The organism is Streptomyces sp. NPDC025638, assembly GCF_055558775.1.
The window spans coordinates 52,454-158,925 of the sequence record NZ_JBVHLX010000018.1 but is presented as its reverse complement, the minus strand read 5'-3'; the positions used below and the strand labels follow the sequence as shown (position 1 = coordinate 158,925).

The following is a 106,472-nucleotide window of genomic DNA, read 5'->3' as shown; positions in this document are numbered from 1 at the left end:
GACACAAGACGCCCCATGCCTCCCTCACCCCGAACGAGACCATGCATGACCAGCAGAAATCAAGGGATCACATTCGGTTGAGATACGGCTTCTTAAGACTGTTGCCCCCGGTGGCTTGGGACACTTGGCCGCTCGACACCCCGCGACGACTCGACCGCTGGTCCGAAAATCCCCCGTCTGTGCAGGTCAGGATCGTTCATGTGGCCTCCACGGGCTGGAGGTTGACTTGATGACCGAGGCGGTTGAGCCGGCTGACCAGACGGCGCGTTGGCGCGGGTCTTGCCAGTGCGTTCGAGGAAGTAGTCGCCGCCGAGGTCGGTGTACTCGATGTCGTGGGTGAACATGTGCCAGATCGAAATGAGGGTGTGCGACCAGGCGTCGGTAGCGGGCGGCGAGGTAGGTGGCCCTGGTGCGGCAGGCGGAGATCGCGGCCTGGCCCAGCACGCCCTTCAGCCAGGGATCAATCGCCGGGACGGGTGCGGCCCGAGGGGCTCTTGCCCGCGGGCTCGTTGCCGGGGCACACCCCAGCCCAGGAGGCGAGGTGGCCGGCCGAGGGGAAGCGGCTGATGTCGGCGCCGATCTCGGCGAGGATCGCCTCGGCGGTGTGCGGGCTCACCCCGGGAACGGTGGCGAGCTGACCACCCTGAGGTCAGGCTTTCCGTTGAGCGATGCGTCGACGAGTAGTACATCAGCGAGGACACCCCATTGCCGACCTGAACCGCAGAGCCGACTGTGCTTCGCCCTCGAAATTCCCATGTTTCCACGGGGCCTTGCCTGCCTGCGGAACCAGCCGGCCCTGCCCGCGCGACGCGCGAATCCGGCATGGAGCGGCCCTGCGCCCTGAGCCGAGCCCTACGCTCGAGACTCCTTGCAGCGAGGCATCAGCATAAAAGCCATCGTCGCCACGATGAGGGGCAGGATGCTGACCGCCAGCATGGTAAGTCGCAGTCCGTCGGTGAAGTCCAGTCCGAGTTTCAGTCCTGAAGCCTGTCGGAGCAAGTTCGGGTCATATCCGCTGCCACCTGGGTTCTGCGCCATCCCGCTGCGCACGGCATCCACGGCCTGTTCGGCTTTTCTCACCGACAGATCGCGTGACTTTGCGTCCGCCAGCCACTCGTGCTGGAAGAAGAAGTTGAAAAGCAGAACGTAGACGGTGGGCCCGAACGCAGAGCCAGTCATCGCGAAGGCCATCTGAACGGAGGCCACCGTGCCGGAATGCCCGGGCGGTGCTTGGGAAAGCACCGTCTCGGACACCGATGTGGAGGTGACCAGAGACCCGAGGTTGCACAGCCATGTGGCCGGCACGAGCAGCCACACCGCCATCGCTGGGCCCGCGGTGCCCGCCATCAGCAGCCCGCTTGCCGTCATCACCAGCAGGCCGGTGACCATCACCGGCCGCGGGGTGTACTTGCCCACCAGGCTCCCGGCCAGGATCACGGCACCGGCGATCAGCAGTGTACCGGGCAGGTACAGCAAGCCGATGGCCTCGGGGGACAGCGACAGCACGATGCTTCCGAACTGCCCCAGGACGATGCTGAGTCCGGCGGCAAGGAAATTCAGCGTGAGGGTCGCCGCCAAGGCCACACTGAACGGTGCGCTGCGGAACAGCGCCAGGTCAAGGGCAGGTTCGGGAGTTTGACGTGCGTGGAGCACGAAGCACAGGGCGACGACTGTGCTGACCACGAACGGCACCCAGGCCTCGGGTCGGGAGATGCCGTTCTGCGCCGCCGCGAGGCCGACGACGAGGGCCAGCAGGGCGGCGCCGATCAGGGTCACACCCACCACGTCCAGGTGACGGCCCTGCTGGACGGGTGACTCGGAGACGTACCGGGCCGTCAACCAGAGCGAAACCAGGCACAGCAGGGGGGCGATCAGGAACAGTAACCGCCAGCCGACGGCCGCCACCGCCCAGCCCGTGAACGTGGGGATCACTCCGCACAAGATCGTTGTGACGGCCATCAGGACGCCGATGGCCAGCGGCCGCTTCTCTGGCGGTACCGACACTTTCAGCAGGGCCAGCGGCACTGCCAGCAGCGCGGTCATCCCCAGCCCGTCCAGAAAGCGCATCGCGAGCAGGAAGCCGTAGCTGGGGGAGAGCATGGAAAGCAGGTCGACGACCGTGACGACGACCAGTCCCAGCATCAGAAGCCGCTTGAGCCCGAAGATGTCCCCGAGACTGCCCGCGGCGAGGACGGCGGAGGCCATCACCAGCGTCGCCGCTCCGGCCAGCAGCCCGAGGGCCTGCGCCGGGACATCAAGGGCCCGGCTCACCTGCGGCAGATTCAGGCTGAGGACCAACGGGTCGACGACCGTGACTGTGAAAGCGAGGGAAAGGCCGAGGACGATGGGCAGGGTCGTCGCGTTGGTGCGTGACCGAACCGTCGGCACCGCAATACCTCCGTACTCCCACGTCGCATGTCGGTCGACGCTAACCCGGCCACCACGTACCCGCCGGGCTCGCCCGGGCCGACGCGCGCGGGAGCCCAGCGTTCGGGTCAGTCGGGGCCTGGCGCACGCCGTCCAGGCTCGTCACGAGCCTGGTCACGAATACGGCCGGGGCTGCCTGCCGGCCGAAGGACTGTGCCGCACCTACAGGGCGGTTACGTGAATCCCCTCGGTGGTACTCCCGCACCGACTCCGCGTCTGTGGTGTGGCGTTGGCTCCCACTGGACGAGCACCGGCCCGGGACGACACCGCATCGGGTCTGCGCACCATCACGCAGCGGATCAAGGACGTAGCCTGGTTCGAGGACCTCCACCGCCTAGCCGCCGTCCTCAAGCCGGATCCCGGCCCCGGGTCGGCCGCCCGCAGCCGTACGCACCGTGCGTCCACGTCCCCTCAGTGGCGGCACGCCCAGCGCACAACCCTCGCGCCCCGCCCGGAAGAACTCGACGCCACGTTCGTTCGACCTTTCGGGTGGCGCTCGAGGCGCTGCAGGAGACCGACAGATACCGGCGCGGACTCGCCGCCCGCCTCGCCCGCGAACGCGGAGGCATCCCCCGCACCTCGCAGCGTGCCGTCGCCGAAGCACGCCAACAGTACGAGCACAATGAGGGAACGGGGCCGACGAACGCGGCTCCCCCGCCTGTCTGCCGGTCCCACGGCGCTCACCTCAGCACTGGCGCGGGGCGCGGAGGCCCCGCTGACGCGTAGCACGTCTGAGGGCGCCCGATCCCCCGACGCTCCGCCACCACGCCCGCTCTTCCCCTTCCATTTTTCTCTTCCTGGGTGGGGTGTCGAGGGGGATGTCACCACCCGGCGCCAACCGCCGCAGACCCGACACCGACCGGCTTCCTGCACAACGTCCTCGTCCTGACGGCGCCGCTGAAGGGCGCCCCTCCGCACTGATATGGCGCGGTCACGTCCCGGGGCAGGGCTATTCACTCAGGTCAACGAGCGCGGCCGTTGCCGGCTCATACTGTGGGGCGAGCTCACCCGCGGCTTGGCGTCCCGGCGACAGCTCGGACTGCAGCCCCGCCACCGGGTGCACTCTCCTCGCCCGCTCGACCTGCTCCACGGTCACCTCAAAAAGGCCGATCCACCGCGCCTTCCCGGCCGCCACGACCTTGGCCATCGCTCCCCGGGTCTCCCTCCAGCGGGACTTGCCTCCACCCGTTGCAGCTGATACCGGTCCACGTGATCGGTGTCGAGCCGCCGCAGGCTGCCGTCGACAGATGCCCGTACGTCCGCGCCGGCCGCCCGCCAGCGCCCTGCCGACCGTCTCCTCGTTGGTGTACGGGCCGTACACGTCCGCGGTGTCGATCAGAGTCGCGCCCAGGTCGATTGCCTGGCGGATCACCATGATTGACGTTGCGTCGTCCCGTGGGCTCCTCCTGTCGTAGCCGAAGCCCATGCCGGGGTTCAGGCCCATGCATCCAAGGCCGATGGCGCCGGCTTCGGGCCCGTGCTGTGCAGTGTGGTGGTTCGCACGCCGTGTCCTGTCCTCTCTGGCGCCCGGTCGCCGGTGAGTCCGGGCTCGCGCCTCGGCGTTCCCTCCGATGATGTCCTCCAGCCGGTGACCGGGGCCGGTGCAGTTGTGCCGTGGGGGAGTTGTCCACGAGGTGGAGGGGAGCGGACGGCGGGCGCGCGTCCCGCTGGGCTGCGGTGTGCCGGACGTGCACTCTGGACCGTGGACCTGGAGGGGGACGGAAAAGCGATCGGACGGCAGGACGGGATCGTGGAACGGCGACACGGAACGTGGCGGATCGGGGGACCGGTCGGGGAGGACGCACCCCAGGCCCTCAGGACATTGTTCGTCCTTCTCTCCGTTGAGAACGTCCTGATCAACTACACCTCGACCGCCATGAACGTAGCGCTGTCAGCGATCGTCAGGGACCTGCACACCTCGCTGACCGGCGTGCAGTCGGCGATCTCGTTGTACGCCCTGGTGGTCGCCGCATGTCTGATCACCGGAAGCAAGCTCGGCGCACGCCGCGGGTACCCGCGGACCTTCGTCCTCGGTGGCGAGGTCTTCGGCCTGGGCGCACTGCTCACCGCCCTCGGCCCGAGTCTGCCGTTCATGCTGGCCGGCTGGTCCGCGCTCCAGGGGGTCGGCGTGGCGCTGATGCTTCCGGCGGTGGTGGCCATGCTCACCGAGGCCTTCACCGGGGCCACCCGGACAAAGGTTCTGTCCACGCTCGGTGTGACCGCGGGAATCGGAGCGGCGGCCGGCCCCGTGGTGGGTGGCCTCATCACCCATTACTTCAGTTGGCGAGTGTCGTTCCTCATGGAAACCGTCATCACGCTGGCCGTGGTGCTGCTCATGCGGCGGACGGTCGATCCCGGGCGACCCGGTGTGCGCCCCGGACAACGCTTCGACGTCCTCGGGGCACTGCTGTCGGCCACCGGATTCGGGCTGCTCGTCATCGCAACCCTCCTGGCGGGGCGGTACGGCCTGCTCAGGGACCGGATGGACTTCGAGGTCTTCGGCAACACCCTGCTCCACCGTGGCCAGGTGTCACCCGTACCTTTGCTCGCCGCCATGGGACTGGTGGTCCTGGGCGTGTTCGCCGGATGGGAGCGCCACCTGATCAGGCGCGGCAGAGACCCGCTGGTGCGGCTGTCGGTGCTGCGCAACCGCACGATCCGGGTCGCGACCCTGACCCTGGTGATGCAGATCCTGGTCCCCACCGGCATGCTCTTTTTGGTGCCGGTCTTCCTGCAGACGACCGTGGGGTTCGACGCGCTGCGGAGCGGAGTCACGCTGATCACGGTGCCGGTGGGGCTTACGGTGGCGGCCTCCACGGCCGCCAGGCTCATTGGAAGCGGGCGGATGACCCACCGCACAGCCCAGATGGGGGCGTTCCTCTGCATGGCCGCCGGCTGCGTCGCGATCGCCGTGATGTTCGACCCGCGTCAGCGGGAAGCGTCGGCCATGGGCCTGGCACTCGCTCCGGGTCTCCTCCTCATCGGGCTCGGCCGGGGCCTGGCCACTACGGTGACCGACCTCATCCAGTCAGCGCCTCCGCCGGAGGAGGTGAGCGACGTGACGGGACTCTCCCGCACCGCCGGATATCTCGGAAGTTCGTTCGGAGTCGCACTCGCCGGCGCGTTCGTGACCACGGCCCTGCTCGTTGCGTTCGAGGCGGGGGCGGATGCCAGCAGCGTCCTGTCCTCCGACCAGAAGCATCTTGTCAAGCAGACACTCGACCATCAGGTTCAGATCACCGCCGCGACCGACAACGCCGTCCGTACGAAGCTGGCCTCTCGGGGCGTCACGGGCGCGGCGGCCGACGAGCTCGTACGGATCAACGCCCGCGCCAGGGGGCAGGCGCTGACCGTGGCAGCCATCGGCATGGGCGCGTTGGCCCTCATCGGATTCGTGCTGGCACTGCGTATTCCCCGCGCTGACCGTCCGGGCCACTGACAGGAACTCCTGCGGCCTCAGAGGCGGTGACAGTCGGTCTTCGACGCAGCCACGTGGCGGGCGGAGGCCATGGCGGCGGAGGCCAGTTCCCGCAGCTGCTCGGCGACGTGGTCCAGCGGGGCATCCAGCCGCAGCCGCAGAACGCGGGGAGGATGCGGCTCTGGGCGCAGCCGCCGTCCGGCCCTATACGGCCCGCCGGCTGCGGTGATTGCCTGGCGCAGCGACCGGATGCGTTGGCCACTGCGGCTTCCCGTTTTTTCGGGAGGGAGATTGACCGGCGCATGCGGCACGCGCTGTCGGCCGCTTCGACGCCCCCGCATGCGGGGCGGCCGTATGCCAGCCAGCGTCGCCTGCGTGTTACCCGTGCCCCCCGGCGGGCGGGCGACGGGCTTGGACGCGGGACCGGCAGAGTCGGCCCTGACTGTCCCGTGCATGGGTCCTTGGCCATCAGCCGGTGGGGGTGCGCTCGGTGAGGGAGAAGGAGCCGGTTCGAGGCGGCTTTTGAAGGCCAGGCAAACGCCCGTGGCGGCTCGGATACAGGGGCGCCCGGCGGATCACCGAGTTGGGGTCCGAGGGACTGGTGACGTGCGGGACTTGGTGGCGTCCCTTGGGTGCGGTCTGTTCGCCGACGGACGGCGGACGGCTCTCGGTCGCGGTAGTCGGCTGACGGTGCTGAACCGTGCCGCACGGCGACGCAAATGCCGGTGGCCGAAGGCTGGTTGGGGGCGAGCCGGTGCATGCGCGGTCCGGTAGAAGATCCGTTTCCCGGTCTCGACGAGGAGAATGCAACGCCTGGGCGGTCCTCTCCGCCCGGTATTCATTGGCGAAGCCCAGACCGACGGAGAGCGCCACGATCGCCCCGATGATCACCGCGTCGCTGCGCTGACCGACGAAGTACGAGACCGCGGCTGCGGTCACCAGCAGACCCAGCAGCGGGGACCGCATCTGATGCCACAGGACGAGCCACGCCCGGGCGCGGTGCGAGTGGACCGCGTTGGGGCCCCAGCGCTTCAGCCGCCGTTCCGCTTCCTCCGACGACAGGCCGCCGCCGGTCACCTCGAGATCGCGCAGCACCTCTGCGGTGGGTCGGGCGGCCGCCGAGGCGGCGCGGCCCGCGGCCACCGGCCGCGCCGGCGCAGTGACCGTCACCATCGCCGACCCTCTTCCGGGCACACAGCGGATGGGTTTGGCGCAGAGCCGGAGAAGCACCCGACCCTGACCACCGGGCGGGGGCACGGGCACGGCCACGCATGGGCTGACGTCACAGTTCCACCTTCTGCCCTTGCCCGCTCACGCCCCAAGGGGCCATTCGGGCCCTGTCCCCGGGACCTGCTTCCCCAGCGCGCCACCTGCCTCGGTCGGCCAGTGTGACGACGTCCGTCCGTCCGACAGCTGAGGCCACCCGCCGGACGGCGGTTCAGCCCGGCGGCCGTCCGGCGGGCGCGACGCCCGGCCGATGGCGAGGAACCCGTACGCGTAGCGTCCCGGTGCTGATCCAGCGCCGCACGGGGGCCGGCAAGGTGACTGCTTCGCCGTCCAGCTCGACGGGGGCGACCGACGACCTGCCCGAGGCCCGGAGCGAGGCGTGACCGCACGCGGATGGGGACCTCCCCCGGAGGCCCCCATCGTCATGGAGCGGACGAGCGGTGGGCGATGGTGCCGCTGGGTGGGCCCCCGTTCGGCAGGTGGCCGACGGCGTTGTAGTCGAAGGCGAGGACGGGCGCGCGCCGGTGGAACCCGCGCGACCTCCTGCCATGTTCCCGACCCGGGCCTTGCCTGCGGCGATGTGTCCAGCCGGGTCGCGGTGGCGTGTGAAGGTCCCGTCACGCGACTCCCGGACAGTCCGCGGCAACCGGGACGCAGCAACAGGCGTGTTGCCTCTCGGCATACCTTCGTACCGGAATCTGCCGCTGGGGAGATGTACCGGCGCTTCGGCACCGGGACGCAGAAAGTGGCTCAGAGTCGGTCGTGGCCCGTTCCCTCTCACGGCTGTGCAGCTGAGCGGGCGCGTCGTGGACCAGATGTGTGACGTCGTCCGCGAGATCGCTCAGTGACGCTCAGTTGAACGATCAGCCCATTTTGTATTGACGGCTCGGTAGGACGGTTCTAGCCTCCCCAGCTTGAGAGCGCTCTCAAACCACAAAAATCACGGGCTGCCCCACGCCGTGGCCTGGGATGTGAAAGTCAAGTTGCGTCATTCGCTCATGCGATCCGCCGAACCCGCTGGCGCGGTCGTTCGTACGTTTCGCCTCCTGCTGAAAGGTGTCCCCATGCCAAGAGACGGTGTTCAGCCATTAAGAGCGGCGCTGTGGTTCGCGTCCCGGCGGCGGGTGGCGGTGTTCGTGGCCGTCGCTGCCCTGCTCGGCGCGGTCCTCACGGTGCTCAACTCCGCGTCGGCCGGTGCCGACACGGTGGGTGCGGGCAGTTACACCACCGCGGCACCCGGTCCGCTGCCCTCGGGGTGCGCGGACCTGTCCACCAACCCGCGCCACTGGGTGACGGCCAACGCCCCGTCGGGTGCCGTCCCCACCAACGAATGGTGGTCATCGATCCTGTGGAAGCGCACCAACTGCGCCTACGGCGAGCCGCTGTTCGCGCAACCGCTCGGTTTCCGGGCCCAGTCGGCCGGGTTGGGTGTCTCCTACAGCACCAAGCCGACGATCTCCGGCAGCGGCAAGGGCGTGGGCGAGTACCACTTCAACTACCAGGAGGACTTCGTCGCCGGTGTCTCCGGCCTGGCCGCCCCGGAGGTGAAGGTCGACGACTGGAGCGACTGGACCGTCAGCCCCTGCCTCAGCGACGGCACGCACACCCTGCGGGCGACCATCGGCTCCGGCCTTCCGTTCGCCTACTTCCGAGCTACGGGCGGTGATGCGCAGATCAAGGCCGCCTCAGACGCGACAGGGGACGTCTGGTCCAACTCCGGCTCGATGATCGGCTACACGGCCAACGGACACGACTACGTCGCCTTCGCCCCCAGCGGCGCCACCTGGTCGGTCGACGGCTCCACCTTCACCTCCTCGCTCGCCGGCAAGGACTCCTTCTCCGTCGCCGTGCTGCCGACCACACCGTCCACCTCGGCCGACGAGCGTGCCGCACTCGCGACCGAGTACGCCAAGTACGCCTACAACCACGTCACCGGCACGGCCGTGTCCTACCGGTACGACGAGGCGGACAGCACCGTCACCACCACGTACCGCCTCACCACCACCGCCCTGGAAGGGTCGGCAACCGGCACGGTCGCGGCCCTGCTGCCGCACCAGTGGCGACACCTGGCCGACGGCAGCCCGCTGCCGCAGACGTACATCTCCTCCCGGGGCCCGCTGAAGGTGCTCACAGGTATCACGTCCTTCACGACGTCGATGGTCTTCCACGGGGTGCTGCCCGAGATACCAGCCGTCGCCGACAGTTCCGGCGCGGACGCCACGACACTGCAGGACTACCTCAACGCAGAGAAGGCCGACCCGACCCACCAGCAGAGCGACGACACCTACTGGACCGGCAAGGGCCTCGGACGCGCCGCACGCCTGGCGGAAATCGCCGACCAGACCGGCAACACCGACGTCCGCGACGCCGCCCTGTCCGCGATCAAGTCCAAACTCACGGACTGGTTCACCGCGTCGCCGGGCAAGACGGGTCACCTGTTCTACTACGACGGCAGCTGGGGCACCCTGATCGGATATCCGGCCTCCTACGGGTCCGATCAGGAGCTGAACGACCACCACTTCCACTACGGCTACTACATCGCCGCGGCCGCGACACTGGCCAGGTTCGACCCCACCTGGGCGGACGCCGACCACTACGGCGGGATGGTCGACCTGCTCATCCGGGACGCCGACAACTACGACCGCGCCGACAAGCGCTTCCCCTACCTGCGGGACTTCGACGTCTACGCCGGACATGACTGGGCCTCCGGCCACGGCTCGTTCGCCGCGGGCAACAACCAGGAGTCCTCCTCCGAAGGGATGAACTTCGACAACGCGCTCATCCAGTGGGGCATCGCCACCGGGAACAAGACCGTCCGGGACGCCGGTATCTACATGTACACCACCCAGGCCGCCGCCATCGAGGACTACTGGTTCGACACCCATCACCAGGTCTACCCCAGCGACTTCCCGCACAAGGAGGTCGGCATGGTCTGGAGCAACGGAGGCGCGTATGCCACCTGGTTCTCCAGCGCCCCCGAACAGATCCAGGGCATCAACCTGCTGCCGGTGACCGGCGGCCACCTCTACCTCGGCGACGACCCCGCCTACGTCAGAGCCAACTACCAGGAGATGCTCGACCAGGCCGGCAAGACCCAGCCCGGCATCTGGCCCGACATCTGGTACGAATACCTGGCCCTCGGCGACGGCGACGCAGCCCTGGCCGACTTCCGCGCCAACAACTCCTTCACCTCCGAGGAAGGCGAAAGCAAGGCCCACACCTTCCACTGGATCCGCAACCTCGCCGCACTCGGCACCGTGGACACCACCGTCACCGCCGACAACCCGCTGGCCGCGGTCTTCACCAAGAACGGCGAACGCACCTACGTCGCCGCCAACACCACCGCTACCGATACCACCGTGCACTTCTCCGACGGAACCACCATGCAGGCACCTGCCGGGAAGACGGTCACCGCCGGCGCTCACACCTGGAGCGGCGGCAGCGGGCCCGGCAGCACAGGACCCACCCCGACCCCGACTCCGACGCCCACGCCGCCCGGCGGCACGGGTTCGTCGCCCACGCTGTACCTGAGCGGTGACGGAACGCTGTCGGCAACCGCCGGAACCGCGGACGGTGTGACGGTGACGTCGGCCGACGGCGTCAACCACGACGGCAGCCCGTACAAGCCGCTGACCTTCACCGCCTCCGGGCTCGACCTGAAGTACGCCGGAGGGACCACCCAGTTCGATCTGGCCGTCGACGCCGAGCAGTCCATCGGCAACGCCGTCCAGATGCAGGTGTCGTACGACTGCCCCGGCGACGGCACATGGGACCGCGTCGAAACCTACCGGTACTTCGCCACCGACCCGCTCCCCGGCTGGGAGCACTACGCCGACAAAGCCGGACTGGCCTCCGCAACCGGCACCCTCTGCGACCTGAAGAACGGAACCGTACGGATCAAGGTCTGGAACGCCCTGGGCAACGCCCCCAGCACGCTGGGCACCGGCGACCTGTCAACCCTCCGACTGCCCTACACCTGATCCGACGAGGTCGACGACCATCAGGCTGCCCTCCGTGCACAGCGAGGTCCGCCGGCTGCTTCATCGACGCCGAGCCGGACCGTGAAACCGCGTTGCGGTGACGGTCTTGTCACGGCAAGTGGCCAGGTCGTGCGTGGCCGCCCTGACTGCACCCGCTCCCCAGGCCGCCCCACATGGCGTCCAGGGCCGGGTGCGGTCTCCTTCCTGTGGCCACAGGAGCGGAGAGAAAGCCCGCGAAGATGCCGGCGCCCGCGTCGGCCGTGACGCTTGTCTGACGCTCCGAGGCCCCAAAAGCCCGCCCGAGATGCCCAGATGCCTCGCGATCGCCCTGATCGGCATCTGCTCGGCCCGGTGCAGCCTGTGGATCTCTGCGCCGTCTTCCACGTGGATCACCTTCCCTCCTGACCTTGATCACCAACGCCGGAGTCAGACGGAGATCGCCAAGTGGGCCAGATGTGATACGCCGTCAGTGAGCCGGTGTTGAGCCGGTGTTGAGCCGGTGTTGAGCCGTCGCCGAGACGGGAATGGTGAAGTTCCGGTGGAGTGCCCCCGCAGGCGTGAGAGGGCGACCGAGGGCGAGATGTGTGCGGTCAGCTCGCCGTCGGCCGCCGGTCAGGGGCCGTCCCTGAACGCATCCTGATGCCGCCTCAGGGAGCCTTGGGGGGCTGTCCCGCTTCCGGCTCGGCGCGGAAGGCCCTGCTCGTAACCCGGGGCGGAGGTGGTGCTACATCTGCTTCAGCTCTGCGTGCACCGCCTCCGCGATGGCTGCCGTCGCGTTCTTTGCGAACAGGATCGTGTAGTGGTTGGTGTCGTCGATCCGGCGGGTGGCGATCCGGTCCGGATCGAGGTCGCCCGTGGCGAGGCGTCCCTCGTCGTACAAGCCCTGGGGTTCGTTCATCACTCCGCGCTGTGCCCACAGCAGGGTGCCGCGCACCTGGGGCTGGTGGATGGCGGCCAGCGTCTCAGTGTCGCCTAGGGGGCCCGCGCCGTCGGCCCGGATCGCGTCCAGGACGCAGCTGCTGCGCATCTCGGGGGGCTCGCCGGCCAGATCGCGGTCCACGTATGCCTGGATGTGCGGGCCCCAGTGGGCGGTGAGGGACGGGTGCTCGCGGAAGTGTGTGTGGTATGCCTCGCGATTCGGGAAGGTCTCCTTGAGCCGGCGCATCGCGGGTCCGATGACGGACTCGATGACCTCGTCGATGTCCGCGCCTCCCGGGACTGGGAAGCCGAGACCGCCGTCGACGAGGACCACCCGGGGGAAGCGGTCCGGGTGCCGCGCGGCGGCCACCGCGGCGATGAAGGCCCCGAGCGAGTGGCCGACGAGCAGCGCCTGTCGCAGGCCCAGGCAGTCAAGCAGGGCGAGGATGTCCTCGACGTGGGCGGGAATGCCGTACGGCCCCGGCAGTCCGGCGCTGTGGGCCCGGCCGCGCAGGTCCGGGGCGTACAGGTCGACGTCGCCGAGTTGCTCGGCGGCGGCGCCGAAGGCCAGGCCGTTGGCAGTGATGCCGTGCAAGGCGATGACCGCGGGCCCCTCGCCGGGCCACCGGGTCACGGCGAGGTCGCCTCCTCGCACCGGGACGGCGAGTTCCTGCGCAGTACGCGTGGTCATGCGGACTTCCTCCCTCTGCCCAGTGCGGCCAGGCCGCCCGGGGCCACATAGACGGCCACCACGAACAGTGTGCCGAGGACGAGCATGGGTTCCACGCCCAGGTCCCAGCCCGGCAGCCGCTGGTCGAGATAGGTGAACAGGACACCGCCGACGACCGGTCCCCAACGGGTACCGCTGCCGCCGAGCACCACCATCACCAGGAGCGTGAGGGTGAAGTCGGGGGTGCTGGTGCGGGGAGTGGCGCCTGCGGTGACCAGCAGGTGCAGGGCGCCGCCGAGCACGGCCAGTGCGCTGGCCAGGGTGAAGGCGGCGAGCTTGTACGCGAAGGGGCTGCGGCCGAGGACCGCGACCCGCTGCTCATTGTCCCTGATGCCCTGCCAAGTCCGGCCGATCGGCCGCGCTGTGGCCGTCCACACGACGGCGGCTACCAGGGCGAGGTAGCCGAGGGCGAGCCAGTAGACGTTGACCGTGTTCTGCACCCCGACCAGCGCCGCGGGCACGCCCTCGGTGCTCAGCGTCAGGCCCTCCTCGCCACCGGTCAGGCCGCCGGGGTTGCGTTCCACCCAGATCGCTCCGGCCTGCGCGAAGGCCAGGGTGACCATGGCGAACCCGATCGGTCCGAGGGCGACGGAGCGAAGCGAGACGGCGCCGATGAGGACGGCGAGCGCGGTCCAGGCGGCCAGAGTGAGCAGCGCGGCGGGCAGCAGCGCCAGACCGAGGTGGGTCATGGCCAGCTGTGTACCGTACCCGCCGCCTGCCACGTAGAGGGCGTGCCCGAAGGAGAGCAGTCCGGTACGGCCGAACATCAGGTCGTAGCTGAGTGCGAGCCCCGCGAAGAGCAGGCAGAGCGCGAACAGCTGAAGGGATCCGGGGGAGTTGACGGGTCCGTCCAGCAGCACGGGGATGTTCAGCGCCGAGAACGGCAGCAGGAGCAGGACGAGCAGCGCTGCGGCGGGTGCCAGGACGGGCAGCCCGCGGCGCAGTGCTCCCGGTCCGCCCGGCGCGGATGGGGTGGCGGGCGGTGCGGGTGCGGTGTTGGTGAGGGTCATGCCGTACCTTCCGGGTGCGCCCCGTCACCGGGGCGGGAGGATGCCTTCGCGGTCTCGGGGGAACCCGCGCCGAGCAGCTGTCGCAGCCTCCCCAGCAGGGTGGAGCCCCCGGAGGGGCGGCCGAGCACGACGACGGCGAGCAGGACGACCACCGCGAGGTCGCCGTATCCGCCCGCGTAGTAGTCGGCGTACTGCTGCACCAGCCCGACGGCGAGCGAGGCCAGCGCCACCCCCGTCAAGGAGCCCAGGCCGCCGATGATGACGACGACGAACGCGAAAATCAGGTACGAGGTGCCGCCGTGCGGGGAGATGGAGCCGAAGTACAGTCCGCCCAGCACGCCCGCGAGCCCGGCGAGCGCCCCGCCGAGGGCGAAGACGAGCGCGAACGCACGGGTCACGTCGATGCCGAGCGCCCGCACCATGGCCCGGTCCTCGACGCCGGCGCGCACGATCAGGCCGTGACGGGTCCGGTTCAGGAAGAGCTGTACGGCGATCAGCACGGCGACGGCGGCCGCGATCAGGACGAAGCGGTTGACCGGCACCCGGGCGCCGAGCACGCCGACGGTTCCGGTCAGCGCGTCCGGGACGGGGAAGGTGCGAGCCTCGGCGCCCCACGCGGTCTGCACCAGGGCCGGGAGGGCAAGAGACAGGCCCACGGTGACCAGGATCTGTTCGCGGGGGCGGCCGTAGAGCCCTCGGATGAGCACGAACTCGACGACCAGGGCCAGCGCGAGCCCGACCACCGTGCCCACCACGACGGCCAGCAGCAGCCCGGGCAGCCCGCCGACGGTGGACGTGGTGCGCCAGGCTGCGTAGACGGCCACGGTGAGGAAGGCGCCGTGGGCGAAGTTGAGCACGTCCATCAGTCCGAAGATCAGAGCGAGTCCGGAGGCGAGCAGGAAGTACAGCGCGCTCAGCCCGAGTCCGGTGAGGGTGAGCAGGACCAGGGTGTCCATCAGACGGCTCCAGGGGCGGTACGGCTGGCGACGCCGAGCAGCGCGGTGGCCAGCTCGCGGTCGGCGAGGAGTTCCTGGGCGTCGCCGGTGTGCACTACGTGTCCGGCGTCCAGGACCACGGCGTCGCGGGCCAGGCGCCGTACGACGGCGAGGTTCTGCTCGACGAGCAGCAGTGGTACCCGCTCGGCGGCCCGTTCGAGCACCTCGGCGACCTCGGTGACCACGCGGGGGGCCAGGCCCTTGGTGGGTTCGTCGACGATGATCAGGCGGTTGTCGTTGAGCAGGGTGCGGGCGACGGCGACCATCTGCTGTTGGCCGCCGGACAGGGTGCCGGCGGCCTGGTCGCGGCGGGCGTGCAGTTCGGGGAAGAGGTCGTGGACCAGGTCGTAGTGGTGGTCGGTGTCCGGTCGTTCGGCCAGGGCCAGGTTCTCGGAGACCGTCAGGCCCGCGAAGACGCCGCGGTCCTCCGGGGCGTAGCCGATGCCCCGGCAGACGATCCGGTGGGTCGCCTCGCGGGTGATGTCCCGGCCGTCGAAGACGATCCGGCCGCCGGTGACCCGGCCGCCGTCGGGCAGCAGCCCCAGCACGGAGCGGACCGTGGTGGTCTTGCCGACCCCGTTCCGGCCGAGCAGGGCGGTGACCCCGGTGGCGGCCACCTCGAAGCCGACGCCGTGCAGGATCCGCGAGCCTGCGATCTGGACGCTCAGCTCGCTCACGGTGAGGACTGCGGTCACAGCTCGGCCCCCATGTATGCCTCCTGGACGGCCGCGTTCGCCATCACCTCGTCCGGACTGCCGGTGGTCAGCAGGGTGCCGTGGTCCATGACCGCGACCCGGTCGGCGAGGCCCAGCACGATCTCCATGTGGTGCTCCACCATCAGTACGCCGCGGCCCTCCTGTCGGTGCAGGTCCCTGATCACGTCGGACAGTTCGCCGGTCTCCTCGGTGGCCATCCCGGCCATCGGCTCGTCGAGCAGCATCAGCCGCGGCCCGGACGACGTCCCGCGCAGGGTGGGGGCGAGCAGCATCGCCAGTTCGAGCTTGCGCCGGTCGCCGTGCGAGAGGTCCGCGGCGAGCATCGGCGCCCGCTCGGCCAGCCGTACGCGCTTGAGTACGGCGCGCACGTCCGCCGGGCCGACCCGGCGGGCCCCGGCGGAGCGCGCCGCGAACTCCACGTGCTGGGCGACGGTCATGGTGGCGAAGACCGAGGAGGTCTGGAAGGTCCTCCCCAGCCCGCGCCGGGCCCGCCGGTGCGGCGGCAGGCCCGTGATGTCGGCACCGTCGAGGCGGATCGTGCCGCCGGTCGGCCGGGTCAGCCCGCTCACCAGGTTGAACAGCGAGGTCTTGCCCGCACCGTTGGGTCCTATGACCGCGAGGAACTCCCCTTCGGCCACGGTGAGCGAGACATCACTGAGGATGCGGGCCCCGCCGACCGTCCAGCCGAGCCGCTCTGTCTGCAGTACGTCCGCCATCGCCTCAGCCGATCGGCTTCTCGGCCGGTGCCACCTGCTGGGCGGTGAAAGTCTTCTCGATCTTCGGTAGGTCGCCGGTGGCGCCGAACTTGGCCTGGAACATGGGCTGGAGCAGGGCGTGGTCGGAGGCGCGCACGGTCATCCGCCCCTTGACGCCGGGGAAGCTGAAGCCCTCCAGGGACTTGACCATGGCGCTGGTGTCGTTCTTCGCGCCGCCGGCCTTCAGGGCCTGCACCACCATCTGGGCGGCGTTGAACCCGTCGGGCACGAACAGGTCCTCCTCCCAGCCCTTCTTCTTCAGGTAGGCCCGCATCGCCTGGGCCTGCTCGTTGTCCGTGGCCTCCGGCACGTAGTGGGCGAGCAGCGTGATCTTGTCCTTGGCCTTGCCGAGCACGGGGTAACTCGCGCGCAGGTCAAGGCCGGTGACCACGGTGGAGGAGTCCAGCACGCCCTGCTGGTCAAGGGTGTTCCACAGCGCGGTCGCGGTGGTGCCCGCCCACGCGACGAACACCAGATCGGGCTTGGCCGACTTCACCTTGCTGGCGGTGGGGGTGAAGTCGGTGGCGGTGGGGGAGACCAACTCGGCCTGGACGTCGGCCCCTTCCGCTCCGAGGATGCTCTTGACCGCGCCGGAGCCGGCCTGACCGAAGGTGTTGTCCTGGGCGACGACGGTGATCTTCTTGCCCTTGACGTCGCCGAGGATCTGCTTCGCCGTCATCACGTCCTGGTAGGTCTGCCGCCCCGACCGGAAGACGTACCTGCCCACCCCGGTCACCGCGTCCGTCGCGGCGGGCCCGGAGATGTACAGCGTCTTGTTCTGGGCGGCGAGCGGGGCGACCTGGACGGCGACGCCCGAGGAGATCGTGCCCGCGACGATGTTCACGCCCTCCCCGACCCGCTGCTTCACCAGGGACACCGCCTTGGCGGGGTCGGCGCCGTCGTCGTCCTGCGTCACGGTGACCTTGACGCCGTCGACCTTGCCCGTACCGCCGGTCGCGTAGTCGAGGCCCGCCGCGAAGCCGTGCAGGTACTGCTCGCCGTAGGAGGCCAGGGGGCCGGAGGTGGTGCTGACCAGGGCGACCTTGAACTCCTTCGGCTTGTCGCCGCCAGAGGCGCCGGGGCTGGAACACGAGGTGACGAGCCCGGCGACCGCGATGGCCGCGAGGAGGCTGGGGGTGGCGGATCTGCACATGACGGGACGGCTCCTTGGCACGGAGTGGGGGTCTGGGTGAGTTGCCCGTAGCGTCCCCGTCACCGTCCGAACCTGACAATGTGGGCATCCTCCACCGGTTGGCGGACAGCAGTGGATGGCACATACATGAAGGGTGGGCTCTGCGCGGGTTCGCGAAGGGGGTGCCTGTGGATCCGGGGTACACCCGCCCGTCCGCAGAAGTATTCGACTCATCCATGAGTGGTGTACGCAGCGCGGTCGTAACGTCACGGAAACACCCCCGGTCGCCTCGCCGCCCCACGGCGCAGTCGGCCGGCGGTGGCGTCACCGTCCCTTCCCCTGACGTCCCGGCGCAGTTGGGCTGCCCCGGGACGGAAATGGAGACAGCGATGCGCCTACGACCCCACGACCCTTCCCGCAACACCGACGGCCGACGTGCTCCCGCACTCGGCCTGATCCTGTGTCTGGTCGGCTTGCTGCTGGGCCTGTTCCCCGCACCCGCCCAGGCGGCGACCCTGACCGAGGTGACCGGCTTCGGCTCCAACCCCGGGAATCTACGGATGTTCCGCTACGTCCCCGACGGGCTGCCGAGCGGGCGGCCCCTGGTCGTCGCGTTGCACGGATGTACGCAGTCCGCGGCGGCCTACGACGACGAGACCGGCTGGACGAAGTGGGCCGACGCCTGGGGCTTTGCTCTGGTGCTGCCGCAGCAGAAGGAGGTCAACAACGCCAACTCCTGCTTCAACTGGTTCCAGTCCTCGGACTTCTCCCGGGGCCAGGGTGAGGCGCTGTCCATCAAGCAGATGGTGGACAGGACGGCCGCCGACTACGGCACCGACGCCTCGCGCGTCTACGTCACCGGTCTGTCCGCCGGCGGCGCGATGACCTCGGTGATGGCGGCCTCCTATCCGGACGTCTTCCGCGGTGCGGCGGTCGTCGCCGGCATTCCGTTCGACTGCGCCCGCTCCGTGTTCGCGGGGTTGGCCTGCATGGACCCGGGCTCGGACCTCAGCCCGCAGCAGTGGGGCGACAAGGTGCGGGCCGCCTACCCGTCGTACTCGGGCCCGTATCCGACCATGTCGGTCTGGCACGGCTCCAGCGACACCACGGTCAAGCCCATGAACATGACCGAGATCGTCGAGCAGTGGACGAACGTGCAGGGCACGGACGCGGTGGCCGACGTCAGTGACACGGTCCAGGGCTACCCACACAGGGTCTACCGTGACGGCTCCGGCCGGGACGTGGTCGAGTCGTATTCCATCACGGGCATGGCCCACGGTCAGCCGGTCGACCCCGGCAGTGGGGCCACGCAGTGCGGTACGGCCAGCCAGTACCTGCCGGACATGAACATCTGCGCCTCCTACTGGATCGGGCGGTTCTGGGGCCTGTCCGCCCCCGACGGCGGTGGCGCGCTGCCCGCGCCGTCGGGTCTCGCCGTGACCGCCACCGCCGACACTTCGGTGTCGCTGTCCTGGAACGCAGTCGGCGGCGCCGCCACCTACCGCGCCTACCGCGGCGGCACGCAGGTCGGCGCCCCGTCCGGCACGTCCTTCACCGACACGGGCCTCGCGGCCGGTACGACGTACAGCTACACCGTCGCCGCCGTGGACGGCTCCGGGGCGGTCGGGGCATCCTCGGCCACAGTGGAGGCGACCACGACCGGCGCCGCGCATCAGTGCCACGCCGACAACAACTACGACCAGGTCGTCGCCGGCCGTGCCCACCAGAGCCTGGGCCACGTCTACGCCAACGGCTCCAACCAGTACATGGGCCTGTACAACCTGTACGAGACCCACACACTGGAGGAGACTTCCCCGGGCTACTACGTGGTCGCCGACTCCGGCTGCCCGTCCTGACCCGCGCGGCGGCGGCTCACGGCCTGCGGTTCAGCCGGTGAAGCCGCCGCCGCACACCGCGACCTGCCCCGTGATGTAGTCGGCCTCGGGCGTGCACAGCAGATGGACCGCCCCGGCCGCCTCCTCGGTGGTGCCGGCGCGGCCGAGCGGGATGGACCGCTCGGCCGCAGCGAAGTACTCCTCGCTGATCCCCACCTTGATCTCGCGGCCGGCCACCTCGATGCCCGCGCCGCCGTCTGCGGCGGACGCCTCCGTCAGCCGGGTGCGGATCAGGCCGAAGGCGATCGCGTTCACGTTCACCGAGTAACGGCCCCACTCCTTGGCGAGCGTACGGGTCAGGCCGATGACACCGGCCTTGGCAGAGGCGTAGTTGACCTGCCCGGCGTTCCCCGAAAGCCCCACGATGGAGGAGACGTTGACGACCTTGCGGTTGTTCTCGGCCGGGTTGGCCCTGACATACGGCTGGGCGGCGCGCAGGATCCGGAACGGGGTCTTGAGGTGGACGTCGAGGATGGCGTCCCACTGCTCGTCGGTCGTCTTCTGGATGACGCCGTCCCAGGTGTAGCCGGCGTTGTTGACGATGATGTCCAGCCCGCCGAACGTATCGACTGCGGTGGACACGAAGTGCTCGGCGAAGCCGTCCTCGGTGATGCTGCCGGGACAGGCGACCGCCTCGCCGCCCGCCGTCTTCACGGCCAGGACGGTCTCGGAAGCCGGCGCGGAATCCAGGTCGTTGACGACGACGCGCGCGCCTTCGGCAGCCAGCTTGAGGGCGATGGCGCGGCCGATGCCCCGCCCGGCGCCGGTGACGATGGCGGTCCTGCCTTCGAGGTTGCCCACAGCGGATTCCCCTTTCACGCAAGGTCGTTCGGACAGAGACGGTCATGAAGGGACTCAGGCGTCGGCACGTTCGTAAAGGGTCACGACGCAGGCCCCGCCGAGTCCGATGTTGTGCTGGAGCGCGAGGTTCACACCCTCGACCTGACGCGCACCCGACTCTCCTCGCAACTGCCAGACCAGCTCGGCACACTGGGCCAGTCCGGTCGCGCCCAGCGGATGCCCCTTGGACAGGAGTCCGCCGGAGGGGTTGGTCACCACCCGGCCGCCGTAAGTGTTGTCGCCGTCCATGACGAACTTCTCCGCGGTGCCCTCCGGGGTCAGCCCCAGGGCCTCGTAGGTGATGAGCTCGTTGGCGGTGAAGCAGTCGTGCAGTTCGACGACGCGGATGTCCTCCGGGCCGACGCCCGCGGACTCGTACACGTCCTGTGCGGCCGCCCGGGTCATGTCGTAGCCGACGAGCTTCATCATGTCCCCGCCGTTGAAGCTGCTCATCGTGTCGCTGGTCAGCGCCTGCGCGCGGATCCGCACGGTGCGCAGCCCGTGCCGCCGGGCGAGGTCCGGGCTGCACACGACCGCGGCCGCGGCGCCGCAGGTGGGCGGGCAGCACTGGAGGCGGGTGAGGGGGCCGTGGATGTGCGGCGAATCGAGCACCTCGTGCACGGTGACCGGGGTACGGAAGACGGCGTACGGGTTGTGTGCGGCGTGCCGACGTGACTTGACGGAGATGCTCGCGAATGTCTCGGGCGCGGTGCCGTACCGCCGGGCGTACTGGGCGCCTGCGCCGCCGAAGAACTCCGCCGCCCACGGGGCCTGCTCGTTGCGGCCCTGAGCCGCCTCCATCGTGTCGAAGGAGCGGCTCAGCGGGTTGGGCCGGTCACTCCATACGAGCGGCAGGGGGCCCTTGTTCATCTGCTCGAAGCCCAGCGCGAGCACGCACTCGGCGGCCCCGCTCTCGACGGCCTGCCGGGCCAGCCACAGGGCCGAGGAGCCGGTGGCGCAGTTGTTGTTGACGTTGACGATGGGGATGCCGGTCTGTCCCAGCCCGTACAGGGCGGCCTGCCCGCTGGTGGAGTCTCCGTAGACGTATCCGGCGTATGCCTGCTCGACCAGGTCGTAGTCGAGCCCGGCGTCGGCGAGGGCGGCGCGCGCGGCGCGTTCGCCCATCACGTCGCACGGTTCACTTGCACCGGGCTTGGCGAACGGCACCATGCCGACCCCAGCGACGTGTGCCCGTTCCTTCATCCGTCTCCTCCAGGTGTCCCGGACCAGGTGTGGTGGCGTGTGCGGCGCCTCAGACGCTAGACACCTGAGGGGAGGCAGGGATATGTAGATCCGCTGGGAGGTTGGTGGACAGGTGTGGAGGAGGCCCCCACACCGGCGCCGGGGCGCCAGGTCACCCGCGTCCGGCCTGCGGCCGATGACAGGGGACCTGCGGGAGGAATCGAACATTCCGGACGGCGGATGGTGGATGGTTTCCCCATGGCCGCTGGAGGTGGAGGTACCTAGCGTCGATTTTGTCCAAGGACATGCGAGGGGCCCGCGCCCAGGACGACACTGGTGTGCGCAAGATGCCGGTTCTCCGGCCGGCCGCGCACGACCAGCACCGGGCAGGGGGCGCGGACCGCGAGCGCCAGAGTGACGGAGCCGAGCAGGAGTTCTCTGACGGTGCCCGTGCCCCGTGCGCCGGTGACGACGGCCGTGGCGGTGAGTGCCTCGCGCAGCAGCGCCGACCGGGCGTCCTGCGCCGGCACGTCCGTGGTGATCTCCAGCGTCGCATCGCGTCTGCGGGCGTGTTCGGCCGCACGCGCCACGATGCTTTCGGCGAGTGCGTGCTCGCTCACCACGTCGGTCACGACTCCCGGGGTCTCGGCGAGGGCGTCTCCCTCGTACCGCTCCCACAGCGAGGCATGGACGATACGCAGCGGCAGACTGTGCCGGACAGCCTCGTCCACGGCCCAGTCGACCACCTGGAGAGCGTGCACCGAGCCGTCCACGCCCACGACCAGAGGCTGCATCATGACCCCCACCGCCCTCGGCGCCGGGACCGGCTTCCATTCTCCCTCCCTCCGCTCAGCGGGAGGTGCAGTGGCAGACGACCGTCCGGGGGAAGGCGGCGGAAGGGAAGAAAGGAGCACTGCGGCCCGGTCGAGGGCGATGCCATTGTCCGGACCCCCTCCCAAGACCGCGCGGCGCGGCGTCGTTTCAGGCACGGGGCGGTACCACGGGATCACGCGCCTGGTGTGCGCAGCCCGGTCAGGGCGAGGTCAACGGCCTGCTCGGCCCACTCGGGGCGCCCGCCGCGTCCGGCCATGTAGTCGGCGTAGAACGGGCCGAGCAGCGCGGAGACGGCCGCCTCAAGGTCGGCGTCCTCGCGGATCTCCCCGCGGTCGCGGGCCTGTTCCAGCACTTGGCGCAGCAGGGCACGGCGTGGCAGCACGGTGCGTTCGCGCAGCAGGGCGAGGAGGTCGGGGGTGTGGGCCTCCTCGGCCAGACAGGTTCCGATGAGGGCCATGCCGTGTACGCGTCGCACCGTTGCCGCGAAGTCCTCCAGGATCGCCACGAGGTCGGTGCTTGTGTCCCCGCTCGCGGGCGGGGCGTCCACCATGCGCATGGCCTCCAGCGCCGCGGTGACCAGGTCCGCCTTGGTCTTCCAGCGCAGGTGGATGGTGGACTTGCTGACCTGTGCCGCCTCGGCCACCTGGCTCAGGCTCATGCGGGTGTAGCCGTGGGACGCAAGCAGTTTCAGGGTAGCGCGGAGAATCGCCGCGTCCTTCTCAGCGGACCGTGGTCGGCCCGCGGCCTTCCCGGTGTTCGTTTCGCGCATTGCTGCAGGATAGATGGTTACCGCACCGAGCGGTTCGGTCCGGGTTCCACGCCGGGATCGTCGAGGGGCCCGTCGGTGCTGTGTGGCGCGGTGAGACCGGTGAGCTCCTCGCTGACCTGCCACAGGCGTGCGGCCATGGCGGTGTCGTAGGAGAGCCTGCTGGAGTCAGGCGCCGGTGCGGGCGCCCTGGATATGGAAGTTGAAGTCGGCGTGGCCGAGCGCGCCCCACAGGTGCAGCCAGATCGGCAGCAGCATCTCGGTGCCGCGCGCGGTGGTGATGTCGCCGAGGTCGATCACGCTGCCTTCGGGCCAGCCGAACGCGGTCAGGAGCTCCGTGACGAGCTTCTTGGCGCCGGTGTCGTCGCCGGAGACGAAGACGTTGTGCGCGCCGGCCACGCGGGACGGCTCCACCATGACCGCCGCGTTCATGGTGTTGAGCGTCTTGACGACCTTCGTTTCGGGGAACGCGCGCTGGATCTGCTCGCCGAGGCTGTCCGTGTTGACCGGGTTCAGCGACGGTGGCATGCCTGCGGAGAAGTCCAGCGGGTTGGCGATGTCGATGAGTATCTTGCCGGCCAGGTTGGCGCGGCCGGCGGCCTCCAGCGCTTGGAGCGAGGCGGCGCCGGCGGTGGTGTTCACCAGCGTCTCGCCGAGGGCGGCGGCGTCCGCGAAGGAGAGCAGGCGCACCTGTGGGTGCTGGGCCAGCCACTGGGCGACGGGCGGGTTGCCGTAGGCGTCGGGCTCGGTGCGGCCCAGGGTTCCCTCGATGTCACGGGTGCCGATGACGACCTCGCGGCCGAGGGAGGAGAGCTTGCCGGCGATGGTCTGACCGACGACGCCAGTGCCGAGAACTGCGTAACGCATGAGAGGCGGGGTCCTTTCGGGGAGTGCGGGTGCCAGGGCGCTTTCCTTCGAGCGGCGCCTTCACCCTCTAAAACTAAACCGAGTGTCTCGGTATTCCAAGTGGGATGCCTGCGGAAGGCGGATAGGGGACGGCTGCTCCGGCGCGGCGGGCCGACCGCGCTGCCCAGGCAAGCACACGGCCATCCTGGGCACGGCGCTGGCACTGCTGGCCGGCCAGGGCTTCACCTGGATGACCCTCGACCAGGTCGCTCGCACCGCCGGCGTTCAGCAAGGCCACCATCCATCTGCCCTGGAGGACGAAGGCCGAACTGGCCGCGGCCGCCCTTGCCGCTCTGCGTCCCTGCGCCGCCGTCCCCGCCCCGACGGACGACCCGCGCGCCACGCCTGCGGCTCCTCGAAGACTTCGCCCAGACGCTCGGTCAGGGTGCCACGGTCCTGCTCGGACCCTGCCTCGCGGAGGAAACGCCCCCGGAGCTGCTGCTGTTCCGCGCGTACGCGGCGCTGCCCCACCGCGCGGCCCCAAGGGTCGTACTGGAGCACCGTCCGCAATCTGCTGAAGAACGGCAGGCTCGCGCGCGCCATCTCGGACGCGGCCTGGACGGACCTCCGCATGATGCTGGAGTACGAGTGCGCCTGGTACGGGCGCGAACTCGTCGTGATCGACCGCTGGTTCCCCAGCAGCAAGCTGTGCGGGAACTGCGGCACGGTCCGCGGGAAGCTGCCGCTGAACGTCCGCGAGTGGACGTGCGAGTGGGGCACCGTGCATGACCGCGACGTGAACGCGGCGCGCACCATCCTGGCCGTGGGGCCGGCGGCTGCTGCCTGTGGAGCCGGTGTAAGACCCCAACGGGAGTCCTCCCGGACGGGGCGGTCGTCGGTGAAGCAGGAACCCCAGCGGGCGACCGCTGGAACCCCCCTCCTTTAGGCGGGGGAGGAAGCCAAGGCCGAGTACAAGTGACGCGCGCGCCGCGCCGGGGGCGTTCGTTCAGCGCGCCGACAGCACGCTGTGCACCTTGAGCGCGAGGTGGACCTGGAGGGCGTGGTCGCCGTGGCGCCACTGCGGGCCCAGCAGAGCGGTGACCCGGTCGATGCGCTGGTAGAGCGTGTTGACGTGGACGAACAGCTCGGCAGCGGTGCGGGCCAGGCTCCCGTCGCAGGCGAAGTAGGCCAGTAGGGTGCGGACGAGTTCGCCGCTTCGGCGCTCGTCGTAGTCGAGGACGGGGCCGATGACGCGGCGGACGAACCGGTGCAGTTCATCGCGGCCGGCCTGGCTGAACAGCAGTCCGTAGATGCCCAGTTCGTCGGGGGAGGCGCCTTCTCCGTCGCGGTCGAGGGCCAGCAGGACGCCGAGGCACTGTACGGCGTCCCGGTGGGCCTCGACGAGTGCGTCGACGCCCTCGGCCGCCGAGGTGCCGCCGACCGTGACCGCGTCTCCGACGGTGCGCGACAGGTGGTCGGCCAGCGAGCGGGCGGTCGCCGCCGGGTCGTGCTCGCCGGGGAGCAGCACGACGACGTCGCCGCGGTACTCGCCGGCGAGGCCCTTGGCGTGCCCGGCGAAGGCGGTGGCCGCGTCGGCGACGGCGCGGCGGTGCCCGCCGCCCCGGCAGCGGGCCGCGAGGACGGTGTGCGGTCGGCCGAGGTCCAGGCCCATGAGGGCGGCACGGCGCCGCAGCGCTTCGAGGTCCCGGTGCGGGGCGCCGAGCAGGTCCTCGAGGATCTCGCCGCGCAGGCGGTGCTCGGCCTCGGCGACGCTGCGTTCGCTGAGCAGCATCAGCGCGGTGACCAGGGCCGCGCGCTCCAGGGAACGTACGTCGCAGGAGTCGAGGCGGTCACCGACCAGGGCCAGGGAGCCGAGCACCTCGGTGCCGGCCATGATCGGCGTGGCGCACGCCGCGGCACTGGTCTCCGAACCGGGGAAGCGCCGGGTGCGGCGTGACTCGGCGCTGAGCACGCACGCCTGGTGCACCGCGCGGGCGGCCGGAGAACCCTGCGGCAGGGTGCCAGTCTTCCCTGCCTGCTCCACCACCGGATCCGCGCCCACGGCCGCGGTCACGCGTCCGGCGGGGTCGAGGACGAGGATGCTCCCGCCCAGCACCTCCGCGAGGTTCTGCGCGACGTCCGCCATGTCGCCGCCGTGCAGGACGATGCTGGTCAGCCGCTCGTGCAGGGACGCCGCCTGCTCCACGGAGGCGCTGTGGGCCTGGATGACGGCGTTGGCCTCGGTGAGGTCGTCGACGGCGCGCTGCACCTCCTGGAAGAGGGTGGCGTTCTCGATGGCGATGGCGGCGTGGTTGGCCAGCGACACCAGCAGGGCCACCTCGTGGTCGGAGAACGGGCGGGCTGTCCGGTTGGCGGCGAACAGCACGCCGATGACCTTCTGGCCGAGTTTGAGCGGCACACCCTGGATGGCGATCAGCCCTTCGCCCCGCACGACGTCGTCGATGGTGTGCTCGAAGCGCGGGTCGTGCAGGTAGTCAGGGGTGTTGTAGGGCACGGCGGTCTTGGCCACCAGCCCTCCCAGGCCCGCGCCCATCGCGAGACGGGCGCGCTTGAAGGCGTCGGTGCGGATGCCGTCGGTGGTGCGTACGTAGGTGTCGCCGTGCTGGGTGTCGTTCAGCATCAGGTAGCCCGCGTCGGTGCCGAGCAGTCCGCGGGCCCGGCGCACGATGGCCTGGAGCACCGCCTCCAGGTCGCGCAGGGAGGAGAGGTCGCCGGCGGTCTCGTACAGTGCGGCCAGCTCGTCCTCGCGGCGGCGGCGCTCCTCCAGCTGGGCTTTGACGTGCAGCGCGTCCTCCACCAGCGGGCGAAGTCGCGCCACCTCGGCGGCCGGGCAGCGCTCCAGCAGCGCCCGGTACTCCTCGGGCGCCGCGCCCTCGCGCAGCAGGTGCAACAGCCTGCGGGCGCTGTCCGTGTCCAGGCTCGTCGGCGACAGGTCGGTGCTCATGCTTCCTCTCCGGCGGCTTGGGCGGGCATGGTCGCGCGTTGCCGTGCTGTGGACGGCGGCCACGACCGCCCTTCTACGATGGCACGCGCTGCGCGGTGTCGGCCTGGTCGTGCTCCGGGTGCGGCTCGGGGTCCGAGGTCCCCGGCGCGTCACGGTCGCGCAGCAGGTGGGCGAGTGTGCCCCACACCCCGCGCCGGAAGACGAGGACGGTGACGATGAAGACAGCGCCGGTGATCAGACCGGTCTCCTCGATGCCGGCCGTGGACAGCCAGTCCTCCAGGCGTACGACGGCCCCGGCGCCGATGAGGCTGCCCCACAGGGTGCCGATGCCGCCCAGGACGGCCATCACGACGACCTTCCCGGAGGTGGTCCAGTACACCTCCTGGAGCGAGGCGAAGCCGTGGTTGACGGCGTACAGGCCCCCGGCGAGGCCGGACAGGAACGCCGAGACGACGAAGACGACCAGCTTGTACCGGTCGACGGGGTAGCCCAGCGCCCGCACCCGGTCCGGGTTCTCCCGTACGCCGGTGACCACACGCCCGAACGGTGAGCGCACGAACCGCCAGGCCGCGGCCAGGCCGAGCAGCACCATGGGCAGCATGGCGTAGTAGAAGACGAACGAGTCCGACAGGTCGATTCCGGCCAGCTCGCGCGGGATGCCCTGCAGTCCGTTCTCGCCTCCGGTGACGTCGCCCCACTGGTTGGCGATGAAGTACACCATCTGCGCGAAGGCGAGGGTGACCATGGCGAAGTAGATCCCGCTGCGCCGCACCGCCAGGTAGCCGATGGGCGTGGCGAGCAGCGCGGCCGCCGCAGCGCCGCCCAGGACGGCGACGGGGAACGGCATCCCGCTGTGGATGGCGATCAGACCGGTGGCGTAGGCGGAGGTGCCCCAGAACGCGGCGTGGCCGAAGGACAGCAGTCCGGTGTGCCCGAGCAACAGGTCGAAGGCGACGGCGAACAGACCCCAGCACAGGATGTCGGCGGCGACCGGCGGATACAGCGTCCACGGGAGGGCGAGGGCGGCGAGCAGTCCCGCCGCGAGCAGGCCCCACCGCACACCGGCGGGATACCGGCGCAGGACGCGGGTCAGGGCGAGGATCATGCGTGTTCCTCCTTGCCGAACAGGCCCGCGGGCCGGATCAGCAGTACGACGGCCATCAGCAGGACGACGGAGGTCTGGGACAGGACGGGGACGTAGAGGTTGCCGAGGGCCTGGAGCATGCCGATGACGAAACCGGCCAGCACCGAGCCGAACACGGAGCCGAGGCCGCCGATGACGACGACGGCGAACACAGTGATGATCAGGTCACTGCCCATCGAGGAGTTGACTGCCCGCATGGGCGCCGCGAGCACCCCGGCCAGGGCGGCCAGGCCGACCCCGAAGCCGAAGACCGGCGTCACCCAGCGCCCGGTGTCGATGCCGAACGCCCGGGTGAGATCGGGGCGTTCGGTCGCGGCGCGCACGATGGTGCCGATCCGGGTGCGGGTCAGCAGCAGCCACACCGCCAGGCACACGACCACGGACACGGCCAGGACGACGACCTGGTAGCGGGGGAAGTCGAACAGGCCGAGGTCGACGGAGCCGGCGAAAGGCATGCGGTCGTACGGCTGGGAGTGCGAGCCGTACTTCATGCGCAGCAGGTCCTGGCAGACAAGGGCGATGCCGAAGGTCAGCAGGAAGTTGTACAGCGGGTCCAGGTCCGCGAGGCGGCGGATGAGCAGCCGCTCCACCAGGATGCCCACGGCCGCCAGCGCCAGGGGTACGAGCAGCAGCGCCCACCAGAAGCCGAGGCCCGCGCTGTCGGCTAGGAGGACCGCGCCGAACGCGCCGAGCATGTACACCGCGCCGTGGGCGAAGTTCACCACGCGCAGCATGCCGAAGATGACGGCGAGGCCGAGGGCGAGCAGGGCGTAGAAACTGCCGCTGACCAGCCCGTTGAAGGTCTGTTGCAGGAACGAGGTCATGGGTGGTCCTGTTGTCCGGTGGCGGCCCTCCCGCAACGTCGGGGGAGGGCTGCGGGTCTGGTGGTCAGCTCATGTCACAGAGCGGCGACGCCTTGTCGAACGCCTCGTCGGCGTGGATGGTCTCGACGTATTCGGTGTAGTCGCCGTCCTCCTTGGCCTTGGCCGGGTCCTTGACCTGGACCAGGTAGGCGTCGTGGACGAGCCGGTGGTCCTCGGCGCGCAGGGTGGCGTTGCGGGCGAAGAAGTCGTCGAACTTCGTCCCGTCCAGCTTCTTGGAGACGACCGCGGCCTTGTCGGTGCCGGCCTTCTGCACGGCCTCCAGGTAGTGGGTGGCAGCCGAGTAGTCGGCCGCTTGGTCGAACGTCGGCCGCTTGCCGGTGCGCTCCTTGAAGCGGTCGGCCCAGGCGCGGGCCTTGTCGTCGAGGTTCCAGAACCAGGGGGTGGTGAACTGCGTCCCGGCCAGCTTGTCCGCGCCGATCGCCTTGATGTCGCTGTCGGTCATCAGGCCGATGGCGAGCTTGATGCCCTTGTTCTTGAGCTTGAACTGCTCGTACTGCTTGACCACGTTGGCCAGGTCGCCGCCGGCCTGCAGGGCGCCGAGCACGTCCGGCTTGGGCTTCAGGCCGGGCGCCTTGAGCAGGAAGGTGGAGTAGTTGTCGCTGGGGAAGGGGGTCGGGTCCTTGGCGACGACCTTGCCTCCCGCCCTTTCGATGGCGGTGCTGAACTTGGCCTGCATGTCCTGCCCGAAGGCGTAGTCCGGGTAGATCATGTACCAGCTCTTGCCGCCCTGTTCGGTCACCTTGGTGCCGGTGCCGTGCGCGAGCATGTAGGTGTCGTACGCCCATTCGTAGGTGTAGGGGTTGCAGCTCTTGCCGGCGAGTTCGGTGGTGGCCGCGGCGGTGTTGAAGTACAGCCGCTTGGACTGCTGGGCCACGGTCGCCACCGCGAGGGCCGCGGAGGAGGTGGGGACGTCGAAGAGGGCGTCGGCCTGCTTGCGGTCGTACATCTCCCGGGCCTGGGTGTTGGCGACCTCGGGCTTGTTCTGGTGGTCGGCCTTGATGACCTCGATGTTCTTGGCGACCGCCTTGTCCCCGTACTTCTTCTTGAAGTCGTCGACGGCCATCTGCACGGCCTCGACCGAACCGGGGCCCGCGATGTCGGTGTAGACGCCGGACAGGTCGGTGAGCACACCGAGCACGATCTTGTCGTCGCTGATCCTTCCGCCACCGGAGCTCGGGCCGCCGCCCCCGCAGCCGGCGAGCAGAGCACCCGCCGCGGCCAGGGCCACGCCGGTCGAGATGGTGTGCTTCATGGGTGGTGCCTCCTGATCGGTACGTCTTTGTAGAGCGGAGGTGTGGGGGACATCGGGGGTGACGGAGTGTCACAGACCGAGGTGCGCGAGGAGTTCGCTCTCGCGTTCCCTGACGCCGGTGTTGTCCAGCGACTCGACGATGCGGCCCTGGGCGATGAGGTAGTGGCGGTCGGCCACCGTGGTGGCGAAGCGCAGATTCTGCTCCACCAGGAGCACGGCAACTCCGTGTTCCTTGGCCTCCAGCAGGATCTCGCCGATGCGCTGCACGACGACCGGGGCGAGCCCCTCCGTCGGCTCGTCGCACAGGAGCAGCTTCGCCCCGGCCCGCAGCACCCGCGCGAGCGCCAGCATCTGCTGCTCGCCGCCGGAGAGCTTGGCGCCGGAGAAGCGGCGGCGGGCCGCGAGCGCCGGGAACGTGTCGTAGATCCGCTCCAGCGGCCATGGTGAGGTGCCCCTGACCGAGGGGAGGGTGAGGTTCTCCTCCACGGTCAGGGACGCGTAGATGCCCCGGTCGTCGGGGACGAGGCCGAGCCCCAGGCGGGCCCGGCGGTGCGGGGCAGCCGTGGTGACGTCGCGGTCGGCGAACCGCACCCGGCCCGTCATCGAACGGTGCAGGCCCATCGCGCAGTTCAGCAGCGTGGTCTTGCCGGCGCCGTTGCGTCCGACGAGCGTGATGACCTCGCCCTCGCCGACCCGCAGGGACAGGTCGTGCAGGACCTTTGCCTCACCGTAGCGGGCGCTGACGCCCTCGATCTCAAGCAACGTCGGCTCCCAAGTACGCCTCGATGACCTGCGGATCGGCCTTGACCTGGTCGTACGGTCCCTCGGCGAGTACCTCGCCCCGCTGCAGCACGGTGACGGTGTCGGCGAGGGAGCCGACGACGCTCATGTTGTGCTCGACCATCACGACGGTGCGGCCCTCGCGGATGCGGGCGATCAACGCCGCGGTCCGGTCGACGTCCTCCAGGCCCATCCCGGCCGTCGGCTCGTCCAGCAGCAGGAGCCTGGGCTCCAGGGCGAGCGCGATCGCCAGCTCCAGGGCGCGTTTGCGCCCGTAGGGCAGGTTGCCGGCGGGCTGCTCCGCGAGCTGGACCAGGCCGACCTCGGCAAGGAGCTCGGCTGCACGGCCGGAGAAGCGGCGCATCAGCTTGTCGCTGCGCCAGAAGCGGCGGCCCAGGCCGGTCGCGGACTGCAGCGCCAGCTCCACGTGTTCACGGGCCGTCATCTGCGGGAACAGGCTGGTGACCTGGAAGGAGCGGGCCACGCCGAGGCGGGCGATGCGCTCGGGCAGCTGCCCGGTTACGTCGCGCCCGGTGAAGGTGATACGCCCGCCCGACGGCTTCAGGAAGCCGGTGAGCAGGTTGAACAGGGTGGTCTTGCCGGCCCCGTTGGGGCCGACCAGGGCGTGTACGGTGCCTTCGGCGACGCTCAGGTCCACCTCGTTCACAGCGCGGAAGCCCTGGAACTCCTTGGACAGGCGATGCGTGGCCAGAATGGCGCGCGGTTGACTCATGACGGCCTCGGCTGCGCGGGGATCGGGTCGGCGGTTGCCGATGTGACGCAGACGTTAAATTCGGCCATCCCGGGCGGCTACGGAGACAGTCTCCACACCGCGTCCCCGGCGAGTGTGGGAACCACTCAGCCACGCGCATCACGGCGTTCGGACCCGGTGGCGATCCGCTCCACTCCTCGGGCCCGCGGACCGTGGGAATCCTCCGTGGCCGGGCCGTCGGGGTGGGACTGACGATGTCCGCCATGGCGATGATGAACACCCCGCTGAACACGTGGCTGCTCTTCGGCCACGCCCCGCGCTACTTTCCCGACACCGAGGTGATCACGCGGTTTTCCGACGGCCACGTGCACCGCTACACCTACGCCGACTTCGGTGGCCGTGCGCAGCAGCTGATGCACGCCCTGGACGCGCTCGGCCTGGGGCCGGGCGAGCGGGTGGCGACCCTGGCCTGGAACAGCTACCGGCACCTGGAGGCGTACTGGGCCGTGCCGTGCACCGGGCGGGTCCTGCACACCCTGAACCTGCGGCTGTCACCGGAGGATCTGGCGTACGTCATCGGGCACGCCGAGGACCGGGCGATCCTGGTCGATCCGGATCTGCTGCCGCTGCTGGAGAAGGTGCACGCGCGCGGCGGCCTGGCGGGCGTCAGCCACCTGATCGTCCTCGGCGACACCGTCCCGGACACCACGCTGCCGGACGTCGTCGCCTACGAGGAGCTGATCGCCGGCCGGCCGACGGACTACGCGCCGGTCGACATCGACGAGAACGCACCGCTCGGCCTGTGCTACACCTCGGGCACCACCGGCCGCCCCAAGGGTGTCATCTACACGCACCGCTCCACCGTGCTGCACGCCATCGCCGCCTCCTCCCAGGCCGCGATGCGGATCGGGCCCGGCGACTGCGTCTTGCCCGTGGTACCCATGTTCCACGCCAACGCTTGGGGCGTGCCGTACACCGCCACCCCGTACGGCGCCAAGCAGGTCTTCTCCAGCGGCCCGCTCGACCCGGCCGCTCTGGTCGAGCTGATGGCCGCCGAGCGGGTGACCATCGGCGCCGGCGTGCCCACCATCTGGATGTCGGTCGCGGACGCGATGGCCGCCCGTGGCGGGCTGCCCGAGCTGCGGCACCTGCTGTGCGGCGGGGCCCGCCCCCCGCGCTCACTGATCGAGCGCTACCGGCGTGACCTCGGCATCCCGCTGGTCCAGGTGTGGGGCATGACCGAGACCTCGCCCCTGGCCTCGCTGGCCTGGCCCAAGGAGAAGATGCGCGACTGGGACGAGCAGCGCGTCACCGACGCCGTACGCACCCGCGCGGGACTGCCGCTGCCCGGCGTGCAGATGGAGATCCGTGACGAGGACGGCAACCCAGTGCCGTGGGACGGCGAGTCCATGGGCGACCTGCTGGTGCGCGGCCCCTGGATCGCCGGCTCCTACCTCGGCGGGGACGCCGCCGGCGCGTTCACCGAGGACGGCTGGTTCCGCACCGGCGACATCGCCGTCGGCTCCCCGCACGGCTACATGGTCATCGCCGACCGCGCCAAGGACCTCATCAAGTCCGGCGGCGAGTGGATCTCCTCGGTGGACATGGAGTCCGCCGTCATGGCCCTGCCCGAGGTCGCCGAGGCGGCGGTGATCGCCGTCCCCGACGACAAGTGGCAGGAACGACCACTGATCTGCATCGCCGCCCGGCGCGGCAGCACGGTCACCCTCGACCGCGTCCGCGACCACCTCGAACGCAGCGGCTTCGCCCGCTGGCAACTGCCTGACCGTATCGAGGTGATGGAGGCGATTCCGCGCACCGGAGTCGGCAAGTTCGACAAGAAGGCCCTCCGCGGCCGCTTCGACTCCTGACCCGGCGGCACAGTCCGACCGACATGCCCTCCCCACCCACTCTGCCCGCACCCGCGCCCTCGGATACCCGAGGCCCGCGTCATGCGGCCGAGACGACGAGATGCCCTCCTGTCCACCGAGCTTCCGGCGGCCCCGGCGGTCGGTACCAGTGCCCCTGTGACGACCAGCGCCCTGGCGGGCACGCCCTCCATCGACAGTGCCGACCGGGCTGCCGGTCTCCATCAAGCTGGTCGGACGGCTGTTCCGCGCTCTGCGGACGAGCAGGGGCGGGCTGTGGCCGTGAGTCACGCGAGGGCGAGGAACAGCTTCTCCAGCTCCTGCTCGCTCATCGGGGGTGTGCCCTCCTCGTTCTCGACGAGGCACTGGCGCATTCCGCTGGCGACGATCTTGAATCCGGCCCGGTCGAGGGCGCGGGAGACGGCGGCGAGCTGGGTGACGACGTCCTTGCATGCCCGCGGCATCCCTGTTAGCCGGTCATGGAGGGGGTGAAGGGTGTCAGGGCTGGGGCGAGTTGCATGCCGGGGGTGAGGCCCAAGGCGGTGAGGGCGTCGGGCAGCCCGCGTCCGGTCCGGGCGGCTTCCACGGTGCCGGGGGCGCCTAGTGGGCGGCAGCTGGCGGCGATGATGTCGAACAGATGCTGTACCCGGCCGGGGCCGCGCGGCAGCAGCTGGCCGTGGAAGACCTCGTGGTGGGCAAGAACGAGGGCGGCCAAGCCCGCAATGTGAGCCGAGGCCGTTGCGGTGCCGTCGACGGCGGTGTAGCCGCCTTCCGGCGCGCACGAGAGGACCGCCACGCCGGGGGCGGCTGCGTCGATGCCGGGGCCGTGGCAGCTGAATGGGGCGGCGAACAGGCCCTCGGGGCTCAGCTGTGGTCCGGTGTGGGTGGCCTGGGAGGAGTCGGGCGGGTAGGTGCCGAAGGCTCCCAGGGCGCCGACGGCGAAGACGGTGGGCAGCGAGGCGGGGAAGGCGATCGGCCCGCCGGTGTCGCCTGCCGGGGCGATGCAGGCGATGCCCGCTGCGGTGGCGTCGGCGAGTTTGCGGGAAACCAGCGTTGAAGGGCACGGGGATGCGACCGCGATGTGGGCGATGTCGGCCTCGTGTTCGATGCAGTGGTCGAGGGCGGCGATCAGGTCGCTGAAGTGACCGTCGGGCAGCACCTGGCAGATGTCGAGCTCGGCGTCGACAGCAATCCCGACGATCCCCTTACCGGTGTCCGCCCCGGCGATGATGCCGGCCACGTGCGTACCGCTGCCGAGTGGATCGTGCGCCCAGCCCTCCTTGGTGCGGCGGACGAGGTCAATCCCGTAGCGGACCCGCTGCTTCAGATCGGGGTGGTCGCTGCTGACCCCCGTACCGATGACCGCGATTTTGATGCCGAAGCCACGGAATGTGGGGGGCAGCCGGTCCAGCCGCATGGCCTGCTGGCCCCAGCCGTAACTCTGGCGTTCCTCCAGCTCTGGGTACACATTCACGAGCGGGGTGAGGGTGATCAGGTTCTCCCGCGTGGCCGACAGGCCGGGGCGGTTGATCCAGCGGTCGGTGTAGCCGGCCTTGGGGCGGACGTACAGGGACTGAATGGACCGTTCGGTGTCGGTGGCCAGGGTGACGGTGACTGTCCCGTCGGCGGCGGTGATGCCCTGGGCCGGCCAGTTTGCCCCGATCAGGAACACCCCCGCGCCAGCAAGGGGTTCGCCGTCCGGGCCGCAGACCCGCAAGGGAATCTCCACGGGCTTCTCCAGCGGCATGACAAGTCCCGGATCGTGCAGCGGCAGCATCCCCGGCGTCGCCGTGACGGCGGGTCCGGCGGCGGTCAGCGGCAGGTCGGGTTCGATGTGCATGTGCAGAGTCCGCATCGCCGGCAGCTGCATCTCGGCGGCTTCGACGACCGCGATCTCCGGGCAGGAGGGAATCACTCCGGCTGCTTGCAGCTTCTCGGACGGCTGGAGCCGGCGGATCACGCTGACATCGGGCATGTTCTCGAGCCGGTCGCACACCGCGTCCATGCTCGGTTCGGGCACTCCCGGTGGAAGCAACTGCTGCGGCAGCGGGGTCACCATGTACCGGTGCCGACGTGGCTGCAGCGCGACTGGTGACGATGCGTTCTTCTTGCGTGGCGCCGCTTCTTTGTCCTCGGGTACCGGCCCGCCGCCGGCCCCCACGCCCTCGGATTCGCTCTGGCGGTTGTTCCGGGGCTTGTTCCCGGGCCTGTCCTTGACCATCACGCCTACCTCCACCACGCCTGTGTCGCCTCTTTGTGTTCTTGATCCGGATGACGGGCGGCTCCCGCCTCCATGGTGATGCGGTGTGCCCAAGAGCGGCTCCCGGGTACACCGCATCACGCGCCGTCGGCAATCAGCCGATACCGAAGGGCTGACCCATCTGGCCGAAGCCGAAGCCAGGCTGCTGGTACTGCTGCTGGTTCGGCTGGCCGAACGACTGCTGACCGAACCCGCCGCCCCACTGCTGCTGGCCCTGCTGGCCCTGCTGGCCCTGCTGGCCCTGTTGGCCCTGCTGGCTCTGCTGCACCAGCGCCAGGATCGCGGTCGGCAGGGCCTGCTGCACCGACTGCTCGACAGCGCTGCGCACGCCCTGGAGCAGCGTTGTGTGCAGCGCGACGGCCAGGTACGGGTGGGCCTGGTGGGCCAGGCCCTGCTGCTGCAGCTGCTGCTGGACCTGCTGGATCTGCTGCAGCGTCTGCTGCATGCGCTGCGCGATCTGCATGCCCGCCTGCTGGCAGGCCTGCTGGATCGTCTGCTGGACGAGCTGCGCGAGCTGCGGCTGCGGCCCGGCGATCTGCTGGCCGAACTGCTGCAGGGGCGGGGTACCGGTCATCACCGACATGAATGCTCCATTCGAAGCCATGGGAAAGCCAACATAAGGGATGATGTTGACCTTTTCGGAACGATTCCGACGCGTTGAAACTAAGTTGACGTCGCGCCGCCCGCAACCGGGCGAGCCGCTCAGGAGGAGGAATCCCCCAGATCGGATCCGTGCGCCGAGCCCGCCCCGCAACCCAACCCGGATGACCACTTCCCGGGACCGACTGGGTCATCGACACGCTCCAAGCGCTCCACCCCCATAAAGAAACCCAAGAGTCTGATCGACACGCCCGGCACGCCGCTGAGCAGCACGACGAAAATGGATAGATTAGGTACATGGCCGTGCTGCGTTGCGATACGCGGTAGGGCGCGCTCCGGTTGGCCGTGGCTCCCGCGGTTCGGGCAAATGGGATATGGGGTAATTGGCAGCCCGACGGTTTCTGGTTCCGTTAGTTCAGGTTCGAGTCCTGGTATCCCAGCCAACGTGGATGCCGCCCATCACGGCAGGCATCGCGTCAGAAGGGGCTGCTGTTCGGTTGTCCACGTCATGACGGCGAGGCGCGCCTGACTCAGCCGTACTCTGCGGCGGATGTTGTCGGCGCTGAGGGACGGCGGTGCGGTGGGCGTGAGGCGGCGCTCGTTGTTGCGTACTCCGATCATGATCTCGTCGTGTTCCTCGAAGCTGCCGCTGTTGCTGACCCTCGTTCCCTGACCGCCCGGTTCTGTCCGTGTGTTGGTGTGGGTAGTGGCAAAGCGGCGGATGACGCGGATCTACATCCGTCGGCGGTCACCCGTGCCCGAACGCATCTGCAGTATCAGGAAACGACTGGGCGAGTGGCCGGAGCAGGCCGTTGGGCGCAGGCTGGGAGTGTGCTCCTTGCGCTGGCGCCCATGCTCGCGGTGATCGGTCCGGCCCCGGGGCCGGAGAGTGAGGCGGAATACGCCTACGAGACGCTCTGGAACGGGGTACGGATCATCGCACACCTGTCTGGGGACGGGAGCATGCGGCTGCTGTCTCAGACCGGGGTGGACGTCACCGACCAGTACCCCGAACTGAAAGCGCTGCCCGGTCTGCTGCCCGGGCCTCAGGCGGTGCTCGACGGGGAGATCATCACCCTGGACGGTGAGGGCCGACCGTCGGTGGAACGCCTGCAGCAACGCATGAGCCTGCACCATCCGCAGGCGGTCAGCCACGCCCTCGAGGACCTGCCCGCCCAGCTGATGCTGTACGACATCCTCTACCTCAGCGAGCCGACCGTGCAGCTGCCGTACACCGCCCGCCGCGACCTTCTCGACGACCTCGCTCTGGCCGGCCCCAGCATCAGTGTGCCCGCGGCCTGGCCCGCACCCGCTGAGCAGGCCCTTGAGCAGTCCCGCCTCGAGGGATACGACGGCGTCGTCGCCAAACGCCTCACCAGCCCATACCTACCCGGACGCCGCACCCGTGACTGGATCAAAATCAAGTACCTGGTGCCGAGGTGAACCGCAATGGCGAGGCCCGCCGCCCCTGCACAGCCGGAGTCCCGGCCGGGACGTCACGCGTGGCCAGTGCTGATGTCGGTGTGAGCGGGCGGCGTATGACCGGCAGGGGCCGATCGCTCGGCCAGATCGCCGGGGCACTGGCGAAAGTTTCCGGTGCTCGGGCTGCAAAGTCGGTGGCGGGTGGACGCCGTGAGGAGCTGCGGCCATTGCTGTGGATGCTGATCAGGGCCTCAGGCGAGTTCGGCCTTGGCCTAGCGTTTTGCCGAGTCTGCGAGAACGACACCATGATCAGGTGTCACCTCAGCACCATGACCGGAACGGTACTCGGCGAGCAGCAGGGCGATGTCGTCGGCTCGGTGCGAGGAGCCCCGGGCGTTGTGCAGGAGCCGGTCGGCGAGTTCGTCCAGTGAGTCCGCAGGGGCGTGGGCCAGGGATGCTCGCAGGCCGTCAATCCCCACGTTGATGTCGACGCCGCGTTCCTCGACCAGTCCGTCGGTGTAGAGGGCGAGGACGGACCCTGGCGGGAGGTCGATACGGGTTGCTGGATAGGCGCTTGCGCGATCCACACCGAGGAGTGGGCCGACGTCCAGTTCAAGCGCGTTGGTCGTCGCGTCGGGACGGCGAAGCAGGGGTGGGGGGTGGCCGGCGGTGACGGCGTAGGCGTGGTGGCCGTGGGGTTCGAGGTGGATGTAGCAGCAGCTGGCCAGCAGACCGGGGTCGAGGTCGATGAGGGTCCGGTTGGCGCCCGCCATCACATCGCCAGGCGTATGGCCTACTGCGGCGAAAGCCCGTACGGCGCTCCGCAGCTGGGCCATGGTGGCCGCGGCGGCGATGCTGTGCCCCTCCACGTCTCCGATGACAAGACAGACCCCACTACCGGCGGGGATGACGTCGTACCAGTCGCCACCGATGTCCATTCCGCTGGTGCCGGGCAGATAGCGCGCGACGGTGCGGATACCCGGGACTACTGGCAACCGGTGCGGCAGGAGCGCCTGCTGCAGGCCGCGCGCGAGGGCGAACTCCGAGTCGTAGAGCCGCGCTCGTTCCAGGGCCTGGGCGATGAGCCCGGCCAGTGCGGTGAGGACGCCACGGTCCTTCTCCGTGAATCGGTGGATCTCGTCGAAGCCGAGGACGCAGGTACCGACAGGGTGGCTGGAGGCTATCAGTGGCAGATACGCCCAAGAGCTCACTTCGCCCGTGGGGATGTCCGGGTAGCCCTGGGAGAGGTCCTGCTGCGACTCGATGAAGAGCGGAGCGCCGGAGGTCAGGGTCTCCGTACCGGGCAGGCAGGCATGCAGCGGTACGCCCTCCAGCCAGTCGAGGAAGTCTTGGTGGTGGCCGGTGTGATAGAGCAGATGCATCGTTCCGTCGCGGACCACGTAGATCGCCAGCTGCTGGCCTCCGAAGGCTGGTAGGAGCTGGTCGGAGATGACTTCGCAGACTTCGCGGGCGGTGACCGCTTCAGTCAGCGCGCTGCCCAGCTGCAGGACGTGGTACATGACGCCCAGGCGCGCCGGTGTGGCAGCGGCTGCTGTCTCGGCCGAGGAGGCTGACGGCGTTGACGTCGAGGGTGGATGACCGGAGGGCACCACCCGGCCGGTTACTCCGTCCGCTTCCGGATGGAGGGAGAAGGCGAGCCACCGGTCGGGCGGTCGGCAGGCCAGGAAGGAGACCGGCGCCTGCGAGATCATCGCGGACCGGTGCCGGTACTCGACGTCGGGATCGGACAGCCACGGCAGCACGTCCGAGAGAAACTGACCCAGCAACTCGTCGCCGCGCACGCCAAGCAGCTCCAGGGCGCTGTGGTTGGCGTAGGTGACCCGCCCGTCGGGGGCGAGGGAGAACACCCCGTCCCGCAGCCGTTCGACCGCGGCGACGGCCGCGCTGCCGGCCTGTGCGTCGACGACCGTGCCGACCAGGTGGGTGTGTGCCCGCGCGTCGTCGGCCTCCGGTGCGCGGCCCCACAACGCGACCGTGCGGTACCCCTCGCCGCCGTCCCTGCGATCCCGTATGCGCAGGGGCCGCGCTTTGATCCGTCCCTCGGCGGCTGCCGCGCGGGCGGCCGCTCGAAGGGCGGCGCGGTCGCCGGGGTGCAAGCAGGAAGCCAGCGTTTCGGCTCGTCCGTCGAAAGCACCGGGGGCGAGACCGAAGATCGCGCAGAGCTCGTCGTCCACGGTGAGGGTGCCGGTGACGAGGTCCCAGTCGAACAGGCCGGCCCTCACGGCCGGTGCCGAGGGAGCTGGGGTCTCGACGGGAATCGTCCGCGGATCGCACTCGACGGGATCGCCGGTACGGGCGTGGAGATCGGCGAGGGAGGCACCGAGCCGTTTGGCGATGGTCCGTACGTGGCGGCGCTGGGCTTTGGACAGCCCATCGCTGCCGGGTGACGCCGCCCAGATGATCGCCAGCGCCCCGAAGGTCTCCTCACCTGCGCCTACCGGCACGGAGCAGGAGCCGAAGGCGTACGGCAGAGCTACCGCGAGCTGGGGAAACCGGCGCATTGTCTCGTCGGCGTCGGTCAGGTGGACCGTGCGGCCGGACCTGTAGGCTGCGGCGACCGGGATGGGACTGCTCACCGGAATGAGGTGCCAGCCACCGAGCAGAGAAGGTGGCACCCCGCACGTCGCGGCGAGCACGATCGACCGACGGTCGCGGGAGCGGAGAAAGACGCTCCCGGCGTACGCACCGGTTCCTTCGACGGCTTCGACGACGGCAGCAGCGAGCAGATCCTCACGCTCCGCCATCTCGCCGACGACCATTTCGTGCACAGCTCCAGTGTGCGCAGCTCGGCCCACCGGCCCAAGGCGGCAACCCAGCCAGACGCATCGATCACAGCTCGCAGGGCCGTCGCCGCGATCCGGCTATGGCTCCGCCCGGGGAGCCCGAGTGGGCCAAGCGATACGGACGCCGGGTGGAGATCGGCAAACTGCCAGGCGGGAAGGCAGCCGTGACCGCTCGGGCGGAGGAGTTCGGCCGGGACGGACAGAAGATCCTCACCGCCTCCTGGGCCGCCTGCGCCCCACCCCACCTGCGGTACCTTCCGCAGGGCGAGGTCTTGCGCCAGGTCTGGGTCCACCACTACTTCTGGGACGCGGACGGAGCCCTGCGCCGGCGAGACGGTCATGCCCTGCCGCCCGCCTCGCTGCGGTTCGACTCTCCCTATGAAACCGACGCGCACTACTGCGCCAAACGGGACACCACCTGGAGCGGACACCGGACACATTTCACGGAAACCTGCGACGTAGAACGCCCCGAGCTGGTGGTCCACGTTGCCACCACCATCTCCACCGTCCAGGATCCACTGTCCAGGACATCGAGCTGACCGACACCATCCACGACGAGCTTGCCGAGCGGCATCTGCTGCCCGCCGAGCATGTGGTCGACTCGGCTACGTATCACCCGCACGCATCGAGCGAGCCCGGAGTGCGCACGGCATCACCCTCCTTCGCAGGCCGCCTCGGCGGCCCGGCGGGTCAGCGCCAGCACCTCGTCCAAGCCGGGCAGCTCGTGGATTCCCGCCCGCCGCAGGGCTTCGCCCGCCGCGGCGTACCGCGCGCCGAGGAGCAGCACCGGGCGGCCCTCCCGCGGACCCGCCACGATCGCGGCGAGCACGCCCGCACCCGTGGTTGCTCAGATGGGCCGCATGATCTCACCGTACCGGCTGGTCGGTATCCTTCAGGCGCCGGAGGCGGGCTGTCAAGACCGCGAGGATGCGCGCATCCCGGCGACGGCGGCTTTGGGGCGCCTTGGTGTCGGACCGTAACCCCACGTTTCCCCGATCGTCCCGAGGATTGGTTGAACATGACGCCGAATTCAAATATAACGGATCAGGAGGCCGACTCCCGTCACCCCTGTGGCCGTGGCTCATGTCATCGGTCACCGGAAGAGACGGTCAATGAGCCCTCGTCGCGCTGCAGTTGGCGTTCGGCACCGCCTACCGGCAATCGAGCCCGGCTCACGGAGCTCGGAATTCCGGACCCGACGCTCCGGGGCGAACCGGACCAACAGGAAACAGTGAGGCGACATGAGAGAAGCGGTCATCGTTTCGACGGCACGGACGCCGATCGGAAAGGCCTACCGCGGCACGTTCAACGACACCCAGGCGCAGGAACTCGCCGCCCATGCCCTTTCGCACGCGGTACAGCGCGCCGGGCTCGAGGGAGCCGAGGTCGAGGATGTGATCTTCGGTTGCGCCGTGCAGCAGGGCTCCTCCGGTGGCAACGTCGCGCGTCAGGCTGCTCTCCGTGCCGGACTTCCGGACACCGTGTCGGGGATGACGGTCGACCGGCAGTGCTCGTCGGGCCTGATGGCCATCGCGACGGCCGCCAAGCAGATTGTCACGGACGGCATGCAGGTCGCTGTCGGCGGCGGCGTCGAGTCGATCTCCTTGGTGCAGAACGACCACATGAATACCCACCGCATGGCGGATCCCTGGCTGGTCGAGCACAAGCCGAGCATCTACATGCCGATGCTGCAGACGGCGGAGATCGTCGCCGAACGCTACGGCGTGAGCCGGGAGCGCCAGGACGAGTTCGCGCTGGTGTCACAGCAGCGCACCGCGGCGGCGCAGGAGGCCGGCCGGTTCGACCGGGAGATCGTCGCGCTCCACAGCGTCAAGAAGGTTCTCGACAAGCAGTCCGGGGAAGTGCGGGACGAGGAGATCACCCTGACCCGGGACGAGGGCAACCGCGCGTCGACGACGCTCGAAGGCCTGGCCGGGTTGGCGCCGGTGCTGCCCGACGGTCAGGTGAGCGCGCATTCCAGCGTGACGGCGGGCAACTCCTCGCAGTTGTCGGACGGGGCTTCGGCGTCGGTGCTGATGGAGTCGAGGGAGGCCGAGCGCCGCGGACTGGAACCGCTGGGCGTCTACCGGGGTATGACCGTTGCCGGTTGCGGGCCGGACGAGATGGGCATCGGCCCGGTGTTCGCCATTCCGAAACTGCTGAAGCAACACAGCCTCACCATCGACGACATCGGCCTGTGGGAACTCAACGAGGCGTTCGCTTCGCAGGCGTTGTACTGCCGTGACGAACTCCATATCGACCCGGAGCGGTTCAACGTCAATGGCGGCGCGATCTCGGTCGGTCATCCGTACGGAATGACCGGTGCCCGGCTGGTGGGTCATGCCCTTATCGAGGGCAAGCGCCGAGGCGTCCGGTACGTGGTGATCTCGATGTGCGTCGGCGGCGGAATGGGCGCAGCCGGACTGTTCGAGGTCGCCTGAGCTCAGCATCCCTGCTGGGTACGGGCAGCAGGGACCGACGGGGGGTGCGGTACCAGGGGCCCTTCATGAGAGCCGACGAAACATGGCCGCCGTCGCATGGGACGACGGTGAGCCGACCGCGAGAGAGAGGCGTGGATACCGTGGAGAACGTGGTGGGAAAGACCCGAACCGCGGTCCTGGTGGACTTCGGCGGTGTCATCACCTCCAGTGTGTTGCGGGCTTTCACCGACTTCGGCGCCTCGCTCGGCGGTGACCCGCGCCTGCCGCTGGGCCTCCTCGCCCGGGACCAGCCATCACGCACCCTCCTGGCCGACCACGAGTGCGGCCGTATCGACGCCGAAGCCTTCGAGCGAGGATTCGCCGAGCGTCTCCGCGTCCACGGCGCCGACGTCCCGGCCGAGGGGCTCACGGCCCGGATGCAAGCGGGAATATCGATTGACCATGACGTGCTCGCACTGCTCGGTGATCTTCGAGCCGCCGGCCATCCCGTTGCGCTCGTATCCAACTCGTTCGGTACCGGAACCTACGACGGCGTCGACCTCGCCGCCGCTGCCGATGTGGTTGTCATCTCCGCCGAGATCGGGATCCGCAAGCCCTCCCGGCGTATTTATGCGATCGCATGTGAACGCCTGGGCATCGCCCCCGCGGAGGCAGTCATGATCGACGATCTGCAGCAGAACCTCGACGGAGCGGCACGGATCGGAATCGGAGGCGTACTGCACACCAGCGCCGCCGACACCCGCCGCCAACTCGCCGAACGCTTCGGCATCACCGTCTGACCGATCGACCGACCGTACCGAGCGATCGACCGGGCGCAGTGAGGTTGGTCATCCGGCCATACCGTCCGAGGACCATGTCGAGGCCGCGCCGAGTCAACTGATCGGCGAGGGCGAGACCCACACCGTCACCTGCTCACATCCCGGAAGGCACCGCGGTAACCAGCGTTTTCGATCCCGTGTGCCGCCACGCGGCCGCCACCGCCGAAAACATCGCGCTGCGCGGCGACGGGGATCAGTGGACCCACCGTCAGCTGCGCGACGCGAGCGTACGGTACGAGGGCGCCTTGGCCGCCGCGGGCCTGTCCCCCGGGGACCGGGTGCTGCTCGCAGCGCCGTCGGTGCCCGAGTTCGTGGTGGCTTACCTCGGGATTCAGGTCGCGGGCCGTGTGGGCCCGACCGGGAAGATCCTCAAGCGGTCCATCGACCGTACCGCTCTGTCCCGCGACACAGCGCCTGCCGACGTTGCCCTCCACTGAACATCCCCGCGGGCCTTTGCGGGTTTGTGACTATGGCGTCGGATTCAAGTACAGTTTCCGGGATGGACACCACTGGGCCCGAGGAGCTCGACGGCGAGAAGGCACCGCCCATGGCGCCCCTCTTGCACCTTCGCGAGCCGCCCACGACGAAGCGCGGAGCGCGGACGCGGGCCGCTTTGGTGAAGGCCGCGCGGACGGTGTTCGAACGGGACGGCTACCTCGACACCCGCCTGACCGACATCACCAAAGAGGCTCAGTGCGCGGCGGGATCCTTTTACACCTACTTCGCCAACAAGGAAGAGGTGCTTGCCGCCGTCCTCCTGGAGGCGCAGGAGGACATGATGCACCCCGGCATGGGCCGGGTGCAGGGTGCCGACGTTCCCTATGCGGTACTCGAGGCGAGCAATCGCGCGTATCTCGAGGCATACAAACGGAATGCGAAGCTGATGTCCCTGCTTGAGCAGGTCGCACAAGTGGAGCCGGAGTTCCGGGAGTTCCGAAGCCGACGCGCTGACGCGTTCATCCGTCGCAATGCCCGCGGCATCGCCGACCTGCAGGCGCGGGGTGTCGCAGACCGTGAGGTCGATCCGATGATGGCCTCCCGTGCGCTGTCGGGCATGGTCAGCGTCATGGCCTACAACGCCTTCGTGCTCGGCGAACGGCACGAAGAAGGTACGCCGGTGGACTTCGAGGAGCTCGTGTCCACGGTCACCCGGCTCTGGGCGAACGCCCTGCGGTTCCCCGGCCACCGCTGATCCGGCGGCTTGTACCGCCTGCCTCATTGCCCGGTACCGCCGGGTGCTTCTCTCCCGCTCGTCTCCTTCACGGACATGACGATCACGCCAGGCGCATGGCCGATTCAGTGGGCCGGGCTCCTTGACGATCCATTCTGTGAGCCGCTCACGCCCATGGGGCCGGGCGGCCTGCTCCGTGTAGTGTCACGGCCGACAGTTGAATATGACGTCAGATTCAACTATACAGGGGGAAGAGCACGGTCACGCCATCTCGGGGCCCACGCCCCGGCATCGCACGCCCCGCCACGGAGAGGGTTCGCTGTGAACGTTGCACAAAGAGTCGCCATCGTCACCGGAGGTGGCGGCGGCATCGGCAGCGCGCTGGTCGCACGACTCGCTCGCGAAGGCGCCCGGGTCGTCGTCGCGGACCTCGACGCGGACAGCGCGCGGGCGGTGTCGCAGAGAGTCAACGCCGACCATCCGGGCAGCACCGTCAGCGCCGGCGCGGACGTGTCGGACACCGCCCAGATCCAGGAGTTGGTCGCCCTGGCGGAGGGCGCGTTCGGTCCGGTCGACCTCTACTTCGCGAACGCGGGCATCGCCGGGGCGCTCGGCCTCGACGCGAGCGAGCAGGAGTGGGACCTCTCGATCGACGTGAACCTACGAGCCCACATCCGTGCGGCGAGGCTGCTGGTACCGCGTTGGCTCGAGCGCGGTGAGGGCTACTTCGTCAGCACCGCCTCGGCGGCCGGGCTGCTCACCCAGATCGGCTCCGCCACGTACGCCGTCACCAAGCACGCGGCCGTCGCCTTCGCCGAATGGCTGAGTGTCACCTACGGCGATCGCGGGGTCCACGTCAGCTGTCTGTGCCCGATGGGGGTGAACACCAAGCTGCTGTCCTCCGGGGAGGACTCCGGGGACCCGCTGGGAAGAGCCGCGACGCGAGCCGTCACGTCCGCGGGTGACGTCCTGGAACCGGCCGAGGTCGCCGACGCCGTGCTGGCCGCGATCGAGGGCGAGCGCTTCCTGATCCTGCCGCACGAAGACGTTCTTGAGATGTACCGGCAGAAGGGCTCGGACTACGACCGGTGGCTGCGCGGGATGCGCCGCTACCAGAGCTCCCTGCTGGCGCAGGCATGACCGGCGCGCCGGGCGAGGCGGATTCCACGCCGGAGCCGACCTGCAGCTCGGCCTCGTGCTCCGGGCCTTCCGCGGGTCCGATGTCATCGAAGACGTGGCCGGTCACCTCGACTAGCGCGCCCGCCGAACTTTCCCTCCCTAACCGTCAGGAGTTCAGATGTCTCTGTTCGATATGTCGGAGCGCGCCAAGAAATACCAGGCGGATCTGCTCGAGTTCATGGATTCGCACATCTACCCCGCTGAGGCGGTGTACCACGAGCAGATGAGCGCGTCGGGTGACCCGCACTTCCACCCGCCGATCATCGAGGAACTCAAGGCGGAGGCGCGGGGGCGCGGACTGTGGAACCTCTTCCACCCGCACCCGGAGTGGGGCCCCGGACTGACCAACCTCGAGTACGCGCCGCTGGCGGAGATCATGGGGCGCAGCCACATCGCCCCCGAGACATGCAACTGCAACGCTCCCGACACCGGCAACATGGAGGTGCTCACGCTGTTCGGCAGCGACGAGCACAAGGAGAAGTACCTCAAGCCCCTGCTCGACGGGACGATGGCCTCGGCTTTTGCGATGACCGAGCCGCGTGTTGCCAGCTCCGACGCCACCAACATCGAGCTGCGGATGGAGCGCGACGGCGACGAGTACGTGCTCAACGGCCGCAAGTGGTTCGCGTCCAACGCCCTGCACCGCAACTGCAAGGTGCTCATCGTCATGGGGAAGACGGACCCCACCGCTGCTCCGCACCGGCAGCAGTCGATGATGGTCGTCCCCATCGACGCCCCCGGGATCACGGTGATGCGCGGCCTGCCGGTGTTCGGCTACCAGGACCGCGAGGGGCACGCCGAGATCGACTTCACCGACGTACGGGTACCGGCCAAGGACGTCCTCAAGGGCGAGGGTGAGGGATTCGCGATCAGCCAGGCCCGGCTCGGTCCCGGCCGTATCCACCACTGCATGCGGGCCATCGGCGCGGCCGAGCGGGCGCTGGAGCTGATGTGCCGGCGCGCGCAGTCACGGGTGACATTCGGTCGCCCGCTTGCCGAACGGTCCAACATCCAGGACTGGATCGCGGAAGCGCGTATCGACATCGAGATGATCCGCCTGCTCACGCTCAAGGCCGCGTATCTGATGGACACCGTCGGGAACAAGGAAGCGCGCACCGAGATCGCGGCCATCAAGGTGGCCGCCCCGAACATCGCGTTGAAGATCATCGACCGCGCGATCCAGGTGCATGGAGCAGCAGGAGTGACCGAGGACTTCCCGTTGGCGATGATGTATGCCCAGTTGCGGACGCTACGGCTGGCGGACGGCCCCGACGAGGTCCACAAGCGGGCCATCGCCCGACACGAACTGCGGCAGTACCGCAGCGCGGACACCGCGGTGGCGAACGGCACGGGCACCCGCGGCGGTCACAAAGCAGCGGTGAACTGAGATGACAGGGCTCGATCTCACCGGTCGCACCGCCGTCGTCACCGGCGCCTCGCGCGGAATCGGGCCGGCGATCGCCCAGGCGATCGCCGCAGTCGGCGGAAACGTCGTCCTCACCTCCCGGTCCCAGGAGGCGGCTGACGCCGCCGAGGCCCAGGTCGGGGGCACGGCGGCGCTCGGCGTCGCTGCGCACGCGGTCGACGAAGAAGCGGCCAGCGCTGTGTCGATCTGACGCTCGAGCGCTTCGGAAGCCGGGACATCCTCGTCAACAACGCGGGGATCAACCCGGCCTTCGGGCCCGTCATCGATCAGGATCACGGCGGGTTGGCCAAGACCTTCGACGTAAACCTGTGGGCTCCCATCCTGTGGACGGGTCTGGCCACCCGGGCCTGGATGGGTGAGCACAGCGGCGCGGTCGTCAACACCGCGTCGGTCGGCGGCATGGCCTTCGAAGCCTGTCGATGCGCTGCCTGATGGGTGAGCGGGGCCGGTCTGCGGCGCCGGATCCGGAAGATCGAGCAGCGGCTGGTGGTGTCGTGCGGCGGCAAGCACGGCCGGGTTTGCGTGGTTACACGGACCGAAACGAGCGGTTCCAGAAGCAGCGGCACCGCTGGATGATCGAGGGGACGCCGGGGGAGGCCTTGGCGAGGTTACGCTGGGCCGCAGCGTACGCGGACCACGGTTCCTGATGGACCGGGCACCGGGAGGTGCCTGTCACTGCCTTCCGCTTGCAATGCCCCTGTCTGGGTCGGCGCCGACTGACCGGTCGTTTTGGCACCGCTGTGGCACGGTCGGCGACCGCTCCGGACGCGGTGTCACCGCCGCACATGCCGGTTCTTGCTGCACGTGCCGGTTCATAATGAGAGCAGCAGCAACACGGAGCACTCGCGATGCCGGATCCCATGCAGACAGGGAAGCCGATGGCGGTCGGGCAGGCCGTAGCTTGGTGGAACGTGCTGCCCGTTGCTTTGATCGTCTTCGACGGCGCCGGACGGATCATGCAGTGGGCGAAGGCCGCACCCGAGCTACTCGGTTACACGGCGGATGAGGTCATCGGGCGGCGTGAGGTACCGACCTCGTTCTCCCGGACAGCCGGCGGGAGGCCGACGCCGTCCAGGAGGCGGTCGCTTCCGGACGCAGCGTGACCGGACACATCCCAGTGCGTCACAAGAACGGCTCGATTGTCGAGGTGGAAGTGTGGGCGTGCCCCGTCGCCGCGCAGAGCGGGGAGGGGTGGGACGTGCTGGTCCTTGCCGCCGACGTTCGCGCCGCGCGTCAGGTGCGCGAGGTCGGTGGCCTGCTGGACAGCCTCTTTGCCAGCTCGCCGGTGGGGTTGGCGGTTTTCGACACCGAGCTACGGTTCCAGCACGTCAACCGCACCGTGGAGGCCATGAACGGGCTACCCGGTTCGGCCCACGTCGGACGGCGGCCGTCGGAGGTGCTGCCGGGGGTGAACAGCGAGCAGATGGAGGCGGCGATGCGCCGGGTACTGGTCACCGGCGGGCGGAACTCTTGGAACTCTCCGGTGACCGGGATGGAGCGACCGCCCTGCTCACCGCCCTGCCGGCCGACATGATCCGGGTCCAGGGCAGCGACCACCCTCGCACCCGCGAGGTCGCGGAGTCGCTGGCCCACTGCCGCGACCAAGCGTCCTCCACCCGATGACCGCCGAGCCGCGCGGGCGGTGATGCCGCAGATAGTCCCGCCACCGGGCGCAGGGAGGATCCTGCGCCTGCCGGGCTCTGGTCCGGCCGTCCCGCCCCCGTTCAGCGCAGCCCGGCCGCCGTGGGGCTGTCGTCGAGGAAGCCGCCCGACTGGTGCTGCCACAGTTTTCGCGTGGGTGCTGTCCAGGGCGGGCAGCTCCTGGTGGGTGCCCTGCTCGACGATGCGTCCAGGGTCGAGGAACTTCCCCTCCGGGTAGGGCCCGGGCCTGCCTTCGTCGGTCACGGCCGTCGGGGCCGGTGCGGGCGCCGGTGCCTGCTGCGCGGGCTCGGGCGGAGGCTCGACCACGTCGCGCAGGAGAGACCGATGCCGGCAGACGAGGCGTTCGACGGCCTCGGCGAGGTTGTTGGGTCGGACCGGGGCACCCGGCCGGGATTTCTCCCGGTGGGCTTCCCCGGCCCGCCCGCCGAGTGAGGTAGGCCGCCGACGGGGTGCCCGTGGCTCGGGTCCTTTTCCGACGGCCCCTTCCCGAACCGGACGGGCCCGAATTCCAGGCATCCGGCTCTCCAGTGATCACTTCCGGAGTGCTGCGGTGGGACGTCCCGCGTGGATGTCTTCATGACAGCGGCGGCAGAAGCCACCAGGGTCTTGCGCCGTCGCATCGCCATCAGATGGACCCATGCGGGCCTTTCCCGGCGTCCGGGCCGGTTGAGATCAGCGAGCTTGCGGACGTGGGGATCTCAAGGTTCGTCCGCGTCTCGCAGATTTCGCAGCACTCGGCGAGGAGCCTGTGGATCAACTCGTTGCGCTTCATGCCGGCCATGACCGGGCGGATGTCGGTGAGAACTGCCGTGCGCTGCCGCTTGAGTGAGATCTCGTCGAAGCGGGCGACCAGCGGCTTCTTCCCCTCGTCGCGGGGGACCGTGACCTGGATGCAACGGCGTGGTCCAAGACGGCCCAGGCGGAACACGGCCGGCTCTCCAACATCGCGTTCACCACACCCGACCACGTGATCCAGACCGTCTGCCGCGGCCTGAGAGCAATCCAGACCGAAGCGACCTCTCTACGGATGCCTCACCGAAACGGGGCTGTTCAAGCTCCGTAGCTTGCGCACTTGAGTCGTGTAAAGCGCTGCGGACCACCAGTAAAGCCCAGCCCCCCAGATCGCCAACGCCCAACCAAATATGCGCGCAAAATTGGCCAGCGAGCCCCCTCCGCTAGTCAAAAGGAGGAGCGGGAAAGCATACATCAAATTGAAAGTGGCTGCTTTGCCGATGAAGTTTACCTTGAGGGGGTCATAGCCAATTCTGCGCAAGGTTGCAATATTGAGCGCCATGAATATGTCGCGCGCGAGAAGTAGCATCAAAAACCACCACGGGATGATACCTCGAAGCAGTAGTGCAAGCAGTGTGGAGATTGTATAAAGGCGGTCGGCCGCCGGATCCAGGACCTGACCCAGGCGAGTTACTTGATTCCAACGCCGGGCCAGCTTCCCGTCAAGGTAGTCGGTCGCACCGCTAACTGCCAAAAGGGCGATCGCCCAGGCGTCAAGATTCGCCTTGCCGAAGTAGGGCTGAAGTGCGAGCCACAGAAATATTGGAACTCCGGCAACGCGCAGGGCGCTCAAAGCATTGGGGATGGTCAACACCTTATTGAGGTGATCTTCTTCCACTCTACCGTCCCCACCTCGACGCCTCGGCGCGCATATTACGAATTCGAAAAAGTAGTACTTGATCTTAGCAGAGGCTCCAGGGCATTCGAGAGCCGGCCAACGCTCAGAGGTGTTTAGAGTGAATGTCCAATATCGCCAAGAAGGGGCAATCCTCTTTGCGGCTTAAAGCGATTGGATTGGATGATCATGCTCTGTTAGGTCGCTCATGCGTTGTCTGACCAACAACGCACTGTCCGGCTTGCCTCAACAGAGTGAGCGAGCCGGGACTGAACTTAGTTGGCCTTGTGCCAACTGACGCATATCTGGGGGTATTGCATGAACATGAGGCGTATAGTGATGGGTCTGTCGACCACCGCATTGGCCTCCGTAGCCGTGGTAGCCAACTCCGGCAGCGCCTTTGCTGCCTCTCGTGAGGTTACCTGGAAGAATGTCGCGACCGCCCGATGGCTCGAAATGGACACCGGCCTTCTTGGGGCCGGAACCAAGGTGGAAACGAGCGAACGCAAGGCTGGCGGGTGGGACGAGACCAAGAACTCCGACGGTACGTTCACTCTTGAGTGGACCGGCTACAGCACGGGATCTCACTGCCTGGACAGCAACTCCGATGGCGATGTCTACGGGATTTCCTGCAATGGCGGGAACAATCAGAAGTCGTACGAAACGAAGACAAGTACCGGATGGCGCCTGAAGAACAAGGTAACTGGGCGCATCTTGGACAGCAGCGCATCCGGCTCTGTCTACACGAGGCCCGACAACGGCGGTAGGCACCAGCGTTGGAGCTAACGCGCACCAGCTATTGCTGAATTCGACGCGGATTGGCGGGCCTTCGAAGTTGAGCGGTGCGCCTCGTCGGGCGCTGACGTGGTGTCACGGTGTGTGACAACCGTCGTCGTGGTGATCGTCTCCTGGAAGCAGAGGGCCCGTGGGCCTGCGTGATCATTTCTGTTCTCTAGGCAGAAGGATCATGCAGGAGCCACGGGCTTGGTCAACGATACGACTTTGCTGCTCGATCTCGACGGGGTGTCCGTCGTGCGGGTCGAGCGGCTGGGTGACGGTAGTCGTCGGGTACATCTGGTCACGGCGGACGAGGCGGCACGGGCCTGCCCCGCTTGTGGGGTCTTCGCCTCCCGGGTGAAGGGAACAGCGGTGACCCGGCCGCGTGATCTGCCCTACGGCGAGAGCAGGTTGGCGGGCGGCAGGGAAGACCTCGGCCAGGGCCTTCCACAGGCCCACCTCGGCTCCTCGACGCAAACCGTCGTCCGCCGCTACCGACGTGTACGCGCAGGCCAGGCTGCGGGTGGTGACGCTGCCGGCACAGTTCCTCCCGGTCGTCGTTGATCTTCGCGATGGCCCATGACTCGGTGCTCTCCCGCAGGCTCTCCGCGAGGGCGATCAGCTCCTTGGTGCCGTCCAGCCGCACCCCGAGCAGGACCAGCACGCGGCTGTGGGCCTGGCCGAGCCGGACCTTGGGGTGTACGCCGTCGGACACACGTAGACGAAGTCGCGGTCAGACGGGTCGCGCTGCTGGAAGGCGGCGTGGTCGTCGCTCCACTGCTTGGTCAGCCGGGTCACGGTCGCCGCCGACAGGCCGGCCGCCGAGCCGAGGAACGGCTCGAGGGCGGGTACGAGGTCCCCGGAGAACGGTCCGTGCAGGTAGGGCAGCGGCAGCACCTCGCTCGCCTTGGGCGACTTGCGGCACCACGGGGCAGCGGCGGCCGGGCTGAACCGCTCCTTCGGCGGCGTGCAGGATGCCCCCTGCGGGGTCATGATGAGACGGCCCGGCCGCCGCGGGAGCGCCGGGCGGGAAGGGGCAGACGATGGAGCTGTTCCCGCCGGTGCCGCTGGTGGAGTGGCGGGACACCAAGGAGACGCTGCACCGCTTCGCGCAGATCGTGGGCAAGATCCGCTTGGCCGCGAGCGCCCGGCGTAACCACTGGTGGAACGTCCCGTTCCATGTCACTGGGCGCGGCATCACCACCCGTCCGATGGGTCAGGTCGACGGGAATCCGATCTTCACGATCGACTTCGACTTCGTCGACCACCGGCTCGCCGTCATGACGCTGGACGGCGAAGAGCGGTCCTTTCCGCTTCCGGGCCAGTCCGTCGCATCCTTCTACGACCGGACCCTGGCCGCTCTGGCCGCGCTGGGCGTCCGGGTGGACATTGCTATTCCCAGGCCCTTCGATCTGTCCGACGCCGACCGGCCGTTCGCCGAGGACACCGAGCACGCGACCTACGACCCGGTGGCCGCAAACCGCTACTGGCGGGTGCTGAGCCAGGTGGCGGCCGTTCTGGAGGAGTTCGCGGCGGGCTTCTCGGGAAAGGCCAGCCCGGTGCACCACTTCTGGCACACCTTCGACATCGCCCACAGCCGGTTCTCCGGGCGCCGGGTCGACCAGCCCGGGCAGGTCGACCCCGTCACCCGGGAGGCGTACTCCTCGGAAGTGATCAGCTTCGGCTTCTGGTTCGGCGACGACACCTTCGCCGAGCCCGCGTTCTACTCGTACACCGCCCCCGAGCCCGCCGGCCTGGCCGAAGCGCCGCTCAGCCCGGCGTCTGCCCAGTGGGTCGCGGGCGGAGACAGCCACCTGGCCGTGCTGCGCTACGACGTGGCCCGCGCCGAGGCCGATCCACGTGCCGCCGTGCTCGCCTTCTACGAAAGCGCCTACCAGGCCGGGGCCGGACGCGCCGGATGGGACATCGCGGCGCTTGCGTGCCCCGGCGGAATCACGGACCCGGTCCGTCGCATCTGACGATTTCGGTCAGCAGTGCAGCGCAGTCCAGTGGTCAGGCTTCGGTATCGGTGCGCGCCAGGATGCCCTTGAGCAGGCCCGTGGACTGGCCGACCTCGATGAGGTAGCCATCCGGGTCGCGCATGTAGCAGCGCAGCTCGGCGCGCCGGTCGATGGGCGGGGTAAGGAACTCGGCTCCCCTGGCGCGGGCTGCCGCGTAGAAGCCGTGGATGTCCGCCACTCGTACGTTCAGGAAGCTGGATACGGTGTGGCGGTCCTCCGGCGGGCGCAGGACGACGTCGGGTTTGTCATCGGTGGGACCACCGCCCGGGTTCATGATGATCCAGCTGTTGGCGACCTTGATGATGCAGGGGTTCTCCTCCAGCACCACCTGCCCGCCCAGCACATCGGCATAGAACGCCCGTGAGCGAGGGACGTCGCCGACCGTGAGAAAGTGCTTGAGCAGCAGGCCCTCGGCCGGTGCGAGTTCCCCGGATCGGGCTGCCCCCAGCTTCACCAGGCCGCTGCGACGGCCCGGCGGAGAAGGTCTTTCACCTGCACTCGATTGCACAGGAGTCCTCGTGGCGCACTCCTGTGCCAGCGAACGTTGATTGCGTGCCATCGAAAATTGGGCGGTGGGGACCAAGCGCCTTCCGGCGAGCTGAGGACGCAATCAGTCGTGACGGCCCGCTCTACCTGACCGGACCTTCATCTTCTCCTCGCTGTTCGTCAGGCGTGTCCAGGATGGCCCCTCGGGTGTAGTGAGGGGTCCCTGGGGGTGGGGCCGCCCCAGGGGCCATGAGTTCGGCGAGGAGCCTGCTCAGGTCATCCGTGGCTAGCGCCAGGCCCAGGGTCTGCACGATGCGCAGAGCGCAGTCCCGGATGGACTGAGCGCTCTTCTCGGGCGCCGCCGTGCTCCTGATCTCGTCACACACTCGGCTGAACTGCTCAGCGCTGATCGTTGGCCGACTTACCGGTTGCGCCATGGTGCGCTCCTCCTGGAATAACGGGCCGTTCCACCCGCTCTTCCAGAAAGCGCTGAGCACACCGCAATGGCAACTGGAGAGAGCTGGCGCGCAGGCGATCGGCCAGAGGCGCTCAGACTTCGTTGGCCAGCGCCTGGCCTTGCAGTTCGCCCGGCGGTTCCTGACAGGGTCCGGCGATTACCAGCCAGCCGCCCCAATTATCGTCATCAGCCTCCGGCAGGGATGATCTATCTGCCGCCGGCCGACGTGGTTGACGCGATGACCGCCGCAGCCGCTCGGGCCAACGGGTACGGCCACGGCGGCCGGGCTGCGCATCTACCGCGACCACCCGAATCTCGTCGTGCTGCGCAGTTTCTCCAAGTCCTATGGTCTGGCCGGCCTGCGGATCGGATACGCCGTCGGCCAGCCCGGTCCGATCGCCGGCCTGCGCGCCGTGACGATGCCCTTCCTGGTGCCGGCCGTCGCGACTGCGGCCGCCGTGGCCGCGATGGACGCCGAGCGGGAGTTCGCGGCGCGGCGCGAACGCATTGTGCAGGAACGAGCGAGAGTGACGACTTCGCTACGGGAGGCCGGTATTGCCGTGCCGTCCAGCGAGGGCAGCTTCGTGTGGCTGCCTCTCGGTGCGGCGACCGCGTCTTTCACCCGGGCGTGCGAGGCGGAGGGCCTCCAGGTGCACGCGTTCGACCATGAGGGCGTCCGGGTCACCATCGGCACCTGCGACACCAACGACCTGCTCTTGCGCGTCGCGGCGTCCAGGACCTGGTGACGGCGGTCCGGGGGCCGCCGTCACCGGCAGGCCACGATCATCGGGGCACAACACCGACCCGTCCGTTGCCCACTGGCTTCCTCACGAGGTGGGGAAGGGCTGCTCGGCCCAGATGACCTTGCCGTCTTCGGTGTACCGAGTACCCCAGTGCTGGACGAGCTGTGCCACCAGGAACAGTCCGCGGCCGCCTTCGTCGGTGGTGCGGGCCCTGCGCAGCCGGGGGGAGGTGTTGCTGTTGTCGGACACTTCGCAGATCAGCGCGCGATCGCGGAGCAGACGCAGCCGGATGGGTTCGCCACCGTAGCGGATCGCGTTGGTCACCAACTCGCTCACCACCAACTCGGTCGTGAACTGCAGGTCTTCCAGGCCCCACTCGGTCAGCTGCGCGGTGACATCCGCGCGCACCCGTGAGACGACCGCGGGGTCGGAGGGCAGCTCCCAGGCGGCGACCTGGCAGGTACCCAAGGCTCTGGTGCGGGCGACGAGCACGGCGACGTCGTCGGCGGGGTAAGGGGGCAGCAGCGCCTCCAGCGCCTGGCAGGTCTGCTCCGGCGTCCGGCCGGGATGGGCGAGGGAGCGCCGCAAGTACTCCATGCCGAGGTCGACGTCGCGCGGGCCGTCCTCGATCAGCCCGTCGGTGTAGAGAACCAGCAGGCTGCCTTCGGTCACCTCGATCTCGGCGGTCTCGAAGGGCAGACCGCCCAGACCGAGTGGCGGACCCGCGGGCAGTTCCGGGAACTCCACGGTACCGTCAGGGAGGACCAGGGCCGGCGGCGGGTGGCCGGCGCGGGCCAAGGTGCAGCGGCGCGTGACCGGGTCGTAGACGGCGTACAGGCAGCTCGCGCCGATGATCTTGTTGGAGCCCGTCCCTGCTTCTTCTTCATCGAGGTCGAGGCGGCTGACCAGGTCGTCGAGGCGGGTGAGGACCTCGTCGACAGCCAGGTCGAGGGCGGAGAGGTTGTGCACGGCGGTGCGCAGTCGGCCCATGGTGGCGGCGGCGTGCAGGCCATGGCCGACAACGTCGCCGACGACCAGGGCAACCCGTGCCCCGGACAGCGGGATGACGTCGAACCAGTCACCGCCCACTCCCGACTCCGCAGGTAGATAGCGGTGGGCCGTCTCCACGGCGTGGTTGGCGGGAAGGCCGCGCGGGAGCAGGCTGCGCTGCAGGGCGAGGGCCATGGCGTGCTCACGGGTGAAGCGGCGGGCGTTGTCGATGCACACGGCCGCGCGTCCGACCAGCTCCTGGGCGAGCGAGAGGTCGTCCTCCTCGAACGGCTCCTGGCGCCTGGAGCGGTAGAAGCTGACCACGCCCAGGACCATGCCGCGGGCGATCATGGGCACGGTGATGAGCGAGTGGACTCCGGTGTCAAGGACCCGTGCGCCGCGGACAGGATCGTTCGCGAGCCAGCCCGGGGCCTCGGCGAGGTTCGGTTCGAGCACCGGCTCTCTGCTTTTGAGCGACTGGGCCTGCGGCGTGGACGTGGCGAAAGAGACCAGGTCACCGACCGCGTACAGGTGGGAACCTTCGTGGATGCCGCCGATCGCCGCTCTGCGCAGCACACCGTCCACCCGGATCGGCTCCTCGCCGCGCAGCACGGAGTCCGGCAGGTCGACGGCGACGATGTCGGCGAGGCGGGGGACGGCCACCTCGGTCAGCTCCTCGGCGGTCCGGGCCACATCCAGGGTGGCCCCGACACGGGCACCGGCCTCGCAGAGCAGCTCGAGCCGCTGCCGGGCCCGCAGGGCGAGCCTGCCGATCCCGGGCTCGCCGACGGCGAGCAGCCGTCGCTCAGTGGGTGTGGAGCGTTCAGCGGAGGGACTGGTCAGGACGACGGGCGCGTCCCGTGGACCCGGGACGGATGACGCAGCTTCGGGGGCCGCCGCGGTGAAGTGACGCAACGCGCCGCCAGGTAGGACGGCCTCGACGGCGAATCCTGTGACGCCGGATGGGCTCTCCACGGCCCGGCTGAAGAGCGCGGCCGACTGGCCGTGGGTGAGCTGCACATCAAGGAGGCCGATGCGTTCCGAGGCGATCAGCTCGGTCGCGTGCTCCTCCAGGATGAGTTGGTCACGGCGGTCGAGCAGGCCGTCGATCCCGGCGTCGATCGGTCCGTCGGTCGCAGTCCGGCGCCGGGCTTCCTGGAATGCTTCCAGCAGAGCGCGCTCGCGGGACGTGGTGCGGGCCAGGAGCCGCTGCTCGATGCCGCGGGCCGCCTCGAGCGCCGCGGCCATCATGGCCGGATCGGCGTGCGGACGCAGGTAGGTCAAGTCGAGCACGCCGAGGACCCGGCCGCTCAAGGGGTCGTGGACAGGGGCCGCCGCACAGGCGAGCTGGCGCATGACCTCAGCGAAGTGCTCCCGGCCGCACACGAAGGCGGGCTGGCGCGTCACCAGTGCGGTGCCGATGCCGTTGGTCCCGGTGATCTGCTCGGGAACGCCGAATCCGGGGGCGATCTGCAGCGAGTCGAGATAGCGGTTCATTGAGTACTCGCCGACCCGGCGCTCCAGCAGCCGGGCCTGTTCGTCGCTGAGCAGCACGGTCGCCGGTATGCCCGAAAGCTGGGACTCCAGGCGGTCGAGCACAGGCCGGGCGGCGTGTGCGAGACCGCCGCCGATGTCCAGATTGTCGAAGTAGGGCGTGTCCACACGGTCGGGCACGATGCCCAGGGACTGGCAGCGCCGCCAGGAGGCCAGGATCGCGTTACGTACGGCCGAAGACACAGGTCTGCCCGCCAGGAGCCTCTCGTACGCTTCTGAGAGGGCTTCGTCGTCCCAACTGGCCTTCACTTGATCACTTCCTTGGCCTACTCAAAGTGCGTCCAGTCTCCATCAGGAGGAATAAAGAGGACAAGATGGTGATATTTGGTGTCGTGGGGTCCTGCAGAATCGTAGGGCCCCTGGGCTGTGGATGCGCGAAAAAACGGCTTGCCTGTCGCGGCCTGGAGTGCCCCACAGGGTGCTTTTATATCTTTCGTCAACCGCGGCGGTGACCTGGAGACCAGCTGTACCGAGCACGAGCAGCGGTCGGGCGTCGTGAACTCCATGCCCCGGCCGCCGACGTCGCGGCACCGTGGCCCCTTGGCTCCTCGACCGCGCCCCGCCTTCGCCCTGGCACCGGAGTTCCACCCGCCACGGCGTGGGCCCACGGCCGCCGGGAGAGGCGGCCGACCTCGGTGAATCTTGGCATCTCCTGCCGGAGTATTTCGGCGATGGACGCCACGGCGTGTTCCGTGGCGGCCGACGGATCGGCTGAGGGGTCTTGTCCAATCCGGCGCGCTGTGCGAGCAATATGGCGTCTTCTGCCGGTGCGGGCCGGGCCAGCCGTACGTAGCGTTGTCGGTGGCGGCAGCCGAGATCATTCACCACGGAGACATGAGAGTCATGCGTACGGCACTGGTCACCGGAGCCTCGTCCGGCATGGGCCGGGAGACGGCCAAGAAGCTCCTCGAGGAGGGGTTCACGGTCTACGCCGTCGCCCGTCGGGTCGAGCGGATGCGCGACCTGGAGCAGCTGGGGCGGTGACGCTCAGATGGACATCACCGAGGACGAGGACATCACGGCCGTGGTCGAGCGTATCTCTGCGGACCGGGGTGGGGTCGACGTTCTGGTCAACAATGCTGGCTTCGGCATGTACGGCGCGATGGAGGACACCGGCGTCGATGAGGCCCGGTACCAGTTCGAGGTGAACCTTTTCGGCCTCGCCCGGCTCGCTCAGCTGGTGCTGCCGTACATGCGCAAGCAGGGTGCGGGCAGGATCGTGAACGTCTCCTCGATCGGAGGCAAGATCTACACGCCGCTGGGCAGCTGGTACCACGCCACCAAGCACGTTCTGGAGGGCTGGTCGGACTGCCTTCGCCTGGAGGTCGCGCCGTTCGGCATCGACGTCGTCATCATCGAGCCGGGCGTTATCGACACCGAATTCGGGGACGTGATGGTGGAGCCCATGCTGGAGCGTTCCGGCTCCTCCGCCTACGGCGAGCCGGCGCACAGGCTGGCTGCGTCCAGCCGGGAGATCTACCGGCCCGGCAGTGCGACGTCGGCGTCCCGTCTGGCCGATGTGATCGTGGGGTCGATCACGGCACGTCGGCCCAAGACCCGCTACGTGGCTGGCAAGTGTGGCAAGCCGCTGGTCAGCGCACGCAAGTGGCTCAGTGAACGGGTGTTCGACCGCATGGTACTGCGGGCGGTCTGATGCACGTACCCGACCCGCGCCGCGTCCACCGGCCGGCCGCATCCCCTCCGGCGGTCCGCGGGCCTGCGCCGACATTCAAGGCCCGGGCCGCACGCGCCAAAGGAGCGCACCGTGGCAGCTGATCTGTTCACCGTCCATGCCCCCGTCCGTGCGCTGCTGTCGGACCTCGGCATCTCGCTGACGTCCGTGCAGTACTTTGACTTGTGGCGGGCGATCGAAGGGGAGGCCGATGACCCGCAGCTGCCCCTCACCATCGGACGGGCGTTGTCCGTCGAGGTCTTCGACCCGCCGCCCTGTGCAGCCCTGACCTGCGAGTTGCCGCCCAGCGGATCGCCACGTACAAGAAGCTGATCGGCCCCATGTCCGTGCAGGTCGCCGAGACTCCAGGAAAGCTCACCCTGGTCTACCAGTGGCCCCCGTTGATGCGACCGCCGGTGCTGCTGGCGTTGACGGAGTTGGTCTTCTGGGTGGTGTTGGCCAGGGTCGCCACCAGGACGCCTCTGCGTCCGCTACGCCTGACCGCGCCCGAGCCGTCCGCGGACCCCGGCCCCTACCGGGACTTCCTCGGTACCGCCATCGAGCAAGGACGGCAGCAGTCCATAACCTTCTCGGCGTCCGACGCCGACCGGCCGTTCCTCACCGCCGACCAGCGCATGTGGGACTTCTTCGAACCCGAACTGCGGCGCCGGCTGTCCGAGCTCCAGTCAGGGGCCACAGCAGCCGAGCGGGTGCGGGCGGCACTGCTGGAACTGCTTCCGGCCGGCAGCGCGACGATGGACGCCGTCACCAGATCGCTGAACGTGAGCGCCCGCACCCTGCAACGGCAGCTCAAGGGCGAGGGCACCACTTTCCAGACGGTCCTCAACGACACCCGTGAGGCCCTGGCACGGCACTACCTCACGCACTCCCAGCTGACCGTACGGGAGATTTCCTTCCTGCTCGGCTACGAAGACCCCAACTCCTTCTACCGAGCCTCCCAGACATGGACCGGACAGACCCCCGCCCAGGTGCACGCCGAGGCGAAGTGACCAGGACGACGGTCGTCATCTTCGGGGCCACCGGAATGACTGGACGAGGAGGGTCCTGCGCCAGTGCCCGCACGACCCTGTGGCGGCGGCCCGCAGGAATGACCGAATCGACTCGTGCCGCGGCGGCCACGGTCTACCTGCACGGAGCCGGACGCGCAGTGGCGGCCTAGGACCACACCAAGGCCATGGCCCAGCTCGATGAGCAGCGATTCAATCTCACCCAGGCTCGGGTCCGCACCGTCGACCAACTGCACGCCGTGCTGCGGGATCTGCTGCCCGGCCGGGCCCCGGTGCAGTTGTAGGCGGATCAGGCCGCCGCACTGCTGCGCGCGGTCCGCCCCGTCGGCGACGTCCAAGGGCCGCAGGGAGCCCAACGCTGGCGCAGGGGTCGGCGGCGTCGGCGGCGACGATGTGGTCCTTGACCTTCGAATTGCCCTGGCCTAGGTGGTAGTTGGCGCCGTTGTTGTCCCAGACGCCGTTGCCGTTGTTGAAGGTGCCCTGCCAGGTGGTGGCGGTGCCCAGGTCGACGGTCAGCCTGACCCAGTCGGTGCAGGCGGCGGCCATTCGGGTGCCGGGGACGGCGGTCCAGCTGCCGCCGGCGGGCGCCCAGTGCAGGTAGTACGCCGACCAGTTCCGGGTCGGCGTGTAGTAGTACACGATGGCGGAGTTCGCCTCGGTGGGGGCGGTCGTCGCTGCGTGGGCGACCGCACCGGGGAGCAGGGTGGCGAACAGGCCGAGCAGGGAGGCGAGGAGCGGCGGCAGCGGCCAGAGCAGGCGCTTTTTGCCGGGCGGGGCTGGTGGGGTGTGCGGTACATGGTGGGGGAGCTCCTCGTGCTGGGGCCGCGGTGGGGCGCGGCTGTGCGGAGGGCGGGGCGGCGGTCCGCTGGTGGTCTGCCGGCGGTCCGGGGTCCGGTTGCCTGGCGGTCCGGATTCGGTTACTTGGCGACCAGGATCAGGGTGGCACGCCCATGCAGCCGGTAGACGGTGCCCGTGCCGCCCATCACGGCTTCGCTGCCGGGGCGGGCGACCTGGTTGGAGCCTTCGGCCCATGTGGAGGTGTCGGTGACGCGGTACCAGTTCTTGCCCGCGCCGGGAGGGGGAAGGGTGAAGTCGACGTCTCCGGACCAGCCGTTGTAGGCGACGTAGATCGCGCTGTTCGGGTCGCCGAGTTCGGTGCCGTCGTAGCGCCAGGCGAGGGCGTGGTTGTTGGGGTTGCCCCAGTAGGTGCCGTCGGGTGTGCTGCCAGCGGGGGTGAACCAGTCGAGCTGGCCCATGCCGTTGCCGTTGCCGTCGGCGGTGCTGTAGAAGTTCGCCGGGCGCAGTGCCGGGTGGGCCTTGCGGAAGGCGATCAGGCGCTGGGTGTAGGTCCGGAACGTGCTCTGGTCGGCGGTCCAGGAGGTGCTCAGCCAGTTGGCCGAGGAGTCCAGGTTGTAGGGGTTGTTGTTGCAGTTGACCGAGCGCAGGTACTCGTCGCCGCCGGTCGTCATCGGTGTACCCGCCGACAGCATGAGCAGGGCGAGGCCGTTGCGGGCGGCCTTGCGCTGGTCGGCGGCGTTGCCCGCCTGGTCCCAGGAGAGGTTGTGGTCGGATCCGCCGTCGGACGGGCCGTAAGGCCAGGACTGGTCGTTGTTCTTGGTGTTGCAGCGGTACAGGTCGGCGAGGGTGAAGCCGTCGTGCGCGACGACGAAGTCGACCGAGTTCCAGGGGGCGCGGCCGTTCAACTGGTAGAGGTCGGAGGAGCCGGCGATACGGGTGGCCAGGTCGCTGGGAGTGACGTTCTCCACGCCCATGGTGTTCTGGTCGCGGCGCACGGTGTCGCGGAACTTGTCGTTCCACTCCGACCATCCGGAGGGGAAGTTGCCGACCTGGTACGTGCCGATGCCCAGGGCCCAGGGCTCGGCTATCCAGTCGGCGCCGGTGCCGCCGGACGCGCGCCGGGCCGGCATCAGGGCGGTGATGCGGTTGAGGGCCGTGTCCGGGTCGGTGCGGCTGTACTGGAAGCAGCCATGCTGGCAGGTGTTGCCGAGGACGGGCGCGAGGTCGAAGCGGAAGCCGTCGACGCCGAGGGTGTCCTTCCAGTACGCCAGCGAATCGGTGATCAGGGCCCGGGTCGTGGGGTTGTAGGTGTTGACGTTGCCGCCGACGCCGGTGTTGTCCCACGGGCTCTGCATGTCGCTGGTGAGCGAGTAGTAGGTCGGGTTGTCCAGGCCGCGCAGGGAGAACAGGTTGTAGGTGTTCCTGTCGGAGGCGTTCCAGGGGCCGCCCTCGCCGGTGTGGTTGTAGACCACGTCGGTGAAGACCTTGATGCCGGCGTCGTGGAACGCTGTCACCATCTCCTTGAACTCCCGGGTGGGGCCTCCTGCGCTCTGGTCGGCGGCGTAACGGCGGTCCGGCGCGAAGTAGTCGAGGGTGGAGTAGCCCCAGTAGTTGTCCCCGGCCGTGCCGGTCGGGTCCACGTCGTTGGCGTCGTTCTGGGTCTCCTGGACGGGGAGGAACTCCACCGCGGTGATGCCGAGGGCGGCCAGGTCGGCGGCCTTGAGGGCAGCGCCCTTGTAGGTGCCCCGGTAGGCGGACGGGATGGAGGGATCGTTCTTGGTGAGTCCGCGGACGTGCACCTCGTAGACGATGTCGTCCTTCAGAGCCCGGGTCGGCTTGGTCCCGGTGCTCGTGCCGTCGGCGGCGAGGACGATGCCCTTGGGGGCCTGGGGCCCGCTGTCGGCGGTGCGGTGCTGCGGGCCCGTGCCGTAGACCGAGCTGTCGGTGGCGCCGGGGGTGACCGGATCGTGGCTCAGCTCCCGGGCGTAGGGGTCGGTCAGCAGCTTGTTCGGGTTGAACCGGTTTCCGGCGGCGTCCACGTCCGTGATGAAGCCCGCGGTGGAGCCCTTCGTCCACCCGGGGTTGTAGGGCCAGTTCGGGCCCCAGGCGCGGTAGCCGTAGTAGACGGGGCCGGTGATGCCGTACTGCTGCTGGAGCGTGGTCACCGGGACGGACACCGACCAGACGGCGGTCGCGGAGTCCTTGGTGAGCTGCAGGGCGGCGGCCTCCTGGCCGCCGGTCGCCGTCCGGTACAGGTACAGATCGAGCCGGGTGGCACGGGAGGAGTAGATCCGGAACTCCACGTTCGTGCCGGACGCGTCGTAGCGGGCGCCCAGTGGGCCGCCGGTCGCGGCCGCGGCCGGGGTAGCGAAACCCCCGGGGGTGAGCGGTGCCGCGAGCGCGGCGGTGGCGGCGAGGACCGCGGTCGCGGTGCGTATGCCGAGGCGGCTTCTTCTCCGGTCGCGGGCAGGGGGGAACGAAGACACGGCGGCTCCCGAGGCAGGCAGGGGAAGCCCCGGCGCCGTCCCGGGCGCCGATGGCTTGAAAAGAGTTGCTGAATCTTGCCGAAAAGTAGTGCAACTTTTGAGGGTCGTAAAGGTCTCGCGCACGATCGGCGGGGCCCGGGTTCCAGGCGGGATCAGAACGCGTTCCATCACGTCCGTGGGGCTGCCCGCGCTGTTCGTCGTGCCGCTCGCGGCCGGGTGCTCCAGTGACGGGCCATCGGCGTCACCGTCGCCGTCGGAGACCCGGGACGACTTCGGCTGCCTGGCCCCTCAGCGGGGGACATGGCACGAGGCCCGTCGCGGCGTGGGTTCGGTCGCGGGGCGCCGCCCGCCGAATGGTTCGGCGGGCGGCGCGGACCACGGCCGTGGGTCGTCCGGGGAGGGGGCCCGGATATGGACGAGGCCGCGGCCGCTCGGGGAGGGATCAGGCGTTGCGGCAGGTCCAGGGCTGCCAGCCGCGGGCCTGGTAGAGACGGTAGGCGGCGGCGATGTTCTGCGGGGCGTCCAGGGCACGCGACGTGGTGCCGAGGTAAGACTCCAGCGTCCCGCCGTTGTTGAACTGGAACACGCCGAAGTCGCGCGAGCCGTTGTTGTTGCGGCCGACGGCTATCTCGTTGAGGCCGGACTCGCAGCGGGCGACGCGGATCGCCTTGGCTTCCAGGTTGTCGGGAAACGCCCGGCGGATCATCGCCTCGATCTGGGCGGGGGACCGGGTGTTCAGGTTTACCGATCCCGGATTGCCGAGACGGCTTTGGGTGGCCGGGCCCACGACGCCGTCCACGGCCAGGTCGGCACGGCCCTGCAACGCCTCGACGGCGTTGCGGGTGGCCGGACCGAAGGAGCCGTCCACCGCCAGGTGGGCGCCGAGTTGGTCGAGTCTGGTCTGCAGTGCGGACACGCACGACCCGCTCGCGCCCTGGCTGAGCGTGGTCGAGCACAACGCCAAAGTCGCCGCGGAGGCCTGCGCCGCGGGCAGCGCCGCGGCGCTGCCCGCGGCCAGCAGGCAGACGGCGGCCGTACTCATGGCCGCACGGCGCAGGGCCGTGCGGGGACGGGTGGCCACGCGGTGGCCGAAAGTACTGCGGTTGCCGAACATGCGGGAATTCCTTGGTTGTTGGGGTGGTGGTGATGGGGGGAGCGCGGGTGTTCAGCAGCCGCAGGTGTAGAAGAGGACGTCCCAGTGGGTGCTCTCGCGGGCATAGATGTTTCCGGAGCCGGCCCGGTACTGCGGGGCGCCGTCACCCGCCCGCCTGCCGATGTACGTGAAGGTGCCGGTGATGTAGTTGCTCAGGCACGTGTTCGGGTTGAAGTCGAGCTTGTAGCCGTTCCAGTGGCTGTACGTGCCGGATGCGTGTCCGGTCTCCGTGCCTCCGGTGATGTTGAGCGCACAGCGGCTGGCGTTCTTCAGCGTGATGGCACCCTGCACCGTCGAGAGGTTGATCTGCTCGAAGGACGTGCAGTGGGCGTTGTTGCGGTTGGTGCAGTTGCCGCTGGACGACCAGGTGATTCCCGCGCCCCGGAGACGGTTCGCGGCGTCCGCCTGGCCGAGCTTGGTCACGGCGGTCGGGGAGGCGGTGGTCGTCGGCGCATCGGGTGCGGCCCAGGCAGAGCCGCCGGTGGCCGTGAGTGCGGTCGCGAGGACCGTGCCGCTCAGGGCGGCGCCCAGCTTGGTCATCGTGTTCAAGTGCTTCTTCTCCTTGGCTGGTTGATGATGAGTCGGGCGGAGGCGTCCTCAGGCGACGAGCGCGCCCCAGGTACGGGCGTCCACGACGCCGTCGGCCGGCAGGGACGCGTCGGCCTGGAAGGAGGACACCGCCGACCGGGTCGCGGGCCCGAAGGCACCGTCGACCCGCAGTCCGGCGCCGCGCGCGGCCAGTTGGCTCTGCACGGCGCGGACAGCCTCTCCGGAACCGCCCGTGGCGAGCGGCGCGACGAGCTGGTTCCAGGTCCGTTGTCCGGCGACACCGTCCACCCCGGCCTTGACGGCGCCCTGGAAGGCCCGGACGGCGTTCGCGGTGACGCTGCCGTAGCTCCCGTTGATGAGGAGCGCGGATCCGTGCTGACGAAGCAGGTACTGGAGGCTGCGCACGCGCTCCCCGGTGGCGCCCACGATCAGCGTGGGCCAGACGGGGGCCACCGCGCTGCCACCGATGCGGGCGGCGACGTCGGCTCGCAGGCGCGGCAGGCGGGCGTACAGGAGGTCGCCCGGGCAGTCGGTGTTGTTGAAGTCCCGGTGCCCGTAGATCTGGTACGCCCGCAGGCCGTACTGGGTGCAGATGCTGGCGCACAGATCCACGAGGGACGCGTACAGCGCCGAGGGCGGCTGGACGGTGTCGTACGTGCCCTCGTTCTCGATGCCGATGGCGACCGTGTTCTGTGCCGTGGAGTGCGCGCTCTCGACCGTGGCGGCGCCGCCGAGCAGGGTCTCCAGGCTGCGGTGCTGACGTGTCCGCCGCGGCTGATGGTGAAGTGCTGGCCGGAGTCGATCCAGCCCCGGCCGAGATGCGAGTCCTGGATCGACCGGGCGAGCGCGAAGGCGTGCGCGTGCGAGCCGTCCTGGACGTTGGGGCTGTCCGTGTGATGCACGATCACCTTGTGCGGGCGCGCGGAGTGCACCGTGACCGGCCGGGATGGGCGGGTGGGCGCCCCAGTGGTCGCAGCCGGAGATCGGCGGCTCCGCCGCGGCCCCCGCGGGTCCGGCGTACCGCACGGCCGCTGCTGAGATCCCCGTACCCAGCACGACCGCGCCGCCCAATAACACCGCCCGTCGGCTCGTCCGCCCGTACGACCGCCCGCCGGAATGCAGGGAACTGCCCACTGTCCTTGGCCCTTTCGCCTAGTCGAGGCCGCCCGGGGGCGACGGAAGAGGACGATGGCAGTCCCGGGCGGTGCGGCCAATGATCTGCCGGACATCGGGACAGCGGGCTGTTTCACCCTCTCCCACCTGCGGTGACGTGGTGGGCTGGGATGGCAGGTGGGCTGGGGCTGGCGGGCTGGGGCGGAGCCGGGATGCGTCCGGTGCGGTTCGCGACTCCGGCCCGGGGGTCAGGGCGTGGCGCTCGGCTCCGGCTTCCCCTTCGGTCCCTTGGACGTGCCCGACTTCGACGCTCCCGCCTGGTAGGCCTTGTCGCACGACGGCCAGGCGCGGAAGTCGTGGGTACGGGCCCACAGCCGGTGGGCGGCCTGGATGTTCCACTCGGGGTCGAGCGCCTTGCGGGGCGTGCCGCCCAGCTCCCGCAGGGTGCCGTCGTACAACTGGAACACCCCCCAGTTCCGCGTGCCGTTGGTGTTGCCCAGGCTGTACAGCGGGTCCAGGTTCGAGGCGCACTTGGCGATGCCGCCGGCGCGGTCCGCGTCCTCGGTGAACACCTCGCGGACCCGCCGGTCGACCCTTTCGGGCGACCACGGATGCGCCTTGACACGGCCGGAGTAGAGGGCGCGTTTGGTCCCGTCGTCGACCACTCCGTTGGGCTCCAGCCCGGCGAGGAGCTGGAAGACGACGACGCGCATCTGCGTGAAGGGGCCGAAGGCACCGTCGACATCGAGGTCGAGTCCGGCCTGCTTGAGCCGGAGTTGGAGCTCACGGACGCAGGTGTCCTGATGGCCCATAGCGACGAACCGGCACTTGTCCGACAGCAGCGGACGGTTCGGCGAGTCGTCGTCGCCGGCCGGACGCCCGCCGGTGAGCAGAACGGTGCCCGCCACCGTCACGCCGACGACGAGTAGGCAACCGACGAGGACCGGCCATCGGCGCAGATGCCGCAGTCGGAGACGGAACGGCTCGCGCGCCGGCTCGGACCCCAGGGCGACGGAACTCGCCGTGCCCGTCGTCAACTCAACAGCCGAGACAGGTGAGTTCAGTGCTGAGCTTGCCGACTCAACCTCGAAGCCGGGCAACTTGACCGACATCTCCGCCAACTCGGTGTCGGCGGTGGCGGGAATCTGCGCCGGAATCGGAGTCGGCCCCGCGACCGAGTGGGCACCCGGGGCCGGTTCGGCCCGTGGCGCCCGGCGTCTTCGGTCGGCGTCGACGAGCACCCAGAGCCGGTGCAGCTCCAGGAGTTCCCGGGGGTCGGCCCCGCAGGCCTTGCCGAACCGGGCGAGGGGGTCGAAGTCGTTGGGCACGCCGCCGCCCGAACAGTAGCGTTGCAAGGCGGAACCGCTCACCCCCGACCGGCGTGCCAGTGCCTCATAGCTGCAGTCCGCCCGGCTCTTGAGCGTCTGCAGCAGATCCGTGAACTCCCGCGCGTAGGGGGACCCGGCCGCCCGTAACTCCGACACGCACGTACCTCCACTGGTCGGCGCCGTATCACAGCGGAGTCCACGGTGCCCCAACCAGCTTGGTGCGTCCACCAGTTCGAGGTGTTACGCCTAGATCACACGGATCACACTGTGCCGCTCTCCCACCACCAGGACTGCGCGCCCCAGCGGCAGCCGGAAGACCGTGCTGCTCGGCTCCCTCACGCTCGGCGCCTGCTACGTCGTGCTGTTCCTGATCAACCCCAAGGGCTTCGGCTACGGCAATGTGAAACACGTCCCTGCGCTCGGCGCCGTCCTGGGCTGGTATGGCTAGGGAATCCTGCTGATCGGCACCCTCGCCGGATATCTGTTCGGCGTGCTGTCTGGCATCGCGCTCATCTTCGCGGGCCGGGCCGGCCGGAGGGGACCAGGATCCCGCTCGGCCCGTTTCTTCTCACGGGGGCGTTCGGCGTTGTGCGCTCCTGGGCTCCTACACCCAGTGAATCCGGGCTTGCGGAGTCGAGGAGGATGCCGCGCTGCGGTGACTGTGCTGTTGGCGCACAAGGCGAGGTTCGTCCTGGCCAGCCTGGGTTCGTGGCTCCCGTCGCGGGTGCCTGCACGGCGAGAGGAAGTCGATGACCGACCAGGCAACCCGGTCCCAGGCCAAAGCGGATCCCAGCACACTGACGTTGGAGTTCCGGCATGTCCACCGCCTTATTGAACCTGTCGCGGAGGGCGTCCAGACGGACGCCGAACAGCTCAGCCGCCGGCTGCGCGAACATCCCGGGGTGGAGATCGCCTGCCGCGACGGCTCGCTCACCTACCGGCAGGGCTTCGCCGACGGCGCCCCAGAGGCCGTCCAAGCCAGCGACCGCTTCCACCTGTGGCAGGGACTGTCCCGGCGGGTGCAGGAAGTCGCCGCCGCCCACCGCGGCTGCCTGCCCGAGGCTCTCCCTGCCCTGGACTTGACCGGGCCCGAGCTCGCGGACACCGCGGCGACGGAATCCGAGTCGGCATACACTCCGGCCAGCCGCCATGCACGACGGCTCTTCGCGTCCGTGCACGCGCTGACCGATGCCGGCCGTTCCTACAGCTCCGCAGCCCGTGAGCTCAGCCTCGACCGTCGCACGGTGCGCAAGTACGCACGGGCCCGCACCTGGCACGAGGTGGTTCGCCGCCCTCCACGCCGCCCCTCCGCCCTCGACCCGTACCTCAACTACCTGACAGCAACGCTGGGACGAGGGCGAACACAGCGCCAAGATCCTGCACCAAGCGCTCCTCGCCGAGGGCTACTTGGGTCACTATCAGCGCGTGAAGATGGCCGTCGCACCCCTGCGGCGCGGCCTGCCCCTGGATGAGCCACGAGAGCGGCCACCCTCCCCACGCGAAGCAGCCCGCTGGATCATCACCGCTCCCGTCCGGCACGGCCCGCACACCACCGATCGTCTGCGACGGCTGCTCGAGCACTGCCCGGAACTCCGCGAAACCCACGAACTGGTACGCCAGTTTGCCGACATGCTCCAGGCCCGTGATACCGCTCCACTGCCTCGCCGGCTCGATGCGCTCCAGGGCAGCGGACTGGCTCCGCTCGCTGGTGTCGCCACTGCTCTGCGCGAGGACCAGCACGCGGTCGCCCAGGGGATCAACACCCCCTACAACTCGGGGGTCAACGAAGGCCGCATCACCGACCTAAGGTTCCAGAAACGCATCATGGCAGGACGCGCCGGCGTCCCGCTTCTGCGCCACCGAGTCATCCTGATCGCCCACATACGCCGCCTCCACACCGACGCACCTCTCACGGCGTCAAGATGATCTCCGCCTACGAAAATCTTGCCAGGAACACGGATCGCTGCGCTGAGCACCCCGAGTGCGGAAAAGTAGACCTGGATGTCCCGGCCACGCCGATGGCTCTGCGATGCCGGTGAGCTCGTTTGCCAGGATGGTGCGGGGGTCAGCCAAGGGGACCACGGTTTGTCGCCATGGCGGCATCTGCCGTCCGGGAGCACGCGTGTCAGATTCCGAGTTATCCCTTGACTCCTCCGGGACAGCCGCCGAGCGGGGTGGGTGCGGTCGTCGGGAGCGGGCGATGAATCGGCAGGACGTGAAGGACGAGGTCATCCATCTGCGGTACGCGGGAGTGGATCTGGGCAAGCGGTTCCTGCTGGCCTGCGTACGCACGCCCAGCACGAAGCGGTCGGGAACCTGGAGCTTGGAGACCGAGCGGTTCGGGACGACCCGGGCAGAGGTGTGCCGGCTGTTGGCGTGGTTGATGGAGCGTGAGGTTGAGGTGGTGGTCATGGAGGCCACCGCCGACTACTGGCGCGGTGTCTACTACGTTCTGCAGCCCCATCTGAACTTGATGCTGGTCAATCCCGCCCACCTCAAGGGGATCCGGGGCCGCAAGAGCGATCCGAGCGACGCGGCGTTCCTCGCCCGGGCCGGCGCGTCCGGGCTGGTGATGGCCTCGTTCGTCCCCGAGCGTGCGGTCCGGGAACTGCGGGATCTGACCCGCAGGCGTACCGAGCTCGTGCGGGCCGCGGGCTGGGAGGTTCAGCGGCTGGAGAAGGAGCTGGAGGACACGGGCATGAAGCTCACCTCGGTGCTGACCGATGTCACGGGCGTGAGCGGCCGGGCGATCCTGGAAGCCCTCGTCGCCGGGGAACGCGACCCCGGGCAGCTGGCGGGCCTCGCCGTCGGCAAGGCCCGCGCGAAGATCCCAGCCCTCATCGAGGCCCTGGACGGCGAGTTCACCGACCACCACGCGTTCATGGTCCGCCACTACCTCGACGAGATCGACCGCTTCAAGACAGCCGTCACCGTGCTCGACACGCGGATCGCCAGCCTTCTGGCCGAGCGCGAGCCCGACCGGGCAACAGCAACCTCAAACGGCTGCTCGGCGTCGCTGCCATGGCCGCCATCAGGAACAAGGGCAGGTACCTCGCCGCCCACTTCCGGCGCAGCTCCGCACGCCGGGGAGGCAAACGCGCCGTGGTCGCGGTCATGCACAAACTCGCCATCGCGATCTGGCACGTCCTGCACGAAGACGTCCCCTACCGCGACCTCGGCGCCGACTACTTCACCAAGCGTGACCCCGAACGCGCCATGCGCTGCATGATCAGGGAAGCGAACAGCCTCGGAACGACCCTCCGCTTCGAACCCATCCCAATGGCCTGACCTGCACAGTCGCTTGCATCTTTCGTGTCAGAGCCAGAACGGAGAGTACGCGGACACCTGGCCGCCGTCAGCTCGTCGGGTTGTTCCGGACGACAGCGGTGTACTGGACCGTATCAAGGCCTTGGCGCAAGGGTTGAACTACTGCACCGGCCGGTGAGGTCCCCTCAACTCACGTATGAATGCTGCGCCGTTCGGCGGGTTCACGTGCTGTGGGGAGAGCCCTTGGTGGTGAGGGGGATGCGCCAGCGCAGGCGGGTGCCGCCCTCGGGACGGCTGGTCGCCTCGAACCTGCCGTCGAGTTTCTCCGCGCGGCGGCGCAGGTTGGTCAGGCCGCTGCTGCGGGAGACCGTCGGGTCGAGGCCGAGGCCGTTGTCGGTGACCTCCAGGACAAGTTCGTCTCCGGCATGGACGGCGACCCAGGCAGCGGAGGCATGGGCGTGACGGGCGATGTTGGACAGGGCCTCGCGCAGCGCAGCGAGCAGATGGGCGGCGGTCTCGTCGGGCAGAGCGGCGTCGACGGGGCCGGCGAACTCGACCGTGGGGGCGAAGCCGAGACGGTCCTGCGCGGAGGAGGTCTCGTCGAGGACCTGGGCGCGAAGGCTGACGGCCTTCTGAGTGGGCCGATTGAGGTTGAAGATGGTGCCGCGCAGCTCCCGGATGGTGGCGTCGAGTTCGTCGATCACCTTGTGGAGGCGGGAGGAGACCTCCGGCTGCCCGGCGCGGGCGGTGATGCTCTGCAGTGCGAGACCGGCGCCGAAGACCCGTTGGATGACCATGTCGTGCAGGTCCCGGGCGATACGGTCGCGCTCGGCCATCACTTCGCGATCGGCGCGTGCGGCGGCCAACTCTGCCTGGGCGGCGAGCTGGTGGGTGATGTCCCGGGCCACGGTGGAGAAGCCGATCAGGGCTCCTTCCGCATCACGCATCGGTGAGACCGTGACGGCCACGTCGACGTCCGTGCCGTCGGCGCGGTGCCAGCGGCTGTGGTAGGAGTCGGCATGTCCCTGGGACCGTATCTGCTCCACCACCGACCGGAAGATGTGGAAGGCCGCCTCGGGCATGAGGGTGCCGATCGTCCGGTCGAGGATGGGCTGCTCGGTGTGGCCGAACAGCCGCTGGGCGCCCGGGTTCCAGGTCTGGACGAGGAGGGACGGGCTGACCGAGATCATGGCGTCGTCGGAGGCGGCCACGATGGCCGCGAGTCGGGCCTCGGCGGCTCGGGCGGCCTCCAGCTCGGTGTGCAGGGCTATCAGGCCCCGGTTGGTGTCGTCGAGCTCCTGACGCAGCTCGTCCACCAGCTGTGCGTGGCACGCCAGTTCAGCGTGTTGTGCGACGTTGTCGTCCGCGCCCTCGGCGGTCAGCGGACTGTGCATGTCGCCCATGCCTACCGCCCTTCGCCCGGTGACAGGAACCGATTCATCATGTCATGTGGGTGACTTGGCGGACCACGAGCACGGTGGCGTCGTCGGTGGGCCGTCCGTACTCGCGGTGGAGCACGGCGGCGATCACCGCTGGATGGTGGTTCAGCAGGCGTGGGTGGTCGTCCACGCCCCAGCCTGACCGGATGCCGTCGGAGACCAGGATGAGGATCGATCCTGGCTCCCACGGGCAGTGCTGCGGACGGACGGTGGGGAAGGGGAGATGGGTGCCCAGGGTGCCGGGGCGGTCCAGCAGATGGACCGACCGGGCGCCGGTGATGACCCGTCCGGTGATGTTCCCGACGGCCGCGTAGGTGCACTCGCCGCGCCCGGGGTCGATCAGACACGCGCCGAGGACCCCGCCGCGGGTGCCGCGCATCGCCTCGTGGGTGAGACGGACGAGCCGGTCCAGGTCCGTGACGGGGGCCTGCGCGAACGTGGTGATCGCGGCGCGGGCCGCGGTGGCGGCCGCCGGGCCGTGGCCGAGGCCGTCGACGACCAGGGCGGCCGTCGGGCGCCCAGGCGCGACGGCCCAGGCGTCCCCGGACTCACCGTCGCCGCCGAGGGGGACGTTGATCCCGCCGAAGCGCCACCCCGCGTCACCGGCCGGAGCGGGGGCGCCGAGCCGGGCGTAGACGACCGTCCCGCGGCGAGTGGTGTACCAGTCGAACTCGGCGGCGTTGCGCCTGACCACGTTCAGCCCCGCCTTGAGCCCGCCCCCGCCGGGTCGGGGAGGGGCGACGGGAGGAGCCGTCCCGGCCAGTGGGGCGAGCGCGCCGACGGTGATGCCAGGGCCGCGGTCGACGGAGATCAGCTCGATCCCGTCCCCGGCCTTGCGGGCCAGCACGTATCCGCCCGGGTGGGCGTGGCGGAGCAGGTTGGTGCCCAGTTCGGTGGCGACCAGTTCGGCCACCCCTTCGCGCAGTGCCTGCTGTCCGGCGGACATTCTGGCCACGGCCCGGCGCAGGGCGCCGACGTCCTCCTCGGCACCGATCGCATGGCGGCGGTGTGCGTGCTCGCTCAGCACCGCCGCATCCTCGTCACCTGGGTGCGCACACTCAGCGCTGCCATTTCACGATCACCACCGTCGTGCCCGAACCGGCTGCGGACGTGAGGGTCATGTCGTCCACCAGCCGTCGCGCGCCCGGCAGGCCCAGGCCGAGACTGCCCCGGGTGCTGAAGCCGTCGGTCAGGGCCGCCTCGATGTCGTCGATGCCGGGGCCGTCGTCGGCGAACGTGGCCCGCACGCCCCGCCGGCCCTGCCGGTAGACCTGTTCGATGCTGATCCGACCTCGGCGGCCGGTGGCGTAGTTGAGGATGTTGCGGGCCAGTTCACTGCCGGCCGTGATCAGTTTCGTCGCGTCCACCAGATTGAGCCCGACCGCCTCCGCCTCGGTGCGCAGTACCTTCCGGACGCGGATCAGGTCGGCCTCGTCGGCGATGGTGAAGACGTCCAGTTCCCTGCCCGTCACGGCATCAGCGGTCACGGACGGCCCCCACCGGCATCGGACCGCCGCAGCCGCTCCAGCAGAGCCAGGCCCTGCTCGGCGTTGAGCGCGGTGTCCAGATGTCCCATCGGCACGCCGAGTTCCACCAGGGTGATGGCCACCGCGGGCTGGATCCCCACGATCGCCGCCTGCGCTCCCAGCAGCCGGACCATGGCCACGATCCGGGCCAGTACCCGGGCGATGAAGGAGTCGACGACGCTCAGCCGGCTGACGTCGATCAGCATGCCGGAAGCCGAGGTGCGGGCGATCTCCCGGGTGAGCTGTTCCTCGATCTGTATGACCGTGGTGTCGTCGAGGTCGCCCTGCAGCGCCACGAGCAGTGTGTCGCCGATCTTCATGACCGGAACGACGTCCTCGCTCATCGCGACTCCCCGAGCGACAGGGCCCGGGCGGCCGTCGCCGCGGTCCCGGCCCGCTCGGCGAGGACCGCCAGGGCCAGTTGCAACGCGTCCTGCAGCGTGTTGCGGGAGCGCAGGTGTCCCATGTCGATGCCCAGATGCACCATGGACTGAGCGGTCTCCGGCCGTACTCCGCTCATGATGCTCACCGTGCCCATCAGGGCCGCCGCCTGCACCGTCTTCAGCAGATGCTGGGCGACCTGGGTGTCGATGGTGGGCACCCCGCTGATGTCCAGGATGGCCACTTCCGCCTGGCTCTGTGCGATCTTCTCCAGCAGCCCCTCGGTCAGCCGGGTGGCCCGCAGCGTGTCCAGCGTGCCGATGATCGGCAGCGCGAGCACCTTGTCCCACACCTGGATCACCGGCGTGGACAGTTCCAGGATCTCGTCGCGCTGGCGCTGGAGGCGCTGTTCGGTCTCCCGGCGCTCGGTGACGTCCCGGATCGCTGCGGCCACCAGCGTCCCCTCGGCCGTCTCCAGGGGGCTCAGGCTGATCTCGACGGGGAACTCGGAGCCGTCGCGGTGCATCCCGGACAGCTCCAGTCCCGCGCCCATCGGCCGCAGTTGCGGATGGGCGAGGAAGCCGGAGCGATGGGCGACGTGCCGGTCCCGGAGCCGCGGCGGCACCAGGACCTCGATCTCCCGGCCGACCAACTCGGCACGTTCGAAGCCGAACAGCGTCTCCGCCTGCCGGTTGACCAGCACGATCCGCGCGTCCGGCCCCACGATCACCATGGCGTCCGGAGCCGACTCGAGCAGACCGTGGAACAACGACTCGGCCCGCGCGCTCTCCGTGGCGTCCCGGAAGACCTTGATGAACCCGGTCACCGCCCCGTCTTCGCCGTGCAACGGCGTCAGCGTGACCTCGGCCAGGAAACGTTCACCGTCCTTGCGGATCCGCCAGCCCTGGAACTCCCGCCGCCCGTTGCGGGCGGACTCCAACTCCCGCTCCGCCAGGCCGGCGCCGCGGTCCTCTTCGAGGAGCAGCACCGAGACCGACCGGCCGACGACCTCACTCTTCGTGTAACCGGTCAGTGCCTCGGCGGCGCGGCTCCAGAGGACCACGTCGCCGCCCGGCCCGAGCTTGACGATCGCCCGGTCGGTGATCGCGTCCAGCATTGCCTCGAGATCCTGCAGGCTGGCCTGCGGATCCTGGCCGCCTCCTGATGGTGTCGTCATGCGCGGTCCCGCCCTTCGCGTCGTCCATCCCCAAGCCGGTCCCCTCGCCTGGCGGCGCCCCTGATCCCGGCGCGGCCGATGCTACAGCTCCCCATGGCAACTGATCAGGGCGGACGGCGGCTCGGTCCGGCACAGGCCGGCAGCCGTGACGGCCTTCGGCGCAAGCTTGAGCCTGGGGGCGTAGAGGCGACCGGTCGCTTCTGCGAATCGGTGCCGGGGATCTCGCACGTGCAGATCAGCGTCCGGGTCGGGCCGTCAGCTGCCGGGTGTCGCGGTGAGCGGCGGTGAAGCTGGTGCCGCTGCGGCACGTGCGCCAGCACTACCGGTACCTGTTCCCGTTCATCCCGCAGGACTCGGGCTGCAACAAGCGGCTTCGGGCGGCGCTGCCGCAGATCAAGCGGGTGATCCGGGTGCTGGCGAAGGACACGGACTTCTGGCACGACACCGTGTGGATCACCGACTCGACACCGGTGCCGTGCGGCATGTCCCGTCCCAGCGTCAAGCGGTCGCAGGTGGCGGGCTGGGCGAACTACGGTTACTGCGCGTCGCATTCACGGTTCTTCTGGGGGCTGCGGCTGTATTTGGTGTGTACGCCGGCCGGGATGCCGGTCCTGTGGGCACTGGCCGATCCGAAGATCGGCGAGCGGGAGGTGCTGGCTGCGATGCCCGAGGTCGACGCGGCTCCAATCCGCGAACGGCCTGGGCTCCTGCTGATCAGCGACAAGGGGTTCGCCGCCAAGCCGTTCGAGTGGTCATTTTCCGAACAGGGCGTCACACTGCTGCGACCGTCGCGCAAGAAGGAGGTCCTGCGGACCGGCGAGCCGATGCTGAAGAAGGCGCTCTGTCTGGCGGCGTCCCGCCGGACCCGACACCAGCCTGCTCACGCGCTCTCCCGGGCCGGGGTTCGATGTGACGGATGTGTGCGTCGGGTCCGGGGAACACGAGCGTCACCTCGTCCGTGTCCGACCAGCGCACGTCGTAGGGAGGGGTTCCGTCCTCGTGGTGCAGTCCCACGATCTCGCCGTTGCGCCTGGTCCCGCCGGTGGCCGGGCTTTCGACAACGAGTTGACAGCCGAGTTGAGCTCGCATGATCGCCACCGCTTCCTCGGAATGGTGCTGTACCCAACGTGCCACGCGCGGCGTGTCACCGCATGGGAAGGGAAGCTCGCATCCTGGGGGACGGACCGTTCGGTCCGTCTCCCGACGGCCCCCGACGGGGGACGCGCCGTCAGCTCGTCTTGTGCCCCCACTTCGGACCGACCAGATCCCACTCACTGCCCCACTGGGCGATGCGCCGCCGGTCCAGCCACCAGCGCGCGGCACCGCCGGCGCCGAAGGTCAGGCCGGTCACGGCGAGTGCCGACGCGGCTCCCAGGAACCCCGCTTCGACGGCTGCATCCGTGCCGCTGGGCGGCCGGTTGGTGAGGTTCCCCTGCGTGTTCGTCCAGAGCACGAGCGTGGATCCGGCCTTCTGCCCGCCGTCCACCAGGGTTGTGCCGGTGTGCGTGGAGCCGTCCGCGAGGGTCCAGCGGACTTTCACGAGGGCCCGGGAGCTCTTCGATGCGGCGCGTGAGGCGTCCGTGAGAAGTACCGCCCGCACGGGGGTGCGCTCGGCGCGTTGCTGCGCGAAGACATCATCGGCGGCCCGGGCGGTGACCAGACCGGCGAGCGTGCCGCCCACCGCGATGAGCGCCGAGACGGCCAGCACGAGCCATGCTTCGAGAACGTCGTCCCGTCGGCGCAGCGGGTTGGCCCGCCACCGCCACAGCCACTTCTTCCCTCGCCTGCCTGCGCGCATCGGTACGCACCTCCTCGTCGTCACTTTCAGGACCGTGGCAGCCGGGAGCTCTCGGTGGCATGGGCCGGACAGGGGGAGTGGTGGGGCCGACCGGGGCCAAGTCCGACACGACGATGGGTCGTTCAGCCCCACGGCCCGCAGGCAGCTGCGGACGCTCCCGAGTCCGACAGAACCCTCAACGCCCGCCCATTGCCTCGTCGGCCGACCGTGGCCTGACCGGCCATGCCGTGAGGGACCATCGGCCCCTCACGGCATGGCCGCCGTGCACCGACCCTCGAAGGACAACAGCACCTGTTCCGAAACCCGTGCGGGAGGAGGGCACCATGCGATCCGCGCCTCTCGACGCCGAGACCCTGGAAACCTGCATCGCGGCGGCCGTGGCCGCACCCTCGTTCTTCAACACCCAGCCGTGGCGCTTCAGGCTCGATCCCGACACCGTCGCCTTCGAGGTACGCGCGGCTCCCGAGCGAAGCCTGCACCACGCCGACCCCGCCGGCCGCGCCGTCCACCTCTCGGTGGGCGCCTCCGTCTTCAACCTCCGCGTGGCGGTGTCCCACTTCGGCTGGTCACCCGTCGTACGCCTGCTGCCGCGCCCCGAAGATCCCGGACTGCTCGCCGTCGTCCGGCCGACGGCATCCCGGCGCCGGCACACCACGGAGCACCGCGCCGACCTCTACCCGGCGATCTGGCGCCGGCACAGCAGCCGCTTCCCGTTCACGGGCAAGCCGCTGCCGCCGCAGGCACGCGCCGAACTCGCCGAGGCGGCCCACGCGGCAGGCGCCTCACTGACCTTCCCCGAGGCCACCGAGACGGCACGTCTGCTGCGCGTGACCGCGGAGGCCGAGCATCGCAACCGCCTCGACGCCGACCGCGGCCCGGAGAGCCGCCGCTGGGTGCACAGGGAGCCGGACGACACGGCCGACGCCGGCCTCCCGCGGACGGCACTCGGCCCGCAGGACGCGCGCGAACGCCTCCCCATGCGGAACTTCACCGCCGAGCGGCACCTCGAGCGGCTGCCGGCCCGGGACTTCGAGACCGTCCCGGTCATCGCCCTGCTCAGGACCGGACACGACCGCCGTACCGACTGGCTGCGTGCCGGAGAGGCGCTTGAACACGTCCTGCTGGTCGCCACCGTCCTCGGGCTGCGGGCGTCCCTGCTGCACCAGCCGATGGAATGGAGCGACCTGCGGTGCTCCCTGAGCCCGGATCCCGAGCACACCGGGCACGCGCAGATGCTGATCCGCCTGGGCTACGGCTCGGAGGGCCCCGCCACTCCGCGGCGCGCCCCGCACATGGTGTTCGGCACGGAAGTGCCGAACCGCTGACCCGCTCAGCGGCTTCGGTCAGCACGTGACGGAGGCGATGTCCTCGTCAGCAGCCGCGGCGAGCGTGGCCGACAGGTCGGGGTGGATCTCGAAGACGCCGGCCAGCCGGGCGCCGCGCAGGATGCGCAGGAAGCAGCTGCTGTCGGTGACCAGCCGCAGCCGGCCGTGCCGGGCCAGCGTCCGGTTCCTCGTCCGGCACAGCAGACGAAGTCCACTGCAGTCGATGAAGGACACGGGATGCAGGTCCAGCACCAGGTCGGGACACGGCCCGGCGGACAGGGCGTCGAGGCGTTCCGCAAGGGACGGCGCCGTGAGGATGTCGATCTCGCCGTGCACTTCCACCACGGTCGTGCCGCCGACGAATCGTTCCGTGTGGCAAGGCGCCGGCCTGGTGTGGTTCTCGGCCATGTACAGAGGAAAGCCGCATGTCAGGTTCGAGGGAAGGGCCGGTCGGCCCCAGGGGACCGGAAAGGGGGGGGGGACAAGGGCCGCTCTCCGGCCGGGGCGGGACTGATGACCCCACTGCGTGGCCGGCCGACCGCCGGACGATGGATCCATCACCCGCACAGGGTGAAAGACGGGCGTCCGTGGGCCGCTTCGTCCGCGCATGTCAGGCACAGAAGGGAACAGGAACATGACTTCCCAGCGCGTGGTCGCCGGATGGGACGGCTCGCTGATCGCCGTACGCGCGCTCGACTGGGCGGCCGGAGAAGCGGTACGCCGCGGCGTAGCCCTGCGCATCGTCTACGCCGCCCCCGAACGGGACGAGGCGGCGCCGATACTCGCCTCGGCCGTCTCACGGATACGCGAGTGCCACTCCGACCTGCCGGTCGAGACCGTGTCGGCCGAGGGCGGCGCGGCAGCGGCGCTGGTGCGGGAGAGCGACGGAGCAGCGGTCACCGTCGTGGGCAGCCGCGGCCTCGGCGGGTTGACCGGAGTGCTGTTCGGCTCGGTGAGCCTGCGCCTGGCCGCGCACCTCCGCAGTCCGCTGCTGGTCGTACGCGGCGACCATCGGTGTGACGAGGGCCGCGAGGTGGTGCTGGGACTGGGGAGCGACGCCGACGCGGACGCGGCGGCCTATGCCTTCCAGGAGGCGGAGCGGCGTGGTGCCCGGCTGCGCGTCGTGCACTCCTGGTCCCACCGGCACGTCGCGCCCGAACTGCCGTCGCTGGTGCCCGCAACGAGTCCCGGACAGCGGGAACTTGTCCTGCGTGACGCCTCCGAGGCGGCGGTACCCCGGTTCACCATGGCCGAGTTGAGGGAGCAACACCCCGAAGTGGACGTCGAGACGTCCACAATTCGTACCCGGCCGGCACATGCGCTGCTGGAGGCCACCCGCGAGTCCGGCGTAGTCGTCATCGGCGCCCACCGCCGCCCCGGCCGGCTCGGCCCGCGCCTGGGTCCGGTCGCCCACACCTTGCTGCACCGATCGCACTGCCCCGTGGTCCTCGTGCCGACCGGCTGACCCGGAGGGACCTGAACAGGCCTGCACGGGAGGGACGTTCGACCCTGCTGTGCAGGCCTCGCAGCCCCCGCGAGGCCGGTTGACGGAGCGAGATATTGAGAGAGCAACGAGCCATCCATAACCTCGCGCGTCACCCCTCGAAAGGGATGAACATCATGGCAGTTCACGAACAGCCTCACCGGCACGTGCGGTTCCACCTGCCGTCCGTGCGCAAGGCCGGGGCGGCTGAGCGGCCCGTCGACGAGACCCTCACCCTGACGGCGACCAGCGCACACGTCCTCGCCGGGTTGCGCGTCCTGACCGGGTTCGTCTTCCTGTGGGCCTTCCTCGACAAGACCTTCGGCTTCGGCTACGCCACCCCGTCCGGCAAGGGCTGGATCGACGGCGGCTCGCCGACCAAGGGTTTCCTCGGCTCGGTCGCCGCCGGACCGATGGAGTCCACCTTCCATGACTGGGCCGGGGCCGGCTGGGCGGACTGGCTGTTCATGCTCGGCCTGCTCGGCATCGGTCTCGCCCTGATCGCGGGCATCGGCCTGCGGATCGCCGCCGTGTCCGGCACCGCGATGATGGCGCTGATGTGGATCGCCGAGTGGCCGCCCGCGAAGCACCTGTCCGACGGGTCGCTGAGCATGTCGACCAACCCGTTCGCCGACTACCACGTCGTCTACGCCGTCGTCCTGATCGCCCTCGCGGCCGCAGGCGCCGGCGCCACCTGGGGCCTGGGCAAGTCCTGGGCGCGACTGCCCTTCATCAGCCGCAACCGCTGGCTCCTCTGACCGCAGCGTCCCGACCGGGGCACCGCCGCAGCGATGCGGCGGTGCCCCGGTTTTCCTCCGGTGCCGCAGCCGCGCCGAGTCCCGGCACCCGCCCGGTCCCGTCCGGTTGTGCTCCGGGGGCCGACCGGCCCAAACGCACCCGGTATGCGCCGGACAAGCTGGATGAGGTGCAATCCGGGCGCCGTGGCGGTGACCGGTCTGACGAGGGGGGAGTGACGGGCCATGAGGGAACAGGCACCGGCCCAGGCAGTGGGGGACCTCCGCTCGGCGATCTCGGGCGCCGTCTCGTCGCACGCCGCATGGAACTCGGCCTGAGCCGCAGAGAGTCGGCCACCCGAGCCGGCATTGCGCCGGGCTACCTCCAGTGCCTCGAGGAGCGCCCTGGTGCCGCACCGGGCCGAGGCGTCCTCCTCAGACTGGCCGCAGCCCTCGGGACCACCGTGCGGGACCTCACCGGCGGCGACACCGATCTGCCACACGGCCTGGGGCAGCCTGCCCGCAGCCCCGGCTTCGGTGAGCTGAGCCTCCCGGAGCAGCGCGCCCTGCTCCACACCCACGGGGTGGGACGGCATCGCGGTGCCCACCGCCTCAGGGCCCGTGGTCGTACCCGTCAACCCGACCGCATCGACGACGCGTTCAGCCGGGGCTGGAGCGTGCTGGTGCGGGGGCACGCTCGGACCGTGACGGACCCCGACGACATACGCCGACTCGCCGATCGGGCCCGCAGTGCGCCCTGGGCCGGCGGGCGCCGTGACCAGTGGGTACGCATCGATCCCCTCGTCATCACCGGGCGCCGTATCACGGTGTGACCCGGGACGTTCTCCGGCTCGGCCGGGACCGATGGCCCCTCAGGGCAGGCCCCCGCCCGGCGGAGGGTGGAGGCACCGCTCCAAGCTGCAATCAGGGGAGAGACGGGCTGGTCCATGTATGCCAATGACGGTTTACGCGAACTCGAACGGCAGGAGTGCCTCCCTCTGCCGGCGAAGGTGCCGGTGGGCCGCATCGTGCACACTCGTCACGCGCTGTCGGCGGTGCTGCCCGTCAACTTCTGTGTCGGCACCGACGGCGCTGTGGTGCTGCGCACCTCGGCGGCCTCGGAGGTGGTCCGCGCGGTCGACGGCGTGGTGGTCGCGATCGAGGCCGACGAGGTCGACGCGGTCGCCCACTCCAACCAATGAACGCGCCACCGACAACGACTCCGCGGTCGTGACGGCGCCCTGGCCGCCACGACCGTGGATGCGTACCTGGAACACGGCGCCCTCCTTTCAGAGTGGCCTCCGTGCCTTCGTAACGCCGAGCGGGGTCGGCAGAGCAGGGGCCGAACGTCCCGGTGGAGGGAGAGGGGACCCCGGTCCGTCCTATCGGCGGCGGACGGACCGGGAGGCAGGAGTCACTCGTGCGGGACGATAGCCACGGGGCAGTGGACGTGGTGCATCACCGCGTGTGCGACCGGACCGGTGTGCGTGCCGAGCGTGGCCGGCCGGATCCTGCGGCCGACGACCAGCAGGCCGGCGTCCTGCGAGGCGTCCAGCAACAGCTGCGCCGGACGTCCGTTCTCCACCAGCTCCTGGATCTTCACCGTCGGGTACTTCTCCCGCCATGGTCGAAGCATCGCGTCCAGCGCCCGCTCGGCGGCCTGCCTCGCCACCGTGCTCATCCTGGCCACCGCCGCGCTCTGGGCGTACGGCACCTGCCACGTGTGCACCACCCGCAGCGGCGCGGAGCGCAGTGCCGCGCTCTTCAGGGCGAACGCCAGCAGTTCCTCGCACGGTTGCGCGGTATCCACACCAACTACGACATCGCGGTACGGGGTGCGCGCCGAGGGACGGCCCTCCTCGTCAAGCACATGGTCGTCCTCGGCGGCCCGGTCGGCCCGTACAAGCACGACCGGCCGGGACACGTGGGCCACGGTCGCGAGCGCCACCGAACCGGCCATGAAGCCGCCGAGCCCGCTGAAGGCCCGGCTGCCCAGCACCAGCAACTCGCCCTCGGCACCCGCCGTCACGAGGGCGTCGGCGGCAGGCCGGGCGATCTGCTCGGCGCTGAGATAGACCTGCGGGTGACGCTCGTTCAGCTGGTCCATGGCTTCGCGCAGGATCCGCCGCGCCCAGTACCGCGGCGCTTCCAGCTCGGGCAGCGACGACGCGTCGGGCGACAGGCCCTCCCATGCGTGCACCAGGCGCAGCGGCAGGCCGCGCCGAAATGCCTCCCCGGCCGCCCATTCGGCGGCGGCGAGACTCTCACGTGAACCGTCCAGGCCTACGACAACGGGGCGAAGCACGGCCGACACCTCCCCGGATCGATGTCCGCACGCCTTCCGGCGGACCTCTGCACCACCAGCATCCGGGCGAAGGAACCCGCCCGGGCAGGGGCTGCGTGGCCTCGGCAGCGGGTCGAACGGCCCCTTGTGCCTGATCAGGCCGTTTCCGGCGGACGAGCCCACCGGAACCGGAATTGGGCCACTCGGCCCGTGCCGCCGACGCGTCCGCGCCCGAGTCTGAAGGTGTCGCGAGATGAGCCTGCTCACGCCCGTCCGAGCCACCGAGGCTGCATCTTCCGCCTCGAACTGAGCACGGCGGCTCTGTGGCGGGCGGGCGCGATGCGTCTGCACGGTCTGGGGGAAGCCGTCAACCTGGCCCTGGCGCTTGGGCGGCTGCCCGGACACCTGGTGGCGTATGGCGTCGACGGTGCGGACGCCTCTCTCGGCCACGGGCTGTCCGAGCCCGTCGCCGCGACGGTCGGACACCTGGCCGAATGCGTCGAGTCGGACATCGTCCGCCACCGGGTCGCAGCGGCCCGCGACGCGGCCGACGGGGCCTGGGCATGAGCGGCGGGAAGGACTCCACCCGCTTCTCGCGGATCCTGATTGCGCGGTGCACGGCCGCCAGCCGTTTCCCCGCGTCTTTCCGGGTCCTTCCCGTCACCTCCAGGACACCACGTGCACCTTGAGCAGACCAGGGCCGAACGGCCCCGACCGCACCGCAAGTTTCGATGAGGAGACCGTCATGACCGTGACCGAACTGCGCCCGGCGCAACCCGCGCAAGCGCACGTCAGGCCCGCACTGCTCAGCTTCCTCGGCGGCGTGGGGACGGTCACCGGCAGCAGGTTCCTCGTCGAGAGCGACCACGCCCGCGTCCTCGTGGAATGCGGGCTCTTCCAGGGCCTGGCCGATCTGCGCAGGCTCAAGTGGCGCGGCCCGCCCTGCGACGCCGCGGACATCGGGGCGGTGGTGGTCACCCACGCCCACCTGGACCACTGCGGATACCTGCCGCGGCTGGTGCGGCACGGCTTTCGAGGACCGATCGTCACAACGGAGTTCAGCGCACACCTGATCGAGATCGTCCTCCGGGACAAGGGACGCGGCGTCACGCGAATGCACCCGCTCCCTTTCTTCCAGCTTCGTGGACGGACCACCCGTGCGGGGAGGGCCGGACGGTGCGCGGATGCGGCCCGTCCGGCCCTGTGGCCGAGAGGGCGGCCGGAAGGAGGCTGAAGCGAAGAAGCGAAGCGAGGGCCGCCCGGCCGATGCGACCGGGGCCGATGCCCGGCATGCGCCGCTGCCGTCGCCTCGTGCCGTATCGAGGTCGGCTGGGTGCCGCCGAAACGGCGGACCCGGAGGGGAGAACCGTGATGAGCGGCCCGGTTGTCGTGGGAGTGGACGGCTCGCCGTCGAGCCTGGCCGCCGTGGAGGCGGCGGCGCAGGAGGCCACGCTGCGTGGCGTCGGACTGCGCCTGGTGCATGCCTTCGGGTGGCCGTCGGTCCATCTGCCGCCTGGAGGGCCCCCGGGGAATCCGGGCGCGACCGGACTCCGCGAACTGGTGGACGGCACGCTCACGGAGGCCGAACGGCGCGCGCGCAGGGCCGCACCGCACGTGGAGGTCGTGTCCGACGTCGTGCCCGGCGAGCCGGTCATGGTGCTGGAGATCGAGTCGCGCACCGCGTCCCTGCTCGTGGTCGGCAGCCGCGGCCTGAACAGGTTCGGCAGCCTGCTGCTCGGCTCCACCGCCGCACATCTGGCCGCCCACGGCCGGTGTCCGCTGCTGGTGGTGCGCGGCAGGCCCGACCCGTCCGGCCCCGTGCTGCTCGCGGTCGACGGCTCACCGGCGGCCCGGCCGGCCGTCGAGTTCGCCTTCGCCGAGGCCTCACTGCGCGGCACGGACCTGGTGCCGCAACACGTGTGGAACACGCACACCGAGCGGGTCTACGACGGACCCGCCGACCCGCCCTTCGTCACGTACGACGAGGACCGGCTGCGGGACGAGGAGGACCGTCTGCTGGCCGAGGCGCTGTCCGGTCTGCAGGAGAAGTATCCGGATGTCGCAGTGCACCGCCGACTGGTCAGGGGCAACATCCGTGGCTCCCTCGTCGAGGCGAGCGCCGAGGCGCAACTTGCCGTGGTCGGCGCGCGGGGCCGGGAAGGCTTCACAGGTCTGCTGCTCGGCTCGGTCAGCCAGGCGGTTCTGCACCACGCCCACTGCCCTGTCGTCGTGATCCGCTCCGGGAAGGAGTGACCGTGGACGGACGGTCGATCGCAGAGGTCGTACGGTCGGTGTCCCCGACCGAACCGCTCGTCGTGCCGGACGCCCACCGGCTGGAGCCCGCCCAGGTGGCGGCCCGCCTCGGCGTCGATCCGCACAAGGGACTGAGCGCACGGGAGGCCGCAGAGCGAGCCGAGGCCCAAGGGCCGAACCGGCTCGCCGAGCCGGCCCGGCGTCCTGAGTGGCTGAAGTTACTGGACCAGTTCCGCAACTGGCTCATCGGCATGCTCCTGATCGCCGCTGTGGTCGCGGGAGCCATCGGCGACATCAAGGATGCCGTCGTGATCACCGTCGTCCTGCAGATCAACGCCGTCCTCGGCTACCTCCAGGAACGGCGCGCGGAACGCAGCCTGGAGGCGCTGCGCCGGATGCTGGTGCCCACCGCGCGAGTCCGTCGCGACGGCGGGGAACAGGTCGTCGAGGCAGCGGACCTCGTCCCCGGGGACGTCGTCCTACTGGAGGCCGGCGAGCGAGTGCCCGCCGACGGCCGTCTGACGGTCGCAGAGTCTGTGGAGGTGGCCGAGGCGGCGCTGACCGGCGAGTCCCAGCCCGTCGCCAAGAACGCGGAGGCCGTCGACCCCACCGGGGCTGCGCCGGTGCCGATCGCCGACCGCACCTGCGCGCTGTTCATGAACACCGCGCTGACCCGGGGCCGCGCCGAGATGATCGTCACCGCCACCGGCATGCGCACCGAACTCGGAGCGATCGCGGAGGCGTTGCGCACGGGCGCGGAACCGCCGAGCCCGCTGCAGCTCCAGCTGGACAGCCTGGGGCGGCGGCTCGCGCTGGTGAGCGGCGTCGCGGTCGCCGTATACGCCCTGAGTGCGCTGGTGCGCGGCGAGGCACTGTCGGACATCGCGATGCGCGCCGTGGCCCTGGCCGTCGCCGCGATCCCCGAAGGCCTGCCCGCCGTGCTGACCCTGACGCTTGCCCTCGGCGTGTACCGCATGGCCCGCCGCGGTGCCATCGTCAAACGGCTCGCCTCGGTGGAGTCACTGGGCTCGGCGACCGTCGTGTGCAGCGACAAGACCGGCACACTGACCCTCAACGAGATGACCGTCCGGGCCCTGTGGACCGCCGGGAGGCTCTACGACGTCACGGGCGAGGGATACGGAACGGCGGGCGCCGTCCGCCTCGCCGGCACCTCCGGCGCCGCCGACGGTCTGCTCGAGGCGGTGCTTCCGTTCGCTGTGTGCAACGACGCGCACCTGACCGATGACGGCTTCGTCGGCGATCCGACGGAGGCCGCGCTCGTGGTCCTCGCGGCGAAGGCCGGAATGGACCCCGACGGGCTGCGGGCCGAAGTGCCGCGTGCGGGCGAACTGCCCTTCGACGCGGCCACCAAGTACATGGCCACCTTCCGCACCGAACCGGACGGACGGACCCGAGTCGACGTCAAGGGCGCCGTGGACGTCCTGCTGGACTTGTGCAGCGATGTCCTCACCAAGGAAGGCACTCGCCCCCTGGACGAGCCGTGCAGGAGTGAAATCCTCTCCGTGACCTCGCAGTTGGGTGGCGCCGGGCTGCGCGTCCTGGGCGCGGCCACCGCCCTGACGGACGACGCGCCGCCCACCTCCGCGGCGGACGGCCGGGCCGCCCTGCATGGGCTGACGCTCGTCTCCATCGCCGGCATCGCCGACCCGCCCCGCCCGCAGGCACGGGACGCGATGGAGCTGTGCCGCACGGCAGGCGTCGCCGTCAAGATGATCACCGGTGACCACGCCGACACCGCGACGGCCGTCGCCCGCGAGCTGGGCATCGACGGCGACGTGGTGACCGGGGCCGAACTGGACGCGATGACGAAGGACCAACTCGCCGCTCGCATCGACGACATCGGCGTGTTCGCCCGCGTCGCTCCGGATCACAAGGTCCTTATCGTGCGGGCGCTGGCGAGCCGGGGCCACATCGTCGCCATGACCGGTGACGGCGTCAACGACGCCGCCGCGCTACGGGCCGCCCACATCGGCGTCGCCATGGGCGTCACCGGCACGGACGTGGCCAAGGAAGCCGCCGACATGGTCCTCACCGACGACGACTTCTCCACCATCGTGCGGGCCGTCCGCGAAGGGCGCGCCATCTACGACAACATGGTCAAGTTCGTCCGCTTCCAGCTGGCCACCAACATCGGGGCCATCCTCGCCCTGTTGGGGGCCTCCCTGGCCGGACTACCCGCTCCGCTGACCGCGGCCCAACTGCTGTGGGTCAACATCATCATGGACGGACCGCCCGCGATGGCCCTGGCCGTCGACCCCGCCCGCGACGACGTCATGCGCCACCCGCCGCGGGACCCGGGGGAGCGGATCCTGGACGCCCGCAGGCTGTTCGCCATCAGCCGGGCCGGCGCGGTGATGGCCCTCGGCACCGTGGTCCTGCTCGCCCTGGCCCGACCGGTCTACGGCACGGACACCGCGCTGACCATGGCGTTCACCGCGTTCGTCCTGTTCCAGCTGTTCAACTCGCTGTGCGCCCGTGCGGACGACGGCCCGCTGCTCGGCCGCCACCAGCTCCGCAACCGGACCCTGTGGCTGTGCCTGGCCGGAGTTCTCGCTGTGCAGGTCGCCGCCGTCCAACTGCCCTGGGCCCGCACGGTCTTCGGCACCGTACCGCTGGACGCCACCCAGTGGGCCCTGTGCCTTGGTACCGCGTCCACCGTGCTCCTGGCCGAACTGGCCGTGCGCGCCGCTCAGTCGGCGCTGCACGGATCGCGCAGGGCGAGCTGACCGAGGTCCGGGACGGCTTCCCGCGAACTGCCGTGCTGTCGGGGTTTACACCCCGCAACCGCACGTCAGGGATTGGCCGGGGTCGGTTGGGCACCCGGCAGCCCCTGTGCAGCGGCTTGCCGAGGCGCGACGCGCCCGCAGGCCGTCACGCTTCGGCAGGACCTGTCAACCGGACGATGTCGTCGGAGGCGACGTCGTGGAGCCGGATGGCGAGGTCCTCCAGCGCGCGGCTGGCGGCGAGCTCGTCACCGATCTCCGGAATGGAGCGGTCGACGGGGTTCCGTCGGGCCACACCCCGGCCGGTGACGGTCGACGTGTCCCGGGTGGTCAGTACAGCCCGTGCGTGAGTGTCGTCACCGTCCTCGGTGATGTAGATCTGTACGGTCCACTGCTTGGCTTCCATCATGATCACTCCCGAGCGGAAGGCGTAGGGCACGAGGTACCGGACGGACCGACTTGTGCGCCCACTTTCAGCGTGCGCGCATGTCCCAGGCCGGGCCAGGGGCGAAGGGCCCGCCCGGGAGGTGGCGATCACGGAGCGGAAGCAGGTGGCCAGGCGCCCTCGTTCTGCGCGGCAGCCGGAGCCGCCCGATCTGCGGACGCCTTCGGGGCGCCCCCTTCCCTACTGAGTGCTCGGCACGGGCGCGACACCGCGTTCCGGCGGCCCCGTCGCGCACCGTTGCACGCCACCGCGGCTACCGATCCGCCCGGATGCCGGAGATACGTCGCGTCTCGAGGTCGGACTGGATCATGAGGTGGGTGTGGTGGGACTGGTTCCCGGCGTCCTCCCAGGTGAGGGTGACCCGGCTCCAGCAATGCCCCGTGCCGCTGTCGTTGTAGTCGACCTGCCAGGCGGTCGGAATGCCCGCGACGCGCAGCACCCCGTCCCGGTGGTGGATCGCCTCCCAGCGGGCCAGGCTGCGGCGCAGCTCGGGCGTGAGGTAATGGCGGCGCAGGACGTCGACGAGCTGCCCACGGCCGCGGTCGGTCAGTGCGTCGACGTACGCGCCGTAGAAGTCGGCGACGTGGTCGACGGCGGACAGCGGGTTGCCCTCACGCGTGGTCGTGTCGGCCGCGAGGATGGCCGCGGCCGGTGTGTGCGGCCGGGGAGGTGGCACCGTGGCGCCCGGCGTGATGTGGCGGAAGGTGGGGGACGTGGCCATGTCGCTCTCCTGTTTCCCGATCAATGCGAGTTTTCCTCACTTCCAGTGCACCGCAGGCAGAAGGCGGTCGGGAGGGCCAAGCGGTGTGCTTCCAGGGACTGTTCGGCCTTGCGGGGCGGGCACTCCGAGGGGGCGGAGGGGAGACGCCGTCGAGGCCACACCGCCGGGTCGCGGTCATGCCGACCGGCGCGGTGGCGTGCCGTCCGCCGGAAGGGCGAGGTGGGCGGTGAACCAGTCCCGCGCCAGCCCGGCGACGGTTGCCAGGGCGCCGGGTTCCTCGAAGAGATGGGCCGCGCCGGGGACAACGGCGATCCGGTGCTCACAACGCAACTGGCCGGCGGCGAGCCGGTTGAGACTGAGCACCCGGGTGTCGCGGCTGCCGACGCTCAGCAGGGGGATACGTACTTGTGCCAGGGCCGCGGGACCCGCCAGATCGGGACGGCCGCCGCGGGGAGACGATCGCGTGGATGCCGGCGCCGGGGGCGGCGCACCGTCGATCACTACCTGCGCCGCACCGGCCACGGCTCCACACTCAGCGGCCTCGTCCACGGCTGGGTCCTGGCCCGGGCCCGGCGCGCGGGGGCGTGGGAGTTCTGCCAGGAGGCCCTCCAGGGCGACATCGCCGACGTCCAGGGCGGTACCACCGGCGAGGGCATCTGCCTCGGCGCCACGGCCGGCACCCTCGACCTCGTCCACATCGGTGACTGCCGCGACGGGCCGTCGGTCGTCCGAGGGGTCGCCGTGGTTGGTCGCGCCCACGCGGCGAAGTCGCATATCGACAGAGCCCCGAGCCCCTTCGGGGGCGCTGCCGTCCCGGCCTCGAGGGCCGATCGGCCCACCGGCAGCGCCCGGACAGCCCCTGTGGCCGCCGTCCGTTCCGTTGGACGCTCGAAGTGCCAGGTGACCCGGAGGGGAGATCTGCGATGACGCACGAAGCGCTCAGTCGCCCCATGGTTCACGCCCTGCTCGCGGACGGAACCACTGTGTGCATCCGTCCGGTGCACCCGGGCGACCACGACCAGTTGCAGGGGCTCTACGAGGAGATGTCCCCGGAGAACCTCAGGCTGCGGTTCTTCGCGGCCGGCCGCCGTTCCGCCGAAATGGCGGCCGACCGCGCCTGCGCCGCGCCCCGCCCCGGACACCGGACGCTGCTGGCCGAGACGAAGGGCCAGGCGATCGGGCTCGCCGAGTACGACACCGGCGGCACCGGCACCGAGGCCGACATCTCCCTCGCGGTCGCCGACGGGCTGCACCACCGAGGCGTGGGCACCCTCCTCGTCGAACACCTCGTCTCCGCGGCCCGCGCGGAGGGCGTCACGGCCTTCACCGCCGACGCGCTCAGTGAGAACCGCGAGGTGCTCCGGCTCTTCGCCGACCTCGGCCTGCGCACCGCCCGGCGCTTCGAGGGCCGCGAGGTGCGCTGCACCATCGAGCTCGACGACAGCGACAGCTACCTCTCCGCCGTGGAGGAACGCGGGCGGGCCGCCGACGTGGCCAGCCTCGAACCGCTGCTGCGGCCGAAGGCGGTCACCGTCGTAGGCGCCGGGCGCAGGCCGGGTTCGGTGGGCCGGGCGATCCTGCACCACTTGCACTCCGGCGGTTTCACCCGGCGTCTGTTCGCCGTGAACCCGGCCGCGACCTCCATCCTCGGCGTGCCGTCCTATCCGTCGGTCGCCGCCCTGCCGGTGACACCCGACCTGGCGGTTCTCGCGGTACCCGCCGCCGCGGTCCCGGAGACCGCCGAGGAGTGCGGCAAGGCGGGCGTACGCGCCCTCCTCGTCGTGACAGCTGGTCTCGACGCCGACCAGGCCGCGGCGCTCATGGTGACCTGCCGCATGTACGGCATGCGGCTCGTCGGCCCCAACTGCCTCGGCATCTCCAACACGGACCCGGCTTTGCGCCTCGACGCCACCTTCGCCGCCGGCCATCCGCGCCCCGGCACCGCGGGCGTCGCCGTACAGTCCGGAGGCGTGGGCATCGCCCTGCTCGACGGGCTGTCCCGGCTCAGCATCGGCGTCTCCTCGTTCGTGTCCCTGGGCGGCAAGTACGACGTGAGCGGCAACGACATGCTGCAGTGGTGGGAGAGCGACCACCGCACCGACCTCGCGCTGCTGCACCTGGAGTCCTTCGGCAACCCGCGGGCGTTCTCCCGCACCGCCCGGCGGGTGACCCGCCGCATACCGGTGCTGACCGTCGACGCGGGCCGCACCGTCGCGGGCCGGCGCGCCGCCGCCTCGCACACCGCGGCCGCCGCAACCCGCACCAGGACCCGTGGTGCACTGTTCTCGCAGGCTGGCATCACGGCCACCCGCTCGGTCGGTGAACTCCTGGAAGCCGCCGCCCTGTTGCACTCGCAGCCGCTGCCCGCCGGCGCCCGCGTCACGATCGTCACCAATGCGGGCGGCGCGGGGGTACTCGCGGCGGATGCCTGTGCCGAGGCCGGGCTGGTCCTGCCGGCGCCCACCCCGGAACTGATCGACGACCTGCTCGCCGTGCTGCCCGACGGGGCCGCCGTCGGCAACCCCGTCGACGCGACCGCCGCCGTCACGGAGGAACAACTCACCGACTGTGTGGACCGGATCATGCGGCACAGCGGTGTCGACGCGGTGCTGGTCGCCCTCGTTCCCACGGCGGTCGCCGAGGCGACCGGCGACGACCTCGTCCGAGCCCTCACCCGCGCCCGTGCCCGGCGGACCAAGCCGATAGCGGCGGTACGACTCGAACAGGCGCTGCCTGTCGAACTGTTGCCCGCCGACGGCGGCACGGTTCCCTCGTACGCCGAACCTCAGGCGGCCGCGCGGGCACTGGCTCACGCCGTCCAGCGCGCAGACTGGCTGGCCCGGCCCGCCGGAACCGTCCCGGCGCTCGACGACGTCGACACGGCGCGTGCCCACGCCGTCGTCGAGGCCTATCTCGAGGCGCACCCGGACGGAGGCTGGCTTGACCCGCGCACCTGTGCCGAACTCCTCGGCTGCTACGGCATTCCGCAGTCCCCGTGGGCGTGGGCGGCGACCGAGGACGACGCAGTCCTCGCCGCCGACCGGCTGCGCGGCGCCGACGGCCGGGTGGTCATGAAGGGGTACTGGCCGGGGCTGCTGCACAAGACCGCCGAGCACGCCGTCCACCTCGACCTGCGCGGCGACTCCCAGATCCGGGCCGCCTTCCGGGACCTGGAGACCCGGTTCGCCGGCCTGCTGACGGGTGTGGTGCTGCAGCCGCTCGCCGACCGGGGCACCGAACTGTTCGCGGGCGTTGTCCAGGACGAGGTGTTCGGGCCGCTGGTTCTGTTCGGTCTCGGCGGCACCGCAACCGAGGTGCTCGCCGACCACGCCGCCCGGCTCGCCCCGCTCACCGACCACGACGTGCACGACCTGATCACGGCCCCGCGCTGTGCCCCGCTGCTCTTCGGCGCGAACGGCGCGCGCCCGGTCGACCTCGAAGCCCTGGAACAGCTGCTGCTGCGGCTGTCCCGGATGGCGAGCGATCTGCCACAGCTGGCCGAGGCCGACTTCAACCCCGTTCTCGCGACACCGGGCGGAGTCAATGTGCTCGATGCGCGCGTGCGCCTGCTGCCCCGCAGGCACCAGGACCCGCATCTGCGGCGACTCCGCTGAGGAGGCAAGAGACATGAAGCACAACAAGGTCGGCTCCGTGATGACCACTGAGGTCGTCCGCGCCACGTACGGCACGCCGTTCAAGGAGGTGGCCCGACTGCTCGGCGAACACCGCATCAGCGGACTGCCGGTGGTCGACGAGGACGACAAGGTCATCGGAGTTATCTCCGAGACGGATCTCATGATCCGGCAGGCCGAGACGCCGGAGCCGTACGAGCCGAAGAAGCACCACCGCCTTGCCTCGCTCACCCACGAGGGCAGGACACGGGCCGCGAAGACCCGGGCGCGCACCGCCGGCCAGCTGATGACCGAACCGCCCGTCACGGTGCATGCCGACAACAGCATCGTCGAGGCCGCCCGGACCATGGCCCAGCACCGCGTGGAGCGGCTGCCCGTCGTGGACGAGGAGCACCGGCTCGTCGGCATCGTCACCCGCCGCGACCTGCTGCAGGTCTTCCTGCGGCCCGACGAGGAGATCCGCAGGGAGACCGTCGAAGAGGTGCTGGTGCGCGCACTGTGGCTGGCGCCTCGCAGTATCGACATCTCCGTGGTGGAGGGGGTGGTCACGCTGTCCGGACACCTGGAACGCAAGAGTCAGACGGAGATCGCGGTCTCCATGACCCGTCAGACCGACGGGGTCGTCGCGGTCGTCGACAAGCTCACGTACCGGCTGGACGACTCCCATCTGCGGCCTGACGAACCGGCACTCCACGGTGTCGCCGACGACTGGCTGCGCAAGCTGTGAGGTGAGAGGAGGCGAACCGTCATGCCGAGCAGCGTGCTGGTCGCCTATGGGACGACGAACGGATCGACCGCGCAGATCGCCGAGGCCGTGGCCGAGGTTCTGCGCAAGGAAGGGTTCACGGCCGACGTGCTGTCGGCCGGATCCGTCGCCGACGTGACGCGCTATGACGCCTTCGTGGTCGGCGGCGGACTGTACGCCGGACGCTGGCACAAGGACGCCCGCCGGTTCGTGCGCCGCAACCGCCGCGCACTGGCCGAGCGTCCGCTGTGGTTCTTCAGCAGCGGCCCGCTCGACCCCTCGGCGTCCGAGCGGGACATAGCGCCCGTGCCCGGCGTGCGCCGTGCCATGACCCGGCTCGACGCCAGAGGACATGTCACCTTCGGAGGCTGCCTGGAAGAGGGAGCCAAGGGCCGAATCGCCCGGATGATCCTGCGCAACGGAAAGGGCGGCGACTTCCGGAACTTCCCCGAGATCGAGGCATGGGCGGCAACTGTCGCCCGCGAACTGGTGGAGGAACGGCAGAGCAGCTGAACGCACGGCAGAAGGGAGGCCCACGGGCCCGGTACGGACGACCCCGGCGCGGTTCACGCGCCGGGGTTCTCGCGTGTCGCGAAAAGGTGCCCCGAGTGCCCGTGCCCGACGTCGCCACCAGCATGCCGTCGGCTCAGGAACCGACGTGGAGCAAGGTCGAAAGAGGGCCGCTCAGGCCGGGTGGGGGGACGGACGGCCCGTGTGCCGTGGGCCGACGGGCGCGGACGTGGGGAGTGGACGGTTCACGAAGGGCGGGATCCATCATGTCGATCACGTACGAGAAGCCCGGCCGCGCAGCACTCCACCTGGACCGCGTCGCCTCCCTCGCGCCCTCGCCGCACAACAGCCGGCCCTGGTTCTTCGCCGAGTCGGGCCACGACCACGGCTTCGAGGTGTAGGCGGACGGCGAGCGACCGATGATCCTGACCGACCCGGGCAGCAGGGAGACCGTGATCGCCTGCGGGACTGCGCTGTTCAACGTGCGGATCGCCGTACGGCGCCTCGGCTTCCGGCCCGCCGTCGACCTCCTGCCGGACCCCGGTGACCCCTCCTGCCTGGCCCATGTGGGCTTCGCCGCCCACGCCCCGGGCACCCCGGACGAGGCACTGATGGCACGCGTGATCGCCCGCAGGCACACCCACCGGGGACCGTTCGGACCCGAACCGGTGCCTCAGACACTCCTCGACGAACTGCGCGAGCACGCCCGGGCCGAGGGAGCCAATCCTTCGGGTCGTCGACGAACCGGAACAGCTCGAATTGCTCGCCGAGCTGGTGCGCACGGCAGAGGACGTGCACCGCGCCGATCCCGGGCACGCCGTCGAAATCGCGCGCTGCGTCGGCCCGTACGGGGTGCCCGTCGAGGCGTGCCGCGGACGCCCGGACGTCACCCTGCTCGCCTGCCGCGACCACCTGGGCCTCGCCGACCGATATGACGTCCCCTCCCGCCGCCGCGGCGCCGGGCAGGGCACCGTCGCCGTGCTGTCCACCCCTTGCGACGGCCGCGCGGACCGGCTGCGGTCCGGCCAGGCGCTGCAGCGTGTGCTGCTGTACGCGGCGGCCCACGACGTCACGGCGGCCTTTCACGCGCAGCCCCTCGAACTGCCTGCACTGCGCGCTCAGTTGCAGGCGAAGATCGCCGTCGGCCGCTACCCCCGGATGGTCCTGCGCCTCGGCCGTGCGACGCAGCAGTGGAACACACCGCGGCATCCACCGGCGCAGGTGCTCGTCCACAACGACGTGCGGGCTCGGTCGTGACGATGAGCCGGACCAGAGCGGAAAGGCCGTCGGGGTGCGGTGTTGGCGCCTTCGGCACAACCCCCTCGAGCCCCGCAGCTACGTGGTGGAGGCCTGGCTGCTGCTGGCAACCTGGACTCTCGCCGTGGTGGCGGCGGTCGCCGTCGGCGTGCCAACCGCCCGTGCCGTCGAACGCGGCCTCGACGACCTGCGGGCACAGCGGCACGTCGTATCGGCCGTGCTCACCGAGGACGCGGAGCGGACCACCGCCGCGGCTGACGGTACGGACGGTGGACGGGCGTGGGCCACCGTGCGCTGGACCAGGACGGACGGCACGACCCGGACGGGTATGACCCGGGTCGACGCCGCGAGCAGGGCCGGCGACGCCCCCTCGGTGTGGCTGGACGCGAAGGGCCGTCTCGTGCCCGACCCCGAACCCCGGCCAGGCGGAGCTCCAGGGCGCCGTGCTGGGCGCGGTTGCCGCCGTGAGTGCCTGCACGGCGGTGGCCCCCGTCGGCTGGGGCGCCCGCGCCCGCCTGGACCGGCAGCGGCTGGAGCAGTGGGGCAAGGAGTGGTCCCTGATCGGTCCGCAGTGGGGCCGGAAGATGAGCTGACGCGGCCGAACGAACCTCCGGGAGCATCGCCCCGATATTCCGCATGCTCAGCAGATACGGGGCAGTTGCTCGCCCAGCGGCATGTCCACGATGCGCCGCGCACCGACCAGGGTGCGCATGATCACCCGCCCGGCCGGTTCCGGCGGCAGTACTTCGCCGATCCGCACCGCCTGAGCGCCCTCGGGAACCGATCGCAGCGCGGCCAGGGCGTCCTCGGCCGCTTCGGCGTCGATGAAGGCGACCAGGCAGCCCTCGTTGGCGACGACGAGCGGGTCGAGTCCGAGAAGGTCGCAGGCGGAGGCGACCGCCGCGGGAACCGGGATCGCGTTCTCCTCGATCTCGACGGCGACGCAGGAGTCATGGGCGATCTCGTTGAGGGCGGCGGCGAGGCCGCCCCGGGTCGGGTCGCGCAGTACGTGGACGGAGGCACCGAGCGGGGCAAGAGTCCGCACCAGCCGGTGCAGGGGGCGGCTGTCCGTGGCGATGTCGCTCTCGAAGCCGAGGCCTTCACGGGTGCTGAGCACGGTCGTGCCGTGCAGTCCGATCGGCCCGGACAGCAGGACCGCGTCCCCGGGGCGGGCCAGCGCGGCGGACGGGTGCAGCGGTCCGTGCCGCTGCCCGATGCCGGTGGTGTTGAGGAACAGACGGTCGGCGGCGCCGCGCCCCACGACCTTGGTGTCGCCGGTGATGACGGGCACGCCGACGTCCTGCGCCGCCTTGCCCAACGACTCCAGGACGGACTGGAGTTCGGCCAGCGGCAGGCCCTCCTCGACGATCAGGGAGACGGACAGCGCCAGTGGCCAGGCGCCCCGCATGGCGAGGTCGTTGACCGTGCCGTGGACGGCGAGGGAACCGATGTCCCCGCCCGGGAAGAAGAGCGGGCTGACGACGAAGCTGTCGGTGCTGATCACCAGCTCCCGGTAGCCGGGCAGCAGCGCCGCGTCCTCCAGCGGACCTGTCGAGCCGCCGAAGGCGGGCAGCACCAGCCGGTCGAGCAGCTCGGCGGTCAGGCGTCCGCCGGCGCCGTGACCCAGCAGGACGACCTCGTCCTCGTGGTTGGGGGTGGGGCATTGGATGCTCATGCCGTGCTCCTGGTGGGAGTGCGTCCGGCCGCGTGGAAGGCGGCGCAGGTGCCCTCGGGCGACACCATCGGTGCGCCCAGGGGGTGACGGGGTGTGCAGCGGGTGCCGTACGCGGTGCAGTCGGTGGGCAGCTCGGCCCCGGTGAGGATCGCGCCCGCGATGCACTCCGGGTCCTCGACGGGACACAGCCCGCCCACGTCGAAGCGACGGGTGGCATCGAACTGCCAGAACTCCTCGGCCAGTTCGAGGCCGCTGTCGGGCAGGGCGCCGATGCCGCGCCAGGCCCGGTCGGTGACCCGGAACACCTCGCGGACGGCGTCCTGGGCGTCGGTGTTGCCCGAGCGGCGCACCGCCCGCACATACTGGTTCTCCACCTCGTGCCGCCCCGACTCCAGCTGCCGTACGGCCATGAGGATGCCCTCCAGCAGGTCCAGCGGCTCGAAACCGGTCACCACGATCGGCACCCGGTGGCGCGCGGCGATCGGCTCGTACTCGGTCCAGCCCATCACCGCGCACACATGCCCGGCCGCCAGGAAGGCCTGCACCTCACAGTCCGGGTCGTCGAGGAGCGCGGTCATGGCGGGCGGCACCAGGACATGGCTGACGAGCACGGAGAAGTTCGTCAGCCCCAGCCGGGCGGCGTGCAGCACGGCCGTCGCGTTGGCGGGCGCGGTGGTCTCGAAACCGACGGCGAGGAAGACGACCTCCCGGTCGGGGAGGTCGGCGGCCAGGCGCACCGCGTCCATCGGCGCGTACACCACGCGTACGTCCGCGCCGCGCGCCCGCAGCGACAACAGGTCGGTGTCCGTGCCGGGCACCCGCAGCATGTCGCCGAAGCTGGTGAGGATCACGCCGGGCCGGGCGGCGATGGCCATGGCCCGGTCCAGGGTCTCCAGTGGTGTCACGCAGACCGGGCAGCCCGGGCCGTGGATCATGCGGATCCCGGCGGGCAGCAGCTCGTCGATGCCCTGGCGGACGAGGGTGTGGGTCTGGCCGCCGCACACCTCCATGATCCGCCAGGGCAGGGTGGCCGTCCGCCGCAGCTCGCCCAGCAGCCGCCGGGCGAGGACGGGATCGCGGTACTCGTCCAGGTACTTCATCGGCCCTCCGCGTGCGTCATCGGTGCGTGAGAACGAGCCGGATGTCCACGACCCCCTCCACCGCCCGCACCGCACGTGCCACCATCGGCACCAGCGTCCGGTCGGGCAGGGAGCCGCTCAACGTGACCACGCCCTTGGCCACTTGGACCGTCAGGGGAGTGGTGACCGGGAGCTGGCCCAGGACCGTGTGCCGGATCTCCTGGGCGATCTCCTCGTCGTCGCGGAGGAAGACCTTGAGCAGGTCACTGCGGCCGACCACGCCCTGCAGCGGACCGACCCTGTCCACCACGGGCAGCCGCTTGACGTGCCGTCGGGCCATGATGCGGGCGACCTCGGCGACGGTGGTGTCGGCGTGCACCGTCACCGCCGGGGCGCCCATCAGCTCGCCCGCGGTCGGCGCGCCCGCCTTGATCCGCACGGAACGCCCGGCTGCCTCGTCTTCGCCGTCGCGGAACTCCTCCTTGGGCAGCAGATCGGCCTTGGAGACCACACCGACGACCCGTCCCTCGCCCTCCAGGACCGGCAGCGCACTGACCTTCCACTGGTCGATCAGCTCGACGATCTCCTTGAAGGGGGCGTCGCGCCCGACGGCGACGACGGTATGGGTCATCACATCGCTGACGGTGTACGGAGATTCAGGCATCGCAGCCTCTCGAGATGGCCCCCGGGGTGGCTCCCGAGGTACGGACGACGGTCAGGTCCAGAAAGTGGGTGGAGCACGAGATGCAGGGGTCGTGGTTGCGGATCACCCGCTCGCACAGGGCCGTCAACTCGGCATCGTCCGGGTCGTGTTCGCCGATCGCGTGCTGGGTGAGCCGGCGCAGGTCGTCCTCGATCGCGCCCTGGTTCTGCGCGGTGGGCGGTACGAGCAGCGCGCTGGTGACCAGGCCCGCGGCGTCGATCTCGTAGCGGTGGTAGAGCAGTCCGCGGGGCGCCTCGGTGGCGCCGTGGCCGACGCCCGCGACCGGGGGCACCTCCGTGTACGGGTGCGCGGGCGGCTCGTACGTCTCGATGATGCGCAGCGCCTCGGCGACCGCGTACACGGTCTCCACCGCCCTCACCAGGATCGATCGGTACGGGTTGCGGCATACGGCGCCCTCGCGCGGATCGCCGAGACCCGCCTCGACAGCGGCCTCGAGGGCGACCTGCGACAGCCGCCGCCCGCCGATGGCGAACCGGGACAGCGAGCCGGTGAGGTGCAAGCGTCCGTCGAGCCGCGAGTGCAGCGCGGTGGAGTGCTCCTCATGGCTCTCGGCGACGTGGGCGGTGAACTCCCGCACCGGGAAGGAGACGGTGCTGCCGTCCGTGCGCAGCACCGTCGGGGTGCCGCTCTCGATTGCGTACGTGTCCGGGGCGGCCAGTGCGAGCAGGTCGGCGTCGGTGCGGGCGTTCGGGAAGTCGAAGCCGGCCACCCAGCGTACGGTCTCCCAGGCGTCGTCGAGCGCCTGCTTCAACTGCTCCCGCAGGGGCCGCAGTTCCTCGCGCGTCGGCGCACGGTGGAAGCCGCCCAGCCGTACGTTCACCGGGTGCACGGCCCGCCCGCCGATCAGCTCCATCAGGGAGTTGCCGGCCTTCTTCAGCCGCAGCCCCCTCTCCACCTCGTCACGGTGGGTGCGGGCCAGCTCGATGGCGCTCGCCCGGCCGAGGAAGTCGGGTGCGTGCAGCAGGTAGATGTGCAGGACCTGGCTCTCGATCCACTCTCCGCAGTACAGCAGTCGGCGCAGCTCCCGGATCACCGGATCGACCTGCACCCCGCAGGCGTCCTCGATCGCCGCGCACGCGCTCATCTGGTACGCCACCGGGCAGATCCCGCAGACCCGGGCGGTGATGTCGGGCGGTTCGGTGTACGCACGGCCGCGCAGGAACGCCTCGAAGAACCGCGGCGGTTCGTAGATCTCCAGACGGGCCGCGGTGACCGTGCGGTCGTGCACGTGCAGGCTGAGGGCGCCCTCGCCCTCGACCCGGGAGAGCGAGCCGACGTGCAGGACACGGGATCCGCGGTGCGTCACGGGTTCAACTCCTTGTCGAAGGCGGCTGTGTTGAAGGTGTGCAGGAAGCGCAGCACGGCGTCGTCGTCGAGGCCGTCGCGGCGCAGCAAGGGAATGAGCGCGGGCAGATTCACCGATCCGGACGGGCCGAAGCAGCCGAAGCAGCCGCGGTGGTAGGCCGGGCACAGCGCCCCGCAGCCGGCGTGTGTGACCGGCCCCAGGCAGGGGGTGCCGTGGGCGACGGTGACGCAGACCGTGCCGCGTCGCTTGCACTCGAAGCACACGCTGTGGTTCGGGATGTCCGGCTTGCGGCCGGCGAGGAACGCGGTGATCACCTCGAAGAGCTGGCGGCGGTCGATCGGGCAGCCGCGCAGCTCGAAGTCGACGTCCACATGGGCGGACACGGGAGTCGAGGTGGCGAGCGTGGAGATGTACTCGGGGTGGGCGTAGACGGTCCGGCGGAACTCGTCGACGTCGGCGAAGTTCCTGAGGGCCTGGATGCCGCCGGCCGTCGCGCACGCCCCGATGGTCACCAGGTGGCGCGAGGCGGCTCGGATCGCGTGGATCCGCCCGGCGTCCTCCGCCGTGGTGACCGAGCCCTCGACCAGGGACAGGTCGTACGGGCCGGGCGCCACCGCGCTGGACGCCTCCAGGAAGTGCGCGATCTCCACCTCGCCCGCCAGCGCCAGGAGTTCGTCCTCGCAGTCCAGCAGTGTGAGCTGGCAGCCGTCGCAGGAGGCCAGCTTGAACACCGCCAGCCGGGGCCTGGTCTTGGTCGTGGCCATCTCACAACTCCCTTACCGAAAGCAGGGGTTCGGCCTGCGTCCAGTCCACGATCGGACCGACCTGGCACAACAGCAGGGGTCCGAGCTGGCAGTGCCCGCAGTGCCCAGTGGCGCAGCGCATGTTGCGCTCCAGCGAGACCTGGATGTGTGCGCGGGGCACACCGCGGTGCGCGAGGTCGCGGGCGGTGGCGCGGATCATCGGCTCGGGTCCGCAGACGAACGCCGTCGTGTCCTCCGGATCGAAGAGCGCCCGCCCCATCAGCTGGGTGACCACGCCCACGTCTCCGCGCCAGTCCGGGTCGGGGTGGTCGACCATCACTCCGGTGTACGCCGTGGCCCAGCTCTCCACCTCTTTGCGGGCGATCAGATCGCCCGGGGTGCGGGCCCCGACCAGGACGTTGACGCGGCGGTACGCCTCCAGCTCGGCCAGCGCGCCCAGGATCAACGGCCGCAGGGGCGCCAGGCCGATGCCGCCAGCCACCACCAGCACGTCACGGCCGTGCGCCCGCTCCACCCCCCAACTGTTGCCGTACGGGCCGCGGAGGCCGAGGACGTCGCCGACTCGGGCCGCGCACAGCCCCTCGGAGATGGCGCCCACCGCCCGGATCGTGTGCGCGAGTCCGCCGGTCGCCTGCACGGAACTCACCGATACGGGGATCTCGCCGCGGCCGAAGCAGTGCACCATCGCGAACTGCCCCGGCGCGAAGTCGGGCAGGGCCGCGCCGACCGGTTCCAGTCGCAGCGTGACCGTGTCCGCGGTCTCCGGCCGGCGGTCGACCACGCGATGGGGGACCGGCACGCCGGTCATCGCGCTTCCTTCGTCTCGTAGGTCCCGTACAGGTCGACCAGCCGGGTGCGGGCAGCGTTGAGCCGGTGGGCCAGCACCCGGCCGACCCAGTGCTCGACGGCGCGCCCGAACTCGGCGTCGTCCAGGCACATCAGGCGTACGGCGACGGCGTCGAACTCGTAGGCCTGCACCGGTGTCATGGTCCTGGCGCCCAGCTGCCAGACATACGGTTCGAACAGCCAGGACCAGCCGACCAGGTCACCGACGCCGAGGGTCTCGATCACGGGCGGGCGATGGCCGGGCACATGCATATCGAGGGCGACCGTACCGTCGCGAACGATCCAGAAGCGGTCGGCGTGCCCGCCTTCCTCGAAGAGCCGGGTGTCCTGCCGCCAGTCGACCTCGCGGGCGGTGCGCAGAAGCCGTTCCCGGTGATCGGGCGGCAGCGCGTGCGACATGCGAAGGGTGGTCGAGGGCGTCATCGCTCCGTCTCCGTCTCCGTCTCGCGCTCGGCGTGCAGCGCGGCGACTTCCTCCGTGATGTCGATGCCTGCCGGGCACCAGGCGATGCAGCGCCCGCAGCCGACGCATCCCGTCGTGTCGAACTGGTCGTGCCAGGTGGAGAGTTTGTGGGTGAGCCACTGCCGGTAGCGGCCGCGGGCCGACGAGCGGACCGGGCCGCCGTGCAGATACGAGAAGTCCAGGTCGAAGCACGAGTCCCAGCGCTGCCAGCGCTCGGCGTGGTCACCGGTCAGATCGGTGACCTCCTCCGTGGTGGTGCAGAAGCAGGTCGGGCACACCATCGTGCAGTTGCCGCAGGTCAGACAGCGCGCGGCCACGTCGTCCCAGCGCTCGGCGTCCAGGCTCGCGCCCATCAGGTCGCGCAGGTCGACCGGGGGCAGCGAGCGGCCCATCCGGTCGCGGGCCGCGTCCACCGAGGCGCTGGCGGTGCCTTCCGTGACCATGTCGGCGGTGCGGTGCGGCACTTGCTCCAGGAGCCGGGCGCCCTCCTCGCTCCCGACCCGCACCAGGAACCGGTGCCCGTCGTCGTCGACCACCTCGGTGAGCGCGAGGTCGTAGCCGGGGTCGGCGGCGGGCCCGCCGCCGGTGGAGACGCAGAAGCAGGTTGCGCCGGGCTCGGTGCACTCGGCGGCGATCAGCAGCGCCTTGGACCTGCGGCGCCCGTAGCCGGTGTCGCCGTACCGTCCGCCGGTCAGGACGCGGTCCTGGATCGCGATGGCACGCAGGTCACAGGGGCGGACGCCGATGAAGGCGTACGACGGGATCTCGGGTTCGTCGGCGGTGAACGACAGGCCGCCCTCGGGCGACCGGTCGGCGCTCCACAGCCGCTCCCGCGAGGGGTGCAGGTAGTTCTTCCAGGAGTGCGGTCCCGCGCTGTTGGCGAAGGCGGCACCGCCCTCGCGTCGCACGAGTCGGTAGCGTCCGGCCTCCAGCTCGACGCCCCAGCCGAAGGGGAGCGCGTCCGCCGAGGTCAGTTCCGCCAGTACGATCGCACCGTCGCGGACGGTCGGCCCGACGACGGTCCGTCCCTGCGTCAACAATGCCGCGACCAGGGCAGTCAGGCCGTCCCGGTCGAGTACGGCCGGGTCTGCGCTGGCGGTCATGGCGGTCCTCCTTGTCACTTGGCTCCACTCCCAGCCTCCGGGCGAGCCCGGTGCCTTCGGCAGGGGTCGACCGGCCCCGGAATCCGAGCCGACCGGATCCTCCGAACCGGGCGAGCGTCGCCCCGCTACGGAAGCGGTTCGCCCAGCTCGCCCTCGACCGCCCCCGCCATGGCCCGCAGCACGTCGAGGGTGCGGTGCGCCTCCGCCTCGTCGACCTGCGTGATCGCAAACCCGACGTGCACGATGACGTACGACCCGACATCCGCCTGCGGCGTGCAGCTCAGGCAGACCTGGCGCCGTATCCCGCCGAAGTCGACCGTGGCCATGCGCAGTCCGGCGTCGTCGTGGATCTCCACGATCCGGCCCGGGATGCCCAGACACATACGCGTTCACCTCTTCCGGGCCAGCCGGGCCGCGGCGATCGCCGCCTGGCCGTAACTGATGCCGCCGTCCCCGACCGGGACCTGACCGCCGACCAGCACCCGCAGCCCCTGCGCGTGCAGACGGCGCTTCACCTCCGTTAGCAGCCGGCGGTTGACGAAGCAGCCGCCGCCGAGACACACCGTGCGCGGCGCGCCCTCGGCCACGGCTCGCGCGACCAGGTCCGCCGTGACGATCCCGAGCGTCAGGTGGAAGGCCGCGGCCAGCCGGTCCACCGGCTCCCCGGCCAGCCGTCGCTCCAGCAGATCGGCCAGTGTCGGCGTGGAGTCGTACACCCACAGGCCCTGCGCCCGGACGACCCGGTGGGCCAGGGCCGCGGCGTGCTCGGCGCCCGCAGCCGCTTCGAGCAGAACGGCCGCCTCGCCCTCGTAGCCGGCCCGGTCGCACAGGCCCAGAAGCGCGGCGACCGTGTCGAAGAGCCGGCCGGCGCTGGACGCGCGCGGGCAGTTCACGTCCTTGGCGACCATGGCGGTCACGGCGGCGACCTCGGCCGGATCGAGCCGGTCCATGAAGGGGCGGGTCAGCCAGGGCCAGGGCCGTGGTGAGCCCAGCTGCTCTGGGCCGAGCAGCTGGCCGAGTGCGGTGCGGGAAGGATGGCGTACCGCCGCGTCGCCGCCGGGCAAGGGCGCGGTCGCGAACCTGCCCACGCGACGGTAGCCGCTCAGATCGGCGACGAGGATCTCGCCGCCCCACAGGGTGCCGTCGTCACCCAGCCCCAGCCCGTCGTAGGCGACCCCGAGGAACCGGCCCCGCACTCCGTGCTCGGCGGCGCAGGCGGCCACGTGCGCGTGATGATGCTGGACGGGCGTCCGGCGCAGCGGCTGCGTCTTCGCCCACTGTGTCGACAGACAGCCGGGGTGCAGGTCGTGGGCGAGGACCAGCGGCTCGATGCCGGTGAGCCGCTTGAGATGTCCGTACGACGCCACAAACGCGTCGTAGGTCGCCTCGTCGGCCAGGTCTCCGGTGTGCGGGCCGAGGTAGGCGCGGCCGTCGGCGGCCAGCGTGAACGTGTGCTTGAGCTGGGCACCGGCCCCGGCGACCGGCTGGTGTGCCGCCAGCGCCAGCGGCAGCGGCGCGGGGGCCAGCCCGCGGGCCCGCCGGACCGTGATCCGCGTGCGTCCGGCGAACTGCACCACCGAGTCGTCGTAGCGGGAGCGGATCGGCCGGTCGTGGGTGAGGAAGCCGTCCGCCACGTCGGCCAGGGTGCGCCGCGCCTCGGTGTCGTCGATGGCGATGGGTTCGTCGCTGAGGTTGCCGCTGGTGATCACGAGAGGCCTGGCCAGCTCGTCGAGCAGGAGGTGGTGCAGCCCCGTGGTGGGCAGGAACAGGCCGACGCGGGCCAGTCCGGGATGCACCGCCGGTGCGAGCGGAGGCAGGCCCTGCCACCGGCGCCGCGAGAGCAGCACCACAGGGCGTTCCGGGGATGTCAGCGCCTGCTGCTCGCCGGCGCCGATCCGCGCCAGGCGAGCAGCCGTGTCGAGGTCGCGGACCATGACGGCGAAGGGTTTCGCCGGACGACGCTTGCGGCGCCGCAGCTCCCACACGGCCGCCGGATCGCCTGCATCGCACACCAACTGGTAGCCGCCCAGGCCCTTCAACGCGACGATCCCGCCGCCGTCAAGGGTCTTGACCGCCGCGCGCAGCGCCTCCTCGCCGCGCAGCTCGTCCCAGGCGAGCCGGGGGCCGCAGACGGGACAGGCCACGGGCTCGGCGTGGAAGCGTCGGTCGGCGGGATCGGCGTACTCCGCCGCGCAGTCCGCACACAGCGGAAAACGGCGCATCGTTGTGCGGATCCGGTCGTAGGGCAGGTCCTCGATGATGGTGGCGCGCGGGCCGCAGTCGGTGCAGTTGATGAACGGGTAGCGATGGCGCCGGTCGCGGGGGTCCCGGAGCTCGTGCAGGCAGGCGTCGCAGACCGCCGCGTCGGGCGGGATCTCGCGCGGCCCCGTGTCGGGGTCGGCGGGTGCGCTGCGGCGGACGTGGAAACCCCGGTCGTACGCCGGCTGCCGTATGCCGTTGGTCAGGCGGACACGGCGGACCCGGGCGAGCGGCGGCGCATCGGTGCGCAGCCGGGCCGCGAACTCCTCGATGATCCGGGGCGGTCCGGCCACCTCGCCCTCCACGTGCCCGTTGACATTGGCCACCCAGCCGGTCAGGCCGAGTTCAGCCGCGGTGCGGTACACGAACGGCCGGAAGCCGACGCCCTGGACGATGCCTTCCACGTGGAAGCGGCGCACGGTCATGCCCGCCCCCTCACTGCCGTGTCCCGGTGGCGCGCGATCTCGTCTTCGACGGCCTGAGCGAGGGGTTCCACGGCGGCCGCGACGGCGGGGGAGAGGCCGGTGCCCAGCGCGCTGTCGGCGCCCTCCACGGCGTACACGACGAGGTGGTCCGGCAACACGCCCAGAACCCGGGCGAGTTCGACGGCCTCGCCGAGGCCCAGCCCGTGCGAGCTGGTCGTCGGCGGCTGCGCGAGGCGTCCCGAGTCGAGCTCGAGGCGGTGCACGTGG

General features: G+C 70.2%; 95 protein-coding genes, 1 tRNA gene and 11 pseudogenes (1 of these 107 cut by a window edge). 47 read left to right on the top strand and 60 right to left on the bottom strand.

The annotated features are described in order from the left end of the window. Nucleotides 1-196: 196 nt before the first annotated feature. The 3 genes and pseudogenes from ACZ4EG_RS37375 to ACZ4EG_RS37365 all read right to left on the bottom strand — a co-directional run. Nucleotides 197-634 (bottom strand): annotated as a pseudogene (locus ACZ4EG_RS37375) (transposase); the annotation flags it as partial. Between the two features lie 218 nt (nucleotides 635-852). Then, nucleotides 853-2,388: an MFS transporter gene (locus tag ACZ4EG_RS37370; protein ID WP_467793765.1), complete on the bottom strand. Its 1,536-nt coding sequence runs from the start codon at nucleotides 2,386-2,388 to the stop codon at nucleotides 853-855. Between the two features lie 988 nt (nucleotides 2,389-3,376). Beyond that, complete coding sequence (locus ACZ4EG_RS37365; RefSeq protein ID WP_467793764.1) at nucleotides 3,377-3,871, bottom strand: aldo/keto reductase; 495 nt, start codon at nucleotides 3,869-3,871, stop codon at nucleotides 3,377-3,379. A gap of 258 nt (nucleotides 3,872-4,129) precedes the next feature. Here ACZ4EG_RS37365 and ACZ4EG_RS37360 point away from each other — a divergent pair, with 258 nt between their 5' ends. Further along, nucleotides 4,130-5,866: an MFS transporter gene (locus ACZ4EG_RS37360; RefSeq protein ID WP_467793763.1), complete on the top strand. Its 1,737-nt coding sequence runs from the start codon at nucleotides 4,130-4,132 to the stop codon at nucleotides 5,864-5,866. 447 nt (nucleotides 5,867-6,313) lie between these two features. Here ACZ4EG_RS37360 and ACZ4EG_RS37355 read toward each other — a convergent pair whose 3' ends face one another. Further along, a complete protein-coding gene (locus ACZ4EG_RS37355; protein WP_467793762.1) occupies nucleotides 6,314-7,018 on the bottom strand; it encodes a cation-transporting P-type ATPase in 705 nt (234 codons plus the stop codon). Between the two features lie 1,118 nt (nucleotides 7,019-8,136). Between ACZ4EG_RS37355 and ACZ4EG_RS37350 the strand changes: the two genes are divergently transcribed. Then, nucleotides 8,137-11,052 carry a glycosyl hydrolase gene (locus ACZ4EG_RS37350; RefSeq protein ID WP_467793761.1) on the top strand — a complete coding sequence of 972 codons (2,916 nt, stop codon included), beginning with the start codon at nucleotides 8,137-8,139 and terminating at the stop codon, nucleotides 11,050-11,052. Between the two features lie 724 nt (nucleotides 11,053-11,776). Here the strand turns inward: ACZ4EG_RS37350 and ACZ4EG_RS37345 are convergent. From ACZ4EG_RS37345 to ACZ4EG_RS37320, 6 genes are read right to left on the bottom strand one after another with little or no spacing between them, the layout of a single operon-like run. After that, nucleotides 11,777-12,661, bottom strand: a complete 885-nt coding sequence (locus ACZ4EG_RS37345; protein WP_467793760.1) for an alpha/beta fold hydrolase — start codon at nucleotides 12,659-12,661, stop codon at nucleotides 11,777-11,779. Further along, complete coding sequence (locus tag ACZ4EG_RS37340; RefSeq protein ID WP_453561209.1) at nucleotides 12,658-13,710, bottom strand: branched-chain amino acid ABC transporter permease; 1,053 nt, start codon at nucleotides 13,708-13,710, stop codon at nucleotides 12,658-12,660. The genes ACZ4EG_RS37345 and ACZ4EG_RS37340 overlap by 4 nt, the downstream gene beginning before the upstream one ends. Beyond that, nucleotides 13,707-14,666 carry a branched-chain amino acid ABC transporter permease gene (locus ACZ4EG_RS37335; protein WP_467793759.1) on the bottom strand — a complete coding sequence of 320 codons (960 nt, stop codon included), beginning with the start codon at nucleotides 14,664-14,666 and terminating at the stop codon, nucleotides 13,707-13,709. The genes ACZ4EG_RS37340 and ACZ4EG_RS37335 overlap by 4 nt, the downstream gene beginning before the upstream one ends. Next, nucleotides 14,666-15,400, bottom strand: a complete 735-nt coding sequence (locus tag ACZ4EG_RS37330; RefSeq protein ID WP_467793758.1) for an ABC transporter ATP-binding protein — start codon at nucleotides 15,398-15,400, stop codon at nucleotides 14,666-14,668. The genes ACZ4EG_RS37335 and ACZ4EG_RS37330 overlap by 1 nt, the downstream gene beginning before the upstream one ends. Beyond that, nucleotides 15,397-16,137 (bottom strand): ABC transporter ATP-binding protein, encoded by a 741-nt coding sequence (locus ACZ4EG_RS37325; RefSeq protein ID WP_453561216.1) that lies wholly within the window; start codon nucleotides 16,135-16,137, stop codon nucleotides 15,397-15,399. The genes ACZ4EG_RS37330 and ACZ4EG_RS37325 overlap by 4 nt, the downstream gene beginning before the upstream one ends. 4 nt (nucleotides 16,138-16,141) lie before the next feature. After that, entirely contained in the window at nucleotides 16,142-17,329 is a 1,188-nt protein-coding gene (locus ACZ4EG_RS37320; protein ID WP_467793757.1) for a substrate-binding domain-containing protein, read from the bottom strand. Between the two features lie 368 nt (nucleotides 17,330-17,697). Here ACZ4EG_RS37320 and ACZ4EG_RS37315 point away from each other — a divergent pair, with 368 nt between their 5' ends. Then, entirely contained in the window at nucleotides 17,698-19,164 is a 1,467-nt protein-coding gene (locus ACZ4EG_RS37315) for an extracellular catalytic domain type 1 short-chain-length polyhydroxyalkanoate depolymerase (RefSeq protein ID WP_467793756.1), read from the top strand. A gap of 30 nt (nucleotides 19,165-19,194) precedes the next feature. On the opposite strand, the gene ACZ4EG_RS37310 is transcribed toward ACZ4EG_RS37315, so the two are convergent. The 5 genes from ACZ4EG_RS37310 to ACZ4EG_RS37290 all read right to left on the bottom strand — a co-directional run bounded on the left by ACZ4EG_RS37310 (nucleotide 19,195) and on the right by ACZ4EG_RS37290 (nucleotide 23,692). Continuing rightward, nucleotides 19,195-20,004 carry an SDR family NAD(P)-dependent oxidoreductase gene (locus ACZ4EG_RS37310; RefSeq protein ID WP_467793755.1) on the bottom strand — a complete coding sequence of 270 codons (810 nt, stop codon included), beginning with the start codon at nucleotides 20,002-20,004 and terminating at the stop codon, nucleotides 19,195-19,197. Nucleotides 20,005-20,058: 54 nt separating this feature from the next. Next, the gene (locus ACZ4EG_RS37305) at nucleotides 20,059-21,246 is read right to left on the bottom strand and encodes a lipid-transfer protein (RefSeq protein WP_467793754.1); all 1,188 of its coding nucleotides are present in this window, start codon (nucleotides 21,244-21,246) and stop codon (nucleotides 20,059-20,061) included. Between the two features lie 260 nt (nucleotides 21,247-21,506). After that, complete coding sequence (locus tag ACZ4EG_RS37300; protein WP_467793753.1) at nucleotides 21,507-22,022, bottom strand: universal stress protein; 516 nt, start codon at nucleotides 22,020-22,022, stop codon at nucleotides 21,507-21,509. Between the two features lie 209 nt (nucleotides 22,023-22,231). Continuing rightward, nucleotides 22,232-22,828 (bottom strand): TetR/AcrR family transcriptional regulator, encoded by a 597-nt coding sequence (locus ACZ4EG_RS37295; RefSeq protein WP_453561225.1) that lies wholly within the window; start codon nucleotides 22,826-22,828, stop codon nucleotides 22,232-22,234. 165 nt (nucleotides 22,829-22,993) lie between these two features. Continuing rightward, the gene (locus ACZ4EG_RS37290) at nucleotides 22,994-23,692 is read right to left on the bottom strand and encodes an NADPH-dependent F420 reductase (RefSeq protein WP_467793752.1); all 699 of its coding nucleotides are present in this window, start codon (nucleotides 23,690-23,692) and stop codon (nucleotides 22,994-22,996) included. A gap of 538 nt (nucleotides 23,693-24,230) precedes the next feature. On the opposite strand from ACZ4EG_RS37290, the pseudogene ACZ4EG_RS37285 reads away from it, so the two are divergent. After that, a pseudogene (locus ACZ4EG_RS37285) lies at nucleotides 24,231-24,617 on the top strand (RNA-guided endonuclease InsQ/TnpB family protein); the annotation flags it as partial. Nucleotides 24,618-24,677: 60 nt separating this feature from the next. On the opposite strand, the gene ACZ4EG_RS37280 reads toward ACZ4EG_RS37285, so the two are convergent. The 6 genes from ACZ4EG_RS37280 to ACZ4EG_RS37255 form a co-directional block, all read right to left on the bottom strand. Further along, the gene (locus ACZ4EG_RS37280) at nucleotides 24,678-26,636 is read right to left on the bottom strand and encodes a helix-turn-helix domain-containing protein (protein ID WP_467793751.1); all 1,959 of its coding nucleotides are present in this window, start codon (nucleotides 26,634-26,636) and stop codon (nucleotides 24,678-24,680) included. Nucleotides 26,637-26,709: 73 nt separating this feature from the next. Continuing rightward, nucleotides 26,710-27,741 (bottom strand): branched-chain amino acid ABC transporter permease, encoded by a 1,032-nt coding sequence (locus ACZ4EG_RS37275; RefSeq protein WP_467793750.1) that lies wholly within the window; start codon nucleotides 27,739-27,741, stop codon nucleotides 26,710-26,712. Then, nucleotides 27,738-28,604 carry a branched-chain amino acid ABC transporter permease gene (locus tag ACZ4EG_RS37270; RefSeq protein WP_467793749.1) on the bottom strand — a complete coding sequence of 289 codons (867 nt, stop codon included), beginning with the start codon at nucleotides 28,602-28,604 and terminating at the stop codon, nucleotides 27,738-27,740. The genes ACZ4EG_RS37275 and ACZ4EG_RS37270 overlap by 4 nt, the downstream gene beginning before the upstream one ends. 64 nt (nucleotides 28,605-28,668) lie before the next feature. Next, nucleotides 28,669-29,916 carry an ABC transporter substrate-binding protein gene (locus ACZ4EG_RS37265; RefSeq protein ID WP_467793748.1) on the bottom strand — a complete coding sequence of 416 codons (1,248 nt, stop codon included), beginning with the start codon at nucleotides 29,914-29,916 and terminating at the stop codon, nucleotides 28,669-28,671. Between the two features lie 69 nt (nucleotides 29,917-29,985). After that, nucleotides 29,986-30,678: an ABC transporter ATP-binding protein gene (locus ACZ4EG_RS37260; protein ID WP_467793747.1), complete on the bottom strand. Its 693-nt coding sequence runs from the start codon at nucleotides 30,676-30,678 to the stop codon at nucleotides 29,986-29,988. Then, nucleotides 30,671-31,429, bottom strand: a complete 759-nt coding sequence (locus tag ACZ4EG_RS37255) for an ABC transporter ATP-binding protein (RefSeq protein WP_467793746.1) — start codon at nucleotides 31,427-31,429, stop codon at nucleotides 30,671-30,673. The genes ACZ4EG_RS37260 and ACZ4EG_RS37255 overlap by 8 nt, the downstream gene beginning before the upstream one ends. A gap of 242 nt (nucleotides 31,430-31,671) precedes the next feature. Between ACZ4EG_RS37255 and ACZ4EG_RS37250 the strand changes: the two genes are divergently transcribed. Beyond that, nucleotides 31,672-33,279 carry a long-chain fatty acid--CoA ligase gene (locus tag ACZ4EG_RS37250; protein ID WP_467793745.1) on the top strand — a complete coding sequence of 536 codons (1,608 nt, stop codon included), beginning with the start codon at nucleotides 31,672-31,674 and terminating at the stop codon, nucleotides 33,277-33,279. A 284-nt stretch (nucleotides 33,280-33,563) separates the two neighbouring features. Here the strand turns inward: ACZ4EG_RS37250 and ACZ4EG_RS37245 are convergent. The 3 genes and pseudogenes from ACZ4EG_RS37245 to ACZ4EG_RS37235 all read right to left on the bottom strand — a co-directional run. Next, nucleotides 33,564-33,734 (bottom strand): annotated as a pseudogene (locus ACZ4EG_RS37245) (metal-sensitive transcriptional regulator); the annotation flags it as partial. An 11-nt stretch (nucleotides 33,735-33,745) separates the two neighbouring features. Next, a complete protein-coding gene (locus ACZ4EG_RS37240; RefSeq protein WP_467793775.1) occupies nucleotides 33,746-35,497 on the bottom strand; it encodes a S8 family serine peptidase in 1,752 nt (583 codons plus the stop codon). 133 nt (nucleotides 35,498-35,630) lie between these two features. Continuing rightward, a complete protein-coding gene (locus ACZ4EG_RS37235) occupies nucleotides 35,631-36,119 on the bottom strand; it encodes a hypothetical protein (protein ID WP_467793744.1) in 489 nt (162 codons plus the stop codon). Nucleotides 36,120-36,504: 385 nt separating this feature from the next. On the opposite strand from ACZ4EG_RS37235, the gene ACZ4EG_RS37230 reads away from it, so the two are divergent. Both ACZ4EG_RS37230 and ACZ4EG_RS37225 read left to right on the top strand, forming a co-directional pair. After that, nucleotides 36,505-36,579: transfer RNA gene (locus tag ACZ4EG_RS37230), tRNA-Gln, on the top strand. A gap of 388 nt (nucleotides 36,580-36,967) precedes the next feature. Next, complete coding sequence (locus ACZ4EG_RS37225; protein WP_467793743.1) at nucleotides 36,968-37,579, top strand: ATP-dependent DNA ligase; 612 nt, start codon at nucleotides 36,968-36,970, stop codon at nucleotides 37,577-37,579. 251 nt (nucleotides 37,580-37,830) lie between these two features. Here ACZ4EG_RS37225 and ACZ4EG_RS37220 read toward each other — a convergent pair whose 3' ends face one another. Next, nucleotides 37,831-40,338: a SpoIIE family protein phosphatase gene (locus ACZ4EG_RS37220; protein WP_467793774.1), complete on the bottom strand. Its 2,508-nt coding sequence runs from the start codon at nucleotides 40,336-40,338 to the stop codon at nucleotides 37,831-37,833. 188 nt (nucleotides 40,339-40,526) lie between these two features. On the opposite strand from ACZ4EG_RS37220, the gene ACZ4EG_RS37215 reads away from it, so the two are divergent. Next, entirely contained in the window at nucleotides 40,527-40,901 is a 375-nt protein-coding gene (locus ACZ4EG_RS37215; RefSeq protein ID WP_467793742.1) for a hypothetical protein, read from the top strand. Between the two features lie 113 nt (nucleotides 40,902-41,014). Here ACZ4EG_RS37215 and ACZ4EG_RS37210 read toward each other — a convergent pair whose 3' ends face one another. Further along, nucleotides 41,015-41,191 carry a hypothetical protein gene (locus tag ACZ4EG_RS37210; protein ID WP_467793741.1) on the bottom strand — a complete coding sequence of 59 codons (177 nt, stop codon included), beginning with the start codon at nucleotides 41,189-41,191 and terminating at the stop codon, nucleotides 41,015-41,017. A 412-nt stretch (nucleotides 41,192-41,603) separates the two neighbouring features. Between ACZ4EG_RS37210 and ACZ4EG_RS37205 the strand changes: the two genes are divergently transcribed. The 9 genes and pseudogenes from ACZ4EG_RS37205 (at nucleotide 41,604) to ACZ4EG_RS37165 (ending at nucleotide 48,931) form a co-directional block, all read left to right on the top strand. Then, the gene (locus ACZ4EG_RS37205; protein ID WP_467793740.1) at nucleotides 41,604-42,803 is read left to right on the top strand and encodes an acetyl-CoA C-acyltransferase; all 1,200 of its coding nucleotides are present in this window, start codon (nucleotides 41,604-41,606) and stop codon (nucleotides 42,801-42,803) included. A gap of 152 nt (nucleotides 42,804-42,955) precedes the next feature. Further along, a complete protein-coding gene (locus ACZ4EG_RS37200; RefSeq protein WP_467793739.1) occupies nucleotides 42,956-43,582 on the top strand; it encodes an HAD family hydrolase in 627 nt (208 codons plus the stop codon). A 176-nt stretch (nucleotides 43,583-43,758) separates the two neighbouring features. Continuing rightward, a complete protein-coding gene (locus ACZ4EG_RS37195; RefSeq protein ID WP_467793738.1) occupies nucleotides 43,759-44,058 on the top strand; it encodes an AMP-binding protein in 300 nt (99 codons plus the stop codon). A gap of 62 nt (nucleotides 44,059-44,120) precedes the next feature. After that, a complete protein-coding gene (locus tag ACZ4EG_RS37190) occupies nucleotides 44,121-44,813 on the top strand; it encodes a TetR/AcrR family transcriptional regulator (protein WP_467793737.1) in 693 nt (230 codons plus the stop codon). 300 nt (nucleotides 44,814-45,113) lie between these two features. Then, complete coding sequence (locus tag ACZ4EG_RS37185; protein ID WP_467793736.1) at nucleotides 45,114-45,932, top strand: SDR family oxidoreductase; 819 nt, start codon at nucleotides 45,114-45,116, stop codon at nucleotides 45,930-45,932. Nucleotides 45,933-46,089: 157 nt separating this feature from the next. Continuing rightward, nucleotides 46,090-47,358 carry an acyl-CoA dehydrogenase family protein gene (locus tag ACZ4EG_RS37180; RefSeq protein ID WP_467793735.1) on the top strand — a complete coding sequence of 423 codons (1,269 nt, stop codon included), beginning with the start codon at nucleotides 46,090-46,092 and terminating at the stop codon, nucleotides 47,356-47,358. 1 nt (nucleotide 47,359) lies between these two features. Continuing rightward, a pseudogene (locus ACZ4EG_RS37175) lies at nucleotides 47,360-47,829 on the top strand (SDR family NAD(P)-dependent oxidoreductase). A 416-nt stretch (nucleotides 47,830-48,245) separates the two neighbouring features. Continuing rightward, nucleotides 48,246-48,500: a PAS domain S-box protein gene (locus tag ACZ4EG_RS37170; protein WP_467793734.1), complete on the top strand. Its 255-nt coding sequence runs from the start codon at nucleotides 48,246-48,248 to the stop codon at nucleotides 48,498-48,500. Beyond that, entirely contained in the window at nucleotides 48,497-48,931 is a 435-nt protein-coding gene (locus ACZ4EG_RS37165; RefSeq protein ID WP_467793733.1) for a PAS domain-containing protein, read from the top strand. Before ACZ4EG_RS37170 ends, ACZ4EG_RS37165 begins: the two co-directional genes overlap by 4 nt. Nucleotides 48,932-49,684: 753 nt before the next feature. On the opposite strand, the gene ACZ4EG_RS37160 is transcribed toward ACZ4EG_RS37165, so the two are convergent. Together ACZ4EG_RS37160 and ACZ4EG_RS37155 are read right to left on the bottom strand one after the other, a co-directional pair. Next, the gene (locus tag ACZ4EG_RS37160; RefSeq protein WP_467793732.1) at nucleotides 49,685-49,987 is read right to left on the bottom strand and encodes a hypothetical protein; all 303 of its coding nucleotides are present in this window, start codon (nucleotides 49,985-49,987) and stop codon (nucleotides 49,685-49,687) included. Nucleotides 49,988-50,080: 93 nt separating this feature from the next. After that, nucleotides 50,081-50,689, bottom strand: a complete 609-nt coding sequence (locus ACZ4EG_RS37155) for a CDP-alcohol phosphatidyltransferase family protein (protein ID WP_467793731.1) — start codon at nucleotides 50,687-50,689, stop codon at nucleotides 50,081-50,083. Between the two features lie 336 nt (nucleotides 50,690-51,025). On the opposite strand from ACZ4EG_RS37155, the gene ACZ4EG_RS37150 reads away from it, so the two are divergent. Continuing rightward, nucleotides 51,026-51,472, top strand: coding sequence for an RICIN domain-containing protein (locus ACZ4EG_RS37150; protein ID WP_467793730.1), 447 nt, complete (start codon nucleotides 51,026-51,028; stop codon nucleotides 51,470-51,472). A gap of 405 nt (nucleotides 51,473-51,877) precedes the next feature. Here ACZ4EG_RS37150 and ACZ4EG_RS37145 read toward each other — a convergent pair. Further along, nucleotides 51,878-52,432 (bottom strand): annotated as a pseudogene (locus tag ACZ4EG_RS37145) (transposase); the annotation flags it as partial. 74 nt (nucleotides 52,433-52,506) lie between these two features. On the opposite strand from ACZ4EG_RS37145, the gene ACZ4EG_RS37140 reads away from it, so the two are divergent. Continuing rightward, complete coding sequence (locus tag ACZ4EG_RS37140) at nucleotides 52,507-53,442, top strand: DUF5996 family protein (protein WP_453562268.1); 936 nt, start codon at nucleotides 52,507-52,509, stop codon at nucleotides 53,440-53,442. Nucleotides 53,443-53,476: 34 nt separating this feature from the next. Here ACZ4EG_RS37140 and ACZ4EG_RS37135 read toward each other — a convergent pair whose 3' ends face one another. Next, complete coding sequence (locus ACZ4EG_RS37135; RefSeq protein ID WP_467793729.1) at nucleotides 53,477-53,938, bottom strand: VOC family protein; 462 nt, start codon at nucleotides 53,936-53,938, stop codon at nucleotides 53,477-53,479. Between the two features lie 467 nt (nucleotides 53,939-54,405). On the opposite strand from ACZ4EG_RS37135, the gene ACZ4EG_RS37130 reads away from it, so the two are divergent. Both ACZ4EG_RS37130 and ACZ4EG_RS37125 read left to right on the top strand, forming a co-directional pair. Next, on the top strand, nucleotides 54,406-54,633 hold the full coding sequence (locus ACZ4EG_RS37130; RefSeq protein ID WP_467793728.1) for a hypothetical protein: 228 nt from the start codon (nucleotides 54,406-54,408) through the stop codon (nucleotides 54,631-54,633). Between the two features lie 81 nt (nucleotides 54,634-54,714). Next, nucleotides 54,715-55,173: an aminotransferase class I/II-fold pyridoxal phosphate-dependent enzyme gene (locus ACZ4EG_RS37125; RefSeq protein WP_467793773.1), complete on the top strand. Its 459-nt coding sequence runs from the start codon at nucleotides 54,715-54,717 to the stop codon at nucleotides 55,171-55,173. An 81-nt stretch (nucleotides 55,174-55,254) separates the two neighbouring features. Here ACZ4EG_RS37125 and ACZ4EG_RS37120 read toward each other — a convergent pair whose 3' ends face one another. Continuing rightward, a complete protein-coding gene (locus ACZ4EG_RS37120; protein ID WP_467793727.1) occupies nucleotides 55,255-57,897 on the bottom strand; it encodes a SpoIIE family protein phosphatase in 2,643 nt (880 codons plus the stop codon). Between the two features lie 660 nt (nucleotides 57,898-58,557). On the opposite strand from ACZ4EG_RS37120, the gene ACZ4EG_RS37115 reads away from it, so the two are divergent. From ACZ4EG_RS37115 to ACZ4EG_RS37100, 4 genes are all read left to right on the top strand, one after another. Further along, a complete protein-coding gene (locus tag ACZ4EG_RS37115; RefSeq protein ID WP_467793726.1) occupies nucleotides 58,558-58,698 on the top strand; it encodes an SDR family NAD(P)-dependent oxidoreductase in 141 nt (46 codons plus the stop codon). Nucleotides 58,699-58,705: 7 nt separating this feature from the next. Continuing rightward, complete coding sequence (locus ACZ4EG_RS37110; protein WP_467793725.1) at nucleotides 58,706-59,368, top strand: oxidoreductase; 663 nt, start codon at nucleotides 58,706-58,708, stop codon at nucleotides 59,366-59,368. 111 nt (nucleotides 59,369-59,479) lie between these two features. Beyond that, on the top strand, nucleotides 59,480-59,719 hold the full coding sequence (locus ACZ4EG_RS37105) for a hypothetical protein (protein ID WP_467793724.1): 240 nt from the start codon (nucleotides 59,480-59,482) through the stop codon (nucleotides 59,717-59,719). Further along, entirely contained in the window at nucleotides 59,662-60,396 is a 735-nt protein-coding gene (locus tag ACZ4EG_RS37100) for an AraC family transcriptional regulator (protein ID WP_467793772.1), read from the top strand. The genes ACZ4EG_RS37105 and ACZ4EG_RS37100 overlap by 58 nt, the downstream gene beginning before the upstream one ends. A gap of 387 nt (nucleotides 60,397-60,783) precedes the next feature. On the opposite strand, the pseudogene ACZ4EG_RS37095 reads toward ACZ4EG_RS37100, so the two are convergent. From ACZ4EG_RS37095 to ACZ4EG_RS37075, 5 genes and pseudogenes are all read right to left on the bottom strand, one after another. Beyond that, nucleotides 60,784-61,446: pseudogene (locus tag ACZ4EG_RS37095) on the bottom strand (carbohydrate binding domain-containing protein); the annotation flags it as partial. Further along, nucleotides 61,332-63,698: an alpha-amylase family glycosyl hydrolase gene (locus ACZ4EG_RS37090; RefSeq protein ID WP_467793723.1), complete on the bottom strand. Its 2,367-nt coding sequence runs from the start codon at nucleotides 63,696-63,698 to the stop codon at nucleotides 61,332-61,334. The pseudogene ACZ4EG_RS37095 and the gene ACZ4EG_RS37090, both read right to left, overlap by 115 nt. Nucleotides 63,699-64,140: 442 nt before the next feature. Continuing rightward, on the bottom strand, nucleotides 64,141-64,812 hold the full coding sequence (locus ACZ4EG_RS37085) for a peptidoglycan-binding protein (RefSeq protein WP_467793722.1): 672 nt from the start codon (nucleotides 64,810-64,812) through the stop codon (nucleotides 64,141-64,143). Nucleotides 64,813-64,863: 51 nt separating this feature from the next. After that, nucleotides 64,864-65,391 carry a hypothetical protein gene (locus ACZ4EG_RS37080; protein WP_467793771.1) on the bottom strand — a complete coding sequence of 176 codons (528 nt, stop codon included), beginning with the start codon at nucleotides 65,389-65,391 and terminating at the stop codon, nucleotides 64,864-64,866. A 57-nt stretch (nucleotides 65,392-65,448) separates the two neighbouring features. Continuing rightward, complete coding sequence (locus ACZ4EG_RS37075; protein WP_467793770.1) at nucleotides 65,449-66,072, bottom strand: peptidoglycan recognition protein family protein; 624 nt, start codon at nucleotides 66,070-66,072, stop codon at nucleotides 65,449-65,451. Between ACZ4EG_RS37075 and ACZ4EG_RS37070 the strand changes: the two genes are divergently transcribed. Next, nucleotides 65,993-66,160: a hypothetical protein gene (locus ACZ4EG_RS37070; protein ID WP_467793777.1), complete on the top strand. Its 168-nt coding sequence runs from the start codon at nucleotides 65,993-65,995 to the stop codon at nucleotides 66,158-66,160. The genes ACZ4EG_RS37075 and ACZ4EG_RS37070 overlap by 80 nt on opposite strands. Before the next feature lie 601 nt (nucleotides 66,161-66,761). Here ACZ4EG_RS37070 and ACZ4EG_RS37065 read toward each other — a convergent pair. Beyond that, nucleotides 66,762-67,997, bottom strand: coding sequence for a peptidoglycan-binding protein (locus tag ACZ4EG_RS37065; protein WP_467793721.1), 1,236 nt, complete (start codon nucleotides 67,995-67,997; stop codon nucleotides 66,762-66,764). A gap of 163 nt (nucleotides 67,998-68,160) precedes the next feature. Between ACZ4EG_RS37065 and ACZ4EG_RS37060 the strand changes: the two genes are divergently transcribed. From ACZ4EG_RS37060 to ACZ4EG_RS37050, 3 genes are all read left to right on the top strand, one after another. Then, complete coding sequence (locus ACZ4EG_RS37060) at nucleotides 68,161-68,289, top strand: hypothetical protein (protein ID WP_467793720.1); 129 nt, start codon at nucleotides 68,161-68,163, stop codon at nucleotides 68,287-68,289. A gap of 977 nt (nucleotides 68,290-69,266) precedes the next feature. Then, a complete protein-coding gene (locus tag ACZ4EG_RS37055) occupies nucleotides 69,267-69,767 on the top strand; it encodes a hypothetical protein (protein WP_467793719.1) in 501 nt (166 codons plus the stop codon). A gap of 325 nt (nucleotides 69,768-70,092) precedes the next feature. Further along, on the top strand, nucleotides 70,093-71,070 hold the full coding sequence (locus tag ACZ4EG_RS37050) for an IS110 family transposase (protein WP_467793718.1): 978 nt from the start codon (nucleotides 70,093-70,095) through the stop codon (nucleotides 71,068-71,070). Between the two features lie 259 nt (nucleotides 71,071-71,329). Here ACZ4EG_RS37050 and ACZ4EG_RS37045 read toward each other — a convergent pair whose 3' ends face one another. Genes ACZ4EG_RS37045 through ACZ4EG_RS37025 form a run of 5 tightly spaced genes read right to left on the bottom strand, consistent with a single transcriptional unit; the run spans nucleotide 71,330 to nucleotide 75,631 of the window. Continuing rightward, on the bottom strand, nucleotides 71,330-72,511 hold the full coding sequence (locus ACZ4EG_RS37045; RefSeq protein WP_467793717.1) for a PAS domain-containing sensor histidine kinase: 1,182 nt from the start codon (nucleotides 72,509-72,511) through the stop codon (nucleotides 71,330-71,332). A 37-nt stretch (nucleotides 72,512-72,548) separates the two neighbouring features. After that, a complete protein-coding gene (locus tag ACZ4EG_RS37040; RefSeq protein WP_467793716.1) occupies nucleotides 72,549-73,574 on the bottom strand; it encodes a SpoIIE family protein phosphatase in 1,026 nt (341 codons plus the stop codon). A 31-nt stretch (nucleotides 73,575-73,605) separates the two neighbouring features. Next, on the bottom strand, nucleotides 73,606-74,034 hold the full coding sequence (locus ACZ4EG_RS37035) for an ATP-binding protein (RefSeq protein WP_453560957.1): 429 nt from the start codon (nucleotides 74,032-74,034) through the stop codon (nucleotides 73,606-73,608). Continuing rightward, entirely contained in the window at nucleotides 74,031-74,417 is a 387-nt protein-coding gene (locus ACZ4EG_RS37030; protein ID WP_453560955.1) for an STAS domain-containing protein, read from the bottom strand. Before ACZ4EG_RS37030 ends, ACZ4EG_RS37035 begins: the two co-directional genes overlap by 4 nt. Continuing rightward, nucleotides 74,414-75,631 (bottom strand): PAS domain S-box protein, encoded by a 1,218-nt coding sequence (locus ACZ4EG_RS37025; RefSeq protein WP_467793715.1) that lies wholly within the window; start codon nucleotides 75,629-75,631, stop codon nucleotides 74,414-74,416. The genes ACZ4EG_RS37030 and ACZ4EG_RS37025 overlap by 4 nt, the downstream gene beginning before the upstream one ends. 299 nt (nucleotides 75,632-75,930) lie before the next feature. On the opposite strand from ACZ4EG_RS37025, the pseudogene ACZ4EG_RS37020 reads away from it, so the two are divergent. After that, a pseudogene (locus ACZ4EG_RS37020) lies at nucleotides 75,931-76,488 on the top strand (transposase family protein); the annotation flags it as partial. Here the strand turns inward: ACZ4EG_RS37020 and ACZ4EG_RS37015 are convergent. Both ACZ4EG_RS37015 and ACZ4EG_RS37010 read right to left on the bottom strand, forming a co-directional pair. Then, nucleotides 76,445-76,720, bottom strand: a pseudogene (locus ACZ4EG_RS37015) (DUF1918 domain-containing protein); the annotation flags it as partial. The pseudogenes ACZ4EG_RS37020 and ACZ4EG_RS37015 sit on opposite strands and share 44 nt — an antisense overlap. A gap of 139 nt (nucleotides 76,721-76,859) precedes the next feature. Further along, complete coding sequence (locus ACZ4EG_RS37010; RefSeq protein ID WP_467793714.1) at nucleotides 76,860-77,429, bottom strand: Rv1733c family protein; 570 nt, start codon at nucleotides 77,427-77,429, stop codon at nucleotides 76,860-76,862. Nucleotides 77,430-77,752: 323 nt separating this feature from the next. Here ACZ4EG_RS37010 and ACZ4EG_RS37005 point away from each other — a divergent pair, with 323 nt between their 5' ends. Beyond that, entirely contained in the window at nucleotides 77,753-78,754 is a 1,002-nt protein-coding gene (locus tag ACZ4EG_RS37005; RefSeq protein WP_467793713.1) for an Acg family FMN-binding oxidoreductase, read from the top strand. An 18-nt stretch (nucleotides 78,755-78,772) separates the two neighbouring features. Here ACZ4EG_RS37005 and ACZ4EG_RS37000 read toward each other — a convergent pair whose 3' ends face one another. Continuing rightward, nucleotides 78,773-79,162, bottom strand: coding sequence for an STAS domain-containing protein (locus ACZ4EG_RS37000; RefSeq protein WP_467793712.1), 390 nt, complete (start codon nucleotides 79,160-79,162; stop codon nucleotides 78,773-78,775). Between the two features lie 226 nt (nucleotides 79,163-79,388). On the opposite strand from ACZ4EG_RS37000, the gene ACZ4EG_RS36995 reads away from it, so the two are divergent. From ACZ4EG_RS36995 to ACZ4EG_RS36980, 4 genes and pseudogenes are all read left to right on the top strand, one after another. After that, nucleotides 79,389-80,219, top strand: a complete 831-nt coding sequence (locus ACZ4EG_RS36995; protein ID WP_467793711.1) for a universal stress protein — start codon at nucleotides 79,389-79,391, stop codon at nucleotides 80,217-80,219. 155 nt (nucleotides 80,220-80,374) lie between these two features. After that, a complete protein-coding gene (locus tag ACZ4EG_RS36990; RefSeq protein ID WP_467793710.1) occupies nucleotides 80,375-80,995 on the top strand; it encodes a hypothetical protein in 621 nt (206 codons plus the stop codon). Between the two features lie 299 nt (nucleotides 80,996-81,294). Beyond that, nucleotides 81,295-81,804 carry a pyridoxamine 5'-phosphate oxidase family protein gene (locus ACZ4EG_RS36985; RefSeq protein WP_467793709.1) on the top strand — a complete coding sequence of 170 codons (510 nt, stop codon included), beginning with the start codon at nucleotides 81,295-81,297 and terminating at the stop codon, nucleotides 81,802-81,804. A gap of 114 nt (nucleotides 81,805-81,918) precedes the next feature. Further along, nucleotides 81,919-82,164 (top strand): annotated as a pseudogene (locus ACZ4EG_RS36980) (pyridoxamine 5'-phosphate oxidase family protein); the annotation flags it as partial. Between the two features lie 221 nt (nucleotides 82,165-82,385). Here the strand turns inward: ACZ4EG_RS36980 and ACZ4EG_RS36975 are convergent. Further along, the gene (locus ACZ4EG_RS36975; RefSeq protein WP_467793708.1) at nucleotides 82,386-83,276 is read right to left on the bottom strand and encodes a universal stress protein; all 891 of its coding nucleotides are present in this window, start codon (nucleotides 83,274-83,276) and stop codon (nucleotides 82,386-82,388) included. Between the two features lie 318 nt (nucleotides 83,277-83,594). Here ACZ4EG_RS36975 and ACZ4EG_RS36970 point away from each other — a divergent pair, with 318 nt between their 5' ends. The 4 genes from ACZ4EG_RS36970 (at nucleotide 83,595) to ACZ4EG_RS36955 (ending at nucleotide 88,255) form a co-directional block, all read left to right on the top strand. Continuing rightward, complete coding sequence (locus ACZ4EG_RS36970) at nucleotides 83,595-83,822, top strand: hypothetical protein (RefSeq protein ID WP_467793707.1); 228 nt, start codon at nucleotides 83,595-83,597, stop codon at nucleotides 83,820-83,822. 178 nt (nucleotides 83,823-84,000) lie between these two features. Next, nucleotides 84,001-84,489: an MBL fold metallo-hydrolase gene (locus tag ACZ4EG_RS36965; RefSeq protein ID WP_467793706.1), complete on the top strand. Its 489-nt coding sequence runs from the start codon at nucleotides 84,001-84,003 to the stop codon at nucleotides 84,487-84,489. A 137-nt stretch (nucleotides 84,490-84,626) separates the two neighbouring features. Further along, nucleotides 84,627-85,508: a universal stress protein gene (locus ACZ4EG_RS36960; RefSeq protein ID WP_467793705.1), complete on the top strand. Its 882-nt coding sequence runs from the start codon at nucleotides 84,627-84,629 to the stop codon at nucleotides 85,506-85,508. Between the two features lie 2 nt (nucleotides 85,509-85,510). Beyond that, nucleotides 85,511-88,255 (top strand): cation-translocating P-type ATPase, encoded by a 2,745-nt coding sequence (locus ACZ4EG_RS36955; protein WP_467793704.1) that lies wholly within the window; start codon nucleotides 85,511-85,513, stop codon nucleotides 88,253-88,255. Between the two features lie 145 nt (nucleotides 88,256-88,400). On the opposite strand, the gene ACZ4EG_RS36950 is transcribed toward ACZ4EG_RS36955, so the two are convergent. The 3 genes from ACZ4EG_RS36950 to ACZ4EG_RS36940 all read right to left on the bottom strand — a co-directional run bounded on the left by ACZ4EG_RS36950 (nucleotide 88,401) and on the right by ACZ4EG_RS36940 (nucleotide 89,781). Further along, nucleotides 88,401-88,661: a DUF1876 domain-containing protein gene (locus ACZ4EG_RS36950; protein ID WP_467793703.1), complete on the bottom strand. Its 261-nt coding sequence runs from the start codon at nucleotides 88,659-88,661 to the stop codon at nucleotides 88,401-88,403. A gap of 289 nt (nucleotides 88,662-88,950) precedes the next feature. Next, entirely contained in the window at nucleotides 88,951-89,418 is a 468-nt protein-coding gene (locus ACZ4EG_RS36945) for a hypothetical protein (protein ID WP_453560922.1), read from the bottom strand. A 174-nt stretch (nucleotides 89,419-89,592) separates the two neighbouring features. Next, a complete protein-coding gene (locus ACZ4EG_RS36940; protein ID WP_467793702.1) occupies nucleotides 89,593-89,781 on the bottom strand; it encodes a hypothetical protein in 189 nt (62 codons plus the stop codon). 120 nt (nucleotides 89,782-89,901) lie between these two features. Between ACZ4EG_RS36940 and ACZ4EG_RS36935 the strand changes: the two are divergent. From ACZ4EG_RS36935 to ACZ4EG_RS36900, 8 genes and pseudogenes are all read left to right on the top strand, one after another. Further along, nucleotides 89,902-90,120, top strand: a pseudogene (locus ACZ4EG_RS36935) (hypothetical protein); the annotation flags it as partial. A gap of 221 nt (nucleotides 90,121-90,341) precedes the next feature. Then, nucleotides 90,342-93,032 (top strand): bifunctional acetate--CoA ligase family protein/GNAT family N-acetyltransferase, encoded by a 2,691-nt coding sequence (locus ACZ4EG_RS36930; RefSeq protein WP_467793701.1) that lies wholly within the window; start codon nucleotides 90,342-90,344, stop codon nucleotides 93,030-93,032. 13 nt (nucleotides 93,033-93,045) lie between these two features. Next, nucleotides 93,046-93,777 carry a CBS domain-containing protein gene (locus tag ACZ4EG_RS36925; RefSeq protein ID WP_453560917.1) on the top strand — a complete coding sequence of 244 codons (732 nt, stop codon included), beginning with the start codon at nucleotides 93,046-93,048 and terminating at the stop codon, nucleotides 93,775-93,777. A 21-nt stretch (nucleotides 93,778-93,798) separates the two neighbouring features. Next, a complete protein-coding gene (locus ACZ4EG_RS36920; protein ID WP_467793700.1) occupies nucleotides 93,799-94,308 on the top strand; it encodes a flavodoxin domain-containing protein in 510 nt (169 codons plus the stop codon). 263 nt (nucleotides 94,309-94,571) lie between these two features. Further along, nucleotides 94,572-94,706 carry a hypothetical protein gene (locus ACZ4EG_RS36915; protein WP_467793699.1) on the top strand — a complete coding sequence of 45 codons (135 nt, stop codon included), beginning with the start codon at nucleotides 94,572-94,574 and terminating at the stop codon, nucleotides 94,704-94,706. A gap of 358 nt (nucleotides 94,707-95,064) precedes the next feature. Next, on the top strand, nucleotides 95,065-95,562 hold the full coding sequence (locus tag ACZ4EG_RS36910) for a hypothetical protein (RefSeq protein ID WP_467793698.1): 498 nt from the start codon (nucleotides 95,065-95,067) through the stop codon (nucleotides 95,560-95,562). Further along, nucleotides 95,483-95,965, top strand: a pseudogene (locus ACZ4EG_RS36905) (Rv1733c family protein); the annotation flags it as partial. The gene ACZ4EG_RS36910 and the pseudogene ACZ4EG_RS36905, both read left to right, overlap by 80 nt. A 61-nt stretch (nucleotides 95,966-96,026) precedes the next feature. Further along, on the top strand, nucleotides 96,027-96,155 hold the full coding sequence (locus ACZ4EG_RS36900; protein WP_467793697.1) for a hypothetical protein: 129 nt from the start codon (nucleotides 96,027-96,029) through the stop codon (nucleotides 96,153-96,155). Between the two features lie 47 nt (nucleotides 96,156-96,202). Here ACZ4EG_RS36900 and hypE read toward each other — a convergent pair whose 3' ends face one another. The 11 genes from hypE to ACZ4EG_RS36845 all read right to left on the bottom strand — a co-directional run. After that, complete coding sequence (hypE, locus tag ACZ4EG_RS36895) at nucleotides 96,203-97,237, bottom strand: hydrogenase expression/formation protein HypE (protein WP_467793696.1); 1,035 nt, start codon at nucleotides 97,235-97,237, stop codon at nucleotides 96,203-96,205. Then, nucleotides 97,234-98,337 carry a hydrogenase formation protein HypD gene (gene hypD, locus ACZ4EG_RS36890; protein ID WP_453560909.1) on the bottom strand — a complete coding sequence of 368 codons (1,104 nt, stop codon included), beginning with the start codon at nucleotides 98,335-98,337 and terminating at the stop codon, nucleotides 97,234-97,236. The genes hypE and hypD overlap by 4 nt, the downstream gene beginning before the upstream one ends. Nucleotides 98,338-98,353: 16 nt before the next feature. After that, nucleotides 98,354-98,980, bottom strand: coding sequence for a CBS domain-containing protein (locus ACZ4EG_RS36885; protein WP_467793695.1), 627 nt, complete (start codon nucleotides 98,978-98,980; stop codon nucleotides 98,354-98,356). Continuing rightward, a complete protein-coding gene (locus tag ACZ4EG_RS36880; RefSeq protein WP_467793694.1) occupies nucleotides 98,973-100,346 on the bottom strand; it encodes a Ni/Fe hydrogenase subunit alpha in 1,374 nt (457 codons plus the stop codon). Before ACZ4EG_RS36880 ends, ACZ4EG_RS36885 begins: the two co-directional genes overlap by 8 nt. Continuing rightward, nucleotides 100,343-101,110 (bottom strand): NADH-quinone oxidoreductase subunit B family protein, encoded by a 768-nt coding sequence (locus ACZ4EG_RS36875; RefSeq protein WP_467793693.1) that lies wholly within the window; start codon nucleotides 101,108-101,110, stop codon nucleotides 100,343-100,345. The genes ACZ4EG_RS36880 and ACZ4EG_RS36875 overlap by 4 nt, the downstream gene beginning before the upstream one ends. Nucleotide 101,111: 1 nt before the next feature. After that, entirely contained in the window at nucleotides 101,112-101,918 is an 807-nt protein-coding gene (locus ACZ4EG_RS36870) for an FAD/NAD(P)-binding protein (RefSeq protein ID WP_467793692.1), read from the bottom strand. Further along, on the bottom strand, nucleotides 101,915-102,379 hold the full coding sequence (locus ACZ4EG_RS36865) for a Crp/Fnr family transcriptional regulator (RefSeq protein ID WP_467793691.1): 465 nt from the start codon (nucleotides 102,377-102,379) through the stop codon (nucleotides 101,915-101,917). The genes ACZ4EG_RS36870 and ACZ4EG_RS36865 overlap by 4 nt, the downstream gene beginning before the upstream one ends. Further along, complete coding sequence (locus ACZ4EG_RS36860) at nucleotides 102,376-103,521, bottom strand: 4Fe-4S dicluster domain-containing protein (protein WP_453560893.1); 1,146 nt, start codon at nucleotides 103,519-103,521, stop codon at nucleotides 102,376-102,378. The genes ACZ4EG_RS36865 and ACZ4EG_RS36860 overlap by 4 nt, the downstream gene beginning before the upstream one ends. Before the next feature lie 125 nt (nucleotides 103,522-103,646). Further along, nucleotides 103,647-103,904: a HypC/HybG/HupF family hydrogenase formation chaperone gene (locus ACZ4EG_RS36855; RefSeq protein WP_453560890.1), complete on the bottom strand. Its 258-nt coding sequence runs from the start codon at nucleotides 103,902-103,904 to the stop codon at nucleotides 103,647-103,649. Nucleotides 103,905-103,910: 6 nt separating this feature from the next. Next, nucleotides 103,911-106,205 (bottom strand): carbamoyltransferase HypF, encoded by a 2,295-nt coding sequence (gene hypF / locus ACZ4EG_RS36850; protein WP_467793690.1) that lies wholly within the window; start codon nucleotides 106,203-106,205, stop codon nucleotides 103,911-103,913. Continuing rightward, nucleotides 106,202-106,472: the 3' portion of a hydrogenase maturation protease gene (locus tag ACZ4EG_RS36845; RefSeq protein WP_453560885.1), read on the bottom strand. 236 nt of this gene lie beyond the right edge of the window; only the last 271 of its 507 coding nucleotides appear in the window; its start codon lies beyond the right edge, outside the window — the gene reads right to left on this strand; it ends in the stop codon at nucleotides 106,202-106,204. Before ACZ4EG_RS36845 ends, hypF begins: the two co-directional genes overlap by 4 nt.

Excerpts from the sequence above, each read along its gene's own strand:
- ACZ4EG_RS37170 (WP_467793734.1), top strand. The coding sequence starts at position 48,246 with ATGCCGGATCCCATGCAGACAGGGAAGCCGATGGCGGTCGGGCAGGCC.
- hypD (WP_453560909.1), bottom strand. The coding sequence starts at position 98,337 with ATGAAGTACCTGGACGAGTACCGCGATCCCGTCCTCGCCCGGCGGCTG.
- ACZ4EG_RS37085 (WP_467793722.1), bottom strand. The coding sequence starts at position 64,812 with ATGTTCGGCAACCGCAGTACTTTCGGCCACCGCGTGGCCACCCGTCCC.
- ACZ4EG_RS37355 (WP_467793762.1), bottom strand. The coding sequence starts at position 7,018 with ATGGTGACGGTCACTGCGCCGGCGCGGCCGGTGGCCGCGGGCCGCGCC.
- ACZ4EG_RS37305 (WP_467793754.1), bottom strand. The coding sequence starts at position 21,246 with ATGAAGGAACGGGCACACGTCGCTGGGGTCGGCATGGTGCCGTTCGCC.
- ACZ4EG_RS36950 (WP_467793703.1), bottom strand. The coding sequence starts at position 88,661 with ATGATGGAAGCCAAGCAGTGGACCGTACAGATCTACATCACCGAGGAC.
- ACZ4EG_RS37250 (WP_467793745.1), top strand. The coding sequence starts at position 31,672 with ATGGCGATGATGAACACCCCGCTGAACACGTGGCTGCTCTTCGGCCAC.
- ACZ4EG_RS37025 (WP_467793715.1), bottom strand. The coding sequence starts at position 75,631 with ATGACGACACCATCAGGAGGCGGCCAGGATCCGCAGGCCAGCCTGCAG.
- ACZ4EG_RS37130 (WP_467793728.1), top strand. The coding sequence starts at position 54,406 with ATGGTGCGCTCCTCCTGGAATAACGGGCCGTTCCACCCGCTCTTCCAG.
- ACZ4EG_RS37345 (WP_467793760.1), bottom strand. The coding sequence starts at position 12,661 with ATGACCACGCGTACTGCGCAGGAACTCGCCGTCCCGGTGCGAGGAGGC.
- ACZ4EG_RS37045 (WP_467793717.1), bottom strand. The coding sequence starts at position 72,511 with ATGGGCGACATGCACAGTCCGCTGACCGCCGAGGGCGCGGACGACAAC.
- ACZ4EG_RS36945 (WP_453560922.1), bottom strand. The coding sequence starts at position 89,418 with ATGGCCACGTCCCCCACCTTCCGCCACATCACGCCGGGCGCCACGGTG.
- ACZ4EG_RS37315 (WP_467793756.1), top strand. The coding sequence starts at position 17,698 with ATGCGCCTACGACCCCACGACCCTTCCCGCAACACCGACGGCCGACGT.
- ACZ4EG_RS36930 (WP_467793701.1), top strand. The coding sequence starts at position 90,342 with ATGACGCACGAAGCGCTCAGTCGCCCCATGGTTCACGCCCTGCTCGCG.
- ACZ4EG_RS37300 (WP_467793753.1), bottom strand. The coding sequence starts at position 22,022 with ATGATGCAGCCTCTGGTCGTGGGCGTGGACGGCTCGGTGCACGCTCTC.
- ACZ4EG_RS37235 (WP_467793744.1), bottom strand. The coding sequence starts at position 36,119 with ATGTCGGTGATGACCGGTACCCCGCCCCTGCAGCAGTTCGGCCAGCAG.
- ACZ4EG_RS37115 (WP_467793726.1), top strand. The coding sequence starts at position 58,558 with ATGCGTACGGCACTGGTCACCGGAGCCTCGTCCGGCATGGGCCGGGAG.
- ACZ4EG_RS37350 (WP_467793761.1), top strand. The coding sequence starts at position 8,137 with ATGCCAAGAGACGGTGTTCAGCCATTAAGAGCGGCGCTGTGGTTCGCG.
- ACZ4EG_RS37290 (WP_467793752.1), bottom strand. The coding sequence starts at position 23,692 with ATGCGTTACGCAGTTCTCGGCACTGGCGTCGTCGGTCAGACCATCGCC.
- ACZ4EG_RS37190 (WP_467793737.1), top strand. The coding sequence starts at position 44,121 with ATGGACACCACTGGGCCCGAGGAGCTCGACGGCGAGAAGGCACCGCCC.
- ACZ4EG_RS37180 (WP_467793735.1), top strand. The coding sequence starts at position 46,090 with ATGTCTCTGTTCGATATGTCGGAGCGCGCCAAGAAATACCAGGCGGAT.
- ACZ4EG_RS36860 (WP_453560893.1), bottom strand. The coding sequence starts at position 103,521 with ATGACCGCCAGCGCAGACCCGGCCGTACTCGACCGGGACGGCCTGACT.
- ACZ4EG_RS36970 (WP_467793707.1), top strand. The coding sequence starts at position 83,595 with ATGCGTCTGCACGGTCTGGGGGAAGCCGTCAACCTGGCCCTGGCGCTT.
- ACZ4EG_RS37365 (WP_467793764.1), bottom strand. The coding sequence starts at position 3,871 with ATGGGCCTGAACCCCGGCATGGGCTTCGGCTACGACAGGAGGAGCCCA.
- ACZ4EG_RS36985 (WP_467793709.1), top strand. The coding sequence starts at position 81,295 with ATGGAACTCGGCCTGAGCCGCAGAGAGTCGGCCACCCGAGCCGGCATT.
- ACZ4EG_RS37070 (WP_467793777.1), top strand. The coding sequence starts at position 65,993 with ATGCTGGCGCACAGATCCACGAGGGACGCGTACAGCGCCGAGGGCGGC.
- ACZ4EG_RS36925 (WP_453560917.1), top strand. The coding sequence starts at position 93,046 with ATGAAGCACAACAAGGTCGGCTCCGTGATGACCACTGAGGTCGTCCGC.
- ACZ4EG_RS37265 (WP_467793748.1), bottom strand. The coding sequence starts at position 29,916 with ATGAAGCACACCATCTCGACCGGCGTGGCCCTGGCCGCGGCGGGTGCT.
- ACZ4EG_RS37270 (WP_467793749.1), bottom strand. The coding sequence starts at position 28,604 with ATGACCTCGTTCCTGCAACAGACCTTCAACGGGCTGGTCAGCGGCAGT.
- ACZ4EG_RS36990 (WP_467793710.1), top strand. The coding sequence starts at position 80,375 with ATGGCAGTTCACGAACAGCCTCACCGGCACGTGCGGTTCCACCTGCCG.
- ACZ4EG_RS37000 (WP_467793712.1), bottom strand. The coding sequence starts at position 79,162 with ATGGCCGAGAACCACACCAGGCCGGCGCCTTGCCACACGGAACGATTC.
- hypF (WP_467793690.1), bottom strand. The coding sequence starts at position 106,205 with ATGACCGTGCGCCGCTTCCACGTGGAAGGCATCGTCCAGGGCGTCGGC.
- ACZ4EG_RS36915 (WP_467793699.1), top strand. The coding sequence starts at position 94,572 with ATGTCGATCACGTACGAGAAGCCCGGCCGCGCAGCACTCCACCTGGAC.
- ACZ4EG_RS37005 (WP_467793713.1), top strand. The coding sequence starts at position 77,753 with ATGCGATCCGCGCCTCTCGACGCCGAGACCCTGGAAACCTGCATCGCG.
- ACZ4EG_RS36875 (WP_467793693.1), bottom strand. The coding sequence starts at position 101,110 with ATGGCCACGACCAAGACCAGGCCCCGGCTGGCGGTGTTCAAGCTGGCC.
- ACZ4EG_RS37205 (WP_467793740.1), top strand. The coding sequence starts at position 41,604 with ATGAGAGAAGCGGTCATCGTTTCGACGGCACGGACGCCGATCGGAAAG.
- ACZ4EG_RS36960 (WP_467793705.1), top strand. The coding sequence starts at position 84,627 with ATGAGCGGCCCGGTTGTCGTGGGAGTGGACGGCTCGCCGTCGAGCCTG.
- ACZ4EG_RS37010 (WP_467793714.1), bottom strand. The coding sequence starts at position 77,429 with ATGCGCGCAGGCAGGCGAGGGAAGAAGTGGCTGTGGCGGTGGCGGGCC.
- ACZ4EG_RS37335 (WP_467793759.1), bottom strand. The coding sequence starts at position 14,666 with ATGGACACCCTGGTCCTGCTCACCCTCACCGGACTCGGGCTGAGCGCG.
- ACZ4EG_RS37325 (WP_453561216.1), bottom strand. The coding sequence starts at position 16,137 with ATGGCGGACGTACTGCAGACAGAGCGGCTCGGCTGGACGGTCGGCGGG.
- ACZ4EG_RS37255 (WP_467793746.1), bottom strand. The coding sequence starts at position 31,429 with ATGAGTCAACCGCGCGCCATTCTGGCCACGCATCGCCTGTCCAAGGAG.
- ACZ4EG_RS37030 (WP_453560955.1), bottom strand. The coding sequence starts at position 74,417 with ATGAGCGAGGACGTCGTTCCGGTCATGAAGATCGGCGACACACTGCTC.
- ACZ4EG_RS36855 (WP_453560890.1), bottom strand. The coding sequence starts at position 103,904 with ATGTGTCTGGGCATCCCGGGCCGGATCGTGGAGATCCACGACGACGCC.
- ACZ4EG_RS37110 (WP_467793725.1), top strand. The coding sequence starts at position 58,706 with ATGGACATCACCGAGGACGAGGACATCACGGCCGTGGTCGAGCGTATC.
- ACZ4EG_RS37320 (WP_467793757.1), bottom strand. The coding sequence starts at position 17,329 with ATGTGCAGATCCGCCACCCCCAGCCTCCTCGCGGCCATCGCGGTCGCC.
- ACZ4EG_RS36965 (WP_467793706.1), top strand. The coding sequence starts at position 84,001 with ATGACCGTGACCGAACTGCGCCCGGCGCAACCCGCGCAAGCGCACGTC.
- ACZ4EG_RS37140 (WP_453562268.1), top strand. The coding sequence starts at position 52,507 with ATGGAGCTGTTCCCGCCGGTGCCGCTGGTGGAGTGGCGGGACACCAAG.
- ACZ4EG_RS37240 (WP_467793775.1), bottom strand. The coding sequence starts at position 35,497 with ATGGTCAAGGACAGGCCCGGGAACAAGCCCCGGAACAACCGCCAGAGC.
- ACZ4EG_RS36885 (WP_467793695.1), bottom strand. The coding sequence starts at position 98,980 with ATGCCTGAATCTCCGTACACCGTCAGCGATGTGATGACCCATACCGTC.
- hypE (WP_467793696.1), bottom strand. The coding sequence starts at position 97,237 with ATGAGCATCCAATGCCCCACCCCCAACCACGAGGACGAGGTCGTCCTG.
- ACZ4EG_RS37220 (WP_467793774.1), bottom strand. The coding sequence starts at position 40,338 with ATGGTCGTCGGCGAGATGGCGGAGCGTGAGGATCTGCTCGCTGCTGCC.
- ACZ4EG_RS36865 (WP_467793691.1), bottom strand. The coding sequence starts at position 102,379 with ATGACGCCCTCGACCACCCTTCGCATGTCGCACGCGCTGCCGCCCGAT.
- ACZ4EG_RS37275 (WP_467793750.1), bottom strand. The coding sequence starts at position 27,741 with ATGATCCTCGCCCTGACCCGCGTCCTGCGCCGGTATCCCGCCGGTGTG.
- ACZ4EG_RS37295 (WP_453561225.1), bottom strand. The coding sequence starts at position 22,828 with ATGCGCGAAACGAACACCGGGAAGGCCGCGGGCCGACCACGGTCCGCT.
- ACZ4EG_RS36920 (WP_467793700.1), top strand. The coding sequence starts at position 93,799 with ATGCCGAGCAGCGTGCTGGTCGCCTATGGGACGACGAACGGATCGACC.
- ACZ4EG_RS37080 (WP_467793771.1), bottom strand. The coding sequence starts at position 65,391 with ATGACCAAGCTGGGCGCCGCCCTGAGCGGCACGGTCCTCGCGACCGCA.
- ACZ4EG_RS36870 (WP_467793692.1), bottom strand. The coding sequence starts at position 101,918 with ATGACCGGCGTGCCGGTCCCCCATCGCGTGGTCGACCGCCGGCCGGAG.
- ACZ4EG_RS36995 (WP_467793711.1), top strand. The coding sequence starts at position 79,389 with ATGACTTCCCAGCGCGTGGTCGCCGGATGGGACGGCTCGCTGATCGCC.
- ACZ4EG_RS37340 (WP_453561209.1), bottom strand. The coding sequence starts at position 13,710 with ATGACCCTCACCAACACCGCACCCGCACCGCCCGCCACCCCATCCGCG.
- ACZ4EG_RS37280 (WP_467793751.1), bottom strand. The coding sequence starts at position 26,636 with ATGAGCACCGACCTGTCGCCGACGAGCCTGGACACGGACAGCGCCCGC.
- ACZ4EG_RS37150 (WP_467793730.1), top strand. The coding sequence starts at position 51,026 with ATGGGTCTGTCGACCACCGCATTGGCCTCCGTAGCCGTGGTAGCCAAC.